83 protein-coding genes and 3 pseudogenes are annotated in these 98,162 nt (G+C 58.4%); 51 read left to right on the top strand and 35 right to left on the bottom strand.

Going from position 1 to position 98,162, the window contains the following annotated elements; all coding sequences use genetic code 11:
• From ABX75_RS29230 to ABX75_RS23650, 7 genes are all read left to right on the top strand, one after another.
• Positions 1 to 109: IS3 family transposase (locus ABX75_RS29230; protein WP_138762977.1), on the top strand; the 109-nt coding region annotated here is incomplete at its 5' end.
• A gap of 509 nt (positions 110 to 618) precedes the next feature.
• Complete coding sequence (gene fadB, locus ABX75_RS23675) at positions 619 to 2,766, top strand: fatty acid oxidation complex subunit alpha FadB (RefSeq protein WP_034096473.1); 2,148 nt, start codon at positions 619 to 621, stop codon at positions 2,764 to 2,766.
• Positions 2,767 to 2,795: 29 nt separating this feature from the next.
• Complete coding sequence (fadA, locus tag ABX75_RS23670; protein ID WP_034096474.1) at positions 2,796 to 3,971, top strand: acetyl-CoA C-acyltransferase FadA; 1,176 nt, start codon at positions 2,796 to 2,798, stop codon at positions 3,969 to 3,971.
• 96 nt (positions 3,972 to 4,067) lie between these two features.
• Entirely contained in the window at positions 4,068 to 4,304 is a 237-nt protein-coding gene (locus tag ABX75_RS23665) for a DUF1653 domain-containing protein (RefSeq protein WP_034096475.1), read from the top strand.
• Between the two features lie 114 nt (positions 4,305 to 4,418).
• Positions 4,419 to 7,040, top strand: coding sequence for a type I DNA topoisomerase (topA, locus tag ABX75_RS23660; protein WP_034096476.1), 2,622 nt, complete (start codon positions 4,419 to 4,421; stop codon positions 7,038 to 7,040).
• Positions 7,041 to 7,225: 185 nt separating this feature from the next.
• Positions 7,226 to 7,747 (top strand): DUF6586 family protein, encoded by a 522-nt coding sequence (locus ABX75_RS23655; protein ID WP_034096477.1) that lies wholly within the window; start codon positions 7,226 to 7,228, stop codon positions 7,745 to 7,747.
• Positions 7,748 to 7,873: 126 nt separating this feature from the next.
• Positions 7,874 to 8,107: a hypothetical protein gene (locus ABX75_RS23650; RefSeq protein ID WP_017254451.1), complete on the top strand. Its 234-nt coding sequence runs from the start codon at positions 7,874 to 7,876 to the stop codon at positions 8,105 to 8,107.
• A 147-nt stretch (positions 8,108 to 8,254) separates the two neighbouring features.
• Here the strand turns inward: ABX75_RS23650 and sulA are convergent, their stop codons facing one another.
• The gene (sulA, locus tag ABX75_RS23645) at positions 8,255 to 8,728 is read right to left on the bottom strand and encodes an SOS-induced cell division inhibitor SulA (protein WP_034096478.1); all 474 of its coding nucleotides are present in this window, start codon (positions 8,726 to 8,728) and stop codon (positions 8,255 to 8,257) included.
• 10 nt (positions 8,729 to 8,738) lie between these two features.
• Positions 8,739 to 9,347, bottom strand: coding sequence for a transcriptional repressor LexA (lexA, locus tag ABX75_RS23640; RefSeq protein WP_003172575.1), 609 nt, complete (start codon positions 9,345 to 9,347; stop codon positions 8,739 to 8,741).
• A 263-nt stretch (positions 9,348 to 9,610) separates the two neighbouring features.
• On the opposite strand from lexA, the gene psrA reads away from it, so the two are divergent.
• Positions 9,611 to 10,318, top strand: coding sequence for a transcriptional regulator PsrA (gene psrA, locus ABX75_RS23635; protein WP_034096479.1), 708 nt, complete (start codon positions 9,611 to 9,613; stop codon positions 10,316 to 10,318).
• Between the two features lie 144 nt (positions 10,319 to 10,462).
• Positions 10,463 to 11,473: a beta-N-acetylhexosaminidase gene (gene nagZ / locus ABX75_RS23630; protein WP_034096480.1), complete on the top strand. Its 1,011-nt coding sequence runs from the start codon at positions 10,463 to 10,465 to the stop codon at positions 11,471 to 11,473.
• Between the two features lie 12 nt (positions 11,474 to 11,485).
• On the opposite strand, the gene ABX75_RS23625 is transcribed toward nagZ, so the two are convergent.
• The 3 genes from ABX75_RS23625 to mfd are packed head-to-tail and all read right to left on the bottom strand — an operon-like array spanning position 11,486 to position 18,216.
• Positions 11,486 to 14,179 carry a DEAD/DEAH box helicase gene (locus ABX75_RS23625; RefSeq protein WP_047882764.1) on the bottom strand — a complete coding sequence of 898 codons (2,694 nt, stop codon included), beginning with the start codon at positions 14,177 to 14,179 and terminating at the stop codon, positions 11,486 to 11,488.
• A gap of 9 nt (positions 14,180 to 14,188) precedes the next feature.
• A complete protein-coding gene (locus ABX75_RS23620) occupies positions 14,189 to 14,755 on the bottom strand; it encodes a CsiV family protein (protein ID WP_034096482.1) in 567 nt (188 codons plus the stop codon).
• 11 nt (positions 14,756 to 14,766) lie between these two features.
• The gene (mfd, locus tag ABX75_RS23615) at positions 14,767 to 18,216 is read right to left on the bottom strand and encodes a transcription-repair coupling factor (RefSeq protein WP_034137408.1); all 3,450 of its coding nucleotides are present in this window, start codon (positions 18,214 to 18,216) and stop codon (positions 14,767 to 14,769) included.
• A 340-nt stretch (positions 18,217 to 18,556) separates the two neighbouring features.
• Between mfd and ABX75_RS23610 the strand changes: the two genes are divergently transcribed.
• A complete protein-coding gene (locus tag ABX75_RS23610; RefSeq protein WP_034096484.1) occupies positions 18,557 to 20,020 on the top strand; it encodes a glyceraldehyde-3-phosphate dehydrogenase in 1,464 nt (487 codons plus the stop codon).
• Between the two features lie 172 nt (positions 20,021 to 20,192).
• Here the strand turns inward: ABX75_RS23610 and ABX75_RS23605 are convergent, their stop codons facing one another.
• Positions 20,193 to 20,726, bottom strand: coding sequence for a chalcone isomerase family protein (locus ABX75_RS23605; RefSeq protein WP_040267645.1), 534 nt, complete (start codon positions 20,724 to 20,726; stop codon positions 20,193 to 20,195).
• A gap of 215 nt (positions 20,727 to 20,941) precedes the next feature.
• Between ABX75_RS23605 and sthA the strand changes: the two genes are divergently transcribed.
• Positions 20,942 to 22,336, top strand: a complete 1,395-nt coding sequence (gene sthA, locus ABX75_RS23600; protein WP_047882763.1) for a Si-specific NAD(P)(+) transhydrogenase — start codon at positions 20,942 to 20,944, stop codon at positions 22,334 to 22,336.
• A gap of 42 nt (positions 22,337 to 22,378) precedes the next feature.
• Here the strand turns inward: sthA and ABX75_RS23595 are convergent, their stop codons facing one another.
• Both ABX75_RS23595 and ABX75_RS23590 read right to left on the bottom strand, forming a co-directional pair.
• The gene (locus ABX75_RS23595) at positions 22,379 to 23,101 is read right to left on the bottom strand and encodes a glycerophosphodiester phosphodiesterase family protein (protein WP_034096487.1); all 723 of its coding nucleotides are present in this window, start codon (positions 23,099 to 23,101) and stop codon (positions 22,379 to 22,381) included.
• Between the two features lie 43 nt (positions 23,102 to 23,144).
• Positions 23,145 to 23,729, bottom strand: coding sequence for a PilZ domain-containing protein (locus ABX75_RS23590; protein WP_034112467.1), 585 nt, complete (start codon positions 23,727 to 23,729; stop codon positions 23,145 to 23,147).
• Between the two features lie 94 nt (positions 23,730 to 23,823).
• On the opposite strand from ABX75_RS23590, the gene ABX75_RS23585 reads away from it, so the two are divergent.
• Genes ABX75_RS23585 through ABX75_RS23575 form a run of 3 tightly spaced genes read left to right on the top strand, consistent with a single transcriptional unit; the run spans position 23,824 to position 27,068 of the window.
• The gene (locus tag ABX75_RS23585; protein WP_034096489.1) at positions 23,824 to 25,074 is read left to right on the top strand and encodes a lipoprotein-releasing ABC transporter permease subunit; all 1,251 of its coding nucleotides are present in this window, start codon (positions 23,824 to 23,826) and stop codon (positions 25,072 to 25,074) included.
• Between the two features lie 7 nt (positions 25,075 to 25,081).
• Positions 25,082 to 25,765 (top strand): lipoprotein-releasing ABC transporter ATP-binding protein LolD, encoded by a 684-nt coding sequence (lolD, locus tag ABX75_RS23580; protein ID WP_162830773.1) that lies wholly within the window; start codon positions 25,082 to 25,084, stop codon positions 25,763 to 25,765.
• A 58-nt stretch (positions 25,766 to 25,823) separates the two neighbouring features.
• Positions 25,824 to 27,068, top strand: coding sequence for a lipoprotein-releasing ABC transporter permease subunit (locus ABX75_RS23575; RefSeq protein WP_034096490.1), 1,245 nt, complete (start codon positions 25,824 to 25,826; stop codon positions 27,066 to 27,068).
• A 99-nt stretch (positions 27,069 to 27,167) separates the two neighbouring features.
• On the opposite strand, the gene ABX75_RS23570 is transcribed toward ABX75_RS23575, so the two are convergent.
• Entirely contained in the window at positions 27,168 to 28,523 is a 1,356-nt protein-coding gene (locus ABX75_RS23570) for a heavy metal sensor histidine kinase (RefSeq protein WP_034096491.1), read from the bottom strand.
• A complete protein-coding gene (locus ABX75_RS23565) occupies positions 28,520 to 29,200 on the bottom strand; it encodes a heavy metal response regulator transcription factor (RefSeq protein ID WP_034096492.1) in 681 nt (226 codons plus the stop codon). The genes ABX75_RS23570 and ABX75_RS23565 overlap by 4 nt, the downstream gene beginning before the upstream one ends.
• 156 nt (positions 29,201 to 29,356) lie before the next feature.
• Here ABX75_RS23565 and ABX75_RS23560 point away from each other — a divergent pair, with 156 nt between their 5' ends.
• Together ABX75_RS23560 and queF are read left to right on the top strand one after the other, a co-directional pair.
• The gene (locus ABX75_RS23560) at positions 29,357 to 29,875 is read left to right on the top strand and encodes a plastocyanin/azurin family copper-binding protein (RefSeq protein ID WP_040267649.1); all 519 of its coding nucleotides are present in this window, start codon (positions 29,357 to 29,359) and stop codon (positions 29,873 to 29,875) included.
• A 68-nt stretch (positions 29,876 to 29,943) separates the two neighbouring features.
• Entirely contained in the window at positions 29,944 to 30,774 is an 831-nt protein-coding gene (queF, locus tag ABX75_RS23555) for an NADPH-dependent 7-cyano-7-deazaguanine reductase QueF (RefSeq protein ID WP_047882762.1), read from the top strand.
• Between the two features lie 136 nt (positions 30,775 to 30,910).
• On the opposite strand, the gene ABX75_RS23550 is transcribed toward queF, so the two are convergent.
• Together ABX75_RS23550 and ABX75_RS23545 are read right to left on the bottom strand one after the other, a co-directional pair.
• Positions 30,911 to 31,177, bottom strand: coding sequence for a DUF4404 family protein (locus tag ABX75_RS23550; RefSeq protein WP_034096495.1), 267 nt, complete (start codon positions 31,175 to 31,177; stop codon positions 30,911 to 30,913).
• Positions 31,178 to 31,287: 110 nt separating this feature from the next.
• Complete coding sequence (locus ABX75_RS23545; protein WP_034096496.1) at positions 31,288 to 31,896, bottom strand: hypothetical protein; 609 nt, start codon at positions 31,894 to 31,896, stop codon at positions 31,288 to 31,290.
• A gap of 196 nt (positions 31,897 to 32,092) precedes the next feature.
• Here ABX75_RS23545 and ABX75_RS23540 point away from each other — a divergent pair, with 196 nt between their 5' ends.
• The gene (locus ABX75_RS23540) at positions 32,093 to 32,782 is read left to right on the top strand and encodes a VacJ family lipoprotein (protein ID WP_034096497.1); all 690 of its coding nucleotides are present in this window, start codon (positions 32,093 to 32,095) and stop codon (positions 32,780 to 32,782) included.
• A 62-nt stretch (positions 32,783 to 32,844) separates the two neighbouring features.
• On the opposite strand, the gene ABX75_RS23535 is transcribed toward ABX75_RS23540, so the two are convergent.
• Complete coding sequence (locus tag ABX75_RS23535) at positions 32,845 to 33,141, bottom strand: PilZ domain-containing protein (protein ID WP_047882761.1); 297 nt, start codon at positions 33,139 to 33,141, stop codon at positions 32,845 to 32,847.
• Between the two features lie 277 nt (positions 33,142 to 33,418).
• Here ABX75_RS23535 and rssB point away from each other — a divergent pair, with 277 nt between their 5' ends.
• Together rssB and rssC are read left to right on the top strand one after the other, a co-directional pair.
• A complete protein-coding gene (gene rssB, locus ABX75_RS23530; protein WP_034096499.1) occupies positions 33,419 to 34,600 on the top strand; it encodes a two-component system response regulator RssB in 1,182 nt (393 codons plus the stop codon).
• Entirely contained in the window at positions 34,600 to 35,082 is a 483-nt protein-coding gene (rssC, locus tag ABX75_RS23525) for an anti-sigma factor antagonist RssC (protein ID WP_003172602.1), read from the top strand. The genes rssB and rssC overlap by 1 nt, the downstream gene beginning before the upstream one ends.
• Before the next feature lie 161 nt (positions 35,083 to 35,243).
• On the opposite strand, the gene tal is transcribed toward rssC, so the two are convergent.
• Positions 35,244 to 36,170 (bottom strand): transaldolase, encoded by a 927-nt coding sequence (gene tal, locus ABX75_RS23520; RefSeq protein ID WP_034096500.1) that lies wholly within the window; start codon positions 36,168 to 36,170, stop codon positions 35,244 to 35,246.
• A gap of 275 nt (positions 36,171 to 36,445) precedes the next feature.
• Entirely contained in the window at positions 36,446 to 37,432 is a 987-nt protein-coding gene (gene dusA / locus ABX75_RS23515) for a tRNA dihydrouridine(20/20a) synthase DusA (protein ID WP_047882760.1), read from the bottom strand.
• 166 nt (positions 37,433 to 37,598) lie between these two features.
• Here dusA and ABX75_RS23510 point away from each other — a divergent pair.
• A pseudogene (locus ABX75_RS23510) lies at positions 37,599 to 38,466 on the top strand (phage portal protein).
• Between the two features lie 62 nt (positions 38,467 to 38,528).
• Here ABX75_RS23510 and ABX75_RS23505 read toward each other — a convergent pair.
• From ABX75_RS23505 to ABX75_RS23495, 3 genes are all read right to left on the bottom strand, one after another.
• Positions 38,529 to 40,709 carry a DUF262 domain-containing protein gene (locus tag ABX75_RS23505; protein ID WP_144419322.1) on the bottom strand — a complete coding sequence of 727 codons (2,181 nt, stop codon included), beginning with the start codon at positions 40,707 to 40,709 and terminating at the stop codon, positions 38,529 to 38,531.
• A gap of 271 nt (positions 40,710 to 40,980) precedes the next feature.
• Positions 40,981 to 41,643 (bottom strand): SOS response-associated peptidase family protein, encoded by a 663-nt coding sequence (locus tag ABX75_RS23500; RefSeq protein ID WP_047882759.1) that lies wholly within the window; start codon positions 41,641 to 41,643, stop codon positions 40,981 to 40,983.
• A gap of 24 nt (positions 41,644 to 41,667) precedes the next feature.
• Positions 41,668 to 42,006 (bottom strand): hypothetical protein, encoded by a 339-nt coding sequence (locus tag ABX75_RS23495; protein ID WP_047882758.1) that lies wholly within the window; start codon positions 42,004 to 42,006, stop codon positions 41,668 to 41,670.
• 1,099 nt (positions 42,007 to 43,105) lie between these two features.
• Between ABX75_RS23495 and ABX75_RS23490 the strand changes: the two genes are divergently transcribed.
• Entirely contained in the window at positions 43,106 to 43,627 is a 522-nt protein-coding gene (locus tag ABX75_RS23490; protein ID WP_047882757.1) for a hypothetical protein, read from the top strand.
• Positions 43,628 to 43,773: 146 nt separating this feature from the next.
• Here the strand turns inward: ABX75_RS23490 and ABX75_RS23485 are convergent, their stop codons facing one another.
• Both ABX75_RS23485 and ABX75_RS23480 read right to left on the bottom strand, forming a co-directional pair.
• Positions 43,774 to 45,141 carry an ATP-dependent endonuclease gene (locus ABX75_RS23485; RefSeq protein ID WP_047882756.1) on the bottom strand — a complete coding sequence of 456 codons (1,368 nt, stop codon included), beginning with the start codon at positions 45,139 to 45,141 and terminating at the stop codon, positions 43,774 to 43,776.
• A 165-nt stretch (positions 45,142 to 45,306) separates the two neighbouring features.
• On the bottom strand, positions 45,307 to 46,068 hold the full coding sequence (locus ABX75_RS23480) for a hypothetical protein (protein ID WP_047882755.1): 762 nt from the start codon (positions 46,066 to 46,068) through the stop codon (positions 45,307 to 45,309).
• 594 nt (positions 46,069 to 46,662) lie between these two features.
• On the opposite strand from ABX75_RS23480, the gene ABX75_RS23475 reads away from it, so the two are divergent.
• Positions 46,663 to 46,881: a hypothetical protein gene (locus ABX75_RS23475; RefSeq protein ID WP_034112476.1), complete on the top strand. Its 219-nt coding sequence runs from the start codon at positions 46,663 to 46,665 to the stop codon at positions 46,879 to 46,881.
• Between the two features lie 95 nt (positions 46,882 to 46,976).
• Here ABX75_RS23475 and ABX75_RS23470 read toward each other — a convergent pair whose 3' ends face one another.
• Positions 46,977 to 48,164 (bottom strand): MFS transporter, encoded by a 1,188-nt coding sequence (locus ABX75_RS23470; RefSeq protein WP_034096502.1) that lies wholly within the window; start codon positions 48,162 to 48,164, stop codon positions 46,977 to 46,979.
• Positions 48,165 to 48,667: 503 nt separating this feature from the next.
• Here ABX75_RS23470 and mqo point away from each other — a divergent pair.
• Complete coding sequence (gene mqo, locus ABX75_RS23465; RefSeq protein ID WP_047882754.1) at positions 48,668 to 50,314, top strand: malate dehydrogenase (quinone); 1,647 nt, start codon at positions 48,668 to 48,670, stop codon at positions 50,312 to 50,314.
• Between the two features lie 69 nt (positions 50,315 to 50,383).
• Here the strand turns inward: mqo and ABX75_RS23460 are convergent, their stop codons facing one another.
• On the bottom strand, positions 50,384 to 51,232 hold the full coding sequence (locus tag ABX75_RS23460) for a LysR family transcriptional regulator (protein WP_040266075.1): 849 nt from the start codon (positions 51,230 to 51,232) through the stop codon (positions 50,384 to 50,386).
• Positions 51,233 to 51,354: 122 nt separating this feature from the next.
• Here ABX75_RS23460 and ABX75_RS23455 point away from each other — a divergent pair, with 122 nt between their 5' ends.
• The 4 genes from ABX75_RS23455 (at position 51,355) to ABX75_RS23440 (ending at position 54,717) form a co-directional block, all read left to right on the top strand.
• Positions 51,355 to 52,347, top strand: a complete 993-nt coding sequence (locus tag ABX75_RS23455; RefSeq protein ID WP_047882753.1) for a hypothetical protein — start codon at positions 51,355 to 51,357, stop codon at positions 52,345 to 52,347.
• A gap of 13 nt (positions 52,348 to 52,360) precedes the next feature.
• Positions 52,361 to 53,338 (top strand): 2OG-Fe(II) oxygenase family protein, encoded by a 978-nt coding sequence (locus tag ABX75_RS23450; protein WP_047882752.1) that lies wholly within the window; start codon positions 52,361 to 52,363, stop codon positions 53,336 to 53,338.
• 23 nt (positions 53,339 to 53,361) lie between these two features.
• Positions 53,362 to 54,255, top strand: a complete 894-nt coding sequence (locus ABX75_RS23445) for a DMT family transporter (RefSeq protein ID WP_053060107.1) — start codon at positions 53,362 to 53,364, stop codon at positions 54,253 to 54,255.
• Between the two features lie 132 nt (positions 54,256 to 54,387).
• Positions 54,388 to 54,717 (top strand): YXWGXW repeat-containing protein, encoded by a 330-nt coding sequence (locus tag ABX75_RS23440; protein WP_034096507.1) that lies wholly within the window; start codon positions 54,388 to 54,390, stop codon positions 54,715 to 54,717.
• A gap of 7 nt (positions 54,718 to 54,724) precedes the next feature.
• Here the strand turns inward: ABX75_RS23440 and ABX75_RS23435 are convergent, their stop codons facing one another.
• From ABX75_RS23435 to ABX75_RS23420, 4 genes and pseudogenes are all read right to left on the bottom strand, one after another.
• Positions 54,725 to 55,120: a PIN domain-containing protein gene (locus ABX75_RS23435; RefSeq protein WP_047882751.1), complete on the bottom strand. Its 396-nt coding sequence runs from the start codon at positions 55,118 to 55,120 to the stop codon at positions 54,725 to 54,727.
• Positions 55,117 to 55,374, bottom strand: a complete 258-nt coding sequence (locus tag ABX75_RS23430) for an AbrB/MazE/SpoVT family DNA-binding domain-containing protein (RefSeq protein ID WP_034096509.1) — start codon at positions 55,372 to 55,374, stop codon at positions 55,117 to 55,119. The genes ABX75_RS23435 and ABX75_RS23430 overlap by 4 nt, the downstream gene beginning before the upstream one ends.
• Before the next feature lie 163 nt (positions 55,375 to 55,537).
• Positions 55,538 to 56,911 carry a nucleotide 5'-monophosphate nucleosidase PpnN gene (ppnN, locus tag ABX75_RS23425; protein WP_034096510.1) on the bottom strand — a complete coding sequence of 458 codons (1,374 nt, stop codon included), beginning with the start codon at positions 56,909 to 56,911 and terminating at the stop codon, positions 55,538 to 55,540.
• Positions 56,912 to 57,058: 147 nt separating this feature from the next.
• A pseudogene (locus tag ABX75_RS23420) lies at positions 57,059 to 57,882 on the bottom strand (aspartyl/asparaginyl beta-hydroxylase domain-containing protein).
• 307 nt (positions 57,883 to 58,189) lie between these two features.
• Here ABX75_RS23420 and fabV point away from each other — a divergent pair.
• Entirely contained in the window at positions 58,190 to 59,386 is a 1,197-nt protein-coding gene (gene fabV, locus ABX75_RS23415; protein ID WP_034096512.1) for an enoyl-ACP reductase FabV, read from the top strand.
• Between the two features lie 208 nt (positions 59,387 to 59,594).
• Complete coding sequence (locus ABX75_RS23410) at positions 59,595 to 60,218, top strand: HAD family phosphatase (protein WP_034137426.1); 624 nt, start codon at positions 59,595 to 59,597, stop codon at positions 60,216 to 60,218.
• Here the strand turns inward: ABX75_RS23410 and ABX75_RS23405 are convergent.
• Entirely contained in the window at positions 60,215 to 61,120 is a 906-nt protein-coding gene (locus tag ABX75_RS23405; protein WP_034112485.1) for a LysR family transcriptional regulator, read from the bottom strand. The genes ABX75_RS23410 and ABX75_RS23405 overlap by 4 nt on opposite strands.
• A gap of 102 nt (positions 61,121 to 61,222) precedes the next feature.
• Here ABX75_RS23405 and ABX75_RS23400 point away from each other — a divergent pair, with 102 nt between their 5' ends.
• Positions 61,223 to 62,401: an aspartate aminotransferase family protein gene (locus tag ABX75_RS23400; protein WP_047882750.1), complete on the top strand. Its 1,179-nt coding sequence runs from the start codon at positions 61,223 to 61,225 to the stop codon at positions 62,399 to 62,401.
• Here ABX75_RS23400 and punR read toward each other — a convergent pair.
• Positions 62,373 to 63,296, bottom strand: coding sequence for a DNA-binding transcriptional activator PunR (punR, locus tag ABX75_RS23395; RefSeq protein WP_034096516.1), 924 nt, complete (start codon positions 63,294 to 63,296; stop codon positions 62,373 to 62,375). The genes ABX75_RS23400 and punR overlap by 29 nt on opposite strands.
• Positions 63,297 to 63,418: 122 nt before the next feature.
• On the opposite strand from punR, the gene punC reads away from it, so the two are divergent.
• Positions 63,419 to 64,603, top strand: a complete 1,185-nt coding sequence (punC, locus tag ABX75_RS23390; RefSeq protein WP_034096517.1) for a purine nucleoside transporter PunC — start codon at positions 63,419 to 63,421, stop codon at positions 64,601 to 64,603.
• A gap of 228 nt (positions 64,604 to 64,831) precedes the next feature.
• Here the strand turns inward: punC and ABX75_RS23385 are convergent, their stop codons facing one another.
• The gene (locus ABX75_RS23385) at positions 64,832 to 65,665 is read right to left on the bottom strand and encodes a nucleoside-binding outer membrane protein (protein WP_034137430.1); all 834 of its coding nucleotides are present in this window, start codon (positions 65,663 to 65,665) and stop codon (positions 64,832 to 64,834) included.
• Positions 65,666 to 65,824: 159 nt separating this feature from the next.
• Between ABX75_RS23385 and ABX75_RS23380 the strand changes: the two genes are divergently transcribed.
• A complete protein-coding gene (locus ABX75_RS23380; RefSeq protein WP_034096519.1) occupies positions 65,825 to 67,327 on the top strand; it encodes a nucleobase:cation symporter-2 family protein in 1,503 nt (500 codons plus the stop codon).
• 36 nt (positions 67,328 to 67,363) lie between these two features.
• On the opposite strand, the gene ABX75_RS23375 is transcribed toward ABX75_RS23380, so the two are convergent.
• Positions 67,364 to 68,296 (bottom strand): proline iminopeptidase-family hydrolase, encoded by a 933-nt coding sequence (locus ABX75_RS23375; protein WP_034096520.1) that lies wholly within the window; start codon positions 68,294 to 68,296, stop codon positions 67,364 to 67,366.
• 95 nt (positions 68,297 to 68,391) lie between these two features.
• Positions 68,392 to 69,156, bottom strand: a complete 765-nt coding sequence (locus ABX75_RS23370) for a LuxR family transcriptional regulator (RefSeq protein ID WP_034112490.1) — start codon at positions 69,154 to 69,156, stop codon at positions 68,392 to 68,394.
• A 183-nt stretch (positions 69,157 to 69,339) separates the two neighbouring features.
• On the opposite strand from ABX75_RS23370, the gene ABX75_RS23365 reads away from it, so the two are divergent.
• Genes ABX75_RS23365 through ABX75_RS23340 form a run of 6 tightly spaced genes read left to right on the top strand, consistent with a single transcriptional unit; the run spans position 69,340 to position 75,500 of the window.
• Positions 69,340 to 70,227 carry a proline iminopeptidase-family hydrolase gene (locus ABX75_RS23365; protein WP_034096522.1) on the top strand — a complete coding sequence of 296 codons (888 nt, stop codon included), beginning with the start codon at positions 69,340 to 69,342 and terminating at the stop codon, positions 70,225 to 70,227.
• A 3-nt stretch (positions 70,228 to 70,230) separates the two neighbouring features.
• The gene (locus tag ABX75_RS23360) at positions 70,231 to 71,178 is read left to right on the top strand and encodes an ABC transporter permease (protein WP_034096523.1); all 948 of its coding nucleotides are present in this window, start codon (positions 70,231 to 70,233) and stop codon (positions 71,176 to 71,178) included.
• Complete coding sequence (locus ABX75_RS23355; protein ID WP_047882749.1) at positions 71,175 to 72,032, top strand: ABC transporter permease; 858 nt, start codon at positions 71,175 to 71,177, stop codon at positions 72,030 to 72,032. Before ABX75_RS23360 ends, ABX75_RS23355 begins: the two co-directional genes overlap by 4 nt.
• A complete protein-coding gene (locus tag ABX75_RS23350) occupies positions 72,029 to 72,985 on the top strand; it encodes an ABC transporter ATP-binding protein (protein ID WP_040266097.1) in 957 nt (318 codons plus the stop codon). Before ABX75_RS23355 ends, ABX75_RS23350 begins: the two co-directional genes overlap by 4 nt.
• Complete coding sequence (locus ABX75_RS23345; protein ID WP_047882748.1) at positions 72,982 to 73,953, top strand: ABC transporter ATP-binding protein; 972 nt, start codon at positions 72,982 to 72,984, stop codon at positions 73,951 to 73,953. Before ABX75_RS23350 ends, ABX75_RS23345 begins: the two co-directional genes overlap by 4 nt.
• A gap of 32 nt (positions 73,954 to 73,985) precedes the next feature.
• Positions 73,986 to 75,500 carry an ABC transporter substrate-binding protein gene (locus tag ABX75_RS23340; protein WP_034137437.1) on the top strand — a complete coding sequence of 505 codons (1,515 nt, stop codon included), beginning with the start codon at positions 73,986 to 73,988 and terminating at the stop codon, positions 75,498 to 75,500.
• A 76-nt stretch (positions 75,501 to 75,576) separates the two neighbouring features.
• Here ABX75_RS23340 and ABX75_RS23335 read toward each other — a convergent pair whose 3' ends face one another.
• The 4 genes from ABX75_RS23335 to ABX75_RS23320 form a co-directional block, all read right to left on the bottom strand.
• Positions 75,577 to 76,317: a YciK family oxidoreductase gene (locus tag ABX75_RS23335; RefSeq protein WP_034096528.1), complete on the bottom strand. Its 741-nt coding sequence runs from the start codon at positions 76,315 to 76,317 to the stop codon at positions 75,577 to 75,579.
• 186 nt (positions 76,318 to 76,503) lie between these two features.
• Positions 76,504 to 77,175: an N-acetylmuramic acid 6-phosphate phosphatase MupP gene (mupP, locus tag ABX75_RS23330; RefSeq protein ID WP_034137439.1), complete on the bottom strand. Its 672-nt coding sequence runs from the start codon at positions 77,173 to 77,175 to the stop codon at positions 76,504 to 76,506.
• A 4-nt stretch (positions 77,176 to 77,179) separates the two neighbouring features.
• Positions 77,180 to 77,878: a bifunctional 2-polyprenyl-6-hydroxyphenol methylase/3-demethylubiquinol 3-O-methyltransferase UbiG gene (gene ubiG, locus ABX75_RS23325; protein ID WP_010211967.1), complete on the bottom strand. Its 699-nt coding sequence runs from the start codon at positions 77,876 to 77,878 to the stop codon at positions 77,180 to 77,182.
• Positions 77,879 to 77,942: 64 nt separating this feature from the next.
• Positions 77,943 to 79,274, bottom strand: a complete 1,332-nt coding sequence (locus tag ABX75_RS23320) for a TRZ/ATZ family hydrolase (protein ID WP_047882747.1) — start codon at positions 79,272 to 79,274, stop codon at positions 77,943 to 77,945.
• A 109-nt stretch (positions 79,275 to 79,383) separates the two neighbouring features.
• Here ABX75_RS23320 and mtnA point away from each other — a divergent pair, with 109 nt between their 5' ends.
• From mtnA to wbpA, 13 genes and pseudogenes are all read left to right on the top strand, one after another.
• Positions 79,384 to 80,454 (top strand): S-methyl-5-thioribose-1-phosphate isomerase, encoded by a 1,071-nt coding sequence (mtnA, locus tag ABX75_RS23315; RefSeq protein ID WP_040266111.1) that lies wholly within the window; start codon positions 79,384 to 79,386, stop codon positions 80,452 to 80,454.
• Between the two features lie 423 nt (positions 80,455 to 80,877).
• Positions 80,878 to 83,532, top strand: coding sequence for a DNA gyrase subunit A (gyrA, locus tag ABX75_RS23310; RefSeq protein WP_040266113.1), 2,655 nt, complete (start codon positions 80,878 to 80,880; stop codon positions 83,530 to 83,532).
• 243 nt (positions 83,533 to 83,775) lie between these two features.
• A complete protein-coding gene (gene serC / locus ABX75_RS23305) occupies positions 83,776 to 84,861 on the top strand; it encodes a 3-phosphoserine/phosphohydroxythreonine transaminase (RefSeq protein WP_034096533.1) in 1,086 nt (361 codons plus the stop codon).
• Complete coding sequence (pheA, locus tag ABX75_RS23300; RefSeq protein ID WP_034096534.1) at positions 84,861 to 85,955, top strand: prephenate dehydratase; 1,095 nt, start codon at positions 84,861 to 84,863, stop codon at positions 85,953 to 85,955. The genes serC and pheA overlap by 1 nt, the downstream gene beginning before the upstream one ends.
• Before the next feature lie 9 nt (positions 85,956 to 85,964).
• Positions 85,965 to 87,077 (top strand): histidinol-phosphate transaminase, encoded by a 1,113-nt coding sequence (gene hisC / locus ABX75_RS23295; RefSeq protein WP_034096535.1) that lies wholly within the window; start codon positions 85,965 to 85,967, stop codon positions 87,075 to 87,077.
• Positions 87,078 to 87,105: 28 nt separating this feature from the next.
• The gene (locus ABX75_RS23290; RefSeq protein ID WP_047882746.1) at positions 87,106 to 89,316 is read left to right on the top strand and encodes a bifunctional prephenate dehydrogenase/3-phosphoshikimate 1-carboxyvinyltransferase; all 2,211 of its coding nucleotides are present in this window, start codon (positions 87,106 to 87,108) and stop codon (positions 89,314 to 89,316) included.
• Positions 89,313 to 90,002: a (d)CMP kinase gene (cmk, locus tag ABX75_RS23285; RefSeq protein WP_034096537.1), complete on the top strand. Its 690-nt coding sequence runs from the start codon at positions 89,313 to 89,315 to the stop codon at positions 90,000 to 90,002. The genes ABX75_RS23290 and cmk overlap by 4 nt, the downstream gene beginning before the upstream one ends.
• A 119-nt stretch (positions 90,003 to 90,121) precedes the next feature.
• Positions 90,122 to 91,807, top strand: coding sequence for a 30S ribosomal protein S1 (gene rpsA, locus ABX75_RS23280; RefSeq protein ID WP_034096538.1), 1,686 nt, complete (start codon positions 90,122 to 90,124; stop codon positions 91,805 to 91,807).
• Positions 91,808 to 93,614: 1,807 nt separating this feature from the next.
• Positions 93,615 to 94,277, top strand: coding sequence for an acetyltransferase (locus ABX75_RS28760; protein ID WP_080761407.1), 663 nt, complete (start codon positions 93,615 to 93,617; stop codon positions 94,275 to 94,277).
• A 203-nt stretch (positions 94,278 to 94,480) separates the two neighbouring features.
• Positions 94,481 to 94,777 carry an integration host factor subunit beta gene (ihfB, locus tag ABX75_RS23265; protein ID WP_008437689.1) on the top strand — a complete coding sequence of 99 codons (297 nt, stop codon included), beginning with the start codon at positions 94,481 to 94,483 and terminating at the stop codon, positions 94,775 to 94,777.
• Between the two features lie 24 nt (positions 94,778 to 94,801).
• On the top strand, positions 94,802 to 95,032 hold the full coding sequence (locus ABX75_RS23260) for a lipopolysaccharide assembly protein LapA domain-containing protein (RefSeq protein ID WP_034137446.1): 231 nt from the start codon (positions 94,802 to 94,804) through the stop codon (positions 95,030 to 95,032).
• Positions 95,033 to 95,443: 411 nt separating this feature from the next.
• On the top strand, positions 95,444 to 96,793 hold the full coding sequence (locus tag ABX75_RS23255; protein WP_173668943.1) for a Wzz/FepE/Etk N-terminal domain-containing protein: 1,350 nt from the start codon (positions 95,444 to 95,446) through the stop codon (positions 96,791 to 96,793).
• A gap of 321 nt (positions 96,794 to 97,114) precedes the next feature.
• A pseudogene (gene wbpA / locus ABX75_RS23245) lies at positions 97,115 to 98,035 on the top strand (UDP-N-acetyl-D-glucosamine 6-dehydrogenase); the annotation flags it as partial.
• Positions 98,036 to 98,162 lie beyond the last annotated feature (127 nt).

The following is a 98,162-nucleotide window of genomic DNA, read 5'->3' as shown; positions in this document are numbered from 1 at the left end:
CGATTACATCGAGATGTTTTACAACCCAAAACGACGCCACAGTTTCAACAATCAGCTGTCACCGGTAGAGTTTGAAAAGCGTTACGCAGCGAGCCTGGAGAGTGTCTAGGAAACCCGGGGCGATTCACCCAGGTGGCCCAGACTCAAACAGGCATTAAAAAGCCCGACACTCTCATCGGGCTGGAGTTGGCCAGGCAGGCCGGTGAATCTTGCGCCGGGTGTTGTCTTCTGGCGCTGTACGGTTGGCGCTAGCGTAGCCGTATCTCTCAATCTGTACAGCCCTTTCCCAAATAACTGAAATTATTGATTTCGTGAATAGTTGAATATTGACGAAGCGCGGGCCTATGGTTGTGGTTCTGAAATGACTGGAAAGTCGCGTTTTTCCTAGCCTTTGGAGCGATTGACAATTGCTCGGAATTGGATGAAGGTGGCGTACCCAAATCAAACGGGCGTATGAATTGAGCGTTTGTCTGTCAGACCGTTCATACATAATCCCGACTATCGCATTGGCGGGTGTGCCTGGCGGATTGGCATGAGCATTGACCTAACCATCAGTGTCCAACCATAGGCCAGCGTCCGATGTGTACTGTTCAGCTTCCATATCGTGGAGATCAGTTGATGATTTACGAAGGTAAAGCCATCACGGTTAAGGCTCTTGAAAGTGGCATCGTCGAATTGAAATTCGACCTCAAGGGTGAGTCCGTCAACAAGTTCAACCGTCTAACCCTGAACGAACTGCGTCAGGCCGTAGACACCATCAAAGCAGATGCTTCGGTCAAGGGCGTGATCGTCTCCAGCGGCAAGGACGTGTTCATCGTCGGCGCTGACATCACCGAATTCGTCGACAACTTCAAGCTGCCCGATGCCGAGCTGGTGGCTGGCAACCTCGAAGCCAACAAGATTTTCAGCGATTTCGAAGACCTCAACGTCCCGACCGTTGCCGCGATCAATGGCATCGCCCTCGGCGGTGGTCTGGAAATGTGCCTGGCCGCTGACTTCCGCGTGATGTCGGCCACCGCAAAAATCGGCCTGCCGGAAGTGAAACTGGGCATCTACCCAGGCTTCGGCGGCACCGTGCGTTTGCCGCGCCTGATCGGTGCGGACAACGCCATCGAGTGGATCGCCGCCGGTAAGGAAAACAAAGCCGAAGACGCCCTGAAAGTCGGCGCTGTCGACGCAGTGGTTGCCCCGGAAAAACTGGCCGAGGCCGCGCTGAACCTGATTAAAGGTGCCATCAGCGGCGAGTTCGACTACAAGGCCAAGCGCCAGCCCAAGCTGGAAAAGCTCAAGCTCAACGCCATCGAACAAATGATGTCGTTCGAAACCGCCAAAGGTTTCGTGGCTGGCCAGGCCGGCCCGAACTACCCGGCGCCGGTTGAAGCAATCAAGACCATCCAGAAAGCCGCGAACTTCGGTCGCGACAAAGCCCTGGAAGTGGAAGCGGCTGGTTTCGTCAAACTGGCGAAAACCTCGGCGGCCCAGAGCCTGATCGGCCTGTTCCTGAACGATCAGGAACTGAAGAAAAAGGCCAAGGCCTACGATGAAATCGCCAGCGACGTGAAACAGGCTGCCGTACTCGGCGCCGGTATCATGGGCGGCGGCATCGCCTATCAGTCGGCGTCCAAAGGCACGCCGATCTTGATGAAAGACATCAACGAACACGGTATCGAGCAGGGTCTGGCGGAAGCCGCCAAACTGCTGGTGGGGCGTGTGGATAAAGGTCGCATGACCGCAGCGAAAATGGCTGAAGTGCTTAACGGCATTCGTCCTACGCTGTCCTACGGCGATTTCGGTCACGTCGACCTGGTGGTCGAAGCGGTTGTCGAGAACCCGAAGGTCAAGCAGGCCGTGTTGGCTGAAGTGGAAGCACAGGTCAAGGAAGGCACCATTCTGGCGTCTAACACCTCGACCATTTCCATCTCGCTGCTGGCCAAGGCCCTCAAGCGTCCGGAAAATTTCGTCGGCATGCACTTCTTCAACCCGGTACATATGATGCCGCTGGTGGAAGTGATCCGTGGCGAGAAGTCCAGCGAACATGCGGTGGCAACCACCGTTGCCTACGCCAAGAAAATGGGCAAGAACCCGATCGTGGTCAACGACTGCCCGGGCTTCCTGGTCAACCGCGTGCTGTTCCCTTACTTCGGTGGTTTCGCCAAGTTGGTCAGTGCCGGCGTGGACTTCGTGCGCATCGACAAAGTCATGGAAAAATTCGGCTGGCCAATGGGCCCGGCGTACCTGATGGACGTGGTCGGCATCGACACCGGCCACCACGGCCGCGATGTGATGGCTGAAGGCTTCCCGGACCGCATGAAAGACGACCGCCGTTCGGCTGTCGACGCCCTGTACGACGCTAAGCGCCTGGGCCAGAAAAACGGTAAGGGCTTCTACGCCTACGAGGCGGACAAGAAAGGCAAGCAGAAGAAAGTGGCCGATCCGTCGGTGCACGAAGTGCTGGCACCGATTGTGTACGAGCAGCGTGAAGTGTCCGACGAGGACATCATCAACTGGATGATGATCGCCCTGTGCCTGGAAACCGTACGTTGCCTGGAAGATGGCATCGTCGAGACCGCCGCCGAAGCCGATATGGGCTTGGTGTACGGTATTGGTTTTCCTCCATTCCGTGGTGGTGCACTGCGTTACATCGACTCGATCGGTGTGGCCGAGTTCGTTGCCCTGGCTGATCAATACGCTGAGCTGGGCCCGCTGTACCACCCGACCGCGAAGCTGCGTGAAATGGCCAAGAACGGCCAGAGCTTCTTCGGTTAAGCGCCCAGACGACTAGAGCGAGAATATTTATGAGCTTGAATCCAAGAGACGTCGTGATTGTCGACTTCGGTCGCACGCCGATGGGCCGCTCCAAGGGCGGCATGCACCGCAACACCCGCGCCGAAGACATGTCGGCGCACCTGATCAGCAAAGTGCTGGAACGTAACACCAAGGTCGATCCGAACGAAGTCGAGGACGTGATCTGGGGCTGCGTCAACCAGACCCTGGAGCAGGGCTGGAACATCGCGCGTATGGCGTCGCTGATGACTCAGATCCCCCACACTGCGGCCGGCCAGACCGTCAGCCGCCTGTGCGGTTCGTCCATGAGCGCGTTGCACACCGCCGCCCAGGCGATCATGACCGGTAACGGTGATGTGTTCGTGGTCGGTGGCGTGGAGCACATGGGTCACGTCAGCATGATGCACGGCGTCGATCCAAACCCGCACATGTCGCTGTACGCGGCCAAAGCCTCGGGCATGATGGGCCTGACGGCGGAAATGCTCGGCAAGATGCACGGCATTACCCGTGAAGCTCAGGACGCATTCGGCCTGCGCTCCCACCAGCTCGCCCATAAGGCGACGGTGGAAGGCAAGTTCAAGGATGAAATCATCCCGATGAACGGCTATGACGAGAACGGTTTCCTGAAACTGTTCGACTACGACGAAACCATTCGTCCGGATACCACCCTGGAAAGCCTGGCGGCCTTGAAGCCGGCCTTCAATCCCAAGGGCGGCACAGTGACGGCGGGTACTTCGTCGCAAATCACCGACGGCGCATCGTGCATGATCGTGATGTCGGCGCAACGCGCCCAAGACCTCGGGATCCAGCCTTTGGCGGTGATCCGTTCGATGGCTGTGGCCGGCGTGGACCCGGCTATCATGGGCTACGGTCCGGTACCGGCCACGCAAAAAGCCTTGAAGCGCGCGGGCCTTTCCATCACCGATATCGACTTCTTCGAACTCAACGAAGCTTTCGCTGCACAGGCCCTGCCGGTGTTGAAAGATTTGAAAGTGCTCGACAAGATGAACGAGAAGGTTAACCTGCACGGCGGCGCGATTGCCCTGGGCCACCCATTCGGTTGCTCCGGTGCGCGGATCTCTGGCACGCTGCTTAACGTGATGAAGCAAAATGGCGGCAACCTCGGGGTAGCCACCATGTGCATTGGTCTCGGCCAAGGCATTTCCACCGTCTTCGAACGCGTCTAAGCGTTGGGTTGACGGAAGCCGGGGCCCAGTGCCCCGGTTTTTGTTTTTTGGATTTTTTAATATTTTTTTTAATAAATTTTGTAAGGGGGCCAGAGCATGAATGTCACACCAGGGCTCTATCAGCATTACAAGGGTCCGCAGTACCGGGTTTTCAGCGTGGCGCGCCATTCCGAGACCGAAGAACAAGTCGTGTTTTACCAAGCACTGTATGGAGATTACGGCTTTTGGGTGCGCCCCTTGAGCATGTTCCTTGAGAGCGTCGAGGTTGACGGCGAGCAGGTCCCACGCTTTGCTTTGGTCCAGGCCGAACCCAGTCTTTTTAAAGGGCAATAACCGCAGGCCGCGCAGAATGCTGCGCTTGACCTCACCCGGTTGCCACTATATATAGCGTTGCCGCGTCAGGCGCCAACTGCCTTTCACTTCTCGAATTCAGGAATTTTCCGATCCATGGGCAAATCGCTGGTCATTGTGGAATCCCCGGCTAAGGCCAAGACCATCAACAAGTACTTGGGCAACGAGTACGTGGTGAAGTCGAGTATCGGCCATATCCGAGACCTGCCCACCAGCGGTTCGGCTAGCGCCAGCAAGGAGCCAGCCGCCAAGCGCGGCAAGGCCGCTGCGGGCGAAGGTCCGGTGCTCACACCCAAGGAGAAAGCGCGCAAGCAGCTGGTCTCGCGCATGGGTGTGGACCCGGACCATGGCTGGAAGGCCAAGTACGAGATCCTTCCTGGCAAGGAAAAGGTCATCGAAGAGCTGCGCCGGCTCGCCAAGGATGCTGACACCATCTATCTCGCGACGGACTTGGACCGCGAAGGGGAGGCCATTGCCTGGCACCTGCGGGAAGCCATCGGCGGTGACGACAGCCGCTACAAGCGCGTCGTGTTCAACGAAATTACCAAGAAAGCCATCCAGGAAGCCTTCTCCAAGCCGGGCGAGTTGGATATCGACCGCGTCAATGCCCAGCAGGCGCGGCGTTTCCTCGATCGCGTGGTGGGTTATATGGTCTCGCCGCTGCTGTGGGCCAAGATCGCCCGTGGCCTGTCCGCCGGCCGTGTGCAGTCGGTTGCCGTGAAGCTGGTGGTGGAGCGTGAGCGTGAGATTCGTGCGTTCATCCCTGAAGAGTACTGGGAAGTCCACGCCGACCTGGGCACCGCCAAGGGCGCCAATGTGCGCTTTGAAGTGGCCCGCGAGAAAGGCGAAGCCTTCAAGCCGCTGAACGAAGCCCAGGCCATGGCTGCGCTGGAGAAGCTCAAGGCGTCCAGCTACAGCATCGTCAAGCGTGAAGACAAACCGACCAGCAGCAAGCCGTCGGCACCTTTCATCACCTCCACCCTGCAACAGGCCGCGAGCAACCGCCTGGGCTTCGGTGTGAAAAAAACCATGATGATGGCCCAGCGTCTGTATGAAGCCGGCTACATCACTTATATGCGTACCGACTCCACCAACCTGTCGGTGGACGCGGTCGCCATGGCGCGAACCTACATCGAAAGCGAGTTCGGCAAGAAGTACCTGCCGGAGAAGCCTAACGTCTATAGCAGCAAGGAAGGCGCACAGGAGGCTCACGAAGCGATTCGTCCTTCCGACGCCAACACCGAGCCAAGCAAGCTGAGCGGCATGGAGCGCGACGCTGAGCGCCTCTACGAGCTGATCTGGCGCCAGTTCCTGGCCTGCCAGATGCTGCCGGCGCAGTACCTGTCCACCACGGTTACCGTGGCGGCCTCCGACTTCGAGCTGCGTGCCAAGGGCCGCATTCTCAAATTCGACGGTTATACCCGCGTGATGCCGCAGATCGCCAAGCCTGGTGACGACGATGTGCTGCCGGACATGGCTCAGGGCGATACGTTGAAGCTGATCAAGCTCGATCCGTCGCAGCACTTCACCAAGCCGCCGGCGCGTTATTCGGAAGCCAGCCTGGTCAAGGAGATGGAAAAGCGCGGTATCGGTCGCCCTTCGACCTACGCGGCGATCATTTCCACCATCCAGGACCGTGGCTATGTAGCGCTGCATAACCGTCGTTTCTATTCGGAAAAGATGGGTGACATCGTTACCGAGCGTCTCTCCGAGAGCTTCTCCAACCTGATGGATTACGGCTTCACTGCCGGCATGGAAGAGAATCTCGACGACGTGGCCCAGGGCGAGCGCGACTGGAAAAACGTGCTGGACGAGTTCTACGGCGACTTCAAGAAGAAGCTTGAGGTGGCCGAGAGCCCCGAGAACGGCATGCGCGCCAACCAGCCGGTGATGACGGATATCCCGTGCCAGACCTGCGGTCGGCCGATGCAGATTCGCACGGCGTCCACCGGTGTGTTCCTTGGTTGCTCGGGCTACAGCCTGCCGCCGAAAGAGCGCTGCAAGGCCACGGTCAACCTGGTGCCGGGCGATGAAATCGCGGCTGACGACGAGGGTGAATCCGAGTCGTTGGTGCTGCGTGGCAAGCACCGCTGCCCGATCTGCAGCACGGCGATGGATGCCTACCTGTTGGATGAGAAGCACAAGCTGCATATCTGCGGTAACAACCCGGATTGCAACGGCTACGAGATCGAAGAAGGCACCTACCGCATCAAGGGCTACGAAGGTCCGAGCCTGGAATGCGACAAGTGCGGCAGCGAGATGCAGCTCAAGACTGGCCGCTTCGGTAAGTTCTTTGGCTGCACCAACCCGACGTGCAAGAACACCCGCAAACTGCTCAAGAGCGGCGATGCGGCGCCGCCGAAGATGGACCCGGTGAAGATGCCGGAGCTCAAGTGCGAAAAGGTCAACGACACCTACATCCTGCGTGACGGTGCCTCTGGCTTGTTCCTGGCAGCCAGCCAGTTCCCGAAAAACCGCGAGACTCGTGCGCCGTTAGTGATGGAAATCGTGCCGCACAAGGACGAGATCGATCCTAAGTACCACTTCCTGTGTGAAGCGCCGAAGAAGGATCCGGATGGTCGCCCAGCCGTGATTCGCTACAGCCGCAAGACCAAGGAGCAGTACGTGCAGTCCGAGGTCGACGGTAAGCCGACCGGCTGGAAAGCCTTCTATGAAGGTGGCAAATGGAAGGTCGAGGACAAGCGTCAGGGCGCCTGATCTGTCGGATGCGCTGAAGATCCAAATAGCGGAGGGGTAAGCCCCTCCCATATTTGGATCTTTTAGATCCTGAAGTAGCGTTTTGATCTGCATAAGCAGCGCTTGATTGCGCTTGCAGTCGATTCGGCTGATCCGTGACACTATTCAGCCAGCATCACGCCTAATTCGTTGTGGAGACTGCCGTTATGGCCCACGAACTCTATACCCGTACCAATCAGAAAATTTACTTCGCGGGTTTATCCCTGGAAGCCCTTGGCCGCGCCGAGGAAGGTAAGGAGATGAACGCGATCGCGCTGGTGCAGGCCGGGCGTGAAGCGGCGTTATTCCACCTGTACGGCGCTTTGCTGGGCCTGTGCCATGAAATAGCAGGGTTCTATCGCCTGCCGCAGGCGGGTTCTCCTCGGGCAGAGATGATCATGAGCCGCGAAGTATTGGACGCCATGGCCATTCCCGAGTTGGCCGAGCTGGTGGAAATGGCCCAAAGCCCTGAAAGCTGGTTGGCGCGCTTGCTCAAGGCCCATGCCGATATGTTCCAGCCGCCGCGCATTCCTCATGTGCCCAAGGGCGATGTGACCCAGCCGCTGATCGTTGCGGTTGCAGTGGAAGACGAGGAGCCTGAACCTTTGAGCCGGAAAGAGCTGGAGAGCTGGCGCCAGGAACTGAAAAAACTGGCACTGCGTTTTCGGGAAGGGTTGAGCGAGTGCTAGAACGCAGGGCAATGGCGTGGCGCTAACCACGCCGTTCATCAAGACGTAAAGAAACCTGTTGAGATCCGCACCGAGGCTTGGCGGATGACTGATATAATCCTGCCCTTTCGTGGAGAACAGACTTTTATGCCGACGTCCTTTCTGGAAATTGTTGAACTGCCTGACGGCCGAATTGAGCTGCGCCGGGCGGAGGACGAAGGTTCTCTGGTTATCTTGGATTTTTCCGAGGACGCCAAAGCATTTCTGCAAGGTCAGCATGTGGAAGTGGCGAAAGCCATGTTGAGCGTTGGCGTGCAGATGGCTGGTCGCCTGGCCGAGGGCGAGCCGGAGAAAGAAGACGGGCCGCGGGTCCTTCACTGATTTCAGGCTGTTCGGTATTGTTGTGGTCGGCGGGCTTATCCCACGTCCGGCTGCGAAGCAGCGCTCCAATATGGGACACGCCCGCTGACCACAAAGAGCATCTTCACCCCAGCGAGCCCTGCTGAGGCCCTCCGCGTAGCGAAACCTTCATCCCAATCGAATATTCAAGCTCTGTGCATCCCCAACACGCGCAGCGCTCACCAGTTGTTGCTTAGCGGCCGCGTTCAATGGGTTGAGCCAGCTGACCACGGTGTGGCTTCGGCCCAAGCGTAAGGCCTCGCAAGTCAGCTGTTGCGCGCTTTGCGTGCCGCGCGGTTGCAGCAACAGGATACGTTCGCGGTTAAGGCCGGCGTCCCGCAGCCAAGCCTGGGTAAGACTGGCAGGCGGAGCGATCAGCGTTAGCCAGCGGGCGTCCTGTTCCTCGCTCAATTCGCGAAGAATTGGCGCCAGCAGGCTCAGGCAGCTCCCGGCAGCACCGCGCAACGACAGCTCACTGAACACCTCGGGTTCGGCGCTCCAGGGCGCTTCGACCGTTTCCTTGAGGATAGGCGCGAGAGGATGGGCCATAAAGGCCTCGAACAGCGACAGTTGGGTGTGTTGTGGGGTGTGTACGAGCTGCATGGTGCCTCCTCTAGCGGCGAATGACGCCGACGCTCAAGCCTTCGATCACCAGATCCTGATCTTTCAGGTTCACTTCAATCGGGGCGAACTCAGGGTTCTCGGCCAGTAGCCAGACCTTGCTGCCTTCACGCTTGAAGCGTTTGACGGTGACTTCATCGCCGATACGGGCCACGACGATCTGACCATTACGGGCTTCGCGGGTGGTATGGACGGCCAGCAGATCACCGTCGAAGATACCGACGTCCTTCATACTCATGCCGTGTACCCGCAAGAGGTAATCAGCGCGAGGGTGGAAGAAGGTCGGATTAATGTTGCAGGATTCCTCGACGTGCTGCTGCGCCAGGATCGGCGCACCGGCGGCGACACGGCCGATGATGGGCAGCGTCGACTCGTCGGCCTTGGCCTCGAAGCCAGGGATGCGAATGCCCCGCGAAGCACCGGGGGTCATCTCGATAGCGCCTTTGCGTGCGAGGGCCTTGAGGTGTTCTTCGGCGGCGTTAGGGGACTTGAACCCCAGTTCCAGCGCAATTTCGGCTCGTGTCGGCGGGTAGCCGTTGTCGTCAAGGCAGCGCTTGATAAAAGCCAGAATCTCAGCTTGGCGTGGCGTCAGTTTTAGCATGTTGATCGCTCTGTCTTTTTATACAGTGACTGGGATTATATACAGTGAACTGCGCTTGGCAATCATCCTTTTTCGGCACTCCGCTGGACGGTCATTCGATATCCGTCCTACAAGTCACGGATAGCGCTACCTACAGACGGATACGGATGTGATTAAATAGCACGCACATGCATGACTGCCCGGCCGGAAAACGGCTCCTCAGGCTTGACAAGACACACCCTGAAACGTATGTTTCAAACAAGTGTTTGTCAGGCGGAGTAGCCATGGCCCAGTCGGAAACCGTTGAGCGCATTCTCGATGCTGCTGAGCAATTGTTCGCGGAAAAAGGATTTGCTGAAACTTCATTGCGGCTGATTACCAGCAAAGCCGGGGTCAACCTCGCGGCGGTGAATTACCATTTCGGCTCGAAGAAAGCCCTTATCCAGGCCGTTTTTTCACGCTTTCTGGGGCCTTTCTGCGCCAGCCTCGACCGCGAGCTTGAACGTCGCCAGGCCAAGGCCGACAACAAGCCCAGCCTTGAAGAATTGCTGGAAATTCTCGTTGAGCAGGCGCTGGTAGTGCAACCGCGTAGCGGTAACGACCTGTCGATCTTTATGCGTTTGCTCGGCCTGGCGTTCAGTCAGAGTCAAGGCCACCTGCGGCGTTACCTGGAAGACATGTACGGCAAGGTATTTCGTCGCTATATGTTGCTGGTCAACGAAGCTGCCCCACGTATTCCACCGATCGAACTGTTCTGGCGCGTCCACTTTATGCTCGGCGCGGCGGCGTTCAGTATGTCCGGGATCAAGGCATTGCGCGCGATTGCCGAGACCGACTTCGGCGTTAACACTTCCATTGAGCAAGTGATGCGTTTGATGGTGCCGTTCCTGGCCGCCGGTATGCGTGCCGAGACCGGCGTGACCGACCCAGCCATGGCCGCTGCGCAACTGCGCCCACGCAGCAAAACAGTGCCCATTCCCGCCAAGGTTTGATTGCCCTGGGTGTGCGCGGCCATTGGCATCCGCTAAGCTAGCCGCCATGCCGATTTCAGCTATTTATTCGCAACCCGTTGTGCTCGCCGCGCCCTTCGTGCGCCGTGAGCGCAACGGGTTGTGTGCGTTATATAAGGAAGGTTTATGACTGCTGCCCTGCAAGGTTCTTTGATGGTCGACGTGGCCGGTACCTGGCTCACGGCTGAGGATCGCCACTTGTTGCGCCAGCCTGAAGTGGGTGGGCTGATTATTTTCGCGCGCAATATCGAACATCCGCGCCAGGTGCGTGAACTGAGCGCGGCCATTCGCGCGGTGCGCCCCGACCTGTTGCTGGCCGTCGACCAAGAGGGCGGCCGCGTGCAGCGCCTGCGCCAGGGCTTTGTGCGTCTGCCGGCCATGCGAGCGCTCGCGGACAACCCCAACGCTGAATACCTGGCCGAGCAATGCGGCTGGATCATGGCTACGGAAGTGCTGGCGGTTGGCCTTGACCTGAGTTTTGCCCCGGTACTGGACCTTGATTACCAACGCAGCGCTGTGGTCGGCACCCGATCCTTCGAGGGCGACCCGGAGCGTGCCGCCTTACTCGCCGGTGCCTTTATCCGTGGCATGAACAGCGCCGGTATGGCTGCCACCGGTAAACATTTCCCAGGCCACGGCTGGGCTGAGGCCGATTCCCACGTCGCAATTCCTAATGACGAGCGCAGCCTGGAGCAGATTCGCGCCAATGATCTGGTGCCTTTCGCACGTCTGAGCCAGCAATTGGCGGCGGTGATGCCGGCCCACGTGATCTACCCGCAGGTGGACGCCCAGCCTGCCGGTTTTTCGCGTCGCTGGTTGCAAGACATTCTGCGCGGCGAGTTGCAATTCGATGGGGTGATTTTCAGTGACGACTTGTCCATGGCCGGTGCCCATGTGGTCGGTGACGCGGCCAGCCGTATCAAGGCCGCGTTGACCGCCGGTTGCGACATGGGCTTGGTGTGCAATGATCGCGCGGCGGCGGAGTTGGCGTTGAGTGCTGCGCAGCGTATGAAGGTCACGCCGTCGCCTCGCATCGCGCGCATGCGCGGTCAGGCAATGGCTTCAACGGAGTACAAGCAAGACCCGCGCTGGTTGGCGGCGCTTACGGCGTTACGCGAAGCCCAGTTGATCGACTGATACCTCGCTCCGTCACCGCTTCTCCTGCTTATTGGGCAACGGCGCGAACAACGCCTCGATATCCTCATTGCCCAACTGCCAATCACCCGTGGTTCGTCCATCCAGCACCCCCGCCGCCAGATCGGATTTCTCCTTTTGCAGGTGCTGGATTTTCTCTTCCACCGTGCCGCGCGCAATCATCTTGTAGACGAATACCGGTTTCTCCTGGCCGATGCGATAGGCACGGTCAGTGGCCTGGTTTTCCGTGGCCGGGTTCCACCAGGGATCGTAGTGGATCACGGTGTCGGCTTCTGTCAGGTTCAGGCCCACACCGCCGGCCTTCAAGCTGATCAGAAATATCTGCAGCTTGCCGCTCTGGAAGTCCTTGACCGGCGTGCGCCGATCACGGGTCTGCCCGGTCAGTAGTGCGTAGGCAATGCCGCGTTTTTTCAGCTCGGCTTCGATCAGGCTCAGCATCGAGGTGAATTGGGAAAACAACAGGATCCGCCGACCTTCGGCAAACAGCTCGTCGAGCATGTCCATCAAACTGTCGAGCTTGCCCGAGCTGCTGCCGCGAGCGGGCAGGGTGGCATCGTTGATCAGGCGCAGGTCGCAGCACACTTGGCGCAGCTTAAGCAGCGCCTCAAGGATGATGATCTGGCTGCGTGCCACGCCTTTGCGGGTGATCTCGTCGCGGACCTTCTTGTCCATGGCCAGGCGCATGGTCTCGTACACGTCGCGCTGGGCTTCGTTGAGGTCGACCCAGTGGATGATCTCGGTCTTCGGCGGCAGTTCGGTAGCCACCTGTTCCTTGGTGCGACGCAGTAGAAACGGCTTGATCCGACCGTTCAGGTGCTGCAATCGCACATCGCTGGCGCGCTTTTCGATGGGCACGCGGTAGTCGCGATTAAAGCTCTTCACATCGCCCAGCCAGCCCGGCAGCAGAAAGTGAAACAGCGACCACAGCTCGCCCAAGTGGTTTTCCAGCGGCGTGCCGCTCAGGCACAGGCGCTGCCGTGCGTTCAGCTCGCGTGCCGCCTGGGCGGCCTTGCTGGTCGGGTTCTTGATGTACTGCGCTTCGTCGAGGATCAGCACATGCAAGGGCAGGGTGGCCAGATGCTCGATGTCCTTGGGCAGCAGTGCATAGGTGGTGAGCAGCAGGTCATAGTCCTGCAAATTTGGGAGATGTTTCTTACGTCCGGCACCGTACAGTGCCAGTACTTTCAGTTGCGGGGTGAAGTGCGCTGCTTCATCAAGCCAGTTAGGGATCAGACTGGTGGGCATCACCACCATGCAGGGCCGGTCCAAGCGCCCGGCGTTTTTTTCGCTGAGAATATGCGCCAGGGTTTGTAGGGTTTTGCCCAGGCCCATGTCATCCGCCAGAATGCCGCCCACCTCTAATTGCCGCAGCGATTGCATCCAGCTCAAGCCTTCCAACTGGTAAGGGCGCAACGTCGCGTTCAAGCCTTCGGGGGCCGCGCAGGTGAAGTCCTTGATGTCCCGCAGGCGTTGGGCGAAGTTGCGGATTTTGTCACCGCCCTCCCATTGCAGAGGCAGGCCTTCCAGCGGGTTGAGTCGGACCGCATCGGCCTTGGCCAAGCGCAGCGCAGTACTGCCCGGTTCCTGCAGGTAGAACTCACCAAGGGTGGCCAGCACCGGTTTCAAGCGACCGTAGGGCAGCGCCACCTGCACGGGGCCATGGTCGCCGTTGGGCGCGGCGGGGATGTTCACCAGGATCAGTTCATCGTCGCGGCGCCGTGCGAGCTTCTCCGGGTTGAGGATTTCGGTGTGAGAGCGCATCAGGTTCAGCAGGATCGGCAACAGGCTCAGTCGCTGGCCATTGACGATAATCCCCAACTCAAGGTCGAACCAATCACGTTCCGGGCCTTCATCGACGGTGGCGTACCAGTCGTCCACCGCGCTGAGGTCGAAGCCGAAATCGTCGTCGAGCAGCAATTCCCAGCCCTCGGCGCGTAGGGTCGGCGAGTCGTTGAGGGTGAAATTCAGCCAGGCGCTGTCGTTGCTCATCTCGAACAGCTCGCCGGCGCTTTCCGGCAAGGCTTTGCTCTGACGCGTGGCGATCTTGAAACCCAGCAGGCGCAGCTGTTCGCGGTAGGCCTGTTCCACCTCCGGGTGTCGCTTGATCCGCAGGCTTTGGGTTTCTTGACGCACGATGATGTCAGCGTGTTTTTGCCCGCTGACGTAGTTACCCAGGTAGTTGAACGCCAGTGCCGCGCGGTGCTGGATATAGCGTTGCATCTTGCCGTTGCGCGGTTCGAATGCGCTGAACTCGGCGCTGGCCAGCCACAGGCGCGGCACCGGTTGCACGTCCTCCATCAGCACTTGCGGCAGGACCACGCGGTTATCCAGCACGGCCTGGAGTTTTTCCAGCAACTCGGCATCTTGAGCCGCCGCCGGGTAGGCCAGGGTTTCCTGAACCTTGAGTAGCACAGCCGCGATATGTTTGCAGTTGCTGTGTACGGGGCAGGTGCAGCGGCTGTCCACCAGGAGCAGCGCGCCTTTGGCCGACTCGCGCAGCGAAATGGTCTGCCGGTACACATTGCCGCCCGAGCCTTCGCAACTGGCGATAATGGTGCTGTCGCCGGACTCGACAATCCGCACGCGGTTTTCCAACGCATAACGCCGCCCACGCTCCAGGCTTTGTTCTTTGAAGCGATTGGCCCATGAAGGGGCAAGGGGCTTGGTCAACGGCGGGGTGAGGGGCATGGCGCTGGATCAGTCCTGCAGGTCGGGCGGTGGTGCGCTGGGCGGTTTGGCGGTCAGTGAGGTGATTTTGATCAGCAGCGCCAAATGGCCGCCATCCAGGTAATTGAGCTGGTTGTTCTTGGTGCGCACGTCTTTCTGCGCCAGGTGTTCGCTGGCGACCACGCTGCCGTTGCTGTCGAATTGGTTGATCCAGAAATCCGCATCGATATCGGTGAAACGGCCCAGTTGCAGGTTCAGCACGCCCTCGATGGGGAATTGGCCGAACTGCTCCTTACCCTCGGCGATGGCGATTTTCACCGGTTGTTCGCCGAGGTTCTGCTCCCAGGCCTTATGGGCCAACACCGTGTAGTTGGCGTCGCCACGCAGTTTGTCGACGATAGCGCTCAGGCGCGGTGGGCTCATTTTGTCGCCCAGGCGCTCAGCGCCGTCATCCCAGGTTTCCGGCGCGGCGCGACTGTAGATCACCGGTTCGGCGTTCTGACGCACCAGGATCATTTCCACCTGGTACGGGCTGTCGGCAAACGCCGGGGGCGCAAGTATCACTAACAACAGGCTCAGAATGCGGGACAGGCGCATTGGGGCGTCCTTCAAACAGATTTCGGGATAAGGCGCTCGAACAGCGCCTCCAGGGTATTGAAGCGTTCGTCGGCGCGTTCCATCGGCACCATGAATTTGAACAGCGTAGCCCCTTCGAACTTGTAGCGGTTGGGCTGGCCCTGGATCAGTTTGATCAGTACCAGCGGGTCGACCGGCGTCTGCGCTTCGAATTCGATACGCCCGCCCTGGGGCCCGGCGTCGACCTTCTTGATCCCCAGTTGCTCGGCCTGCAATTTGAGTAGGGTCAGGCGTACCAGGTTCTTGGTCGGCTCCGGCAGCAAGCCGAAGCGGTCGATCATCTCCACTTGCAGGTCCTTGAGCCCCTCTTCATCGGTGGCCGAGGCGATGCGTTTGTACAGGATGAGTCGCGCGTGCACATCCGGCAGGTAGTCCTCGGGAATCAACGCCGGCAGGCGCAGGTTGATTTCCGGACCGCCGCCCAAAGGCTGATCGAGGTTCGGCTGTTCGCCCTTGCGGATGGCTTTGACTGCCCGTTCGAGCATTTCCATATATAAGGTGAAACCCACGGCCTGGATCTGCCCGCTCTGGCCGTCACCCAGCAGTTCGCCGGCGCCACGGATTTCCAGGTCGTTGGTGGCCAGCACAAAGCCGGCGCCGAGGTCTTGGGTGTTGGCGATGGCTTCCAGGCGTTTCTCCGCGTCGCCAGTGATCTGCTGGCGTGGCGGGGTGAGCAAGTACGCGTAGGCCTGGTGATGGCTGCGTCCGACCCGGCCGCGCAACTGGTGCAGTTGCGCCAGGCCGAACTTGTCGGCGCGCTCGATGATGATGGTGTTGGCGCTCGGCACGTCGATGCCGGTCTCGATGATGGTCGAGGCGATCAGCACGTTGAAGCGCTTGTGGTAGAAGTCGCTCATTACCTGTTCGAGTTCGCGCTCGCGCATCTGGCCGTGGCCGATGGCGATCCGCGCTTCGGGCACCAGTTCGGCGAGGTCGGCAGCGCATTTCTCGATAGTCTTGACGTCGTTGTGCAGGTAATACACCTGGCCGCCGCGCAGCAACTCCCGCAGCAGCGCTTCCTTGACCGTGCTTTTGTTCTGCTCCATCACGAACGTGCGCACTGACAGGCGCCGCGCCGGTGGCGTGGCGATGATGGACAGATCACGCATGCCCGACACCGCCATGTTCAGCGTGCGCGGAATCGGCGTGGCGGTCAGGGTGAGGATATCGACTTCGCTGCGCAGGGCCTTGAGCTGTTCTTTCTGGCGCACGCCGAAACGGTGTTCTTCGTCGATGATCACCAGGCCCAGGTTTTTGATCTTCACATCGTCCGACAGCAGCTTGTGAGTGCCGATCACGATATCGATCTTGCCTTCGGCCAGGTCGGCGACGGCGGCGTTCACTTCTTTGGCGGACTTGAAGCGGCTCATCACTTCCACGGTCACCGGCCAATCGGCAAAGCGATCGCGAAAGCTGTTGTAGTGCTGCTGGGCGAGCAGGGTGGTGGGCACCAGAATTGCCACTTGCTTGCCGCCGTGCACCGCGATGAAGGCGGCGCGCATGGCCACTTCGGTCTTGCCGAAGCCCACGTCGCCACACACCAGGCGGTCCATTGGCTTGGGCGCGAGCATGTCGGCGCGCACGGCTTCGATGGTGGTCTGCTGATCTGGGGTTTCTTCAAAGGCGAAACCGGCGCTGAAGGTGGCGTAGTCGGCTTTCGGGTCGGCGAATGCATAACCTTCGCGCGCCGCGCGCCGGGCGTAGATGTCCAGCAGCTCGGCGGCCACATCGCGCACCTGCTCGGCGGCCTTGCGCTTGGCTTTTTGCCAGGTCTCGGAACCCAGGCGATGCAGCGGCGCCAGGGCGTCGTCGCTGCCGGTGTAACGCGCAATCAGGTGCAGGTTGGCCACCGGCACATAGAGCTTGGCGCCCTCGGCGTATTCCATGGTGAGGAATTCGGCGGCCTGGTTGTCGATCTCCAGGGTCTGCAGGCCCAGGTAGCGGCCGACACCGTGATCGATATGCACCACCGGCGCGCCTTCGCGCAGTTCGGTGAGGTTTTTGATCACCGCGTCATTGTTGGCGTCCGCGCGTTTTTCCCGGCGCCGACGCTGCATCACGCGTTGACCGAACAATGGGCTCTCGGCAATCAACGCCAGGGCTGGGTCATTCAGCAGCAAACCTTCGTCCAGGGGGGCGATGGTGATCGCCAGGCGATCCTTGCTCGCGACGAAGTCCGGCCAACTGTCGACGTTCTTCGGGCGCAGTTTGAGGCGTTCGAGCAACTCCAGCAGCACTTCGCGGCGCCCGGCGGATTCGGCGGTAAACAACACGCGGCCTGGGAAGTCGCCAAGGAAGGTGGACAGCGCTTCCAGCGGCTGGTTGGCCTTGGCTTCAATCGCCAAATCAGGCAGCGCTTGCGCGGGGAAGCGCTCGCGGCCACTGCCGGCGTCCACGTCCTGCTGGCTGGCGACGACCCGCGGCCAGTTTTTCAGGCGCGCGAAACAATCTTCCACCGGCAGGAACAGCTCGGCGGGCGGCAATAAAGGACGGGAAGGGTCGACGCGGCGCTCTTCGTAGCGGTTGCGCACGTCGTTCCAGAAGTTTTCCGCGGCCTGCTCGATGCCCGGCAGCGAGAACACTTGGGTGTCCTGGGGCAGGTAGTCGAACAGGGTGGAGGTTTCGTCGAAAAACAGCGGCAGGTAGTACTCAATACCGGCGGGCGTAATCCCGCTGCTCAGGTCTTGGAAGATCGGGCAGCGGCGGAAGTCGACGTCGAAGCGTTCACGGAAACGCGCTTTGAAGCGGGTCACCGCATCTTTTTGCAACGGAAATTCCCGCGCCGGCAGCAGTTTGATCGATTCGACCTTGTCGATGGAGCGCTGGTTTTCCGGATCAAAGGTGCGCAGGGTTTCTATTTCGTCGTCGAACAGATCGATGCGATAAGGCAGCTTGCTGCCCATCGGGAACAGGTCGATCAGCGCGCCGCGCACCGCGAACTCGCCGTGCTCGTACACGGTGTCCACACAGCGGTAGCCACTGGCTTCCAGGCGCGTGCGCATCTGTTCGACATCGAGCTTCTGGCCGACATCCAGCACCAGACTGCTGCCCAGCAGGAACTTGGTCGGCGCCAGGCGGTGCAGCGCCGTGGTGATCGGCACCACGAGCACGCCGTGGGCCAGTTCCGGCAGACGGTACAGGCTGGCGATGCGCTGGGAAATGATGTCCTGATGCGGTGAGAACAGGTCGTAAGGCAGGGTTTCCCAATCGGGAAAATGCAGCACCGGCAAATCGGGGGCGAAGAAGCTCAGCTCCTGCTCCAACCGTTCGGCGCTTTGGCTATCGGCGGTAAGCAGCAGGGTAAAGCGCTTGGCTGCGCTGGCAGCCTCGGCGATGGCCAGGCTCAGGGCGGCACCGGGCAGGTTGCCCCAGTGCTGTTTACCTGCCGCGGCAGGGAGTTGCGGTAGACGCAGAACGGGCACGGAAGGTTGAGCTCCAAGCGTTGCGACAAAGTCGGTAATTGTAACGGCCCCAGGTGCCGCCTGTCAGTTGCTGACTGAGCCTATTACGGTTTGTAGGAAATGTAGTGGCTAAGACAAACAAAGCGGTGTTTTGACTCAATATGTAGTGCCAAAACGCGTGGGGTTTTCGGAGGGTTACGGACAAGTCGCCCAAGGCGTTCCAATGGTGGCCTTCTGGAAGCCGCGTATTTACTGGGCTGCAGCGGGGTCGCTTTTTTTCGCAAGGCCTTTTTGTTGTGGTCGGCGCATTGCTCCGAGGGCGGTCGGGCGTCATAATGTAGCCCCTTTTTTCAGCCCCTACATGTGGAAGGTTCCCGTGACTCAGAAGCCCGACCAGTGTCTTGGTGAATGGATCGATCGTGAAGCACTCGCAGAAGCGATGATCCCGCTCATCGGTCAGCTCTACCGCAATAACAATGTGGTGAGTTCGATCTATGGCCGCAGCCTGATCAACCAGTCAGTCATCGCGATTCTCAAGGCGCATCGCTTTGCTCGCCATCGTTCTGCCGACGACAGCGAACTCTCCGTCCACGAAACATTCCCCCTGCTCAAGGCCATGAGCGAGCTCAAGCTCGGCGCGGCTTCGGTAGACCTGGGCAAATTGGCCTACAAATTCCGTACCGAAGCCAACGGCCGTAGCGCCGAGCAGTTCGTGCGTGAGGAAATGGCCGATGTGGTTGGCCAGCAAAACGCCGCCGCTCGCAAGGGCACCGACGTCGTGCTGTATGGCTTTGGCCGTATCGGCCGCCTGCTGGCGCGCATCCTGATCGAAAAAACCGGTGGCGGCGACGGCCTGCGTCTGCGTGCCATCGTGGTGCGCAAAGGCGCCGAGAACGACCTGACCAAGCGCGCCAGCCTGCTGCGTCGCGATTCGGTCCACGGCCCGTTCAACGGCACCATCGTCATCGACGAAGAAAACAACACCATTACCGCCAACGGTAACCTGATCCAGGTGATCTACGCGAAGAACCCGACTGAGGTGGACTACACCCAGTACGGCATCAAGGACGCCCTGCTGGTGGATAACACCGGTGTATGGCGTGATGCCGAAGGCCTGGGCCAGCACTTGCAGTGCCCAGGTATCGCTCGCGTTGTTCTGACCGCGCCTGGCAAGGGCAAGCTCAAGAACATCGTGCATGGCATCAACCACGCTGAAATTACCGCTGACGATAAGATCGTGTCTGCCGCGTCCTGCACCACCAACGCCATCGTGCCGGTGCTCAAGGCCGTCAACGACAAGTTCGGCATCGTGAACGGTCACGTTGAAACCGTGCACTCGTACACCAACGACCAGAACCTGATCGACAACTTCCACAAAGGCGATCGCCGTGGTCGTAGCGCCGCGTTGAACATGGTGATCACCGAGACCGGTGCCGCCACCGCCGCTGCCAAGGCCCTGCCTGAATTGGCCGGCAAGCTGACCGGCAACGCGATCCGTGTTCCTACGCCTAACGTGTCGATGGCTATTCTCAACCTGAACCTTGAGAAAGCCGCTACCCGCGAAGAGATGAACGAGTACCTGCGCTACATGGCGCTGCACTCCGATCTGCACAAGCAAATCGACTTCGTCAATTCTCAGGAAGTGGTGTCCACCGACTTCGTCGGCTCGCGCCACGCCGGTGTGGTGGACGCAGAAGCGACCATCACCCAGGACAACCGCGTTGTGCTGTACGTGTGGTACGACAACGAGTTCGGTTACAGCTGCCAGGTGGTGCGTGTGATGGAAGACATGGCCGGGGTCAACCCGCCTGCGTTTCCGCGCTAAGCCTCTGCGCTGAATGAAAAAGCCCCGACTGGTTCGGGGCTTTTTTGTGGCCAGGTTTTTGTGTGGCCTGGGGTGCCTGATCGGGGGCAAGCCCCCTCCCACAGTTTGATTTGTGAATATATTCAAAGGTGGGAGGGAGCTTGCCCCCGATAGTGGTGGTGCAGCCGACACATCAATTCAGCAATCGATCCCGCAAACTGTCCGACAACCCCCCAGGCGCGAGCCAGATGCCTAGGTAGGCCCTCGCCAGTTCATCATCAACACTGCTGAACACCACCTGCCCATTGATCTCCAGCTTCAAACCGCGACCGGGATGAAAATCCAGGGCATAACGATCACCGTTGCGGATGTCGCGAAAACTGGCGTGCAATTTATCCAGTTCCGGCTTTAATCGAGCGTTGGCGTGTTGGCGCGCCAGGGTGGTCGTGGCGGCCTTGATCACGTCACTGCGGTCGATGTCGCGAAAGTAATACAGCGTCAGGCGCAGGGCTTTCTGCTGGTCCCAGGCGTGCCTTGCGCTGAGCCCTGCCGGGGCATACAGCGCTGCGGCATACACGTCTGCCCACAGATAGTTGAGCACCGCCTGGTTTTTTCGCGTCAGTCCTTCGACCTGTGCCGGGAAGCCAGCTTGCTTAAGGCGCTGCGCATCGCTGGCGTGCGCCGTGATCGACACCATCAGCATTAAACAAAACAATAGTTGTCGCATAATGGGCTCATCCTGAAATCGGCGCTGATTTGCGTCCTGTAGTATGGCAAGACTGGCCTATGACGCGACCAAGGGTTAATGTGCGCGGCGTTGAGCCTTATATAGACTGTGCCCCGGTTCACACACTTGAGCCAAATTGTCCTTCATGACCGCTGGCCGCGGCATGATTTAGCCCGGCGTCCTACCGTACGCCTGGCCTGTTCTGAGGAGTACGCATGGCTGTCTACAACTACGACGTGGTGGTACTGGGTTCCGGCCCAGCTGGAGAAGGTGCGGCGATGAACGCCGCGAAGGCAGGGCGCAAGGTGGCGATGGTCGATAGCCGTCGCCAAGTCGGCGGTAACTGCACCCACCTGGGTACCATCCCGTCCAAGGCCTTGCGTCACTCGGTGCGCCAGATCATGCAGTTCAACACCAACCCGATGTTCCGGGCTATTGGTGAGCCGCGTTGGTTTTCGTTCCCGGATGTGTTGAAAAGCGCCGAGAAAGTCATCTCCAAGCAGGTGGCCTCGCGCACCGGTTACTACGCCCGTAACCGTGTCGACCTGTTCTTCGGCACCGGCAGCTTCGCCGACGAGCAGACCATTGAAGTGGTGTGTTCCAACGGCGTGGTCGAGAAACTGGTGGCCAAGCACATCATCATCGCCACCGGCTCGCGCCCGTATCGCCCGGCGGATATCGATTTCCATCACCCGCGTATCTACGATAGCGACACCATCCTGAGCCTGGGCCACACCCCGCGCAAACTGATCATCTACGGTGCCGGCGTGATCGGCTGTGAATACGCGTCGATCTTCAGTGGCCTGGGTGTACTGGTGGAGCTGGTGGACAACCGCGATCAGTTGCTGAGTTTCCTCGACTCGGAAATTTCCCAGGCGTTGAGTTACCACTTCAGCAACAACAACATCACCGTGCGCCATAACGAAGAGTACGAGCGGGTCGAAGGCCTGGACAACGGGGTGATCCTGCACCTCAAGTCCGGCAAGAAGATCAAGGCCGACGCCTTGCTGTGGTGCAACGGGCGTACCGGCAACACCGATAGGCTGGGCATGGAAAACATCGGGGTCAAGGTCAACAACCGTGGCCAGATCGAAGTGGACGAGAATTACCGTACCTGCGTGGCCAACATCTATGGCGCCGGTGACGTGATCGGCTGGCCGAGCCTGGCCAGTGCCGCCCATGACCAGGGCCGTTCGGCCGCCGGCAGCATCGTCGATAACGGCAGCTGGCGCTACGTGAACGACGTGCCCACCGGCATCTACACGATTCCGGAAATCAGCTCCATTGGTAAGAATGAGCACGAGCTGACCAAGGCCAAGGTGCCCTACGAAGTGGGCAAGGCGTTCTTCAAGAGCATGGCGCGTGCGCAGATCGCCGGTGAGCCGCAAGGCATGCTGAAGATTCTGTTCCACCGTGAAACCCTGGAGGTCCTCGGCGTGCATTGCTTCGGCTATCAGGCGTCGGAGATCGTGCACATCGGTCAGGCCATCATGAACCAGCCGGGAGAGCAAAATACCCTCAAGTATTTTGTGAACACCACCTTCAACTACCCGACCATGGCCGAAGCCTATCGGGTAGCGGCCTACGACGGCCTCAACCGGCTTTTTTGAGCGGCTCCGGCCGGTGGCCTGAGCCGGCCGGGGAGACCGATTTCAGTAATTCCCGAGGGTGGCAGTGGCCAAACCGGGAAAGTCTGTAATCAGGCTATCTACGCCGAAGTCGGCGAGCCTGCGCATCAGCGCGGGTTCGTTGACCGTCCACACGGATACGTGCAAACCCTGGCGCTGGGCTTTGGCCAGGCGCTCGGGTGTGCACAACGTCCAATTCAATGCCAAGTACTCACAACCATAGTTCTGCGCGACCTTCAGCGGGTCGAGCCAGGCGTATTCTGCCACCAGCCCGCGTGACAGGTCCGGGGTGAGTTCCACCGCCGCCTTGAGCACTTCCCTTGAGCTGGACGTAACGGTGACCTTGTCCATCAGGCCGAAGCGCACCGCCATCTCGCGGATCGCCAACACAGTGGTCGCGGCGCGGGTGCGCGAAGCGCTTTTGACTTCCAGTTGCCAGTGATCGAAATCGCATTGTTCGAACAGTTCTTCCAGGCGCGGGATAGGGCAGGGCGAGACCCAGCCCGGGCCGCCCTTGCGCGCGTCCATTTTCACCAGGTCGGCCGCCGAATACTCGACCACCTTGCCGCGCCGGTCGGCGGTGCGCTTGAGGGTCGGGTCGTGGATGACCATCAGCTCGCCATCCATGGACAGGTGCAGGTCCAGTTCGCAGCGGCGTACGCCGTGCTTGAGGCATTGCTGAAAGCTGGTCAGGGTGTTTTCCGGTGCTTCGCCTTTGGCGCCGCGATGGCCGTAAATCAGGGTCACAGTTGCTCCTTTTCGCCAGGTCGTCCGGCGGGTGTATACGAATTCAGGTGGCCTGGGCGTCGCTTTTTTCCCGCGCCAGGCGCCGCTCCTGGGCTTGTTTTTGCAGGATGTAGCGCGCCAGCAACTGGCGTTGGGCATCGGTCATGGATTCGAATTCCGTGCCGACGTCGAAGCCGTCGCCCTTGGCTTCGCAATGGGTGACCTTGGCGCGCAGCAACAGGCCCAGCGCCTGGGGCATCAGCACCAGCTTGACCGCCAGGTGGGCACCCACAGTCAAGGATGAGGGGTATTGGAAGTCGATGCCGCCTTCGGAGATGATCACGGGCTGCGGCGCGCCCACTTCGTCCAGCAGGCCGAGCGCCATGACTTGGCTGAGCAGGTCCAGGCGTTTGTTCTGGACTTTGAGGAACGCCGCCAGGCTTCGATCTTTCTCGCTGATCTGGCGCAACAGGTGCTGAGCTTCGAATTCGCTCAAGTGCAATTCACTGAGCAGGTTGAACAGCGGTGAATCATCCAGCAATACTTCCTTGCCCGCTGCTTCAGGGGCAGACAGGCTTTTGATTTGAAGTGCGATCATGTCGTCGATACGGTAGTATTCGCGGCGCTCTTCTTCATCTAATGTCGTCATGGCGAACCCCTGCTGGCGGTAATGGTCTGAGTGTAAAGCTGCTTACCAGACCCCGCCACCGGGACGTCTTCTTTTCCTCCGAACAAGCCCCGACATGTTCAGACCTCTCTTCGTATTTATCGGCACGCGTTATACCCGTGCAAAGCGTCGCAATCATTTTGTGTCGTTCATTTCCTTGACCTCGATGATCGGGCTCGCCTTGGGCGTGGTCGTGATGATTGTGGTGCTGTCGGTGATGAACGGTTTCGATCATGAGATGCGCACCCGCGTGCTGGGCATGGTGCCCCACGCGACCATCGAAGCCAGCGAGCCCATCAGCGACTGGCAAAGCCTGGCCGATAAGGTCAAGCAGAACCCCAAGGTCGTGGCCGTTGCGCCGTTCACCCAGATGCAGGGGTTGCTGACCAACGACGGCAAGGTGCAGAAGATCCTGCTTAACGCCATCGACCCGGCCCAGGAACGCAAGGTCTCGATCATCGACCAGTTTATGCTGCAGGGCCGGCTCGACGACCTGGCCCCGGGCAGTTTTGGCATCGTTATCGGTGACAAGGCCGCGGCCAAGCTCGGCGTGGGTATCGGTGACAAGCTCACCTTCGTCGCCCCGGAAGTCACCGTGACCCCGGCCGGCATGTTTCCGCGCATGAAGCGTTTTACCGTGGTCGGCACCTTCCACGTCGGCGCTGGCGAGATCGACGGCTACCTCGGTCTGACCAACCTCACCGATCTGGCGCGCCTGCATCGCTGGCAGCCGGACCAGGTGCAGGGCCTGCGCCTGAAATTCAGTGACTTGTTCGACGCCCCGCGCGGCGCCTGGGAAATTGCCCAGCACCTGGGCGAGTCCGAGTATTACGCCCGCGACTGGACCCGCACCCACGGCAACCTGTACCAGGCCATCCGCATGGAAAAAGCCATGATCGGTCTGCTGTTGCTGCTGATCGTTGCCGTGGCGGCGTTCAACATCATCTCCACCCTGGTGATGGTGGTGAACGATAAAAAAGGCGACATCGCCATCCTGCGCACCCTCGGCGCCACGCCGGGTCAGATCATGGCGATCTTTATGGTGCAGGGCACCGTGATCGGCGTGGTCGGTACCTTGATCGGCACTGCCGTCGGGATTCTCGCCGCGTTGAACGTCAGCGCGGCCATCGCCGCACTGGAAACCCTGATCGGCCACAAGTTTCTCAACGCCGACGTCTACTTCATCGACTATCTGCCGTCCCAGGTCCAGACCCAGGACGTGTTGATGGTAGGCGGCGCGGCGTTGGTCTTGAGTTTCCTTGCCACCCTGTATCCAGCCTGGCGCGCGGCACGTACCCAGCCAGCACAGGCCTTACGTTATGAGTGAATCGGGCATGAGTGAAAAAGCAATCCTGAGCTGCCGCAACCTGGGCAAATCCTACGAGGAAGGCCCGGAGTCCGTGGTGGTGCTGTCCAACCTGCAGCTTGAACTGCATCCGGGCGAGCGCGTGGCGATCGTCGGCAGTTCCGGTTCCGGCAAAAGTACCTTGCTCAACCTGTTGGGCGGCCTCGATACGCCGTCCCAGGGCAGCGTCTGGTTGGCCGGTGAAGAGTTGTCGGCCCTGGGTGAGAAAGCCCGTGGCCAGTTGCGCAACCGCTCGCTGGGCTTTGTGTATCAGTTTCACCACCTGTTGCCGGAGTTCACCGCTCTGGAAAACGTGTGCATGCCATTGCTGATCGGCAAAACCGCGATCCCCGAGGCCCGTCAACGTGCGACGGCGCTGCTGGAGCGTGTCGGCCTCGGCCATCGCCTGGAGCACAAACCCGCGGAGTTGTCCGGCGGCGAGCGTCAGCGTGTGGCCATTGCCCGTGCCCTGGTGAACAACCCGGGCCTGGTGATGCTCGACGAGCCCACCGGCAACCTTGATTCGCACACTGCCCAGGGCATCAAGGACCTGATGCTGGAACTGAGCACCCAGATGCGCACCGCGTTCCTGGTGGTGACCCATGACATGAGCATGGCCCGGCAGATGGACCGCGTGTTGCACTTGCAGGAAGGTCATCTGGTCGCCATCTGACCTGTTTCAAGCCCGGCGCATGATGCCGGGTTTTCTATTTTTCCAACGGTGCCCGCGAATGTTCAGACCGTTATCGATTTTTATCGGCACGCGCTATACCCGCGCCAAGCGCCGCAACCGTTTTGTCTCGTTTATCTCGATGACCTCGATGATCGGCCTCGCCCTCGGCGTACTGGCGATGATCGTGGTGCTGTCGGTGATGAACGGCTTTCAGCGCGAAATGAGTTCGCGCATTCTCGGCATGGTGCCCCATGCGACCATTGTCGGCGTCAAGCCCATTGACGATTGGCAGCCAGTGGCCGCCGCGGCGATGAAGAACCCGCAGGTCACCGCCGCAGTGCCTTTCACGCAAATGGACGGCATGTTTTCCTATAAGGGTGCCATGCAGCCGATTGAAATCAGCGGCGTCGACCCGGCCCAGGAAGGCAAGGTGTCGATCGTGGCCCAGCATATCGTGCGCGGCAAACTGGAAGACTTGAGGCCCGGCGAGTTCGGCGTGGTGGTCGGTGAGATCACCGCGCGGCGTTTCCGCCTCAATGTGGGCGACAAGCTGACCCTGATCGTGCCGGAACTCAGTAGCGCGCCGGGCGGCATCACCCCGCGCATGCAGCGGTTGAATGTGGTGGGGATCTTCAAGGTAGGCGCCGAGCTGGATGGTTCCATGGCGCTGATCAACATGGCCGACGCTGCCGAGATACAGCATTGGCAGCCGAACCAGGTGCAAAGCGTGCGTCTGGCGGTGAAAGACTTGTACGCGGCACCCAAGGTTTCGGCGGATATCGCCGCCGGGCTGGGCGCGGCCTACAAGGCCGATGATTGGACCCACACCCAGGGCAGCCTGTTCAGCGCCATGAAAATGGAAAAAACCATGATCGGCCTGTTGCTGCTGATGATTGTCGCCGTGGCCGCGTTCAACATCATCGCCACGTTGATCATGGTGGTGAACGACAAGGGCGCGGACATCGCGATCCTGCGCACTATCGGCGCCACGCCGCGGCAGATCATGGCGATTTTCATGGTGCAGGGCACCGTGATCGGCATCGTCGGCACCTTGATCGGCGGCGTACTCGGCGTGATCGCGGCACTGAACGTGAGCGAACTGGTGGGCTGGCTGGAGCGCGTGACCGGACAGCATATCTTCAGTTCGGATGTGTATTTTGTCAGTAACCTGCCCTCCGAGCTGCAGGGCGGCGACGTGCTGCTGATCTGCTCGGCCGGTTTTGTGCTGAGCTTTCTGGCGACGATCTACCCGGCGTATCGCGCGGCGAAGATCGAGCCGGCACATGCGCTGAGATATTCGTAATTATTTGGACCGCTATCGGGGGCAAGCCCCCTCCCACATAAGAACGGCGTTCAAGGTGTGGGAGGGGGCTTGCCCCCGATAGAGCCGGCCCGTCTTGCATCAATTTACCCTGGGCAACTCAATCACAAACCTTGTCACTCCAGCCGCGGATTCACAAAAAATCCGCCCCCCATGGGCTCGCACGATCGACTGGGTAATCGCCAAGCCCAAGCCGGCATGCTCGCTGCTGCCTTCGCGCCGCGCTGGATCTGCCCGGTAGAAGCGGTCGAACAACCTCGGCAGCAACGGCGCCGGGATGCCATCGCCAGTGTTTTCCACCGCCAACCTCACCCCGTGCGCATCCTCAAGCATCGTCACCCGCACTTCGCCCCCGGCCGGGGTGAAGCGCAGCGCGTTGTCCAGCAGGTTCGACAACGCCCGGCGCAACATGCCGCGATCGCCGCGCGTTTGGGCAGCGCCCTCACGCACCAGGCGCACATTGGCGTCTTCGGCCAGCAGCGCAAAAAACTCCAGCAGCGCCTCCACTTCATCCGCCAGCGCCAGGGGCTCGCGCTTGGGCGTGAGCAACCCATGGTCGGCCTTGGCCAGGTACAACATGTCGTTGACCAACTGCGCCATCCATTGCAGTTCTTCCAGGTTGCTGTGCAGCGCCTCGCGATAATCTTCCAGCGGGCGCGGCTGGGTGAGGATGACCTGGGTGTGGGTCAGCAGGTTCGACAGCGGCGTGCGCAGTTCATGGGCGATGTCGGCGGAGAACGCCGAGAGGCGCTGGAATGCGTCATCCAGGCGACCGAGCATGGCATTGAAGGCCTGGGCCAGTTCCGCCAGTTCGGCGGGCATATGTTGCTGGGGCAGGCGTTGGGTAAGGGAGTTGGCCGACACACTGGCCGCGACTTCGCCCATGCGCCGCAGAGGCCGCAACCCGCTGCGCGCAGCCCAGGCGCCGAGCAGGGCGGTGGCCAGTGCCGAGAGGCCGACGGTAAGCCAGATCAACTGTTGCATGCGTTGCAGGAAATGCTGATGGTGGGTGATATCCAGCAGCAGGCTCAGTTGCGGCGAATCGGCCTGGCCCACAATCAGCGGTGTGTTGAGCACCCGATAGTCCGTGCCGGCCAGTCGCAGGCTATGCAGGCCGGGCGATTCCGGCAGGGTCAGGTTCGCTGTGCTGTCAAACCAGCGCTGGCCGGCGGCCGTGATGCGCAGCGCCAGGTCCGGTTGGCGGCTGAGTTCGGCCTGTAAAGGGGCTTGGTGTTGGGCGAACGCCTGCGGGGAATCGACGCCTTGCAGGGTGCCGCGTAGCGCAATCAGTTTGCTGTCTAGCAGTTGCTGGTCCAACTCCAGGAAATGCGCCTCGCTGGCTCGATTGAACAGCACGCCGGCCAACAACGAGACCACCGCAGTACAGGCGGCAAACAACAGCGCCAGGCGACTGGCCAGGGACAGGCGTCGGATCAATTGCTTCGCTCCTCCAGCACATAGCCCATGCCGCGCACGGTGTGGATCAGTTTATTGGGGAAGTTGTCATCGACTTTCAGGCGCAGACGGCGGATCGCCACTTCGATGATGTTGGTATCGCTGTCGAAATTCATGTCCCACACCTGGGAGGCAATCAGCGACTTGGGCAGCACTTCGCCCTGGCGCCGCAGCAGCAATTCGAGCAGGGAGAATTCCTTGGCCGTGAGGTCGATACGTTGGCCGTCGCGTTCGACGCGGCGGCGGATCAGGTCCAGGCGCAGGTCGGCCAACTGCAGCGCAGTCTCCTGGGGCGTGCTGCTACCGCGTCGTAACAGGCTGCGCACGCGGGCCAGCAGTTCGGAAAAGGCGAACGGTTTGACCAGATAATCATCGGCGCCCAGTTCCAGGCCATGCACGCGGTCTTCCACGGCGTCACGCGCGGTGAGGAACAGTACCGGCACTTCCAGGCCGGCGGCACGCACCGCTTGCAGGATTTGCCAGCCGTCGCGGTCCGGCAGCATGACGTCGAGGATCAACAGGTCGTAGTCACCGGACAATGCCAGGTGCTGCCCGGTAGTACCATCGATCGCCAATTCGGTGGTGAAACCTGCCTCGGCCAGGCCCTGGCGCAGGTAGTGGCCGGTTTTCGGTTGGTCTTCGACGATCAGCAGTTTCATGGGCGGCTCTAGGCAACGAGTAACGAAGGGCTTTATACCGTGGGCGCCAGGGCAAAGGCGCAACCTGACAAAGTTGTAATCTAGCAGTCAGCTGGCTGGCAGCGGCGCCATCTTAGAGTGTGTCTCAAGCGGATTACATTTTTTTGGAGAATAGCGATGGCATTGCGTACACCCCTGCTATTGGCGGGCTGCCTGTTGGCGTTGAGCTTCAATGCGCTGGCCGATGGTGCTTCCACCTATGCGTTCGGCCAGCCGGCGCCGGCCGACAAAGCCACGCGTACCGTGGAAGTGACGATGCAGGACATTGCCTACTCGCCAGCATCAATCGATGTAAAGGCCGGTGAGACGGTGCGTTTCGTACTGGTCAACAAAGGCAACCTGCTGCACGAATTCAACCTGGGCGACGCGGCGATGCATGCACAGCACCAGAAGGAAATGTTGCAGATGCAGGCCAGCGGCATGCTCACCGCCACCGGCATGGGAAAAATGGACCACAGCGCCATGGGGCACGATGGGATGATGAAACATGACGATCCCAACAGCGTGCTGGTGGAGCCGGGCAAGACGGCTGAACTGACGTGGACCTTCAAGCAAGCCACTGGCCTGGAGTTCGCGTGTAACCTACCGGGCCACTATCAGGCCGGCATGGTGGGTAAGGTCAACGTCAGCCAGTGAGCGGCTGAGGCGCAAAGGCGGGGGCAAGGCTGTTAGACTGGCGCGGTTTATTTAGCCAGGTTTCCGCCATGCATCCCGCAGCCGAACATTCGCCGCTGGGCAAGTCCAGTGAATACATCTCCACTTACACTCCGTCGTTGCTGTTCCCGATTCCCCGCGCCGCCAAGTGGGCCGAGCTGGGCCTGAGCGCCGAAACCCTGCCGTACCAAGGCGTGGATTTCTGGAACTGCTTCGAGCTGTCGTGGCTGTTGCCATCGGGCAAACCGGTGGTGGCCATCGGTGAATTCAGCATCCCCGCCGATTCGCCGAACATCATCGAATCCAAGTCTTTCAAGCTGTACCTCAACTCGTTGAACCAGAGTGCTTTTGCCGATAGCCAGAGCCTGGAAGCGACCCTGCGCGCCGACCTCAGCGCGGCCGCCGGCAAACCGGTGGGCGTGCGCATCCGCAGCCTGGCCGATGTTGAAGCCGAAGGCGTACAGGCGCTGCCGGGTGTATGTATCGACGATTTGGATATCAAGGTCAGCAGTTACGAACATCCGCGCCCAGAGCTGCTGCGCTGCGATGCATCGCGCACCGTCGAGGAGAGCGTGCATAGCCATTTGCTCAAGTCCAATTGCCCGGTCACCAGTCAGCCGGACTGGGGCAGCGTGGTGGTGGAGTACCGGGGGGCGGCGCTAGATCACGCCAGTTTGCTGGAATACCTGGTGAGCTTCCGCCAGCACTCTGACTTCCATGAGCAGTGCGTGGAGCGGATTTTCCTGGATGTGCAGCGTTTGCTGAAGCCGGAGAAGCTAACGGTGTATGCACGGTATGTGCGGCGGGGTGGGTTGGACATCAACCCATGTCGAAGCACCGAGAATACTCAGTTCTTGAACATGAGGCTCGCGCGTCAGTAAGCTTTTATCCAAAAATACTGTGGGAGCTGGCTTGCCTGCGATTGCGATCTTTCAGTCATTTATCCAGTGACTGATACGCCGGTATCGCAGGCAAGCCAGCTCCCACATTTGGTCTTGGGTTCGGCTTGGGCTCGGGTTAGATGCCCATACTGCCCAGGGTAGTGACTATATTGCGAAACGCTCCAGCCAGCCCGGGATGACTGGATTCAAACTCGATCGCCGCTTTGTTGAAATCGTCGGCAATGCTGGGTGACTGGGCGCCCGGTTCCATTTGAAGTTGAAAATTCAAATCGGCAACCAGTTTTTCCAGTGCTTGGCGCTTTTCGAGGGGCAAATCTGGATGCTCTTCCAGTTGTTTGCTCACAATATCGGCCTGCTGTTTTAACTTCTCGCGATCAGGCATCACATTCTTCCTTTTATCGATAGGCACTGGCATAGACCGCGGCACGCCGGGAAAGGTCTACGGACTTACTCGTAGATTAATTCACTGGCGGCGACTGTGCATGATCTCGATCAGGGCTTCTCGCCTTTGAGTTGGCGCAGGCTGATGTCCGCCAGGCAGGTGCCGAGTTCGCCGAGGTGATCGATCACCGAGTGCACGCCCAGCCCATACAACGCCACGGTGGCTTTACCGCGCTTGTACTCGCGTTCCTGTTCGCTGAGCGCTTGCCATTGCTCGGGCGCCAGGCCGCACAGCGAGCCGCAGGAGGCCAGGCCGATGGTCCACAGTCCGGCATTCAAGCCTGACTGCAACAGGCGCGGCTCGCCGCTGACCAGTACGCAGCCTTCCAAGCGCTCGATATTCAACTCCATCAAGGCTTGCCAGCAGGCATGGGGCGCCGGCCAGCGGATCGGGGAGGGCGTCGCGGCCTTGAGCCAGCGCGGCAGTACGGCTGCCAATGGCGTGGTCACGGTAGGAGGCAGCTCATCCAACCAGGCGCACGGCACGCCTTGTTCCTTCAGGCTGCGTAGGACGTTCAGAGCGCCTGGGGTGGCTTGGGAGTGTGGCGACGATGAATCGGTGCGCGCCTGGGAACCAAAGTCCACCAGGCAGCCACTCAGGCCGAACAACACGGCAGTCAGGGTAGGAGCGCTGGCGTTGGCAATTTCGGCGTGTGGCATGTCGACGTCCCTGAAATAGCTCAAACGCTATCGAGACGGGATGACAAGGCGATGACAGCTTTATTTAATTGTAGGAATTTTGTCCATTTTGCGTATGTCGTTTCCTAGCGGCTGCCTAATTGGATACTTCCGTCATATACTAACGGCCTTATTCAGGGCATAGCGCCCATGACAGACCATTCAAGGAGCTAAAGCTATGCGCTGGAGCCATTATTTCGCTCAGCTGTCGGTGTGTGCCACTGTGATGCTGGCGCCGTTCGCCGTACAGGCTGCATCGGAAGACGATCCATGGGAAAGCATCAACCGCCCGATCTTCACATTCAACGACACGGTTGATACCTACGCCCTCAAGCCTTTGGCTCAAGGCTATCAGTGGATCACCCCGCAATTTGTCGAAGACGGCATCCATAACTTCTTCCGCAACATCGGCGATGTCGGCAACCTGGCCAACAACGTGCTGCAACTCAAGCCCCATAACGCAGGTGTGGATACGGCCCGTTTGCTGGTCAACACCACATTTGGCGTGCTGGGCTTTATTGATGTCGGCACCAAAATGGGGCTGCAACGCAGTGACGAAGACTTCGGCCAAACCTTGGGTTACTGGGGCGTGGGCAGCGGTCCGTACGTGATGCTGCCGCTGTTGGGGCCTAGTACGCTGCGTGATGCACCGTCCAAGTATGTCGATAGCTACACCCAGCCGTATCGCTATATGAACGATATCGACTGGCGCAACAGCACCATGGGCCTGAACATCATCGACACCCGTGCCAGCTTGCTCGACAGCGAGAAGCTGATCACCGGTGACAAGTACACCTTCATCCGCAATGCTTACCTGCAGAACCGCGAGTTCAAGGTTCGAGATGGCAAGGTGGTTGACGACTTTTAAGCTGTGACATATTGAAATGAAAAAGGCGACCTCTGTAGGGTCGCCTTTTTTGTGCGCGCTTTTCAGCTCATTTTCAAGATTTTGAGCCCCAGCTTCTGTTGCTCGTCTTGCGCGTTGATCCAAACCACCTCGGTATCGGCTTCAAGACCCTTGAGTGCTGCGTGCTCGGAGTCAATGCGCACGCTCAGCAGGTCACCGACGCTGAATTGACGAGGCGCCTGCACCTGCATACCGGAGCTGGAAAGGTCCAGGCAAACACCTTCAATTTCCTGGCCTGCGTGGATCAAAGACACATTGGTATCCACCCGCATGCGGATGAAATCGCGTTTTTCGGCGTAGTCGCGCTCTCGGTCGCTCATCGGTTTCATCCTTACTTTGTGTTGTGGTCTTGGTTGTTCTTATAACTCCCGGTGATTTGCGGTGTAAAGACGCCCGGCGACCATCGGCATGAGCTTGAAACACCTGGCGGATGGGAGTACCGTCTGCGCCTTAGAAGGGCACCTCTGCTTTACAGTTGTGCGTGGGCCAAAGGCCTATGCTTTGTAGGACAGAGAGGCTAGAAAGCGAATCCAGTAGTATGAGCCCGGCCATTGCCGCGCCGCCTACGCCAACCTAATTCTGGCGCCGTTTGCCCACATGCAAAAAACCAGTGCCACGCTGCTGATAATCGATGACGACGAAGTAGTGCGCGCGAGCCTCGCGGCCTATTTGGAAGACAGTGGCTTCAGCGTCCTGCAGGCCAGTAATGGCCAACAGGGTCTCCAGGTGTTCGAGCGCGATAAGCCCGACCTCGTGATCTGCGACCTGCGCATGCCCCAGATGGGTGGCCTTGAGCTGATTCGCCAAGTCACCGAGCTGGCGCCGCAGACGCCGGTGATTGTGGTGTCCGGCGCTGGCGTGATGAATGATGCCGTCGAAGCCTTGCGCTTGGGCGCCGCCGATTACCTGATCAAACCCCTGGAAGACCTGGCGGTGCTGGAGCACTCGGTACGCCGTGCCTTGGACCGTGCGCGTCTGCTGCTGGAAAACCAGCGCTACCGTGAAAAGCTCGAAACCGCCAACCGCGAGCTGGAAGCCAGCCTGAATCTGCTGCAGGAAGACCAGAACGCCGGTCGTCAGGTACAGATGAACATGCTGCCGGTAAGCCCGTGGACGATCGATGAGTTCCGGTTTGCCCACCAGATCATCCCGTCGCTGTACCTGTCGGGAGATTTTGTCGACTATTTCCGCGTCGATGAGCGCCGCGTTGCGTTCTACCTGGCGGACGTGTCCGGCCACGGTGCTTCATCCGCCTTTGTGACCGTGCTGTTGAAGTTCATGACCACACGACTGTTGTTTGAATCCAAACGCAATGGCACCTTGCCGGAGTTCACTCCGTCACAGGTACTGGGCCACATCAATCGAGGCCTGATCAGCTGCAAGCTGGGCAAGCATGTGACGATGGTCGGCGGCGTAATTGACGAAGAAACTGGTCTTTTGACCTACAGTATCGGCGGTCACCTGCCGATGCCTGTTTTATACACTCCCGACAGTGTGCGTTACCTGGAAGGCCGTGGCCTGCCCGTAGGCTTGTTCAATGAAGCCACCTACGAAGACCATATTCTGGAACTGCCGCCGACGTTCAGTCTTACGCTGATGTCCGACGGCATTTTGGATCTTCTTCCAGAGCCTACACTCAAAGAGAAAGAAGCTGCCTTGCCCCAACGGGTCAAGTCGGCGGGCGGCAGCCTGGATGGCTTGCGGCAGGTTTTTGGATTGGCCACGCTGGGGGAGATGCCGGATGATATCGCCCTACTGGTGTTGAGCAGGAATCTTTGATGAGTACCGGAAGAATCCAATTCGCCGAGCAAGACGGGACGTTTGTCCTGAAGTTTGTCGGTGAAGTGCGCCTGACCTTGTGTTCGGCGCTGGATGCGACGATTGAGCGGATCTTCACTGCGCTGAATTTCTCGGCGATCGTGATCGATCTGACCGAAACCCGCAGTATCGATAGCACCACGCTGGGGCTGCTGGCCAAGCTGTCCATTCTGTCGCGCCAGAAGGTCGGCCTGTTGCCGACGGTGGTGACGACCCACGAGGACATCACCCGTCTATTGCAATCCATGGGATTCGATCAGGTGTTCAACATCGTCGATCGCCCGATACCTTGCCCGGAATGCCTGACTGACCTGCCCTCTCAGGACCAGTCCGAGGAAGTGGTGCGGGTTAAGGTGCTGGAGGCGCACAAGATCCTGATGGGTCTCAACGAATCCAATCGCGAAGCCTTCCACGATCTGGTCAACGCCCTAGAGCGCCACTGAGCCTCTGCCTAACATTCGCCCCATTGTGGGAGGGGGCTTGCCCCCGCTAACGCAGTGTCAGTCAATGTATTTTCCACTGTTGAAATGACATCGGCCTGAGACATCGACACAAAAAAGGGCGGTACCCTCACAGGTACCGCCCTTTTTGTCTCCTCCGCCGTTTACAGCTTAGCGGACAGTAGTGCCTCCAGCTTCTCCTGGTCCCGCGCAAACTGGCGAATACCCTCGGCCAGTTTCTCGGTTGCCATCGCATCCTCGTTGGACTCCCAACGGAACTGCGCTTCAGTCATATGCACGCGCGCCTCGCCCGCATGGCCTGGCGACAACTTACGCTCCAACTTGCCTTCATCCGCCGCCAACTTTTCCAACAAGTCCGGGCTGATGGTCAGGCGATCACAGCCGGCCAGTTCTTCGATCTGGCTCAGATTGCGGAAGCTCGCGCCCATGACCACGGTTTTGTAGCCATTGGCCTTGTAGTAGTTGTAGATGCGCGTCACCGACTGCACACCTGGATCGTCGGCGCCGGTGTAATCGTTGCCATTAGCTTTCTTGTACCAGTCGTAGATGCGGCCCACGAACGGCGAAATCAGGAACACACCGGCTTCGGCACAGGCCACAGCCTGAGCGAAGGAGAACAGCAGCGTCAGGTTGGTCTGGATGCCTTCTTTTTCCAGCTTTTCCGCAGCGCGAATGCCTTCCCAGGTGGAGGCGATTTTGATCAGCACACGGTCACGGCCAACGCCGGCTTTTTCGTACAGGTCGATCAGACGGTGCGCACGCTTGAGTATCGCGCCTTCGTCGAACGACAAACGGGCGTCCACCTCGGTGGAAATACGGCCCGGTACCACTTTGAGAATCTCTTGACCCACCGCCACCGCAAACCGGTCGCTGGCCAGGCCTACGTCGCCGTTGCAGTCCTGCACGCATTCATCCAACAGCTTGGCATAGCCTGGAATCGATGCGGCCTTGAGCAGCAGGGAAGGGTTGGTGGTGGCATCCTGCGGCTTGAGCTTGGCGAGCGTGGAAAAATCGCCGGTATCGGCTACGACGGTGGTGAACTGCTTGAGTTGTTCCAGCTTGGAAGTCATGGGCGTGCTCTGTCCTATGGGTCTGATGACATTACCCGAGCGCCAACAAGCGCTCAAGGGCGCAAATGCGTTCGATCGTTTGCGAGGGCAACAACCTGAAAACAGCCGTTTGAATTACCGGCCGTGGTGATCAATAGGAGGACAAAAGCGCTCGCAGGTTCAACCCAACTGCCCGAATACCTGCTGACGAAACCAGGTCAAAATGTGGGAGGGGGCTTGCCCCCTATAGCAGCGCCAGCCAATCCACGCTTGGCTGCCCCCTGCAAGCAATCCCATCAACGCCCTTCCAGCAGAGCCCCAGCCTGATCCAGCAACGCCAGCGGATCCGCCGCCTTATGAATATCCACCGACAACAACTGCCTGAACTTGCGTGCCCCAGGGAAACCGGTGCCCAAGCCCAGCACATGCCGAGTAATGTGATGCATCGTCCCACCACTCGCCAGATGCTCAGCAATATAGGGGCGCAACTGCGCTAGCGCCTGGGCACGACTAATCACCGGCACCTCGCTGCCAAACAACTGCTGATCCACCTCCGCGAGCAGATAGGGATTGTGATATGCCTCACGTCCGAGCATCACCCCATCAAACGTCTGCAAATGCTCCTGGCACTGCTCAAGCGTCTTGATCCCACCATTGAGCACGATCTCCAACGCCGGAAAATCCTGCTTCAACTGCGCCGCCACGTCATAGCGTAACGGTGGAATGTCGCGGTTTTCCTTCGGCGACAAGCCTTCAAGAATCGCAATCCGCGCATGCACCGTAAAACTGGTGCAGCCTGCCTCGTTGACTGTCTCAACGAAATCACACAACTGGGCATAGCTGTCGCGGCCGTTGATACCGATGCGATGCTTGACCGTCACTGGAATCGACACCGCATCACGCATCGCCTTCACACAATCGGCTACCAGCGCCGGATGCGCCATCAGGATCGCTCCGATCATATTGTTCTGCACACGGTCGCTGGGGCAGCCGACGTTCAGATTCACCTCATCGTAACCAGCCGCCTCGGCCATGCGCGCACAGGCCGCCAAATCGGCGGGAACACTGCCGCCCAGTTGAAGCGCCAGCGGGTGCTCGGCTTCGTTGTGGCGCAGGAAGCGCTCGTGATCGCCATGCAGGATCGCACCGGTGGTGACCATCTCGGTGTAGAGCAGGGCGTGCTTGGAGAGCAGGCGTAGGAAGAACCGGCAGTGGCGGTCGGTCCAATCCATCATCGGGGCGACGGAGAAGCGGCGGGAGAGTGGAGCGGGTTGTAAGAACATGGGGGGGATCTGAGTCAGCGAGGCGAATGGGGCGCAGTTTATCAGGGATGCATCCAGGGTGTGGGATCGGGCGAACCGCAAGGGCGCCACTCAGTGCTATTGGTGAGACGTACCTAGACGAGCTGACCGAGGACTACAAACCGTTATTCCGCGCAGTGATAGCAAGATGGAGGCGTTTAACTTCGGCGATCCGTCACCAGTGTTGAGTGGCCGGGAGGTGTTAGATTATCTGGAGTGCTGGTTTAACGGGCGGTGGTATGAGCCGCCGCTGTCGCTGGACGGCCTGGCACGGTCTGTGGGTTCCAGCGTGCACCTTCACTCGTATGTATGGGTAACGGCTATCTGGAAGGGCGGCGCTCGATGCTCGGCCCGGTGCGCGAGTTGGTACCGCCGCTGGCGAAGTACATGCGCTCGGGCAAGGACGGCCGGCAGTTCATGGTACAGGGCTGGAAGGAGGAGCATGAATTTGAACCGGGCACCGTTTTTCACCTGCGGGAAGCGGATCTACACCAGGAGGTGTACGGCCTGCCCGAGTGGATCAGCGCCTTGCAGTCGGCGTTGTTGAATGAATCGGCCACGCTGTTTCGCCGCAAGTATTACGAGAACGGCAGTCACGCCGGGTTCATCCTCTACATGACCGACGCGCGCAGAACGAAGCGGATGTCGATTCACTGCGCAAGGCGCTCAAGGATTCCAAGGGGCCGGGTAATTTCCGCAACCTGTTCGTGTACTCGCCGAACGGCAAAGAGGACGGATTGCAGATCATCCCGGTCAGCGAGGTGACGGCCAAGGATGAATTCAATTCGATCAAAAATCAGACCCGTGACGACGTGCTGGTCAGCTTGCGCATTCCGCCGCAGTTGATGGGCATCGTGCCGCAGAACGCGGGTGGGTTTGGGTCGATCAGGGAGGCGGCGCAGATTTATGCAGCCAACGAACTGGAGCCGATTCGGGCGCGTATGGCGCAGGTGAATGATTGGCTTGGTGAAGAGGTTGTTAAATTTAAGCCCTACGAAATCGCAGTATCTAGTTGAATGTAACTGTACAAGGTTGATTAGGTGGAAGAGTCAACCTTGTACACTGATATTGTAGTCGGTCAAAATTCTATTTGATCGTCTCTCTCTTCGACGCGTTCATCGGGAGCAGATGGGACAGGAAGCTTATGATCTACAACTGAAGCAATATCAGTTTTTTCATAAGCTAAAACAAATCTGAGACCAAGCACATCCATTTTTTTGGACGCATCCCCAATTTTTAACGCCCACCTACGCTCCATAAATGATAGTAGATAAACGCCCCTTCTCAATATTTCTACTGCGGTCCAATTTTCGCAAGAAGAGACTTGGATTTCAGAAAGGCAGCCATAGCGGAATCCGACTTGGTTGCTTTCGGACCCTTTTTTCTCTTCAAATGACTTGTTGCTTAGTGATGCGTTTTTTGCATGCGAAACAGGTAGCAAGTTTCCAAGAGAGTTTTTAAGCATGTTTCTCTCTTTGACAGTATAACCCTTGTCATTTATTGCGGTTCTCCAACTTGAGGATGCCGGTTTCTGAGGGTATATATGCTCCACGGTTTTGTGGTCTTTGTTAAAGTGCTCTCTGCTTGTGTCTTCTGACCATTTCAGTAACTGTCTTGTTGTCTTTGATGCTTGGCGTAAATCTTGCTCGTACTCAAACATGAAGTAACGTAATTGCTTCCAGCTGTAGTAGCCGCTATTTAAGTTTTTTCCAATATTTTTTATTGCGTCAGGAAAGTCTTTGGATTTTATGAACTTGTCTGAAGGCTCGCTAAGCGTTTTTGTTAATTCACCAACAGAAATTTTCCCTGAAAATACTTTGCCTGCCAGATCAATGATATTGACGTCAAAATAGTAAGAGCGGAGTTTTAATAAAAAGCCAAATCGTTCGATCGCAGTTAATAGCTCTTCACGCTCTGTACCTTTGTCATAGGTATGAAGCGAAGCGGTGCAGAGCATGAATAAGTCACCATTGCCAAGCCTGTTAATTTGACTTAGTCTCACCTTCTCAAAATCACTCCATTGTCCATCCTCAGGATGAGCGGTCTGATAGTAGGTTTTAACAAGTGATTTTATACTTTGAGAATAGTCGAAAACAGTTTCGATATTAAGCGGCTTCATTTCAGACTCTTGAACGCCCTCCTCAGCTTCGAGCTCTTCAGCACCATACTCTGCTATTTGTTTGGCGGCATTTAGCCTTTTTGGGGTAAAAAATTCATCGAGTAAATAGTCTTTGTACTCGTCGCCGTAGGCTATGTATCTGCGATATTGGTAAGGTGAATTAAAGTTGTCTTCTAGTTTGTCACCAAAATAGCTTATGAAATGAGTTCTCAGGAACTCATCATCTAGCGTGGATTTATTTATTTTTCCCAAATAATGATAAATGGATTTCCAACTTTCGTTGATTGCCTTTCGCAGATGTACGCTTTCCGATTTTTCTACTTCAAATTTTGTAGAAAGGTAAATCAATCTATTTTTTAATAGTTCTAAATGCGAAAGCGGTTTGCCTCTGTTGTTCATTGTTTCAAAGGTAACAAAAACATCTAAGTCTTTTTCAATGTAAAATATATTGAATTGAAGGTGCTGAGTTAATGTTGTGAATATGTATTCGAGGTCGTCTTTTGTAATATTTTTTATTTTCTCTGCGAAAAATTCTTTGGCAGCTTTCAGGTTTTTTGTATAGATGGTTTCTTCTATGGTCGAGTGGTTTACAGACGTATCACCAAAAACGACCTGTTTCAAAAATTCGTGGCTTGGGTTGTCTTTTTCATAGCCGAATATGTATGAGCGAGATATTCCTTTGCCCTTGGGCTCGCAAATATATTTTTTTCGTATATCGTTTTTTTCAGTATAGTTTAGTAGTTCGCTGTCATCGATTGAATTGAGTATGCATTGTAAAAGTATTATTGCGGTGGTTAATCGCTGTTGTCCGTCAACTACATACATAGGGCTGTAGTGTTTGGATTCTATAATCCATATGTCATCTTCCCAAGTGGCATAGTTCTCAGGGTTGACGGGTTCTAGTGTTAGCACACCAGTGTAATGGCTTTTTCCGTCTGGAAGCTGCTCTATGTCATTCCAGAAATCTTTAAGATGTTTGGCTTCCCATGAGTATCCGCGTTGATAGTCTGGGATTCTGAAAATTATTTCTGAGAAAATTTTAGACAGCGATTTCAACTCCGATTGCATATTATTATCCCTTGATTTTTCTAAGAGCTTCTCGCCATCTGAATAAATAACGTTGCCATTGCGATGACGCAACTACGCTGACTCTATCAAACTTAGCCTTTGATCGCCGCAAAAATCTAGCAGTGAGTGAACACTGCACTGATCGGCCTAGCTGCCGGAATTTTTGCCTGTGTACCAAATTATACTTTGGGTGCTTTGAAAGCGTATACCTGTACGCGCGCAGGGTTTCATTTTGGAACGGTGGGGCTGCGGTAAGGAGCGGCGAATCAACACTCGGGCAAAGCGGAGGTATGCAGAGCGTTGGTGATCCTAAATTAGGAGCCGGTAGCACTGTCTTGCGGTTCTAAAGCACTGGCTCGATCAAACTGGCGTCCTTACTTCTCACGTTGCCTACGGCGGCGCTAATCCTGAACCATTCAAAGGTCTCGGCCGGCTCGCCCTGGTGCAATACCATCTGCTCGGCGCGCTCTTTTGGCGTTGCTGGCTCCAGCCATTCGCGGGCGAGGTCCGGTGCAAGTACCACAGGCCTTCTGTCGTGGATGTCCACCATGCCACCAGCACTATCGGCGGTGATGATCACAAAGCCGTCATGCTCGCCTGGTCCTTCATCGATGCCTGGTAGTTGGCCGATAGCTGCACATAGGATCGGCGCGCCATCCCGCTTGCGGATCAGATAAGGCTGTTTCTTCGGACCACCTTCATTCACCCATTCAAACCAGTTGTCTACGGGCGTTATTGCCCGGAAGAAGGGGCCGTGGGCTACCTTCTCGACGCGCGCATTGATGGGTGCGGCTCGGTCTTTTGCCCAATGCGGACGCCACCCCCACCGCACCAGATCGGCGTGTAGCAGGTCGCCCTGGAGGTGCAGTAACGCCACTTGGGTTGTTGGGGCGAAGTTGTATCGCTTGATCGGCTGATCACCCACCGAGTTTGGCAGGGCGTTTGGCATGCTCAGTGCCGCAACAAAGTCGTGGATACCCCGGTACTGCGACAGTCTTCCGCACATGGCAAACCCTCTTTCCGATTGACCTTAGACAATCGTGGTCGGTCGAGGTCTCATTTCATTGACGATCCGTCGCAACTCGTCGGCTTCTCGCCTGCTCACATTTGCCGAGGTACTGAGGTCCGCGATTTGCTTACGCATTACTGCGGCTTCGGCACCGCGCTCTCGGAGATAACCAGCGAACTCGCTGTTCTTGGCCTGGGTTTCCAGCAGCATCTGGCTGATCCCGAAAACATCTGCCCGCGCTTTGCGTAATTGCAGGTTCAGTTCCTGGATCTCGTTCTCCAGTAAACGGCAATGCTGTCGGTACATCTGCAGTGGGGTGGGGAGGCCAAGCCATCCGAGGGTGTCTTCATCATCGTTCATGGGTACGAATCCAATACTGTATGTGCATACAGTAAGTGACGTTTGGTCATGACGCGATTTGAGGCGACGAGCTGTAATGGGGAGACGGAGATTGGGCCGGAAAAGTCAGCTGGGATAGATGAAAGTTTGCCCTTCAGCAGCATGAAAAAACCCATTTCAACATAGCATTTGCTGGCTGTCACGGTAAGCGTAGGGGGCTATGTGGACCAATAAACACGGGGCTTTTAGCATGTTTCGGCCTACCTAGCGGTCGCAGCCAGGACAGGCCCAGGCTCGCCGCTGCCAGGCAGGGGAGTAGGTGTGCCAAATGTGGGCCAATGACGTGCCACAATAGGGGCAGTGGCGTGCTTCAGCACTCGGCGCGCGCCGTCGTCCCCCCACCTCGCCTGCGGGCTAAATGGGTCCTTTTTTCTGCACACCTGCGGACCACTCCCGGTGGCTCGGGCTGGGCGCTTACTTGACGTTTTGGGGTGGCTGAAAGCCTGCGGAACCCTGCACCGAGGGGGTATTTCTTCGAAAGATCTGGAGGCGTTGCTGTGCAGGTATAGAGGGGGATTTCAAAAAGAGTAATTTCAGTAACCACGTCTGGGAAATCGGCCGGAGGCCGCGTATTCCGTGGGGTTCTGTATTACAAAAAGGAGTAACAAAAAAGTAATTGAAAAGGTAATTAATTGGCAACCTGTTGTTTTTTAAGGGTTTTTAAAAATGGAGGAATTACATTTATAAAGAGTAATCAGGTTACTTCAATATTACTTAAAGATTACCTTTTGCTTGTTTTGATAAAACCTTTTAATTCAATAGGTTGAGCGCATAATTTGGCAAATATTACTTATGTTACTCTTTTTTTTGCTCAAAAAATTCTGAGCCTTGGACGCCTTACGTGCAGGTGCACACGCGTGAATGCTTATGTCGACCGATGATCGTTAGGGATGCATTTGCTGGGAGGGTGTGTGGATCATGTCGTGGCGGGAGCTAAGTGCAATGGCTACCTGAACCCCCGATAGTGCAATGCTGGCCTGGGACAAATGCGTTTCACAGAATATTGCTTTGTCTTCTTTTTGGTGACAATATGTCACCTACCTGATGACTGGGAATCGCCATGAACGACGAAAACGAAGAAATAGTTAGCGGCCTCGAACGCTCGGCAGAAGAGCTATCTAAGGATTTGCACCTGGCCCTGGTTGAGTTGGACTGGTCGCCTGCGGCATTGATGGATCGGATGCGCTCGCTAGGCGACTACCGCACCCCGGCGACGATCCTAAGAGGGATTAACCGCGCTCTAGAGGGACAGATCAAACCATCTGGTGAACTGCTTGCCCTGGTGCAGCAATCCGTGCGCTTTAAGCGGCGTCTGCTGCGTACCTATCGTGATGTGGTTTGGACAAAACTCGGTGACGGTTCGCACACCACTCAGATCGAAGATTTCACCATCACCTTGTCGCCGCAAGCGCGGGGCCGGTGGCGGGTGAATCTCGTGCACAAAGACGGTTTCAGTCCCTCTTGGCCACGCTTTCAGGACACATTGGAGGCCGCAAAACACATGGCCTTTATCACTTTGGATAACGGTCAAAACTGGCTGCAGGAGTACGCGGACGAGCAAGCCCGCGAAGCAGCAGAATAGCTGTAAGTGTGTGCCGATCGGCGGGCAAGACCGCTAAGGGGAAAGGAAACTCTATTCTGATGACCTGGAGGTAGTTACTGCACAGTCAATACCGGACAGAATGTCACGAACTTTCCTACTCCCCACACACCTCCATCGTATTAAGATTAGCGACTCATATGTTGATTCAATGCATCAAAAAGATTTGAGGTAGACGCAACATGCTCTTTTTTGATTATTTTTTTTGTATCTAGTAGTCCTTCTACCTCTTCGGTTGCTTCTCGTGCAGGTTTTGTACGGATGTCTTTTGCATTTATGCATGCAAATAGATAGCTAGGGAACTCTTTTTCTAGTTCGATCCGATCCTGTTGCTTGTCAGCGTCCAGGATTGCTGCAACTTTTTTGTAACCTAAGTCTTCCAAGATACGGCAGATATATTTTATGTTTCCTGCGCCGCCTGCTCCCCAGCCAAAGAAATTTCCGGTAATTTTCTTCTCTAGCTGGTCAGCTATTTTTGGAAATAAAATTACGTCTTCTTGGCCCTCGGTAAGAATGATTTGGTCCTCTTGGAAGAATAATTCTTTCGCATCGAGACCAAAAACATGTGGGTTGAATATATTGTCGCCTGACAGTTTGGAAAGGGCTAGTCTTGATTCTGGTGTTGTTTGATTGATTGTTGTACCGTTTGTGCCGGTAGTGACTCTCGCCAAATAGCCATGATCGGACAAAGCTTTAAGATCTATAAAATATGGAGAGTGTGTTGCTATGATTATTTGTCTGTCTCTTGAGTATTTGTAAAGTAGAGAAGCGAGTCTTTTTTGAAGACTTGGATGTAACGATAGTTCTGGCTCGTCGATTATAATTATGTCTTCGGGCTTGGAGTCGTGCAGTGCATCGGCGATAGCAAATATACTAACGATTCCTTCTCCCATTCCGTCGCTGGAGTGGGAGTTTTCCTCATTATAGAATTTTAAAAAAAATGCGCCTTGGTCTGTTTGATCGATTGACCAGGTTGGAATGAATGTAAGAACTTCGCTAAGGATTTTGTTGAATTCAGCAGGGTCTTTAAGAATGTTGAAAAGCCTATTGGAGAAACCGTTTAAGGTCGACTGACGTTGATAGCCGAGTGAGGTGTAAGTAGATTGCTCCTTTCGTGTCCATTGTCCTTTATTGAAATAAGGTTCAAATGCACGGCGTGATGGCAGGATAAAAAAATTAGTATCTGGATCTACGTTTTCTCTAACAGTCTCGCTAGTGCCCTTGGCTACAGATCTAATGGTTTCTATTTTTTTGTTGATCGTGAATTTAATTTCAACTAAATCTGTCGCTGAGTTTCTAGTTCCTGAGGTGAAGCTTGGCGACTCATGTCCGCTTCGCGCTTTGAGACATTCTAAGATTGAAGACTTACCAGAATTATTTGGTCCAGTGATTATTGTAAATCCACTTCCTAGCTTTCCATTAGGAACTGCAAACTCAAGATGAGCTTTGTGTTTGAATCCTCTATAGCCATGAATTTCAACCCTTTCTAATGTCATTTAGAATAATCCTTGTTTTTTGTGTTGGTCATACCTTTTTGGACCCCAAGCATAGCAGTGTGTCTTTTATGTCGACTGTTCTGCGTCTCACTGTGCCATAACAGTATTTACCGTTTTGGGTATAATACGCAGCCATACGCTAGCTCGGGTAACGCCGCCTGGCTTCTACTGTGGAATAAATGTCCACTCAATTCCTTCGCGTTTACCCTTCGGGGGCAGATAGTTTGGGAAGCCGACAATGTAGGCAACGCTATGAGTTCCTCTCCATTTGATCTGAACGTTCGGAGAGCGGCAGAGGACGATGTCCCGAGCGAAGCCAGGTTTTATATCTGAAGCCTTAGGCGCCCGTGAGGAAAGACTGATCCATTTATTATCTTTTCTTTTTAGATTTAGACCGTTTAAAAACAACTTGATACCCAATACCGCGAAGCAGATAAGCGCGGCGGGAAAGAAATACGCAATATAAGCGGTTTTGTTCGCTATTAACCCGTCAGATGTCAGACCGGTGTTACTGAGGTACATGGCTGCAATCATGCCTGCGGCCATTAAGAAGATTCCGAGGCATAAAGTTTGCATGTCCGAGTTTTTTGTGATTTTGGCTTGGAGTATCCGCATTCGCAAAACTGGATCAGTTACCGAATCCCAAGGTTTCTCATTGAATCGAGGAAACGATTTATAACCATCCTCGGTCATTAACTTTCTAACTTGATAAGAGCGCCATGCCCATAGGGCAAAGGCCAAGGTAACACATGCTAAGAGTGAGTAGAGCGCGTAATCAGCTAACTTATCAATCGGGAAAAAGACTTTTTGCAGCTCACCTGTAGAGCTATCAAGAGCGATCACTGCAGCGGCGCATGCCGTAAAGGCGTTGCTCGCTAGCAAGGATGTCAAATCAAACAAGCGTGTCAGTAGGGTTTTGGGTTCCATTAATGCGACAGCTCCATCGGAAAGTAATTCTCATGTTCCATCGATGCATCACGGAGGAAACGAGGGGGAGGAAGGTTTCTCCGTCAAGAACGACCTGTAGGCGCCAGGATGCTTGAGTGTGAGATTCTCTCATGTGAGGTGGCACATTGCCCACTTATTATGTCGCAACTGTTTTACGAATATGCGTATGGCGGTTTCAGCTTGCTGAAAACGCCGTAATCGATAGCGAGGCTTCGCCAAAGATAGGTATTGGTGGTACTAAAGTGGTACGGGCGAAATTGGCTGATGCTGTAAGGCTTAGTTTTAAAGGGCCTTGCTCTTAATCGTTCCAATCCCTCATCGGGGCGACGGAGAAGCGGCGGGAGAGTGGAGCGGGTTGTAAGAACATGGGGGGATCTGAGTCAGCGAGGCGAATGGGGCGCAGTTTATCAGGGATGCATCCGAAACGTTGCGCGTTCAAGAGCCTCGTCTCCGTCCGGCAGGAGCCTGAACCCATCCTGTCGCGCATTAAAGTTTCATCATCGTTTCTGCCCGGTAGGTCTACGATCTGCTCAAGCGAGGACCGCCGAGCCTCCAGCCCCTAGGGAACCGAAAATGACTTCAAACCTTGTCAAAGTCGTGTTGATCGCCGGTGCGTTGCTGTTGAGCGCGTGTTCATCGTCTTCTGCTGTCAACAGCGACCCGTGTTTTTCAGGTGGGTGCCAAGCCTTTGGCGACCACAGCCCCAACAAAGCCGCCAAGATGAATTTTGGCGGCAGTGGGTTGGGGAGCAGTTATGGGGAGTATGGGGCGGGGTTGTTGCATGACGATTGATGGGGTGGTGGGTCAGTCAGTGGTGTATTGACTGGCCCATCGCTATCGGGGGCAAGCCCCCTCCCACAGTTTGATCTCCAGTGGAGCGGGTGGCGTTAGTGGCCGCCTTGCATGCGGCGGGCGATCAAATAGATGCCCAGGCCGACCAGTGCGGTGGCGGCGCCGATGTAGCCGGTGCTGGTCCAGCCGTACCCGGCGGTGATCGCCATGCCGCCGAACCACGGCCCCAGGGCGTTCGCGAGGTTGAATGCCGCATGATTGGAGGCCGCTGCCAGGCTGGGGGCTTCGTGGGCGATGTCCATCAGGCGGATTTGCAGCGGTGCGGCCAGTGACACCATGGTGCCGACCAGGCCCATGCTTAGCAGCACGCCCCATAACGAGGATGCGGCGACGGGGAAGAACAGCAGCACCGCCATCGACCACACCAATATCAGACCCACCGCGCGAAATTGCAGGCGGTCGAAAAGCTTACCGCCGGCGATATTGCCGATGATCCCGCCCACACCGAAGGCCGCCAGGCCGAAGGGGATCCACTGGGGCGACACCTTGGTCACTTCCAGCATGGTCGGCGCCAGGTAGCTGAATACGCAGAACATCCCGGCAAAGCCGATGGCGCCGATAGCCAGGGCCATCCAGACCTGGGGTTTGGTGAAGGCGCGCAGTTCTTTGCGCGGGTCGCTGCGTTGTTCGTCATGGCGGTGGGGCACGAACTGCCAGACCAGAGCGATGGTGCACAGAGCAATCGCACTCACCAGTGCAAACGCCGAGCGCCAACCCAGGTACTGGCCGAGGAAGGTGGCGATGGGGTTGCCCAATAGCATGGCCAGGGTCAGGCCCATCATGACGCGGGCCACGGCGCCGGCGCGTTTGTCGGTGGGCACCATGCTGGAGGCCACCACGGCGGCAATACCGAAGTAGGCGCCATGGGGCAGGCCACTGATAAAGCGAAACGCTACCAGCGAACCGAAGGTCGGGGTAAACGCCGTGGCCAGATTGCCCAACGCATACAGCCCCATCAGCAACAGCAACATGTGTTTGCGCAGCAATTTGGCGCCGAGGATCGCCAGCAGCGGCGCGCCGACCATTACGCCCAACGCATAAGCGCTGATGGCGTGGCCGACCTGGGGTTCACTCAAGTTCAGGTTATGGGCGATGTCGGGCATCAGGCCCATGATGGCGAATTCGCCGGTGCCGATTGCAAAAGCGCCCACGGCCATGGCCGCTTCCATTTTGGCGGCACTGCGCGCGGGCAGCACATGCCCGGGTGTTTGCTGGATAGACATGAATCGCTCTGTTTTGATGAAGGGCACGAAAGACAGCCGCCGATGCTACGCAAGCAACGACGAAGGTGTCTAGAACAGCCATTTGCACCAGAGTTCCCGCGCGATTGCCAGGCTGTGACCCCACGTCGCGCCCGCCAGGCTTGACACTGTGGCCGATCCAGCGCGCTAAAGCGGTTGTTTTGGCGTTGTCAATTAGCCAAACAGCGCATAACGGCCTTTTGCCGTGATATTCTGCGCGCCGTCCTGGTTTGGTCTGTTCCCGCAACGTACTCCTGTATACGTCGCGTGGGGCGGCTGTCGCCGGGTAGCTGAAGCCAATAATGATAAGAAGTCAGCGCAGAAGGGACATAAAAGTGAAGTCGATACGTCGGCTTTGTGTGCCCACCCTGCGACCCTGAATTGACTGTGCACACCTCGCGGTGCGTTGCCTGGCGCAGCGCGATAGCGGCGTGCCCAGGCGCAGGGGCTGCGGGGCGGATGGCGTTTTATCATAGGTGCTACTGATGTTTAAGAAAGTTAACACTGCCCTGCTGGGGCTGGCGTTGTCGATGGGGATCACGACCGCGCAAGCGCAAGAGCCTAAGAAAGTCGATGTGCTGCTGATCGGCGGCGGCATCATGAGCGCGACCCTCGGCGTATGGCTCAACGAGCTGGAGCCGGATTGGTCGATGGAGATGGTCGAGCGTCTCGACGGCGTAGCCGAGGAAAGCTCCAACGGCTGGAACAACGCCGGTACTGGTCACTCGGCTCTGGCTGAGCTGAACTACACCCCAGAAGACAAGAACGGCAACGTTGAGATCCCGAAAGCGGTCGAGATCAACGAAGCGTTCCAGATCTCCCGTCAGTTCTGGTCCTGGCAGGTCCAGCAGGGCGTGCTGAAGAACCCACGTTCGTTCATCAACTCCACACCGCACATGAGCTTCGTGTGGGGCGATGACAACATCAAATTCCTGAAAAAACGCTACGAAGCCCTGCAGGCCAGCCCGCTGTTCGCCGGTATGCAGTACTCCGAAGACCCGGCGCAGATCGCCAAATGGGTGCCGCTGATGATGGAAGGGCGTGACCCGAACCAGAAAATCGCGGCCACTTGGACCCCGATTGGCACCGACGTGAACTTCGGCGAAATCACCCGCCAGTTCGTCGCGCACCTGCAAACCACTCCGAAGTTCGATCTGAAGCTGTCCAGCGAAGTGCAGGACATCACCAAGAACGATGACGGTTCGTGGCGCGTCAGCTACAAAAACCTGAAAGACGGCACCAAGACTGAAACCGACGCCAAGTTCGTGTTCATTGGCGCTGGCGGCGGTGCACTGCACCTGCTGCAAAAGTCCGGCATTCCTGAAGCCAAGGAATACGCAGGTTTCCCGGTGGGTGGCTCGTTCCTGGTGACCGAGAACCCGACCATCGCCGAGCAGCACCTGGCTAAAGCCTACGGTAAAGCTTCGGTCGGCGCGCCGCCGATGTCGGTGCCGCACCTGGACACCCGTGTGCTGGATGGCAAACGCGTGATCCTGTTTGGCCCATTTGCGACCTTCTCCACCAAGTTCCTGAAGGAAGGTTCGTACCTGGACCTGCTGACCAGCACCACCACCCACAACATCTGGCCAATGACCAAAGTCGGTATTCGTGAATACCCACTGGTCGAGTACCTCGCCGGCCAACTGATGCTGTCCGATGACGACCGTTTCAAGGCGCTGCAAGAGTACTTCCCGAACGCCAAGCAATCCGACTGGCGTCTGTGGCAGGCCGGTCAGCGCGTGCAGATCATCAAGCGTGACGAAGAGCAGGGCGGCGTCCTGAAACTCGGCACCGAAGTGGTCAGCTCCGCCGACAACACCATCGCTGGCCTGTTGGGTGCATCGCCAGGCGCGTCCACCGCGGCTCCGATCATGCTGACCGTGCTGCAGAAAATGTTCAAGGACAAGGTCGCCACCCCGGCCTGGCAGGAAAAACTGCACCAGATCGTGCCGAGCTATGGCACCAAGCTGAACGACAGCCCGGAAGCGGTTGCCAAGGAATGGGCCTACACCGCCGGTGTCCTGCAACTGACACCACCGCCTGCAATCCCACAGCGGTCGGCACCAACGGCTACCGAGGCTGCCAAGCCTGCGGCCCAGCCAAGCAAGCCGGCGTCTGACCTGGCTCTGTAAAAAATGCTGTAAGACACAACAAAGCCCGCTGAACCGGTAACGGTCAGCGGGCTTTTTTGTGGGCATCTGTCAGAGGGTGAAGCCCTGCTTCAACTGCTCATGCAGATCGAGCGCCAAGTAGTTCGCGCTATCGGACAGCAAGTAGAGATGGTGGCGTGGCAGTTCGGGCAGTTGCACCCCTGGAATGTTTTTAGTCAGCCCGGCGGTGATGCGACTTTCTTCGATCATGCCCACGGCCAGGCCACAACTGATGGCCGCCTCCACTGCCGTGGAGCTGGCGCTTTCCAGTAGCACCCGGTAGTAGGTGCCGTTGTCCTTGAGCACCCGCATGGCCGAGGCGCGGTAGGGGCAACCGTTCAATTGCACGGCGATCGGCAGCGGCGCCTGTTCGGGTGTTCTGAAATCTTCGGAAACCACCCACACCGGTTGTATCGACCCCAACAGCTCTCCTTGTTCCAATGGCTGGGCGCTGACAATCAACGCCAGATCGATCTGCTCACGGCTGAACATGGTGAACAATTCACCACTGGATCGGGCTTCGACTTCCAGTTCGAGCAGCGGATTGTCGGCGATCAGTTGCGGCAGGAAGTCCCGCATAAAGGCCGGTGCGTAGGAGTCCGGCAAGCCCAGGCGGATTTTCCCCTGCATGCGTTGTGGGGTCAGGGAAGCGAGGAGTCGGTCATGGCTCTTTAGAAAGTCAGTGGTTTCGCTGAGCAGCTTCTTGCCATACATCGTCAGCTCCACGCCCTGATTGCTGCGAATGAACAAACGCTGACCGATCAACGCTTCGAGCTTCTGGATCTGCGTGGTGACCGTCGAGGCGCTGCGGTGCACATGTTGGGCGGCTTCATTGAAGCGCCGAAAGCGGGCCACCGCATGAAAGGTACGCAGCAGGTCGACATTCAATTGTTTGCTCATGATTCTTCTTTTAAGGATCAGTTGTGCAGATTATTCAAATATACAAAATCATGCTCGCTCCCTAGGCTTTGGGTCAAGCAGGTACGCCGGCGTGCCTGAGAACAATAAGAAAGGGAGCGCTTATGGATATCAATGAGCTGGTGGTGTCGTCGTTGAAGAACAACCACGGCTTTGAAAGCCCGATATGGACGGTTGAAAATGCCGCTAAATACGCGGCCACAGGCGCTGATTTATCGGAATGGGACCGGTTGGTCAGCGAAGAAATCCTGCACCTGATGACCTCGCTGAATCAGGAGGGCGTCGACCGCGTGGATCTGTGCGCCGCACCCTGTGGCCAAGGCGCATTGGGTCAACTGTTGCGCGCGGTGGCGGATGACCTTGTGGAGCTGGTCGGTCAAGACCGCTTGCACTATGTGGAGTTGGGCCCTGAGCCGATCAAAACCTGCGCGCTGATGCGACACCTGCTGGAGAACGGCGCTGAGCCGTTGCATTACACCGCCGTTGATATCAACCAGGCATCACACGGGGTCATGCGCCGATCGGTCGAGCCATTGCTCGCAGCGCCGCAAGGGTTTCGCTACTTGTCGACGGATTTTCGCTCGCTGTACAGGCGTCACATCGACTGCGGGCAGGATGTGACGCTGATCACCATGCTGGGGTTTCAGGAAGGCAATGAACTGCCCGACACCATCGGACAGATCCTACGGCGTATTGGTGGCGCGCGAACCTACGTGCTTTCGGAGATGCAACTGTTCACTGCCCAGGGCGACGAACACATCCAGCGCTTTTACCGGCACGACTGTATGTATCGATTCTCCGACCTGATCGGCATGAAGCTCGGCTTCCAGAAAACCGGCGAGCACGAAGTGGTTGTTTTAGAAATCGAGCACGGGGTGGATCGCTACCGCGTTGCCGCCACCTTGTTGCCCGTCAGCAAAGGCTCGGCACAGGGCTACCTGTTGACCAATGTCTGTTTGAAGTACACCCGCGAACAATTTACCCGCGTACGCCAGGACTACGGCGGTTGCCGCGTCATCGGCGAGTACTGCAGCGGTGACGGCAGCGTGCTGTTTCAGCTGTCGGAATATTGCGCGGATCACGCGGCCGTCAATTGAGTGAGGCATCACCATGAAAAGACAAAGTGAGCTACCGGTATTCGCCCAAGGCTTCGCGCGCGTCAGATCAGCCTTGCAGGCGTCATTGGCCCCCACATCCCGTTGCAAACATCCGGGCGCATTGCTCGATACGTTGCAACCTTGGCGTGACAGCTATTTGCGAACGGATGGGCCCAATCTCATGGGGAGCCGCACCCTTGCGGACTTGGGTTATGTGGCCTCGCCCTTGGCGGTTTCCACGTCTCAACAGTTGACGGCCTTGGCCCAGGTATCCGGGCTGTTCAGCGAGCAGGGCATCCTCCAACTGCGGCGTGCCTGTTATCAGTTGGAGGCGGGTTCCAGCACCAGTGACTGGATCATTTCGAACCGCACCCGCGGCGTCACCGAGTCGTCCACACTGATACGCGAGATGATGAACAGTCGGGCCTTTCTGCTGGCGGTATCGCGCATTGCCGGGGTTCCGTTGGTGCCCCATCCGTTCCCGCGGGCGCGTTCCCAGGTCAACTATTTCTATCCGCCTCAGGCACACCACGACAAGGCACAGATCGGCATGTGGCACACCGACGGCACCAGTTTCGTGTTGAATATTCTGCTGTCTGAGTCCGACGAGTATGACGGCGGCGAGTTCGTCTACTTCGATGGCACCGCTGAACAGTTCGATGTCGAGGAGCTGGATCAGCGTGTGCGCAGTTGCTCGGTCAAATCCAGTGGTGATGCGGTGTATATCTACGGCAGCCGTGTGTTCCATGGAGTGCGTCCGCTTACGCGCGGTCGTCGTATGTCGTTGGTGCTTTCGTTTCATTGCCCTTATAGCCAGGAGGATGTGAACAAGTTCTGGCACCTGGCTTCGGACGACGGGGTCTTGCGGACGATCCGGCCGTGGTTCCGTTTACAACACGATCTGGTGCGGCCGCCCCACGAGCAGTACCAGCGGCTGGGCATCGAGCCGATCACCTTCGCCGATCTCGATCCGTTGAGCGTGGCGCCGTGAGCGCCACTCACGGCACGCCTGGCATGGGTTATGTGAAGCTGCTGCTCCTGCAGGCGGTGTTTGTCCTGTCCTGGAGTTCGGGCTTTATCGGCGCCAAATTAGGCGCGCAGAGTGCCGGTGCATTCAACCTGCTGTTCTGGCGATTTCTGTTGGTCTCGCTGTGCCTGGGCGTGTTCTTAAATGTGCATTTGCTCAAGGTTTCCTGGGCGCAGATACGCCATCACGCGGTGATCGGGTTTCTCTCGCAGTTTCTCTACTTGAGTTGCGTTTACGTGGCGATCCAGAACGGGTTGCCGCCGGGGATCGCGGCCATTATCGCGGCCTTGCAGCCGTTGATGACGGCGGCGCTGTCAACGGGCAACGCTGGGGAGCGCAGTGGTGGATGGCAGTGGCTGGGGTTGCTGATCGGGTTTGTCGGCGTGTCGATCGTCATCTCGGGGCAATACGGCAGCAGCGGGCAAAGTGTCGGCCTGGTCATGTATCTGTTACCGCTGGTGTCGGCGTTGGGGCTGACCCTGGCAACCCTGTATGAGCGCCGTTCGGCGCAACAACACAGCACGGGCCTGGTCTTGCCGCTGTTTATCCAATCGCTGCTGACGCTGATCGGGTTTACCGCTGCGGTGTTGTATACCGACACCCTGAGCATTCCCCGTGAGCCTGAGGTACTGATCTCGATTGTCTGGCTGACGGTGTTCTCGACCTTCATTGCCTACTTGAGTCTTTGGATGCTGCTGCGGTTCATGACCGCGACCCATGTGGCAGTGCTGGTTTACCTTGAGCCGCCAGTGACCTTGGTGTGGGCGGCGTTGATGTTTGGCGATGCGATTCTCGCCTCCACCTATGCCGGCATTGCGGTGGTTGTCGCCGGTCTGATTCTGGTTCGACTCAAGCGACCGACCGTCGCCTGCACATCGTGATGCCCTCAGCTTCAGCAAGCCGACAGATATCGCCTGTTACAAATTGTCCATGGCCACGCAGGAGCATGGCTGCGGCAACGGGGGGATTTTTGACAGTGGCAGGTGTTGGGCGCTTACGCCCGAGGGGTTTGTATGTTGCTACGTTATGCGGCATTGGCGGCGGTGGTCGTGGCTGCGTCCGGGTGTGTGCAAGAGCGTGTGGTGCATGAGCGCCGACCGGTGCAACGGGAATATGTCGAGGTGGTGGCGCCGCAGCCGCCGCCGGTGCAAGTGGTCGAAGTCGAACCGCCAGCACGTTATGGCTATATCTGGTCTCGCGGTTATTGGCGTTGGGAGGGCGGTCGCTACGTGGCGGTCCATGGCCACTGGGAGCCAGTGCGCGAAGGCTATCGCTATGTGCATCCGCATTGGGTGCAGCGCAGTGATGGCTTTCACTGGCAGATTGGTGGCTGGGTGCGTTGAGCCCGGCTCAGCCCAGGCGCTTCATGCCGGCTGCCTTGGCGGCATTAGCGTCAAAGGTCGCGGTGTATTCACAGCCGGCCCCATGGGCGCACCGCTCGATCAGGCAGTCGGCGAAATCGGCCTTGCCGGCGCTGAACTTGCGTAGCGCCTGCCAGATGACTTCGGCATGTTCCAGGGTTAACTCGCGGGTGCGCAGCAGGGTTTCCAGCACGCTGACCACGTCACGCTTGGCGCAGGCGTAGCAGCTCTGCAGGACCCACACCAGTTCCACTACCGACACCAGGCTGACAAACCCTGGAGACACTGTAGTGAGGGATTCGATCAATTCGGACGCCTGAGCGGACTGAACCGGGTCGTCCTGGGTGATGTAGCGCACTAAGACATTGGTATCCAGCCCGATCATCGAGCTTTAGCTCCCTGCGCAGCGATAGCCTGGTTCATGTCATCGAGCGAGACCGCTTTGGCTGGCATTGGGATCAGTCCCTTCAGATCGCGAACGGTTTTACTCGCTGCAACGATTGAAAACCGGCCGTCTTCCATCTCGACGAATTCCACGCGGTCGCCGGTTTCCAGGCCAAGGGCGGTACGGACTTGTACGGGGATCGTGATTTGTCCTTTAGAGGTGAGGGTGGCGGTGGCCATAGCAAAGAGCTCCATCGGGGTATTCCTTACCCTAAGGTAAGGAATGATGGAGGACAAGGTCCGTTGGTCCATAGCGTGTTCGGCTCAAGTTAAAAGTGGGGTAGGTCAAAACCTAGTCCGAACTTTTAACGCTCGCACGCCCGATCCGGCGCCAAAGCAATACAAACTATGAACGCGCTTACTGCACCACGCGATAACACGGCACATACGCCGCGCCGCCGGGCAGTTTCATGCGGTGCTGGGCCACGAATGCCTTCAACAGTTCATCCAGCGGTTTCATGATCGCCGGATCGCCATGGATCTCGTACGGCCCATTTTCTTCGATCAGGCGGATGCCCTTGTCCTTCACGTTGCCCGCCACGATCCCGGAGAACGCGCGACGCAGGTTCGCCGCCAGTTCGTGAGGCGGCAGGGCGTGACTCAGTTGCAGGCTGGCCATGTTCTCGTGGGTCGGATCGAACGGGCGCTGGAAGCCTTCGTCAATCTTCAGCAGCCAGTTGAAGTGGAAGGCGTCGTTGCGCTCGCGGCGGAACTGCTTCACCTCCTTGAGGCCGGCGTTCATCTGGCGGGCCACTTCGGCCGGGTCGTCGATGATGATTTGGTAGTGCGCCTGCGCCGCTTCGCCAAGGGTGGCGCCGACGAACGCGTGCAGTTGTTGCAGATACGGCGCGGCCTGTTGTGGCCCGGTGAGGATCACCGGGAACGGCACATCGCGGTTATCCGGGTGCATCAGGATGCCCAGCAGGTACAGAAATTCTTCAGCGGTGCCGGCGCCGCCTGGGAAGATGATGATGCCGTGGCCCACGCGCACGAAGGCTTCCAGGCGTTTTTCGATGTCCGGCAGGATCACCAGTTCATTGACGATCGGGTTCGGCGCTTCGGCGGCGATGATGCCCGGCTCGGTCAGGCCCAGGTAACGCCCGCCGGTGATGCGCTGCTTGGCGTGGGAAATGGTCGCGCCCTTCATCGGGCCTTTCATCACGCCTGGGCCACAACCGGTGCACACGTCCAGGCTGCGCAGGCCGAGTTCGTGCCCGACTTTCTTGGTGTATTTGTATTCTTCGGTATTGATCGAGTGACCGCCCCAGCACACCACGATCTTCGGTTCCACGCCCGGACGCAGCGTGCGTGCGTTGCGCAGCAGATGGAACACATAGTCGGTGATGCCCTGGGAGTTGCTCAGGTCGATGCGCTGGCTGTCCAGCTCGTTCTCGGTGTAGACGATGTCGCGCAGGGCGCTGAACAGCATCTCGCGGGTGCTGGCGATCATTTCGCCATCGACGAAGGCGTCGGCCGGGGCATTGAGCAATTCCAAGCGCACGCCACGGTCCTGCTGGTGGATGCGCACTTCAAAGTCTTTGTAGGCGTCGAGGATGGTCTTGGCGTTATCGATATGCGCGCCGGTATTGAGGATCGCCAGGGCGCATTGGCGGAACAGGGTGTAGATGCTGCCGGTACCGGCTTCGCTCAGTTGCTGGACTTCGCGTTGGGAGAGGGTTTCGAGGCTGCCCTTGGGGCTGACGGAGGCATTGATGACTTGACGTTGGGGCATTCTGATTCCTTGAAAGCGCAGCCACCGCATCCCCTTGGGGGCGATGGCTTGAGAAAGGTGGGCGCCGATCACGGTCGCACGAGACGGTTTTTACCTCAGCCACACGGCCGAGCGCAAACACCGTCCAGCACCATCATGCCGCAGAACTTACTCGATCAGCTTCCAGTTTTTGTAGAAAACCCGACGCAGGGTAAAGACCATGGCGGCAAACCCGGCGATCACGGCGTTAAGCACCGCCGGCAGCGGGGTCGGCCGCACAATGTCGATAACAGGCAGTAGCGCTTGGCGTCGTTTTTGTTGAAGGACGCGTGCATCAGGGTGTCATCGAAGATAAACAGCGGATCGTCATGCCAGTAGTGCTTGTGCTCGCCCACCTGGATATACACGCCATCGTGATGGGGCGCCGGTGCCATGTTGTAGAGCACGCGGAACATCATGCGCAGCGGGCCAAAGTGAAAAGACGTGGAGCGGTTCTCGTTGAATACCGACACGCCGATGGTTTTTACGAACGGCAGCTTTTGCCGCAGTGTTGGAATATTCAGCGTGGTTTCGATCGGCCGACCGTACCATTGGAAAAACAACATGCCGCGTTTCTTCTCGGCCATGCGCTCATCCAGATAGCCGATGATTTCATCCTTGTGGGCCATGGCATCGTCGATCACCTGTTGCAGCTCCTCGCGCCAGGCAGGCGGCAAGTCACGCATCGTATACACATGGCGATTGCGCGAACTCAACAGGTCGAACAGGGTGTTGAACGGCGCCAGCAACCAAGTGTTGCGGCCGCTGCCGATAAAATACTTTTTGATGGTGGGCGCATCGTACAAGCCGTTGCGCAGGAAATCGTAGATCCCGCAGACCAGCACCAGGCTTAGAAAGACCACGGTGGTCATGGGAAACACTCCCATAAACAGCAATACGCCGATGACCCAGGCAACAGACACCGCTTTTTTACGCAACGCAGCCTTATTCATCACACTCAAGCTCCAGCAGGACGCCATTCGACAGGTCCGTATCCGTGGCCGCGAGTGGTGGTTTTGAAACATGTTGAAACATTTGCGTCATCATAAGGCGTTTGCCGCCCCGTCGGCATTTTAAATAGTGCGAAATTGTGAAGGCTTTACACAGTTTTTAACCCCGCAGGGTCCCGTGCATTGGATTTTGTAAACGCAAGATTTGCGACTATCGTGACGCTTCGGTTTTTTGGACGTCATAGACCGGTACGATTGAAGTTGAATGGCTACCACTGGCCTTCGGCACCTTGGAAGAGGCAGAAATTTTATGATCATCAAACCGCGGGTTCGTGGCTTCATCTGTGTGACCGCCCACCCTGTTGGCTGTGAGGCGAACGTCAAAGAGCAGATCGACTACGTGACTCAACACGGAACCATCGAAGGCGGCCCGAAGAAGGTGCTGGTTCTCGGTGCCTCCACCGGCTACGGCCTGGCCGCGCGCATCAGTGCCGCGTTTGGCTGCGGCGCCGATACCCTGGGCGTGTTTTTTGAGAAAGAAGGCGAAGAAGGCAAGCTGAGTTCCGCCGGCTGGTACAACAGCGCCGCGTTCGAGAAGTTTGCCGTCGAAAAAGGCCTGTACGCCAAGAGCATCAACGGCGACGCGTTCTCCGACGAGATCAAGCGCCTGACCATCGACACCATCAAGAAAGACCTGGGCAAGATCGACCTGGTGGTCTACAGCCTGGCCGCGCCACGCCGTACCGACCCGAAGACCGGTGAAGTCTACAACTCCACGCTCAAGCCGATCGGCAAGGCCGTGACCCTGCGTGGTATCAACACCGACAAGGGCGTAGTGGTCGACACCACCCTGGAGCCGGCGACCCAGGAAGAAATCGACGGCACCGTGAAGGTCATGGGTGGCGAAGACTGGCAACTGTGGATCGACGCCCTGCGTGACGCAGATGTACTGGCCGAAGGCGCCAAGACCACCGCGTTCACCTACCTCGGCGAAAAGCTGACCCAGGACATCTACTGGAACGGCTCCATCGGCGAAGCCAAGAAAGACCTGGACAAGAAAGTCCTGACCCTGCGTGAAAACCTCGCGGCATTGAAAGGCGACGCCCGCGTGTCGGTACTCAAGGCGGTGGTCACCCAGGCCAGCTCTGCGATTCCGATCATGCCGCTGTACCTGTCGTTGCTGTTTAAAGTGATGAAAGAGCAGGGCACCCACGAAGGTTGCATCGAGCAGGTCTACGGCCTGTTCAAGGACAGCCTGTACGGCAAGGCACCGAAGCTCGACACCGACGGCCGCCTGCGTGCCGACCTGGCTGAGCTGGAGCCGAAAGTCCAGGACGCCGTGGCGGCGCTGTGGAACCAGGTGACCGATGAAAACGTCGACGAGATCAGCGATTTTGCCGGCTACAAGGCGGAATTCCTGCGCTTGTTCGGCTTTGAAGTCGAGGGTGTGGACTACGAGGCTGACGTGAACCCGACGGTGAAGATCAACGGTCTGATTCAAGCCTAAAGCGCGGTTAAAAATGTTGGAGGGGGCTTGCCCCGATGGCGTCGCGTCAGACAGCTCAGCTGTAGCTGAGCTACCGCCGTCGGGGGCAAGCCCCCTCCCACTTTGATTTGTGTGCGTTTCAGAGGTTTCTTACGCTTCAGCGCGCCGTTCCCTCCCTTCAAATCTGCCAGACTCCTCCCGCTATCAAGCCAAGCCAACGGAGGATCTGATGACGATTCGTGCAGTAGTTTTTGATTTCGGCGGTGTTCTCTTCGATTGGAGCCCGCATCACCTCTACCGCAAACTGATTGCCGACGATCACGAACGGCAGTGGTTCCTGGATAACATCTGCACCCAGGCCTGGAATACCGAACAGGATGCGGGGCGGCCGCTGGCCGAAGCCACGCAAATCCTGATCGATCAACACCCCCAGCATAGATACCTGATCACGGCCTATTACGACCGCTGGCACGAAATGCTGCGCGGCCCTTTGCCTGAAGGCGTGGCGATTCTCCAGGCCTTGCACACCGCAAACATGCCGTTGTTCGGGCTCACCAACTGGTCTGCCGAAACCTTCCCCTATGCTCGTAAACACTACCCGTTCCTGCAGTGCTTGCGTGACATCGTCGTGTCTGGCGAAGTGAAACTGATCAAGCCCGACCCGGCGATCTACCACGCCAGCCTCGCGCAGGTGCGTGCCCATCTGGCCGATATCCAGCCGAGCGAAGTGGTGTTCATCGATGACGTGGCCGACAACGCCGAAGCCGCCAGCGCTTTGGGTTGGCAGGGCATTCATCATGTATCGGCCGAGCAGACATCGGCACGGTTGCGTGAATTGGGCGTGGGCTTCTAGCGCGCCCATTTCTCCATCACAAAATCGACAAACGCTCGCAATTTGGGCAGGCGATAACGATCCTGGCCATACAGCACATGCATGGGGCGGCTGGGCAATTGATAGTCGGTCAGCAACGCCACAAGGTTGCCGCTGTGCAGATCGGGTTGGACCAGCGCATCGGGCAGCATCACGATGCCCATGCCCTGTACCGCCGCTTGGCGCAGGGCTTGTGAGCTATTGATGGTCAACGATCCGGACACCGGGATTTCCACTTCGCCGTCCGCTCCCGTCATACGCCAGAGCTTGTCGGCGTTGCGCCAGTCGTCGGTGGACGGATAGGCGAATGCCAGGCAGTCGTGGAGTTGCAGGTCTTCGGGCTTGGTCGGCGTGCCGCGTCGCGCCAGGTAGCTCGGCGAAGCGCAGAGGGTGATGGTGTAGTCCTGCATGGGCCGGGCGATCAGGCTCGACGGTTCCAACTCGCCCAAGCGGATCGCCACGTCGAAGCCACTGTCGACCAGGTCCATGCGCTGGTTGCTGAGCACCACATAGAGCTTGATCTGCGGATAACGTTGGGAGAATTCGCTCAACGCCGGCGCCAGGCGCTCGGTGCCGAAGGCGGGTGGGGCGGTGATGCGCAAGGTGCCTCTAGGCACGTCGCTGTGGGCCTGTTCGGCCAATTGTTCGGAGTCGGCCACCAGCCCCAGCACCTCCAGACAGCGTTGGTAATACTGGCCGCCGAACTCCGTAAGGCTCTGCTTGCGCGTGGTGCGCTTGAGCAGGCTGACTCCCAGGCGCTGTTCCAGGGCTCGCAGGTGGTTGCCGACCATCGTGGTCGACATGCCGCAGGCGTGGGCCGCCGCTGTCATGCTGCCGGTCTCCACCACTTTTACGTACACCGACATTGCTTGGAACAGATCCATTATCAAGTCCTGATTTAAAGTCATTGCACAAATGCGCAGTTTATCCAGCTCAGGTGGCTAACGATACTGAGACCATCAACCTGATGACTTGGAGCCCGCACCATGACCGCCGCCTGCCTGATGACCACCTACCAACCCTTGGCCCTGAGCTTCGCCCGTGGCCTGGGCACGCGTCTGTGGGACCAGCAGGGTCGCGAGTACCTCGATGCGGTGGCGGGTGTGGCGGTGACCAATATCGGGCATTCCCACCCGCGTCTGGTGGCGGCCATCAGCGAGCAGGCCGGTCTGTTGTTGCACACCTCCAACCTCTACAGCATCGACTGGCAAAAACGCCTGGCCCAGCGTCTTGCGCAGCTGTCCGGCCTGGATTGCGCGTTCTTCAACAATTCCGGTGCCGAAGCCAACGAAACCGCGCTCAAACTGGCGCGCTTGCACGGCTGGAAAAAGGATATCGAAGAGCCGTTGATCGTGGTGATGGAGAACGCTTTCCACGGGCGCACCCTGGGCACCATGGCGGCCAGTGACGGGCCGTCGGTACGCCTTGGGTTTCAGCGCTTGCCGGGGAATTTTCTCAAGGTCCGGTTCGGTGACTTGGCCGCCATTGAGGCGATCACCCGGACCCACGGCGCACGTATCGCGGCTGTGTTGCTGGAGCCGATCCAGGGCGAAAGTGGCGTACTGCCCGCGCCGCCCGGCTATTTGCGTGGCCTGCGCGATCATTGCACCGCCCACGGTTGGCTGATGATGCTCGATGAGATCCAGACCGGCATCGGTCGCACCGGTGCGTGGTTCGCGTTCCAGCATGAAGGCATCGTGCCGGACGTGATGACCTTGGCCAAGGGCCTTGGCAATGGCGTGCCGATCGGAGCTTGCCTGGCGCGGGCCGGTGTGGCGCGCTTGTTCACGCCGGGCAGTCATGGCAGCACTTTTGGCGGTAACCCGCTGGCTTGCCGGGTGGGCTGCACGGTGCTGGACATCATCGAAGAGCAGGGCTTGCTGCACAACGCCGCGCAACAGGGCGAACGCTTGCTGGCGCGGCTGCGCGTGGAGCTGGCGGAACACCCCCAGGTGCTGGCGATTCGCGGGCAGGGCTTGATGATCGGCATCGAACTGGCCAACCCGTATCGCGACCTGGCCCATCGCGCCGCCCAGGAACATGGGCTGCTGATCAATGTGACGCGGGGCAAGATCATCCGCCTGCTGCCGCCGCTGACCCTGGACGGCAAGGAAGTCGAGATGATCGTGCGGGCCATTAGCCGGTTATTGGATCAGGGCCATTGAGCCATTCTTGGTTGAGGGTTTCGGTGTCGCCCAGGTATTCCAGTAACCACGCCATGGCCGGGGACAGCTTGTTCTGCGCCCAGGCCACGCAGGACGGGCTGGCGGGGAAGGGGCGGGTGAGTCGCAGCGCTACCAGCTCGCCGCGTTCGATCCACGGCGTCACTTGATGTGCCGGCGCCATGCCGACACACAGGCCGTCGCGCAGGCAATCGATGGCGGACGCCCAGTTGGGCACGACCAGGCGTCGTTGATTGTCCAGGGTCCAGGTATCGCGCTTGGGCAGGTTGCGCGAGGTATCGGTCATGCACAGCGAAGCGAAGGGGCGCAGCTGGTCGTCGTTGAGCAAGCCTTCGGCCCTTGCCAGCGGGTGTTCTGCGCTGACCACGCACAGCCAGTTCAACAGGCCCATGTCGCGGAAGGTAAAGTGGCTGGCCACCGGCACCGCGCTGGTGGCGCCGATCACAATGTCGGTGCGCTCGTCGGCCAGGGCATCCCATACGCCGTTGTACACCTCGTATTCCAACAGCAATTCCACCTCAGGGAACTGTCGATAGAAATCCAGCACCAGTTGCCGGCAGCGTTGGGGCTTGACGATGGAGTCCACTGCCACCTTCAACTGGCCGCTCCAGCCATTGGCCACCTGCTGGCACAAGCGCCGCGTGCCGAGCATTTTCTTCATCACCCCCCGGGCTTCGTCGATAAACAGGCGGCCGGCGGGGGTCAGTTCCACGTCACGGTGACGTCGCACGAACAACGGCACCGCCAGCCATTCTTCCAACTGACGCACCGTATAGCTGATGGCTGACGGTACCCGGTGCAATTCCTGAGCGGCGGCGCTGAAACTGCCATGGCGAGCCACTGCGTCTACTACGTCCAGAGAATATTCGGACCACATGGCTATTGCCTTCAAAAATATTGATAAGAGTGCCCAATTATTATCGCTTCACACAGAATTTATCAGCTTCATAATGGGCGCTAGTCAGCAAATAGTTTGATGGCAATGTCAGCAAGGCTTCAATGAAAAATTCGTTTGGTTTCACCGGGTATCTAGCGGGCCTGAGCATGCTCGGTTATCTCGCCATGGACATGTACTTGCCGGCGTTCGGCGCCATGGGCGAGCACTTGCAGATCAGCGCGAGCGCGGTTGGCGCGAGCTTGAGCGTATTCCTCGCAGGTTTTGCGCTGGGGCAGTTGATTTGGGGGCCGCTGTCCGACCGGCTAGGACGCAAGCCAATCCTGCTCGCGGGCCTGAGCCTGTTTGTGCTGGGCTGCGTCGGGATGTTCTGGGTCGACAGCGCTGCGCAACTGCTGGCCCTGCGCTTTATCCAAGCGGTTGGGGTGTGTTCCGCCGCCGTGAGTTGGCAGGCACTGGTGATCGATCGCTACCCCGCCGATAAGGCCCACCGGGTATTTGCCAGCATCATGCCGTTGATGTCGCTGTCGCCGGCTTTGGCGCCGTTGTTGGGAGCGGTGGTGTTGAATCATCTGGGCTGGCAGGCAATCTTCGGCGTGCTGTTGGGTGTGTCGCTGGTGCTGCTGGTGCCCACCTTGTTCCTGCGCAGCGTGCCGAAACGGCTGACACAGGCGTCGGCACGTATGGGTTATGGGCAGTTGCTTAAATCGCGGGTGTTCAGCGGCAATGTGATGATCTTTGCCGCGTGCTCGGCCAGTTTCTTCGCCTGGCTGACGGCCTCTCCCTTTATCCTCGGCGGCATGGGCTACAGCCCTAACGATATCGGTTTGAGTTATGTACTGCCGACCTTGGCGTTCCTGATCGGCGGCTACAGCTGTCGCAGCGCCTTGCAGCATCTGCCGGGCAAAACGTTGCTGCCGTGGTTGTTGCTGGCCTACTGCGTGAGCATGGGCGCGCTGTACCTGGTTGCCACGTTGACCGTGCCGACCCTGACCACCTTGCTAATTCCGTTCTGCCTGATGGCGTTGTGCAACGGTGCCAGTTACCCCATCGTGGTGGCGAATGCGCTGATGCCCTTTGCGGAAAATTCCGGCAAGGCCGCAGCGCTGCAAAACACCCTGCAACTGGGCTTGTGCTTTGTGAGCAGCCTGCTGGTGTCATCGATGCTCGAACATCCGCTATTGATCACCGTGATCGTGATGCTGGCGACCGCGCCGTTGGCAGTGTTGGGATATTGGCTGGCCCGGCCGAAGGCCAATCGCGCCGAGCTGATGACAGAGCTGAACTGAAAGAGGATCCTGCGCAGCGGCTGCCCCAAAGCCTGCAAACTGTTTATGCCTGGCACACCGCAGTGTCTGGAGACAGGGCCGCTTCGCGCCCCAGCGCGGGGCAAGCCCGCTCACCACAATTTGCGGGGGGCTGCTTCCCAGTGGTGAGCAGGCTTGCCCTGCGCTGGGCTGCGCAGCGGCCCTAATGGCTGCGAATGCGGTGTGTCCGACTCACAGCAGCACCCGTGATTAAAAGGTGATTTCCATATTCACGGTCGGCGTGGAGGTGCGGCTGCCGCGGCCGCCGTCCACGCCGAATTTGTTATGCCAGTACTCGTAACCCACGCCCAGGTACAGGTTCGGTTTGACGCTCTTGCCCGGTCGCACGGCCACCATCAACGCGGTGCGCATCAGCGCTTCGGCGGCGGTGTCGCGGCCGTGGTAGTCCTCGCCTTTAGCCCCGACGTAATTGATGAACCCTTGGAATTTCGCCCCATGGTTGGCGATCTCGAACGGGCGCATCCACGTCAGGTTAAGCATGTAGGTGTCGTCGAAGGTGTGGTCGGATTCCTGGGCGCCGGGAATGCCAGTGTGGTTGCGCTCCTTGTAATACAGCAGGCTCAAGTCCAATACGCCGACAGTATTGAATTTCACGGTCGGGCCGATCACCAGCGCGCGTTTCTTCGCGGAGGCGAAGTTGTTATTTCGGTTAGCGTCGAAGCCCAGGGTCAGGGCGTAATCCTTGATCGCACCCGTGCCCAGCGGCCTGTCGAATACCCGCGACGCATAGAGCTGGTGCCGGTACACCGCGTACACCTCGCTGCCGCCGTGATCGGTGCCCTTGCGCGGGTCGCGGCTGTCGGACAGAAACACATCCAGGTTGAGGAAGTTGCTGCCGTACCGGTAGCCGCTGGCGTGGGTGAAGCTGTAGATACGCTTGCTGAATTCATCGGGGTTGTTCGGGTTGGTGAACTGCTGGCCGTAGCGAAACCCTACGCTGTTGTTCATCCACTCCACCGCGACAGCCTCCCCGCCGCCCAGCAGAGTGAGTGCGACGGTAGCGCCCTGTAATGCCTTTTTCATTGTTTTTGTGTCCTTTGGCGTTGCGGCTCATCACGGCCGAATGGTTTTTGTAACGCCGGCGGAGGGTATCTTGTCTGAGTGATTGTATACAACTCTATGGACATCCAGTCTTATGATTGCATACAGTGGCCCCACAACAAAAACAGAGAACCCCTCACCATGACTACCCCGAAGGCGTCACCGCAGCGGCCAGAAGATGAAAATCTAGGCGTCGCAGCCAATATGGCTTACGGCCTGCAGCACGTACTCACCATGTACGGCGGCATCGTTGCCGTCCCGTTGATCGTCGGCCAGGCGGCCGGCTTATCGCCGGCGGATATCGGCCTGCTGATCGCTGCGTCGTTGTTTGCCGGTGGCTTGGCGACTCTGCTGCAAACCCTTGGCCTGCCATTTTTCGGTTGTCAGTTGCCACTGGTGCAAGGCGTGTCGTTCGCCGGTGTGGCCACCATGGTGGCGATCGTTGGCAGTGACGGAGCGGGCGGTATACCGGCGATCCTGGGGGCGGTGATGGCCGCGTCCTTGATCGGGCTGCTGATCACGCCGGTGTTCTCGCGGATTACCAAGTTCTTTCCGCCATTGGTCACCGGTATTGTCATCACCACCATCGGCCTGACCCTGATGCCCGTCGCGGCGCGCTGGGCCATGGGTGGCAACAGCCGCGCGGCGGATTTCGGCAGCATGTCCAATATCGGTCTGGCGGCGTTGACCCTGGTGCTGGTATTGCTTCTGAGCAAAATCGGCAGCGCCACTATTTCGCGTTTATCGATCCTGCTGGCGATGGTGATCGGCACGCTGATCGCGGTGCTGCTGGGCATGGCCGACTTCTCGGGCGTCGCCCAAGGGCCGATGTTCGGCTTCCCCACGCCGTTCCATTTCGGCATGCCGACCTTTCACATCGCCGCGATTATTTCGATGTGCATCGTGGTGATGGTGACCCTGGTGGAAACCTCGGCGGACATCCTGGCCGTGGGTGAAATCATCGACACCAAGGTCGATTCCAAACGCCTGGGCAACGGCCTGCGCGCCGATATGCTGTCGAGCATGTTCGCGCCGATTTTCGGTTCGTTTACCCAAAGCGCTTTTGCCCAGAACGTCGGCCTGGTGGCGGTCACCGGGGTGAAAAGCCGCTTCGTAGTGGCCACCGGCGGGCTATTCCTGGTGATTCTCGGATTGCTGCCGTTTATGGGGCGGGTGATTGCTGCGGTGCCGACGTCGGTGCTGGGTGGAGCCGGGATCGTGCTGTTTGGCACGGTGGCAGCCAGTGGGATTCGCACCTTGTCCAAGGTGGATTACCGCAACAACATGAACCTGATCATCGTCGCCACTTCCATTGGCTTCGGCATGATCCCCATCGCCGCACCGAGCTTCTACGATCACTTCCCCAGCTGGTTCGCGACCATTTTCCATTCCGGCATCAGTTCGTCGGCGATCATGGCGATCCTGCTGAACCTGGCGTTCAACCATTTCACCGCCGGCAACTCGGACCAGCAGTCGGTGTTTGTCGCGGGGACAGAACGCAGCCTGTGCTTCCACGATGTGGCGGCGCTGCGGGATGGGGATTACTTCAGGGGCGGCAAGCTGTTTGATGCCGAGGGCAAAGAGATTCCGCTGATGGCTGAACCGGCAAGGCAGCCATCAAAGCCTGAGACTTCCGAGGTGTGAAGGGGGGGAGCAAGCCCGCTTGCTCCCACACTCAACTCAACCTGCCTTGAGTGTTGCGTGCGGTACTGCGCACGCCTCATCCAAAAACTTCACCACAGTCCCCATGCACGCTTGGCGTTCTTCCACATGGGGCATGTGGCTGGAGTCCTCAAACAGCGCCCAGCGCACATCGGCGATCTCATCCAGGAACGGCTTGACCACCAGCGGTGTGGCCTCGTCGTGGCGGCCGGAGATCACCAGGGTTGGTACGTTGATCTTCGACAAACGGCCAATCGATTTCCAATCCTTCAGGCTGCCGATGACGTGGAACTCGGTGGGGCCGCTCATGGCGTGGTACACCGTAGGGTCCGAATCGACCTGGGCAAAGGTGCGGGCCACTTCTTCCGGCCATGGGTTGACCCGGCACACATGCTGGTCATAGAAGATCCGCGACGCGGCGAGGTATTCCGGGTCTTGGTAGGTGCCTGCGGCTTCGTGTTTAAGCAGGGTTTCGTGCACGCCTTCAGGCAGCAGTTTGCGCAGGCGATTGGCTTCGCTGACCCAGGTACGCATGCAGGTCGGCGAGTTGGCCGGGATAAACGCGCGCAAGCCCTTCGGCTGCAGGATCGCGTGTTCGCTGCCAAGCATGCCGCCCCAGGACTGACCCAGGATCGCGTAGTTATCGCTGATCTGCAGGTGGTCCAGCAGGTTGTTCAGCTCGGCGAGGAACAGTTCGACCGTCCAGAAGGACGGATCTTTATCGGGCAAATGGGTGGAGCGGCCGTTGCCGAGTTGATCGTAATGGATCACGGCATGCCCACTGGCCGCGACGTCCTTGAAGGCGTCGACGTAGTCATGGGTGCAGCCGGGGCCACCGTGGATGATCACCAGCGGCGTGCGGCCGCTGTTCAGGTCGCCGGTGACGCGGTACCAGGTCTGGTAGGCGCCGAACGCCGCATACCCTTCGCGGATTTTTTCGATGAATTCCATTTCGTACCCTGCTCTTTGAAAAAAAGGATCAGGGTCACGATAAGCCGCCGCGCACATTTAGGTAACTAGCAAAACAGCTAGGTTTTATCGGTGGATCAGTCTTCCAGCAGGCGGTAATGGGTAGCGCGCACCACGGCCTGTACGCGATTCTTGGCCCCCAGTTTGTGCATCGCCGAGGCCAGGTGCAGGGTCACCACGGCCAGTGAACGGCTCAACTGGGTGGCGATTTCCGCCGCGGTCAGGCCTTCGGCGGCCCATTTGAGGCACTCGCGTTCGCGTTTGGTCAGGCGGATATGCGGGTAGCTGCGCAGTTCTTTGCCGAACAGCGGGTAGGCCGCTTCCTGCAAGGCATGGGTGATCAAGCTGAAATCCGCCAGGGTGTGTTGCGCATCCTGCAGCACCGTGCGGGTCTTGCCGACGCGCAGGCCGGTCAGTGAGGCAAAACCGCCTCGGGGCAAATGGATCGGCACACTGACCCCGCAGGTCAGTTGCTGGTCGTGCAGGTAGGAAGACACTGGCGCATGGCAGGGGTCCATGACCTTTTTAAGCGGGGTATCGGCTTTGACGTCGTAGGACCACACAAACGGCGACACTGTGCTCAGCGCCAGGTGCTGCACTGGATCGATCTGATAGAAGCCTTCGCTGCACCATAAGGCGTGCCAGTCCTGCGGGGTGTTGCGCAGTTCCAGCACCGAAGGGGTGATCAACGCGCCGTTTTGGTCCATCGGCACCGGTGTGTAGTCATACACCAAGGCGTCGAAGCCCAGTTGCCGGGCGAGGATGAAAGTGTTGTCCATCTGTTCATCCAGGCTCCTGCCCGGCATCAGACGGTCGTTGAATGCAGTTAGCTTGGTCAGCATCCGTTCTGCTCCCGTTTTCATTTGAATCTCGACTTGCGCCAAGTAGAATGCCACGCCCCGGCGAAGGACTGCCAGGCCAAACCTATAAGAAATACTAGGTTATGGACGCACGGCATCCTCGGTAGTGTTGGCCTGATAAACGGCCGCTACCTGCCAGGCCGATACAACACAAGGAATGTATGCATGTGGCGTGAAATTGCCCCCGACCAGCGGTACAACGTGCAAGTCGATGGCCATAACCTCGTGGTCTACAGCTTTGGCCAGGGCGATGAGGTGCTGTTGTGCCTCAATGGCGGCCCCGGCCTGCCGTGTGACTACTTGCGCGACGCCCATGGCTGGCTCAAGGAGCATAACCTGCGAGTGGTCGCATTCGACCAGCTCGGCACGGGGGCATCAGCCAGACCGACCGATGTTTCCCTGTGGGAAATCCGCCGTTATGTCGAAGAAGTCGAAACCGTGCGCCAGGCCCTGGGCCTGGGCCGCGTGCATCTGCTTGGCCATTCCTGGGGCGGCTGGCTGGGCATCGAATACGCCATTCATTATCCCGACGCGCTCAAAAGCCTGATCCTGGAAAACACCGTCGGCGATATCCCGCACCTGTCCCAGGAACTGGAGCGCCTGCGCGGTGCCCTGGGCAGCGAAACCGTGGCCATGATGCAACGCCACGAAGCCATGGGCACCCTCGACCACCCGCAGTATCAGGCCGCGATCACCTTGCTCAACTATCGCCATGTGTGCCGTCTGGACGAATGGCCCGAGCCGGTCAAGCGCTCCCTCGGCGACTGGAATATGGGGCCTTATGAAACCATGCAGGGCCCCAACGAGTTTCTCTACGTCGGCAACCTCAAGGATTGGAACCGCATCCCTGAAATGGCCGACTTCACGATGCCCATGCTGATCACCACCGGGCAGCACGACGAACTCACGCCGGCCTGCGCCATGCGCATGAAAATGGCGGCCCGGCACGCCGAATTGCATGTCTTCCCCAACAGTAGCCATATGCCGTTTTACGAAGAACCCCAGGCATACTTCCCGGTGCTGTTGGACTTTCTCGCTCGCCATCGAGGCTGACGGATGAACCTGGCGCGTTACCGTTTCGTGCTGTACCGGCCGCTGCAACTGCTGCCGGTGCTGTTTGGCATCAGCGTGATCACGTTCGTGCTGGTGCGCTCGATTCCCGGCGATCCGGCGCGGGCGCTGCTGGGTTCGCGCAGCACACCCGATGCGCTGTTGAAAATCCGCGCCCAGTACGGCCTCGACCAGCCGCTGTGGCTGCAATATTTCTACTTCCTGAAGAACCTGCTCAAGGGCGATCTCGGCCAGTCGCTGTTATACAAGGTCGATGCGCTGAAACTGATCGTGACCCGGATCGAACCGACCCTGATGCTGGTGCTCGGCAGCGTATTGCTGGCGCTGCTGATCGCGCTGCCGCTGGCCAGCGTGGCCGCGCGGCATAAGGGCGGCTGGGCGGATAATCTGATTCGTGTCTTCACCACAGTCGGCCTGGGCATGCCGGCGTTCTGGCTGGGCTTGATGCTGATCCTACTGCTCAGCGTGCAATGGGGGCTGTTCCCGGTCTCCGGCTACGGCCGTACCTGGCTGGACAAGGCGCACCACATGGTGTTGCCGTGCTTGACCATCGCCCTGGCGTTGTCGGCAGTGCTGGTGCGCAACCTGCGTGCGAGCATGTTGATGGAGCTGCAGGCCGACCACGTCACCGCCGCCCGGGCGCGTGGGCTGTCGGAGGCGGCGGTGTTTCGTCGGCATGTGTTGCCCAACTCCCTAGTACCTGCGGTCAACTTGCTGGCGGTCAACATTGGCTGGCTGATCAGCGGCACGGTGGTCATCGAAAGCCTGTTCGCCATTCCCGGCATCGGCCAGTTGCTGGTGCGCGGCATCTTTACCCGCGATTACATGGTAGTGCAGGGCGTGGCAATGGTGCTGGCGTGCGCTACCGTGCTGGTCAATTTCGTCGCCGACCTGGTAACCGTCGCCCTCGACCCACGGGTAAAAATGCAATGAGTAGCCGCCCCCTGATTGCCCCGTGGCGCCTGCGGCTACGATTCGGTTTGCGCAATGGCCGGTTGACGGCCGCGTGGGGCCTGCTGGTTTTAGGCGTGTGGCTTGGCTTGGCGCTGTTTGCGCCGTGGATCGCGCCGTACGATCCGATTGCGCAGAATACCGATCTGAGCCTGTTGGCGCCCAGTCTGGCCCATCCATTTGGCACGGATAACTACGGTCGAGACATTCTTTCGCGTGTGGTCTGGGGCGCGCGTATTGATCTGCAATTGGCGGTGGTCGGAGTGATCTTCCCGTTTCTCATCGGTACGTTTATCGGTGCGGTCTCGGGCTATATCGGCGGTCGTTTCGACAGCGTGTGCATGCGCGTGATCGATGTGATTCTGGCGTTCCCGTTCCTGGTGTTGATGCTGGCGATCATGGCGATCCTCGGTCCGGGCCTGAAGAGCTTCTATATCGCCATGGCGCTGGTGGGTTGGGTGTCTTACGCGCGGTTGATCCGCTCGCAGATCCTGGTGCTCAAGGAAAGCGACTTCGCCTTGGCCGCCAAGAGCCTGGGCTTTGGCCACGGGCGCATCCTGTTTCGGCACCTGCTGCCCAATGCGATGTTCGGCTCGATTGTGTTTTCCATGTCCGACGCGGTGCTGGTGCTGCTCAATGGCGCAGCCGTGAGCTACCTGGGCCTGGGGGTGCAACCGCCGACAGCCGAGTGGGGCACTATGGTTGCCGAAGGCCAGGCGTTTATCACCACGGCGTGGTGGATCTGCACTTTTCCCGGCCTGGCCATCGTGACCCTTGCCATGGGCTTCAGCCTGCTGGCCGACGGTGTGGCGCAGATCCTGGGGGACCGCTCATGAGCCTGTTGCAGGTACGCGACCTGAGCGTGATCGCCAACAACGCCGGGCATGACGTGACCCTGGTGGACCGTGTCTCGTTCGACCTGGCCGAAGGCGAGATTCTCGGCCTGGTGGGCGAAAGCGGTTCGGGCAAGACCATGGCCTGTCGCGGCCTGATCCGCCTGTTGCCATCGCCCAACCTGCGCGTGCAGGGCGGCGCGGTGCGCCTGGCCGGTCAGGACCTGCTGGCCATGGGCGAGGCCGACATGCGCGCGGTGCGCGGCGGGCAGTTGGGCATGATTTTCCAGAACCCCAGCAGCCACCTGGACCCATTGATGCGCATCGGTGAGCAGATCGCCGAGGGCATTCGGTTGCATCAGGGCGCGTCGAAAAAGGACGCGCGTCGTCAGGCCGTCGAGGTGCTGCGGCAGGTCGGCATTCCCGATCCGCAGGCCCGCGTCGACAATTACCCCCACGAATTCTCCGGCGGCATGCGCCAGCGCGCGATGATCGCCGTGGCACTGGGCTGCAACCCCAAGGTGCTGATCGCCGACGAACCGACCACCGCCCTGGACGTGACCGTGCAGGCGCAGATTCTGCGTCTGCTGCTGGACCTGCGCGACCGGCGCGGCCTGTCGATCATCATGATCACCCACGACCTCGGCGTGGTGGCGCAAACCTGCGACTCCATCGCAGTGATGTATGCCGGGCGTTTGTGCGAGCACGCCAGCAAGTACGAGGTGCTGGCGCATCCACAGCATCCGTACACCGCCGGCCTGATCGACTGCCAGCCGGCCCACAGCAGTGGCCACGCCTTGCTGCGTACCATCCCCGGCCAGCCGCCGTTGCTCGACGCATTGCCCGCCGGCTGCCGCTTCAGCCCGCGGTGCCCGCAAGTGGGCGCGTTATGCACCGAACAGTTGCCCCATGGCGCGCGGGTGGCGTGCCACTACCCCTTGGGAGACCGCCCATGAGCCTGTTGCAGATCAAGGACCTGGAAGTCCGCTTCGCGGCGTCCGGCAGCGGCGTGTTCGGGCTGAACAAGCAGTGGGTGAGGGCGGTGAACGGTGTGTCGCTGAACCTGGCGGCCGGCGAAACCCTGGGCCTGGTGGGCGAGTCGGGCAGCGGCAAGAGCACCCTGGGCCGGGCGATTCTGCACCTCAACCCCATCAGCGCCGGGCAGGTGGTGTTCGATGGTGTCGACATGGCCCACGCCAGCGCCGTCGACATCACGCGCCTGCGCCATGAAACCGCAATGATCTTCCAAGACCCGTACGCCGCGCTCAATCCACGGCACAGCATTGGCGAGACCCTGGCCGAAGTGTTGCGGGTGCAGCGCAAGGTCGCCGCGTCGCAGATTCCGGCGCGGGTCAATGAACTGCTCGACCTGGTGGGTCTGCGACCTGAACTGGCTACGCGCAAACCCGGTGCTCTCAGCGGCGGTCAATGCCAACGGGTCGGCATCGCCCGCGCGCTAGCGGTGGAGCCGCGTTTGATCGTCGCCGATGAATGCGTGGCGGCGCTGGATGTGTCGATCCAAGGCCAGATCATCAACCTGCTGCTGGAACTGCAACAGCGTATGAACCTGGCGATCCTGTTTATCGCCCATGACCTAGCCATCGTGCGGCGCCTGTGCGACCGCGTGGCGGTGATGTATCTGGGCAAGATCGTCGAAGAAGGGCCGGTGGAAGCGGTGTTCAGTGCGCCGCGTCATCCGTATACGGCGGCGTTGATCCAGGCGATTCCCGAGATCGACCCGCAGCGGCCATTGCCGGCCGAACCCCTGCCGGGCGAGCCGCCAAGCCCACTGAATTTGCCGACCGGCTGCGCCTTCCACCCCCGTTGCCGGCATGCGCGGGCAATGTGTTCCGTGGCGTTGCCGCCTACCCATCACCTGCACGAGCATCGGTACAGTTGCGTGCTTGAAACGCCTTTGCTTTAACCCTCTGCCATTCATGAACAAGGAGTTATGACATGCAATCCCGCCACTTGAAGTTACTCGCCGCCGCCACGCTGACCGCCTGGTCGCTGACCGCCGGTTTCGCCCAGGCCGCCGGTGTGCTCACCATTGGTTGCCGTGAAGACAGCACCACCTTTGACCCGATCAAAAGTGCGCAGAACCGCGATACCTGGGTGTTCGCCAATGTCTACGACACCCTGGTGCGCGTGGATAACCTGGGCACCAAGATGGAACCGGGCCTGGCTGAACGCTGGGACATTTCCAAGGACGGCCTGACTTACACCTTCACCCTGCGCGACGCGAAATTCTCCGATGGTTCGCCGATCACCGCCGCCGACGCCGCCTTCAGCCTGTTGCGCATCCGCGACAACAAAGCCTCGTTGTGGAGTGACCCGTTCAGCCTGATCGACACTGCGAAAGCCGCCGACCCGAAAACCCTGGTCGTCACCCTCAAGACCCCGGCGGTGGCCTTCCTGTCCCAGCTCGCTTCGCCGACGGTGTCGATCCTGTCGGAAAAAGCCATGACCTCCATGGGCGAAGACGCCTACTCAGAAAATCCGGTGACGTCGGGTGCGTTCACTGTGGAAGAGTGGCGCAAGGGCGATCGGGTGATCCTCAAGAAGAACCCGAACTTCTGGCAAGCTAAAAACGTCAGCCTGGACGGCGTGGAGTGGGTCTCGGTGACCGACGACAACACCCGTATGCGCATGGTGCAGAACAACGAACTCGATACCGCGATCTTCGTGCCATTCTCCCGGGTTGAAGAACTGAAGAAAGACAAAAACGTGGTGGTTCACGCCGACCCATCCACCCGCGAAGATCACCTGCTGATCAACCATGCCCACGGCCTGCTGGCCAAGCCGGAAGTGCGCCAGGCGCTGGACATGGCCATCGATAAGCAATCGCTGGTCAAAACCGTCACGTACGGACAAGGCACCGTGGCCTATTCCTACATCCCAAAAGGCTCGCTGTACCACTACGCCAACAACCTGCAACGCCCCTACGACCCTACCGCCGCCAAAAAGCTGCTGGAGCAGGCCGGCGCCAAAGACTTGAAGCTTAACTATGTGGTCAATGCCGGCAACGAAGCCGACGAGCAGATCGCGGTGATCATCAAGGACCAGTTGGCCAAGGTCGGCGTGACCGCCAACCTGCAGAAGGTCGACCCCACCCAGAGCTGGCAGATGCTGGTGGACGGTGAGTACGATATTTCTGTGATGTACTGGACCAACGACATCCTCGACCCGGACCAGAAAACCACCTTCGTGCTGGGGCACGACACCAACCAGAACTACATGACCCGTTACAAGAACGATAAGGTCAAGGACCTGGTAGCCGCAGCCCGCATCGAAGCCGACCCGGCCAAGCGCGAGCAGATGTATGTGGAACTGCAGAAACTGGCGAAACAGGATGTGAACTGGATCGACTTGTACTACAGCCCTTACATCAACATCTCACGTAAGAACATAAGCAACTTCCTGCAGAACCCGCTGGGTCGCTTCACACTTGAGGAAGTGGTGAAAAACTAATAATCAGGGAACCGCGCAATGCAAATGTGGGAGGGGGCAAGCCCCCTCCCACATTTTGTTCCAGTTGTGTCAGTGGTTACTGGGCATCGAATGCCTGCCCATTCACGCCCGCGCTATCCGGACCCATCAAGTACAGGTACACCGGCATAATCTCTTCCGGCGCGGGCCTTTCCATCGGGTTTTCCCCCGGATAAGCCTGGGCACGCATGCTGGTGCGGGTGCCGCCTGGGTTGATGCTGTTGGCCCGCACCGCCGCCACATCCTCCAGTTCGTCGGCCAGGGTCTGCATCAAGCCTTCGGTGGCGAACTTCGATACGCCATACGCGCCCCAGTACGCCCGGCCTTTGCGCCCGACGCTGCTGGACGTAAACACCACCGATGCATCCTGGGACAGCTTGAGCAGCGGCAGCAAAGTGCTGGTCAGCATAAACATCGCATTGACGTTCACATGCATCACCCGCATGAAGTTCTCGCCGGACAACTGTTCGATCGGCGTGCGTGGGCCGATGATCGAGGCGTTGTGCAGCAGGCCGTCGAGGTGGCCGAATTCCTTCTCGATCATCGCCGCCAATTCATCGTATTGATGGGGCAGGGCGGTCTCCAGGTTAAACGGAATCACCACCGGTTGCGGGTGGCCAGCGGCTTCGATTTCGTCATACACCTGGGCCAGGTTGGCTTCGGTCTTGCCCAGCAAGAGCACGGTGGCGCCATGGGCGGCATAGGTTTTCGCCGCTGCCGCGCCAATCCCGCGACCGGCACCGGTCACCAGGATGACGCGGCCTTTGAGCAGTTCTGGACGTGCGGAGTAATCAAACATAAATAGCCTCGACAGAATTCAACATGTTTCAGCACAAAACTTGAGACCGGTGGAGATCCCTTGTGGGAGGGGGCTTGCCCCCGATAACGGTGGATCAGTCAACAAATGCAGTGACTGACACACTGCAATCGGGGGCAAGCCCCCTCCCACAGGGGATCTTCATCGGTCAGCTGGATCGATGAGCCATCAGCAACTGCATAGCGCGTTATCCAGCACCTTGCGCAGTTCCAGCGGGTGATCCACCACCACATCCGCGCCCCAGTGGCGCGGGTTGTCGTCCGGGTGGATATAGCCATAGGTGACCGCGGCTGTGCGCGTGCCGGCGTCGCGGCCGGACTCGATGTCACGCAGGTCGTCACCCACGAACAGCACGCTGGCCGGGTCGAGGTCGAGCATCTTGCACGCCAGAATCAGCGGCTCGGGGTCCGGTTTGCTGTTCTTCACATGGTCCGGGCAGATCAGCAATGCCGAACGCTCGGCCAAGCCCAGCTGCTGCATGATCGGCTCGGCAAAGCGCACCGGCTTGTTGGTGACCACGCCCCAGATCAGGTTGGCCTTTTCGATGTCCGCCAGCAGCTCGCCCATGCCGTCGAACAGCTTGCTATGGATCGCGCAGCCCTTGAGGTAGCGTTCGAGAAACTCTTGGCGCAGTTCCTCGAAGCCTGGGGACTCGGGGTCCATTGAGAACGTCACCGCGACCATCGCCCGCGCGCCGCCAGAGATCTCATCGCGGATGTGTTGGTCGTTGATCGGCGCCAGGCCTCGGTCGGCGCGCATGGCCTGGCAGATGGCGATAAAGTCCGGCGCCGTGTCCAGCAGGGTGCCGTCCATATCGAAGAGAACCGCTCGCAACTTCACAGGCTTACTCCTCGCGCAGGGTCTGGATCATGTAGTTGACGTCGACGTCGTTGGCCAACTTGTAGTGCTTGGTCAGCGGGTTGTAGGTCAGGCCGATAATGTCCTTGACGGTCAAACCGGCCTGGCGGCTCCAGGCCCCCAGCTCGGAGGGGCGGATGAATTTCTTGAAATCATGGGTGCCGCGCGGCAGCAGCTTCATGATGTATTCGGCGCCGATGATCGCGAACAGGTACGCCTTGGGGTTGCGGTTGATGGTGGAGAAAAATACCTGGCCGCCCGGCTTGACCATGCGGAAGCACGCGCGGATCACCGATGACGGGTCCGGCACGTGTTCGAGCATTTCCAGGCAGGTGACCACGTCGAACTGCTCGGGCATCTCTTCGGCCAGGGCTTCGGCGGTGATCTGGCGGTACTCCACGTTTACGCCGGACTCCAACTGGTGCAACTGGGCCACGGCCAGTGGCGCTTCGCCCATGTCGATGCCCATCACCGTGGCACCGCGCTGGGCCATGGCTTCGCTGAGGATGCCGCCGCCGCAGCCAACGTCCAGCACCTTCTTGCCGGCCAGATTGACGCGTTCGTCAATCCAGTTGACTCGCAGCGGGTTGATGTCGTGCAGCGGTTTGAACTCGCTTTCGCGGTCCCACCAGCGGTGGGCCAGGGCTTCGAATTTGGCGATTTCGGCGTGGTCGACGTTGCTCATGGTGCATCCTCTGAATCTGATAAATCGGTGGGCCGGTGTTGAACGCGCAGGTTCACCACCGTCGTTATTCGTGCTGCCCGCTGATGCGCCTGCCCCAGGCGACGGCCGTGGCGGTCAACTGTTGCTCATCCATGCGGGTCAATCGCCGGTCGTCGAGCAACTGCTTGCCGGCGACCCAAAGGTGTTTCACGCAATCGCGTCCGGTGGCATATATAAGCTGTGAGACCGGATCGTAGATCGGTTGTTGCGCCAGCCCCGACAGATCGAAGGCGACGATATCCGCCGCCTTACCCAGCTCCAGCGAGCCGATCTCAGTGTCCAGCCCCATGGCGCGCGCTCCGTTGAGCGTAGCCATGCGCAGTGCGCGGTGCGCGTCCAGGGCGGTGGCCGAACCGGCGACGGCCTTGGCCAACATCGCAGCGGTGCGGGTTTCGCCGAGTAATTCCAAGTCGTTGTTGCTGGCGGCGCCGTCGGTGCCGAGGGCCACATTGACGCCAGCCTGCCACAGACGTTCCACCGGGCAGAAGCCACTGGCCAGTTTCAGGTTCGACTCAGGGCAATGGATCACGCTGGTATTGCTTTCTACCAGCAAAACCAGGTCGTCCTCGCTGATTTGAGTCATGTGAACGGCCTGGAAGCGCGGCCCCAACAGCCCGAGGCGGCTCAGGCGCGCCAACGGCCGCTCGCCGGTCTGCTCCACGGCTTGCTGCACCTCGCCGGCGGTTTCGTGTACATGCATATGGATGGCGGCGTCGAGTTCTTCGGCGATTACTCGGATTTTCTCCAGGTTGGCGTCGCATACAGTGTAGGGCGCGTGGGGGCCGAAGGTGATATTGACGCGCGGGTGGTGCTTGAGGTCGCCGAACAGCTCGATGCCCTGGCGAATCGCTTCATCGGCGGTGCTGGCGCCAGGGATCGGGAAATCGAGGATCGGAATCGCGATCTGCGCGCGCATGCCGCTGTTGTGTACGCAGTCGCTGGCGACCTTGGGGTAGAAGTACATGTCGGAGAAACAGGTGATGCCCCCTTTGAGCTGTTCGGCGATAGCCAGGTCGGTGCCGTCGCGTACAAAGGCTTCATCGACCCACTTGGCCTCGGCGGGCCAGATATGCTTCTCCAGCCAGGTCATCAGCGGCAGATCATCGGCCAGGCCGCGAAACAGGCTCATGGCCGCGTGCCCGTGGGCGTTGATCAAGCCGGGGCTGAGCAGCATGCCCGGCAGCTCGCGCACCTCGGCGGCCTGCAGTTTCAACGCTGCCGCCCGAGGCCCGATAAAGGCGATGCGCCCGTCGCGGATGCCCAGGCCGTGCTCCCTGAGCACCACGCTGGCGGGCTCCACAGGTACCAGCCAGGTCGGCAACAGCAAGATGTCGAGCGGGGCGGCGGTGGGGGTCATCGCGGGCTTCTTCCTGGGCAGCTATAAAAGAAGCGCGAAGTATACCCGAGCGTCCTGGCTGGCGGATCGCTATAATCGGCGGCTTTTGTTCATGAGTGCGGAGTAAGGGATGCGCGATCGACTGTTGGCTGCGGAGAAAGTGAAGGCCATCGATTGGCGCGACGGCACGCTGCACCTGCTCGACCAACGCGCCTTGCCGTCCCACGAGCGTTGGGTCGCCTGCGCCACGGTGGATGAAGTGGCCGCGGCCATCCGTGGGATGGTGGTGCGCGGCGCGGCAGCCATCGGTATCAGCGCGGCCTATGGCCTGGTACTGGCCGCTCGGGCGCGCATCGCCGAGGGCGGTGACTGGCAGGCCGGGTGGGAAGAAGACTACGCACTGCTCGCCGAGAGCCGTCCGACCGCGTCGAACCTGTTCTGGGCCCTCAAATGCATGCGAGACCGCCTCGACCGTCTCAAGAAACACGCCGATCCGCTGGCTGCGCTGGAAGCCGAAGCCATTGCGATTCATGAAAGCGACCGCGAAGCCAACCTGACCATGGCGCAATTGGGCGTCGACCTGATCCGCAAGCATCAGGGCAATGCCCAGGCCATTTTGACCCACGGCAACGCGGGCGCGCTGGCCACCGGCGGGGTCGGCACGGCGCTGGGGGTGATCCGTGGCGCATTCCTTGAGGGCATGGTCGAGCAGGTCTACGTCAATGAAACCCGTCCGTGGCTGCAAGGTTCACGGCTGACCGCCTGGGAACTGGCGGGCGAGGGCATCCCGGTCACGGTGAATGCCGACTCGGCCGGTGCCCATATCCTCAAGACCAAAGGTGTGACCTGGGTGGTCGTCGGTGCCGATTGCATCGCCGCCAACGGTGATGTGGTCGGCAAAATCGGCACCTACCAACTGGCGGTCTGCGCCATGCACCACGGCGTGCGTTTTATGGTTGTGGCGCCGAGTTCTACCCTGGACCTGATGATGGCCACCGGTGAAGACGTCGCCCTTGAGGAGCGCAATGCGGGCGAGTTGCTGGAGGTGGTGGGGCAACGTCTGGACGTTGGCGCTTACAACCCCGTGTTCGATGTGACGCCAGCCGATCTGATCGATGTGATCGTGACCGAAAAAGGCATCGTCGAACGGCCGGATACCGCGAAATTGGCCAAGTTGATGTGCCGTAAGCGGCTGCACTGAAGTTTGTGTGAAGGCTGAAATGGTCATCGGCGGCAAGCCCCCTTCCACATTTGACTGTGTTCACATTTTCAGTATGCGAGAGGGCTTGCCCCCGATTGGCCCTAAAAGTCAACAAAACCCTCGGATTCTCCCTCGAAAAATACCACCACCCCACCTCTGAGCCCCTCTCGTCGCCCTCAAGCCTGTCATCCGTCAACTTACTATGCTCCATGCCCATCAAGGGGATAGGTGCGTGGCGGCGATTGTGATAAAATCCGGCGGTTTCCAAGGTCACCCCGAGGGGCGGCCTATAACGTGCAGATCCGTGTCATAACTCGTTGATTTGTCGTAAGTCGTTGTCAGGCACTCTGCCGGCAGCGGCGAGCTTCGTTCGTCCCATATGGATGTGACGAAGTTTCACCCGAAAAAGGAATCAGGCTTCTCATGGGCGAACTGGCCAAAGAAATCCTCCCGGTCAATATCGAAGACGAGCTGAAACAGTCCTACCTCGACTACGCGATGAGCGTGATTGTCGGTCGAGCACTGCCTGATGCGCGCGATGGCTTGAAGCCCGTGCACCGGCGTGTGCTGTTCGCGATGAGCGAGCTGGGTAACGACTGGAACAAGCCGTACAAGAAATCTGCCCGTGTTGTCGGTGACGTGATCGGTAAGTATCACCCTCACGGCGACACTGCGGTGTACGACACCATCGTACGTATGGCCCAGCCGTTTTCCCTGCGCTACCTGCTGGTAGACGGCCAGGGCAACTTCGGTTCGGTCGACGGCGACAACGCCGCGGCCATGCGATACACCGAAGTGCGCATGACCAAGCTGGCGCACGAGCTGCTGGCCGACCTGCATAAAGAAACCGTGGACTGGGTGCCGAACTACGACGGCACCGAAATGATCCCGGCCGTCATGCCGACCAAGATCCCCAACCTGCTGGTCAACGGTTCCAGCGGTATCGCCGTGGGCATGGCCACCAACATCCCGCCGCACAACCTCGGTGAAGTCATCGACGGTTGCCTGGCCCTCATCGACAATCCTGAGCTGACCGTCGATGAGCTGATGCAATACATCCCTGGTCCGGACTTCCCGACCGCCGCGATCATCAATGGTCGCGCCGGTATCATCGAAGCCTACCGCACCGGTCGCGGGCGCATTTACATGCGTGCCCGCTCGATCATCGAAGACATCGACAAGGTCGGTGGCCGCCAGCAGATCGTGATCACCGAACTCCCGTACCAGCTGAACAAGGCGCGTCTGATCGAGAAGATCGCCGAGCTGGTCAAGGAGAAGAAGCTCGAAGGTATTACCGAGCTGCGCGACGAGTCCGACAAGGACGGTATGCGCGTTGTGATCGAGCTGCGTCGTGGCGAAGTGCCGGAGGTGATCCTCAACAACCTCTACGCCCAGACTCAGCTGCAAAGCGTGTTTGGTATCAACGTCGTAGCCCTCATCGACGGTCGCCCGCGCATCCTGAACCTCAAGGATCTGCTGGAAGCCTTCGTCCGTCACCGTCGCGAAGTCGTCACCCGCCGTACCGTGTTCGAACTGCGCAAGGCCCGCGAACGTGGTCACATCCTGGAAGGCCAGGCGGTTGCGTTGTCGAACATCGATCCGGTGATCGCGCTGATCAAAGCCTCGCCAACCCCGTCGGAAGCCAAGGAAGCGCTGATCAGCACGCCTTGGGAATCCAGCGCCGTGGTAGCCATGGTCGAGCGCGCTGGCGCCGACTCCTGCCGTCCGGAGAACCTGGACCCGCAATACGGTCTGCGCGAAGGCAAGTACTTCCTGTCCCCGGAACAGGCCCAGGCCATCCTGGAACTGCGCCTGCACCGCCTTACCGGTCTGGAGCACGAGAAGCTGCTGGCCGAGTACCAGGAGATCCTCAACCAGATCGGCGAGTTGATCCGCATCCTCAGCAGCGCCGTGCGCCTGATGGAAGTGATCCGCGAAGAACTGGAGGTGATCCGCGCCGAGTACGGCGATGTGCGCCGCACCGAGATCCTCGATGCGCGCCTCGACCTGACCCTGGGCGACATGATCCCGGAAGAAGAGCGCGTGGTGACCATCTCCCACGGCGGCTACGCCAAGACCCAACCGTTGGCGGCCTACCAGGCCCAGCGTCGTGGCGGTAAAGGTAAATCGGCTACCGGCGTGAAGGATGAGGACTACATCGCTCACCTGCTGGTCGCCAACAGCCACACCACGCTGCTGCTGTTCTCCAGCAAGGGCAAGGTGTACTGGCTCAAGACCTACGAGATCCCGGAAGCCTCCCGTGCCGCTCGTGGTCGTCCGTTGGTCAACCTGCTGCCGCTGGACAGTGACGAGTACATCACCACCATGCTGCCGGTCGAGGAATACACCGAAGGTCACTTCATCTTCATGGCCACCGCCAAAGGCACCGTGAAGAAGACCCCACTGGAATCCTTCAGCCGTCAGCGCAGCGTGGGCCTGATCGCCCTGGAGCTGGACGAAGGCGACGTGTTGATCTCGGCCGCCATCACCGACGGCGAACGTGAAGTCATGCTGTTCTCCGACGGTGGCAAGGTTACGCGCTTCAAGGAGTCCGACGTACGCGCCATGGGTCGTACCGCCCGCGGTGTGCGCGGCATGCGTCTGCCGGAAGGGCAGAAGCTGATCTCGATGCTGATCCCGGAAGAAGGCAGCCAGATCCTCACCGCTTCCGAGCGTGGTTACGGCAAGCGCACCGCCATCAGCGAGTTCCCGGAGTACAAGCGTGGCGGCCAGGGCGTGATCGCCATGGTCAGCAACGAGCGCAACGGCCGTCTGGTCGGCGCGGTGCAAGTGCTCGACGGCGAGGAAATCATGCTGATTTCCGACCAGGGTACCTTGGTACGTACTCGCGTGGCCGAAGTGTCGAGCCTGGGTCGTAACACTCAGGGCGTCACCTTGATCAAGCTGGCCAAGGACGAAAAACTGGTGGGCCTGGAACGCGTCCAGGAACCCTCGGAAGTCGAAGGCGAAGAGCTGGAAGGTGAGGAGTTTGAAGGCGAGGTGATCCCGACAGGCGATGACACCGTCGACGAGCCAACCCTCGACGCTGCCGCAGACGAAGAAGAACCGCAGGAATAAGCGGACACACAGGGGGCGGATGAAGATTCGCCCCCTTGTTGTTTGTCCCTTATGAAATAACACGTCCTTTGGCTGGACGCGGTCAATGTGGGAGCTGGCTTGCCTGCGATGGCAGCGCCGCGGTATCACTGCGCTACCGAGGTGCCCTTATCGCCGGCAAGCCAGCTCCCACAAGGGGGCGCTCCAGATAAAGGTTGTTACCGAACATGATTGCAGCCCCACCAGATCAGAGTGAGATTGGATGTGAGCAAGAGAGCCTATAACTTCTGTGCCGGTCCCGCGGCGCTTCCTGAAGCAGTCCTGCAGCGCGCGCAGGGTGAACTCCTCGACTGGCATGGAAAAGGCCTCTCCGTGATGGAAATGAGCCATCGCAGCGATGAGTTCGTGTCCATTGCCACCAAGGCCGAGCAGGACCTGCGCGACTTGCTGGACATCCCATCCAATTACAAAGTGTTGTTCCTGCAAGGCGGCGCCAGTCAGCAATTCGCCCAGATCCCGCTGAATCTGCTGCCGGAAGACGGCACTGCGGATTACATCGACACCGGTATCTGGGGGCAGAAAGCCATTGAGGAGGCCTCGCGCTACGGCCACGTCAATGTGGCGGGCACCGCCAAGCCTTACGACTATTTCGCGATTCCCGGTCAGAACGAGTGGAAGCTGTCGAAGGACGCGGCCTACGTGCACTACGTACAGAACGAAACCATCGGTGGCCTGGAGTTCGACTGGGTGCCGGAAGTCGGTGACGTCCCGTTGGTGTGCGACATGTCCTCGGACATCCTCTCGCGCCCGATCGATGTGTCCAAATACGGCATGATCTACGCCGGCGCACAGAAGAACATCGGCCCGAGCGGCATCCTGGTCAACATCATCCGCGAAGACCTGCTGGGCCGCGCCCGTTCGCTGTGCCCGACCATGCTCAACTACAAGGTCGCGGCCGATAACGGCTCGATGTACAACACGCCGCCGGCGTTCGCCTGGTACCTGTCGGGCCTGGTGTTTGAGTGGCTCAAGGAGCAGGGCGGTGTGGCTGCCATGGGCAAGCTTAACGAAGTGAAGAAGCGCACCCTGTACGACTTCATCGACGCCAGCGGCCTCTACAGCAACCCGATCAACAAAACGGATCGCTCGTGGATGAACGTACCGTTCCGCCTGGCCGATGATCGTCTGGACAAGCCGTTCCTGGCCGGTGCCGACGAACGCGGTCTGCTCAACCTCAAAGGCCACCGTTCGGTAGGTGGCATGCGCGCCTCCATCTACAACGCTGTCGACATCAACGCGATCAACGCGCTGGTGGCCTACATGGCAGAGTTCGAAAAGGAACACGGCTAATGTCTGAACAAGAACTCAAGGCCCTGCGCGTTCGCATTGACAGCCTGGACGAGAAAGTCCTGGAGCTGATCAGCGAGCGCGCGCGATGCGCCCAGGAAGTGGCGCGAGTGAAGATGGCGTCCCTGGCCGAAGGCGAAGTGCCGGTGTTCTACCGCCCTGAGCGCGAAGCCCAAGTGCTCAAGCGTGTAATGGAGCGCAACAAGGGCCCGTTGGGTAACGAAGAGATGGCGCGGTTGTTCCGTGAAATCATGTCGTCGTGCCTGGCCCTGGAGCAGCCGCTGAAAGTGGCGTACCTCGGTCCTGAGGGCACTTTCACCCAAGCGGCGGCCATGAAGCACTTCGGCCACGCGGTGATCAGCAAACCAATGGCGGCGATCGACGAAGTGTTCCGCGAAGTGGCGGCCGGTGCGGTGAATTTTGGCGTGGTGCCGGTGGAAAACTCCACCGAAGGCGCGGTCAACCACACCCTCGACAGCTTCCTTGAACACGACATGGTGATCTGTGGCGAAGTGGAGCTGCGTATCCACCACCACTTGTTGGTGGGCGAGAACACCAAGACCGACAGTATTAGCCGCATTTATTCCCACGCTCAGTCTCTGGCTCAATGCCGCAAATGGCTGGACGCTCACTACCCGAATGTCGAGCGCGTGGCGGTGTCCAGCAACGCCGAAGCGGCCAAGCGGGTCAAGGGCGAATGGAATTCGGCGGCGATCGCCGGGGATATGGCCGCGGGCCTGTATGGCCTGACGCGCCTGGCGGAAAAAATCGAAGACCGCCCGGACAACTCCACGCGCTTTTTGATGATCGGCAATCAGGAAGTGCCGCCGACCGGCGACGACAAGACTTCGATCATCGTTTCCATGAGCAACAAGCCCGGCGCCCTGCATGAGCTGCTGGTGCCGTTCCATGACAATGGGATCGATCTGACGCGCATCGAGACTCGGCCTTCGCGCAGCGGTAAATGGACCTACGTGTTCTTTATCGATTTCGTCGGCCATCACCGCGACCCGCTGGTCAAAGGCGTGCTCGAGAAGATCAGTCAGGAGGCCGTGGCACTCAAGGTGCTGGGCTCCTACCCGAAAGCGGTTTTGTGAGGCGTTAACATGAGTGGCAACTTCCTCGCCCTGGCTCAGCCGGGCGTGCAACAACTGTCGCCTTACGTTCCGGGCAAGCCGGTGGACGAGCTGGCGCGCGAGTTGAACCTGGATCCGGCCAACATCGTCAAGCTGGCCAGTAACGAGAACCCGTTGGGCCCAAGCCCCAAGGTGTTGGCGGCGATTCGTGAAGAGCTGGTGGAGCTGACCCGTTATCCGGATGGCAATGGCTTCGCACTCAAGTCCTTGTTGGCGGAGCAATGTCGTGTGGAACTGAACCAGGTGACCCTGGGCAACGGCTCCAACGACATTCTTGAGCTGGTAGGTCGTGCTTATCTCGCCCCGGGCCTGAATGCGGTGTTCAGCGAGCACGCGTTCGCGGTCTACCCGATCGTGACTCAGGCCGTCGGTGCCGAAGCGCGGGTGATTCCAGCCAAGGAGTGGGGGCATGACCTGCCAGCCATGCTGGCGGCCATCGACGCGCAGACCCGCGTGGTGTTCATCGCCAACCCGAACAACCCCACCGGCACCTGGTTCGGTGCCGAAGCCTTGAACGACTTCCTGCAGGACGTGCCGGAGCATGTGCTGGTGGTGCTGGACGAAGCCTATATCGAGTACGCCGAAGGCAGCGACCTGCCGGACGGCCTGGATTTCCTCGCGGCGTATCCGAACCTGCTGGTGTCGCGCACGTTTTCCAAGGCCTATGGCCTGGCATCGCTGCGGGTGGGCTATGGCCTGTCGAGCGCGGTGGTCGCCGATGTGCTGAACCGCGTGCGCCAGCCGTTCAACGTCAACAGCCTCGCCCTGGCGGCGGCCTGTGCGGCGGTGAAGGATGTCGACTACCTGGAAGAAAGTCGTCGCCTCAATGAAAGCGGTATGCAGCAGTTGCAGGATGGCTTCCGCGCATTGGGCCTGGGCTGGATTCCGTCCAAGGGCAACTTTATCTGTGTCGATCTGGGCCAAGTGGCTGCGCCGATATTTCAAGGGTTGCTGCGCGAAGGTGTGATCGTGCGCCCGGTGGCCAACTACGGCATGCCGAACCACCTGCGTATCACCATCGGCTTGCCGGCTGAAAACAGTCGCTTCCTGGAGGCGTTGGCCAAGGTTCTGGCCCGTGGTTGATGTCACTGCATTGCAACCTGCTGTGCCTATGATCGGTCGCCTGGTGGTAGTGGGTCTGGGCTTGATCGGCGGTTCCTTCGCCAAGGGCCTGCGTGAAAGCGGGCTGTGCGGTGAAGTAGTGGGCGTCGACCTGGACCCGCAATCGCGCCAACTGGCCGTTGAGTTGGGCGTGGTGGATCGCTGTGAAGCCGACCTGGCGCTCGCGTGTAAAGGTGCTGACGTGATCCAGCTCGCCGTGCCCATCCTGGCCATGGAAAAGCTGCTAGCCGTGCTGGCCCAGATGGACCTGGGGCAAGCGATTCTGACCGATGTCGGCAGTGCCAAGGGCAATGTGGTGCGTGCAGCGCAACAGGCTTTCAGCGGCATGCCCGCGCGCTTCGTGCCTGGGCATCCGATTGCCGGCTCCGAGCAGAGCGGGGTGGAGGCGTCGAATGCGCAGTTGTTCCGCCGGCATAAGGTCATCCTGACGCCGCTTGAGCAAACGGATCCAGCGGCCTTGGCGGTGGTGGATCGTCTGTGGCGCGAGCTAGGGGCGGATGTGGAGCATATGCAGGTCGAGCGGCACGATGAAGTGCTGGCGGCGACCAGTCATTTGCCGCATTTACTTGCCTTTGGCCTGGTGGATTCGTTGGCCAAGCGCAACGAGAACCTTGAAATTTTCCGTTACGCCGCCGGAGGTTTCCGCGATTTCACGCGGATTGCCGGCAGCGACCCGGTGATGTGGCACGACATCTTCCTGGCCAATCGCGAGGCGGTGTTGCGCACCCTGGACACCTTCCGCAGCGATCTCGACGCTTTGCGCGATGCGGTCGACGCCGGGGATGGCCATCAATTATTGGGCGTGTTCACCCGTGCGCGGGTGGCGCGTGAACATTTCAGCAAGATCCTGGCTCGCCGGGCCTATATGGAAACCGCTGTGAACGCCGATGCGTTGACCTTTCTCGCCAATCCAGGTGGCCGCCTCAGTGGGCGTATCCGGGTGCCCGGGGATAAGTCGATCTCCCATCGCTCCATCATGCTGGGCTCATTGGCCGACGGCGTGACCGAAATCGAAGGCTTTCTTGAAGGCGAAGATGCCCTGGCGACCTTGCAGGCGTTTCGCGACATGGGTGTGGTGATCGAAGGTCCGCACCATGGTCGCGTGATCATCCACGGGGTGGGGCTGCATGGTCTGAAACCTGCGCCGGGTCCGATTTATCTGGGTAATTCCGGCACATCCATGCGCTTGCTCTGTGGGTTGCTGGCTGCGCAAAGCTTCGACAGCGTATTGACTGGCGACGCGTCGCTGTCCAATCGCCCGATGAACCGCGTGGCCGAGCCGCTGCGTGAAATGGGCGCGCAGATCGAAACCGGCCCGCAAGGGCGACCACCGTTGACTATTCGCGGTGGCCAGTCCCTGAAGGGTTTGACCTACACGCTGCCGATGGCCAGCGCCCAGGTTAAATCCTGCCTGCTGCTGGCCGGTCTGTATGCCGATGGAAAGACCGCGGTGACTGAACCGGCGCCAACCCGTGATCATACCGAGCGTATGTTGCGCGGCTTTGGTTATCCCGTGGCGGTGGACGGGGCGACGGCATCGGTTGAATCCGGCCATGCGCTCAAGGCGACCCATATTGAAGTGCCGGGGGATATCTCGTCGGCGGCGTTCTTTATGGTGGCTGCCTCGATTGCCGAGGGTTCCGAACTGGTGCTGGAGCATGTTGGCATCAACCCGACACGCACCGGCGTGATCGATATACTGCGGCTGATGGGCGCGGATATCACGCTGGAAAATCCCCGTGAAGTGGGTGGCGAGCCGGTGGCCGACCTGCGGGTGCGTGCGGCTGCGCTGACGGGTATTGAAATCCCCGAGGCCCTGGTGCCGTTGGCGATCGATGAGTTTCCAGTATTGTTTATCGCGGCGGCGTGCGCTGAAGGGCGAACCGTTTTACGCGGCGCGCAAGAGTTGCGGGTCAAGGAGTCCGATCGTATCCAGGTCATGGCCGACGGTCTGTTGGCGCTGGGCGTGAAGTGTGAAGCCACCCCTGATGGGCTTATCATTGACGGCGGCCCGATGGCGGGGGGTGAGGTTCATGCCCATGGGGACCATCGTATTGCCATGGCCTTTAGTGTGGCTGGGTTGCGGGCGGCTGCGCCGATTCATATCCATGACTGCGCCAATGTTGCTACGTCTTTTCCGAATTTTCTTACACTGTGTGCCCAAGTCGGCATCCGTGTTGCCCAAGAGGCTCAATTGTGAATATCAAAGCACCGGTGATAACCATCGATGGGCCAAGCGGTTCGGGTAAAGGCACGATCGCCGGCATCCTGGCAAAGCGCCTTGGCTGGGGCCTGCTGGATTCCGGCGCGCTGTATCGCTTGCTGGCGTTCGCCGCGCGTAACCACGGGGTCGACCTGACCAATGAAGCGTTGCTGACCCAGCTTGCAGCTCATCTGGATGTGCAATTCATTGCCGCGACAGACGGTCAACTGCAGCGCATCATTCTGGAGGGCGACGAAGTCAGTGATGCCATTCGCACTGAAGATGTCGGCTCCGGAGCGTCCCAAGTGGCGGCGTTGCCGGCCGTACGGGATGCACTGCTGCAGCGCCAGCGGGCGTTTCAGGAGCCCCCGGGCCTGGTCGCCGATGGGCGCGATATGGGCACTGTGGTATTTCCCGAGGCGCCGCTGAAGATTTTTCTGACGGCCAGCGCCGAAGAGCGGGCGCGCCGCCGCTACTTGCAGTTGAAGGGCAAAGTCGATGGTGTTAGTCTGTCGAGTCTGCTAGATGAGATCCGTGCACGCGATGAGCGTGATACCCAGCGCGCAGTAGCCCCGCTCAAACCGGCGGCCGATGCCATACAGCTGGATTCCACGGAGTTGTCCATCGAGCAGGTGCTGGAACGCATCATGAGCGAGATCGCCATTCGCGATATCGCCGGGTGACCAAGAAGGCTGCAGGGGACCAGTCATAGTCCTGCGGTGCTTCTTTTAATTGAAACTGACCCACACCGTCTGGGGTGTGGAGATGGGCGTATTCTTCGCCCTTATCAACAGGAATTAAAATGAGCGAAAGCTTTGCGGAACTCTTTGAAGAAAGCCTAAAAACCCTGAACCTTCAGGCAGGCTCCATCATCACCGGTGTTATCGTTGATATCGATTACCAAGCTCGCTGGGTAACCGTTCACGCTGGTCTGAAGTCTGAAGCTCTGATCCCGCTGGAACAGTTCTACAACGATGCTGGTGATCTGACAATCAATGTCGGTGACGAAGTTCACGTTGCTCTGGACTCGGTTGAAGACGGTTTCGGTGAAACCAAGCTGTCCCGTGAAAAAGCCAAGCGCGCTGAATGCTGGATTGTTCTCGAAGCAGCCTTCGCAGCTGAAGAAGTGGTCAAGGGCGTTATCAACGGTAAGGTTAAAGGCGGCTTCACTGTCGACGTTAACGGCATCCGTGCGTTCCTGCCAGGTTCTTTGGTCGACGTTCGTCCAGTGCGCGACACCACGCACCTGGAAGGCAAAGAACTCGAATTCAAGGTCATCAAGCTCGACCAGAAGCGCAACAACGTTGTCGTTTCCCGTCGCAGCGTCCTGGAAGCAGAGAACTCCGCCGAGCGTGAAGCTCTGCTGGAATCCCTGCAGGAAGGCCAACAAGTCAAAGGTATCGTCAAAAACCTCACCGATTACGGCGCATTCGTCGATCTGGGTGGCGTCGATGGCCTGCTGCACATTACCGACATGGCTTGGAAGCGTATCAAGCATCCTTCCGAAATCGTCAATGTTGGCGACGAGATCGATGTCAAGGTTCTGAAGTACGATCGTGAGCGCAACCGCGTTTCCCTGGGCTTGAAGCAGCTGGGCGAAGATCCATGGGTTGCTATCAAAGCACGTTACCCAGAAGGCACTCGCGTGACCGCGCGTGTTACCAACCTGACCGACTACGGCTGCTTCGCTGAGCTGGAAGAAGGCGTGGAAGGCCTGGTGCACGTTTCCGAAATGGACTGGACCAACAAAAACATCCACCCTTCGAAAGTCGTACAAGTCGGCGACGAAGTGGAAGTTATGGTTCTGGACATCGACGAAGAGCGTCGTCGTATCTCCCTGGGTATCAAGCAGTGCAAATCTAACCCATGGGAAGATTTCTCTGGCCAGTTCAACAAGGGCGATAAAATCTCCGGCACCATCAAGTCGATCACCGATTTCGGTATCTTCATTGGTCTGGACGGCGGCATCGACGGCCTGGTTCACCTGTCCGACATCTCCTGGAACGAAGTGGGCGAAGAAGCTGTTCGTCGTTTCAAGAAGGGCGACGAGCTGGACACCGTTATCCTGTCGGTTGACCCAGAGCGCGAGCGCATCTCCCTGGGTATCAAGCAACTGGAAAGCGATCCGTTCTCCGAGTACGTTCAAGAGAACGACAAAGGCGCAATCGTTAAGGGCACTGTGAAAGAAGTTGACGCTAAAGGCGCCATCATCACTCTGGCCGACGATATCGAAGCGACTCTGAAAGCCTCCGAAATCAGCCGTGACCGCGTTGAAGACGCGCGCAACGTTCTGAAAGAAGGCCAGGAAGTAGAAGCCAAGATCATCAGCGTTGACCGCAAGAGCCGCGTAATCCAACTCTCCATCAAGTCGAAAGACGAAGTGGAAGAGAAAGAAGCTATCCAGAGCCTGAAATCGGCTCCAGAAGCTGCACAAGGCGAGACCACCATGGCCTCCCTGCTGCGCGAAGCAATGGCTAAGCAGAACTAAGTTCTGTAAAAGCTGTAGGAAAAGGGCGACTTCGGTCGCCCTTTTTTGTGCGCGAAGAGTAACCAGCTTGGCTGTGCTGGCTTTGTTGGTGAGTGGAGGTAAAGCCCTCCTACACGCGCGGCAAGGGTAAATCTTAGGCAGAGACAATGGGGGGGCGTGGATGACTGCGAATCTAAAGGAGGTCTGAGACAAAATGCTTGTCTAACGAATAGGAAGCATACAGAAATTGCATAGTGAGGTAAGGCGGTGAAAATTGTTAAGCACGGTACCTGCACGGAATGCTACGGCTTATATCCGACGGCATAAGAAGGAAGGGTGCGCGAATTGCCCCTGGGGGATCTACTGTTTTTCCTGGCGTCGAGAGGCGACGGGATGGTCAGCAGAAATCAGCCGAAGCTGTGGTAAATAGCAAAAAGCCTGCCACGAAGAGCTGAACTGGTTATGCCGCCGATGGGCGTTAGCGTTTCATCGAATGCCAATAAAGTAGAAATCTCTCGATAAGAGGGCTTTCATCCTAAGTATCAGTCGGAATCCGAGGGTTTCGTCTAAGTCGGAGTGCCATCAAGCCATTAAAACGGCTCACGCCCATATGGCAGCAAGCCATCGTTGATGCATGGAGCTCGATCTGGGGAAGTTCTTTGATTAAGTGAATCACGAAGTTCTTATGGACAAGATAGAGCGTCACACTGAGGACAGGTACATGCTCAGGTTGATCCGCCGTTATCTTGAAGTAGGATATATGTCGGGTTGGATCGCCAGCTGACTGCAGGAAGGAATGCCACAAGGCGACCTCCTCTCGCTGTTACTGTCGAATATCCTTTTTGATGAGCTGGGCCGTGAATTGGAGCGGAGGAGAGCACTGCTTAGATCGCTATATCGACGATGCCAACATCTATGCGTGCAGTTGTCGCGCTGGTGAGCGGGTGTTGAGAGCTTTCTCAACCGGCACCTGAAACTGGCAGTGAATTGGGAAACGAGCCACGCGGCACCGCCTTAGGTTTGCGACTGACTGGTTTATGGGGTGAGCTGGCATTAGCAGACGAGGCTAAGAGTGATGATGAGCCTGAACCGCTTGCGTGATCGGCTCAGAATCCTCTGCGGGGAGCACGGGGTTGCAAGATGGTTATGGCTATTGATCGAATAAACCCACTATGGGCAGTTGGGCGAGCAACCTCAAGCTGAATCAGGGTAAAAGGGTGAGCGGAACGTTGGGCGGTTGGGAGTCATACAAACTTTGATGGTGCTATGGCGGCAACGGAAGGCGTTCTCTATAAAAATGCACATTATGGTATGTCTGGACCTTATGGAAGCTCGTGTCTGCCAATCTGGCGTTGAAGGCAAAAGTCCAAGTGGCGTTGGGGGGGGGATGAATCAGACGTTGCCGAAGAAACTGTGGGGCCACCTCGAATTGGTTTCAATACTGGATATGAAAACGGTCTAGGCGCCTAACCTGACCCCCCTCCGGTATGGAGTCGTATGTGCGGTGGGGTAAAAGGATAGTGGATGTGAGTCCGTGTCGTACTCGATGTCTGACGTTGTTGTGATAATAGCCGGGAGTCAACGCAGTTGATTTTTCGACTGAAATTATAGCAGTGCATGTCACATATGAGATATTGGGGGACTCCAATTAAGTTTTACGTGGATGAGTAGGCAAGTTTGGCAGGCGTGTATAAGTTTATAGAGTGATGGACAAGGTGTTAAATAGTCGATATGCGTTGTGCTGATCTTAGTGTATGAACAACAACTATGCATCCGACCGGCTGTCGACTAGGAATGACAATGGGAGCTGTATCTCTAGGAGTTTAGTGTGGAAAAAATCGTACTGATCGGTTCTTCCGGTCACGCCAAAGTAGTTGTTGATATCGTCGAAAAACAGGCGCGCTATAAAATCGTTGGCTTCGTAGATAGTTTGAGGCCGCTGGGGGCACAAACGCTCGGCTATGAAATCATTGGCAATGAGGCAGATCTCCCTAGCCTTATCAGTGAGCATCGCATCGACGGGGCGATTGTTGCCATAGGAGATAACGCGGTTAGGGAGAGTGTGGTGACTCGAATCGCAATGCTCTGCCCTAGTCTACGTTTTGTCAGCGCAATACACCCTGCAGCGGTTATCGGAATCGATGTTTCAATTGGGGCTGGAACGGTAATTATGGCTGGGGCGGTTGTAAATCCAAGTTGCCAGATAGGTGATTTCTGTATCGTTAATACGAAGGCGTCTCTTGATCACGACTCTGCAATGCAGGATTTTTCCAGTTTGGCGCCTGGTGTTACCACTGGCGGGAGCTGTCAGGTGGGGAGGTCTTCGGCTGTGGGGATTGGCGCTAGCTTGCGCCATGGCGTGCACATAGGTGAGCATGCAGTGATTGGAGGGCAATCGATGGTTTTGGATGATGTACAGTCCTATACCGTCGCTTACGGTTCTCCGGCAAAAGCTGTTAGGTCTAGGAGGCGGGGAGATAAGTATTTATGAGGTCGCCGAAAGCTCTTCGTATTTTCGTACCGCTTGTTTGAAGTTCGCTTTGAGTAGGGATGAGAATATACATCATAGAGGGGTCGTACAGGTTTTTTACGGTTCTTACCATGTGAAGTCTTCCGACGGGCTTTTCAAAAGCTTGAAGTCGTGCTAAAACCTTTGAAGCGCTGATCTAGCTGCTTGAAAAAGAAGGGAAAAATATGACGAAGTCGGAGTTGATCGAACGAATTGTCACCCATCAAGGGCTGCTTTCATCCAAGGATGTTGAGCTGGCTATCAAGACAATGCTTGAACAGATGTCTCAATGCCTTGCGACCGGGGATCGGATTGAAATTCGCGGTTTTGGCAGCTTTTCGCTGCACTATCGTGCTCCGCGCGTCGGCCGCAATCCAAAGACGGGCCAGTCCGTCAGTCTCGATGGAAAATTTGTACCTCACTTCAAGCCTGGAAAAGAGCTGCGTGACCGAGTGAACGAAGATGAAGAAGAAAGCGTCTGAGTCTTTTCAGAGTGGGAGAAGGTTATGCGTGGGGTTAAGCGAGTCGCAGTTGTATTGGCGACGCTGATAATTGTTCTGGTAGTGTTAGTGTTCATTTTGGAAAATAAGCAGGGTGTTTCCCTTGTGTTCTTTGGTCTGGCTACGGCGCAGATGCCGGTATCAGTATTCGTGGTGGTGTCCTTGATTATTGGTATGTTGGTAGGCCCTTTTTTGGGCGTATTGTTCCGCAATCGAGGTTCCAGGCTCATCCAATAGCTCGCACATTGCCCGTGCTCAAAATCGGTAAGTGGGGTGCGTGACCTGGTGTTGGCCGTTAGAAAGCATTCTTGGTCTGGCCGTTCCAGCTGCTGTATAGATGGGTAAGGGCTTTTGGCATCGTAAACACCGAAGGTGCCGCTTGCGGGCGGCTCGTTCAGTCTTCACTTCAGAGGAGAGTTATTTGAGGACTTCCCGCTAGTCATGCATTGAGGCGCTCTGCGGATATGTCAAGGCTTGTAATATGTCTGAGAGATGGCAGAATGCAATCTGTTCTCGATAACGTGCATTTTGTGCGCTGAAAATCTGGCAGAGACGCTGGGTTTTCACGGTCATCAAAATAAAATAAAAAATACACAATTTGCTCCGCATAACGAGCCCGCAGTTTCTCTTTGAAGGCAGGTTTTTGTTGTGAGTAGTAGCTTCCAAATTCCCCGCGTTTCCTCATCTGATGAAATGGATCTCTACATTTTTTGCCGTATGGTATTGCAGCAAAAGGCTCTGATATTGTTGGTCACGGTTGTCGTCGCAGCGTTAGCAAGTGCCTATGCTTTCCTCGTGCGTCCGGAATATCAAGTTAGTAGCGTTTTGCGCCCAGCGGCGATCAATGAGCTAGATGCGTTGAATCGCTCTGAAATTTACCAGTTGCCATCTGGTGATGCTTTAATAAAGGTGGGTGCTTCTCTTGAGTCCTATGAGACTCGCCTTGGTTTTTTCAGGGCGAACCAAAAGTTGTTCAAAAATTTTGAACGCCCCGGCAGAACTTTGGAGCAAAGTTTTGAAGAGTTTAATTATAACTCAATTAAATTAGTGGTTCCTGATGCCAAGAACGCGGGTTCCTTGAATGCTTATATTAAACTGGTAATGAACTACCCCGAGGGTGTTGCTGGCGTCGCTATTCTAAACGGCTTTGTTCAGTACGCGATTGAAAGTCAGCGTCAGCAAATCGCTGCTGATATGGAAGTGATTGTCAGGAACCGTTTGAGTGAACTTGCTGGCAGGCTCGATTCAGCGCGCTCCAGTTATGTTACTGACAAGGCGGCTAAAATCGCTAAGTTGACCGAGGAGGATAATCTCAAGCGGGCTCAGCTGCAGGATGAATTGAAAGCTCTGCGTGCCCAGCTGAAAAATCAGCGTGCTGACCAAATTGCGCAGTTGAACGAAGCGATTGGGATCGCGAAATCTCTAGGTATCCAGAAGCCGAGCACTCCTTCTTCTCTGGGGGGGGCGGGTGTCCAGGGAAGCCAGCCTGTAATGCGGACAGAGGTAAACAATCAGCAAATCCCCCTGTATTTCATGGGCGTAGATGCCCTGTTGGCTGAGCGGGCTGCGCTGTTGCAACGCAAGTCAGATGACTTCACCGAGGCGCGGATCGCCCAGATAGCCAAGGAGCTTCAGCTTCTTCAGGCTAATCGTGAGGTCGAAGTGCTCAATCAGCGGAAAAACGAAGATCTGTTCCTCAGTGGTGTACAGCCTCTGCGCGCTGAAGAAGTGCGACTGCGCAACCTAAATGTCGATATGAGCGGCTTGAAGCTTGTTACAATTGACAAAAAGGCCATTGATCCGTTGGGACCCGTGAAACCTAAGAAAATGTTGCTTATCATTATCGGAATTGTGTTTGGTTTGATGTTGGGCCTGGTTGCTGCATTTGTGCGAGGCACCGACCAAAGTCGCCGTGAAAACAGTTCGGATACGACGTTGCTGCCACATTCATCAATCCCTGCAAAAAAAGCGCTGCTGTCGAATGTTGAAGCGCTCTGAGATGGGTACTGTCAAAAGGGGTATTGCCGCGGTCAGGGATGATGGCTTTATGATGTCTATCATGACCGGGTACCCCTGTCACGCTATCTTTATGCGGATTTCGGAGCGAAGCTATGATTTAATTCGTTTCATGTCTGATGCGAAGCGATTCGCCTTGGGAGAGCTAGCCCGCACACCCGTCATCTGATGCTACCAGCCTTTGAGTAACGATAGAACCGCGCAAGGTTGGAGCCATTGTGTGAGACTTGATAACAAGAGATCACCATATGACGGGCCATGCACTGACTTTAAAATTTTTTTAGTTTAATTGGAGCGTTACGAATGCACCTGCAGAAGCTGGCCAGTGTTACCAAGTTCAAAAGTAAGGAGGCGTTGATCGGGATTGTTGGTCTTGGTTATGTCGGGCTGCCTTTAATGCTTCGTTACAATGCGATTGGCTTTCGCGTACTCGGCATCGATATTGACCTAGAGAAGGTCGACGAGCTTAACGCTGGCAAAAGCTACATCGAGCATATCCCCTCCGCGAAAATTGCTGCCGCACGCAACTCGGGCTTTGAAGCTACTGTCGATTTCAAGCGTGTTGCTGAATGTGATGCGTTGATCTTGTGCGTGCCCACACCGCTCAACAAGTACCGCGAGCCGGACATGAGCTTCGTCATCAACACCACCGACGCGATCAAGCCTTACTTACGTGCAGGTCAAATCGTATCGCTGGAAAGTACTACCTATCCTGGTACTACCGTTGAGGAGCTGCTCCCTCGCGTACAGGAAGGTGGTCTTGTAGTGGGTGAGAACATCTTTTTGGTCTACTCTCCTGAGCGTGAAGATCCAGGCAATCCAAACTTTGAAACCCGCACTATCCCGAAAATAATCGGTGGTGACACGGCGGCGTGCCTGGAAGTCGGTACTGCGCTCTATGAACAAGCTATCGATCAGGTTGTTCCGGTCAGCTCTACTAAAGCGGCAGAGATGACCAAGTTGCTGGAAAATATCCATCGCGCCGTCAATATCGGTCTAGTCAACGAGATGAAAGTCGTTGCTGACCGTATGGGTATTGATATTTTTGAAGTGGTGGATGCCGCAGCCACTAAACCTTTTGGCTTTACCGCTTATTACCCGGGTCCGGGTCTTGGCGGCCACTGCATTCCAATCGACCCGTTCTACTTGACGTGGAAGGCTCGCGAATACGGCTTGCACACTCGCTTCATCGAACTCTCTGGTGAGGTTAACCAGGCAATGCCCCCTGAATTCATAGAATAAGCGCAACGCTTGAAACGAGAGGCAGAGAGCCAGCCACCGGTAGAATCCAGGCTCTCACACCGAAGGATTCAAGCGCAGATGACTACGCATTACCGGCAGCTGACTCAGG

It is taken from the genome of Pseudomonas sp. ARP3 (assembly GCF_001029595.1).
Classification (GTDB): domain Bacteria; phylum Pseudomonadota; class Gammaproteobacteria; order Pseudomonadales; family Pseudomonadaceae; genus Aquipseudomonas; species Aquipseudomonas rhodesiae.
This window is presented reverse-complemented; position numbering and strand designations above follow the sequence as displayed.

Excerpts from the sequence above, each read along its gene's own strand:
- fadB (WP_034096473.1), top strand. The coding sequence starts at position 619 with ATGATTTACGAAGGTAAAGCCATCACGGTTAAGGCTCTTGAAAGTGGC.
- fadA (WP_034096474.1), top strand. The coding sequence starts at position 2,796 with ATGAGCTTGAATCCAAGAGACGTCGTGATTGTCGACTTCGGTCGCACG.
- ABX75_RS23665 (WP_034096475.1), top strand. The coding sequence starts at position 4,068 with ATGAATGTCACACCAGGGCTCTATCAGCATTACAAGGGTCCGCAGTAC.
- topA (WP_034096476.1), top strand. The coding sequence starts at position 4,419 with ATGGGCAAATCGCTGGTCATTGTGGAATCCCCGGCTAAGGCCAAGACC.
- ABX75_RS23655 (WP_034096477.1), top strand. The coding sequence starts at position 7,226 with ATGGCCCACGAACTCTATACCCGTACCAATCAGAAAATTTACTTCGCG.
- ABX75_RS23650 (WP_017254451.1), top strand. The coding sequence starts at position 7,874 with ATGCCGACGTCCTTTCTGGAAATTGTTGAACTGCCTGACGGCCGAATT.
- sulA (WP_034096478.1), bottom strand. The coding sequence starts at position 8,728 with ATGCAGCTCGTACACACCCCACAACACACCCAACTGTCGCTGTTCGAG.
- lexA (WP_003172575.1), bottom strand. The coding sequence starts at position 9,347 with ATGCTAAAACTGACGCCACGCCAAGCTGAGATTCTGGCTTTTATCAAG.
- psrA (WP_034096479.1), top strand. The coding sequence starts at position 9,611 with ATGGCCCAGTCGGAAACCGTTGAGCGCATTCTCGATGCTGCTGAGCAA.
- nagZ (WP_034096480.1), top strand. The coding sequence starts at position 10,463 with ATGACTGCTGCCCTGCAAGGTTCTTTGATGGTCGACGTGGCCGGTACC.
- ABX75_RS23625 (WP_047882764.1), bottom strand. The coding sequence starts at position 14,179 with ATGCCCCTCACCCCGCCGTTGACCAAGCCCCTTGCCCCTTCATGGGCC.
- ABX75_RS23620 (WP_034096482.1), bottom strand. The coding sequence starts at position 14,755 with ATGCGCCTGTCCCGCATTCTGAGCCTGTTGTTAGTGATACTTGCGCCC.
- ABX75_RS23610 (WP_034096484.1), top strand. The coding sequence starts at position 18,557 with ATGTGGAAGGTTCCCGTGACTCAGAAGCCCGACCAGTGTCTTGGTGAA.
- ABX75_RS23605 (WP_040267645.1), bottom strand. The coding sequence starts at position 20,726 with ATGCGACAACTATTGTTTTGTTTAATGCTGATGGTGTCGATCACGGCG.
- sthA (WP_047882763.1), top strand. The coding sequence starts at position 20,942 with ATGGCTGTCTACAACTACGACGTGGTGGTACTGGGTTCCGGCCCAGCT.
- ABX75_RS23590 (WP_034112467.1), bottom strand. The coding sequence starts at position 23,729 with ATGACGACATTAGATGAAGAAGAGCGCCGCGAATACTACCGTATCGAC.
- ABX75_RS23585 (WP_034096489.1), top strand. The coding sequence starts at position 23,824 with ATGTTCAGACCTCTCTTCGTATTTATCGGCACGCGTTATACCCGTGCA.
- lolD (WP_162830773.1), top strand. The coding sequence starts at position 25,082 with ATGAGTGAAAAAGCAATCCTGAGCTGCCGCAACCTGGGCAAATCCTAC.
- ABX75_RS23575 (WP_034096490.1), top strand. The coding sequence starts at position 25,824 with ATGTTCAGACCGTTATCGATTTTTATCGGCACGCGCTATACCCGCGCC.
- ABX75_RS23565 (WP_034096492.1), bottom strand. The coding sequence starts at position 29,200 with ATGAAACTGCTGATCGTCGAAGACCAACCGAAAACCGGCCACTACCTG.
- ABX75_RS23560 (WP_040267649.1), top strand. The coding sequence starts at position 29,357 with ATGGCATTGCGTACACCCCTGCTATTGGCGGGCTGCCTGTTGGCGTTG.
- queF (WP_047882762.1), top strand. The coding sequence starts at position 29,944 with ATGCATCCCGCAGCCGAACATTCGCCGCTGGGCAAGTCCAGTGAATAC.
- ABX75_RS23550 (WP_034096495.1), bottom strand. The coding sequence starts at position 31,177 with ATGCCTGATCGCGAGAAGTTAAAACAGCAGGCCGATATTGTGAGCAAA.
- ABX75_RS23545 (WP_034096496.1), bottom strand. The coding sequence starts at position 31,896 with ATGCCACACGCCGAAATTGCCAACGCCAGCGCTCCTACCCTGACTGCC.
- ABX75_RS23540 (WP_034096497.1), top strand. The coding sequence starts at position 32,093 with ATGCGCTGGAGCCATTATTTCGCTCAGCTGTCGGTGTGTGCCACTGTG.
- ABX75_RS23535 (WP_047882761.1), bottom strand. The coding sequence starts at position 33,141 with ATGAGCGACCGAGAGCGCGACTACGCCGAAAAACGCGATTTCATCCGC.
- rssB (WP_034096499.1), top strand. The coding sequence starts at position 33,419 with ATGCAAAAAACCAGTGCCACGCTGCTGATAATCGATGACGACGAAGTA.
- rssC (WP_003172602.1), top strand. The coding sequence starts at position 34,600 with ATGAGTACCGGAAGAATCCAATTCGCCGAGCAAGACGGGACGTTTGTC.
- tal (WP_034096500.1), bottom strand. The coding sequence starts at position 36,170 with ATGACTTCCAAGCTGGAACAACTCAAGCAGTTCACCACCGTCGTAGCC.
- dusA (WP_047882760.1), bottom strand. The coding sequence starts at position 37,432 with ATGTTCTTACAACCCGCTCCACTCTCCCGCCGCTTCTCCGTCGCCCCG.
- ABX75_RS23500 (WP_047882759.1), bottom strand. The coding sequence starts at position 41,643 with ATGTGCGGAAGACTGTCGCAGTACCGGGGTATCCACGACTTTGTTGCG.
- ABX75_RS23495 (WP_047882758.1), bottom strand. The coding sequence starts at position 42,006 with ATGAACGATGATGAAGACACCCTCGGATGGCTTGGCCTCCCCACCCCA.
- ABX75_RS23490 (WP_047882757.1), top strand. The coding sequence starts at position 43,106 with ATGAACGACGAAAACGAAGAAATAGTTAGCGGCCTCGAACGCTCGGCA.
- ABX75_RS23485 (WP_047882756.1), bottom strand. The coding sequence starts at position 45,141 with ATGACATTAGAAAGGGTTGAAATTCATGGCTATAGAGGATTCAAACAC.
- ABX75_RS23480 (WP_047882755.1), bottom strand. The coding sequence starts at position 46,068 with ATGGAACCCAAAACCCTACTGACACGCTTGTTTGATTTGACATCCTTG.
- ABX75_RS23475 (WP_034112476.1), top strand. The coding sequence starts at position 46,663 with ATGACTTCAAACCTTGTCAAAGTCGTGTTGATCGCCGGTGCGTTGCTG.
- ABX75_RS23470 (WP_034096502.1), bottom strand. The coding sequence starts at position 48,164 with ATGTCTATCCAGCAAACACCCGGGCATGTGCTGCCCGCGCGCAGTGCC.
- mqo (WP_047882754.1), top strand. The coding sequence starts at position 48,668 with ATGTTTAAGAAAGTTAACACTGCCCTGCTGGGGCTGGCGTTGTCGATG.
- ABX75_RS23460 (WP_040266075.1), bottom strand. The coding sequence starts at position 51,232 with ATGAGCAAACAATTGAATGTCGACCTGCTGCGTACCTTTCATGCGGTG.
- ABX75_RS23455 (WP_047882753.1), top strand. The coding sequence starts at position 51,355 with ATGGATATCAATGAGCTGGTGGTGTCGTCGTTGAAGAACAACCACGGC.
- ABX75_RS23450 (WP_047882752.1), top strand. The coding sequence starts at position 52,361 with ATGAAAAGACAAAGTGAGCTACCGGTATTCGCCCAAGGCTTCGCGCGC.
- ABX75_RS23445 (WP_053060107.1), top strand. The coding sequence starts at position 53,362 with ATGGGTTATGTGAAGCTGCTGCTCCTGCAGGCGGTGTTTGTCCTGTCC.
- ABX75_RS23440 (WP_034096507.1), top strand. The coding sequence starts at position 54,388 with ATGTTGCTACGTTATGCGGCATTGGCGGCGGTGGTCGTGGCTGCGTCC.
- ABX75_RS23435 (WP_047882751.1), bottom strand. The coding sequence starts at position 55,120 with ATGATCGGGCTGGATACCAATGTCTTAGTGCGCTACATCACCCAGGAC.
- ABX75_RS23430 (WP_034096509.1), bottom strand. The coding sequence starts at position 55,374 with ATGGAGCTCTTTGCTATGGCCACCGCCACCCTCACCTCTAAAGGACAA.
- ppnN (WP_034096510.1), bottom strand. The coding sequence starts at position 56,911 with ATGCCCCAACGTCAAGTCATCAATGCCTCCGTCAGCCCCAAGGGCAGC.
- fabV (WP_034096512.1), top strand. The coding sequence starts at position 58,190 with ATGATCATCAAACCGCGGGTTCGTGGCTTCATCTGTGTGACCGCCCAC.
- ABX75_RS23410 (WP_034137426.1), top strand. The coding sequence starts at position 59,595 with ATGACGATTCGTGCAGTAGTTTTTGATTTCGGCGGTGTTCTCTTCGAT.
- ABX75_RS23405 (WP_034112485.1), bottom strand. The coding sequence starts at position 61,120 with ATGGATCTGTTCCAAGCAATGTCGGTGTACGTAAAAGTGGTGGAGACC.
- ABX75_RS23400 (WP_047882750.1), top strand. The coding sequence starts at position 61,223 with ATGACCGCCGCCTGCCTGATGACCACCTACCAACCCTTGGCCCTGAGC.
- punR (WP_034096516.1), bottom strand. The coding sequence starts at position 63,296 with ATGTGGTCCGAATATTCTCTGGACGTAGTAGACGCAGTGGCTCGCCAT.
- punC (WP_034096517.1), top strand. The coding sequence starts at position 63,419 with ATGAAAAATTCGTTTGGTTTCACCGGGTATCTAGCGGGCCTGAGCATG.
- ABX75_RS23385 (WP_034137430.1), bottom strand. The coding sequence starts at position 65,665 with ATGAAAAAGGCATTACAGGGCGCTACCGTCGCACTCACTCTGCTGGGC.
- ABX75_RS23380 (WP_034096519.1), top strand. The coding sequence starts at position 65,825 with ATGACTACCCCGAAGGCGTCACCGCAGCGGCCAGAAGATGAAAATCTA.
- ABX75_RS23375 (WP_034096520.1), bottom strand. The coding sequence starts at position 68,296 with ATGGAATTCATCGAAAAAATCCGCGAAGGGTATGCGGCGTTCGGCGCC.
- ABX75_RS23370 (WP_034112490.1), bottom strand. The coding sequence starts at position 69,156 with ATGCTGACCAAGCTAACTGCATTCAACGACCGTCTGATGCCGGGCAGG.
- ABX75_RS23365 (WP_034096522.1), top strand. The coding sequence starts at position 69,340 with ATGTGGCGTGAAATTGCCCCCGACCAGCGGTACAACGTGCAAGTCGAT.
- ABX75_RS23360 (WP_034096523.1), top strand. The coding sequence starts at position 70,231 with ATGAACCTGGCGCGTTACCGTTTCGTGCTGTACCGGCCGCTGCAACTG.
- ABX75_RS23355 (WP_047882749.1), top strand. The coding sequence starts at position 71,175 with ATGAGTAGCCGCCCCCTGATTGCCCCGTGGCGCCTGCGGCTACGATTC.
- ABX75_RS23350 (WP_040266097.1), top strand. The coding sequence starts at position 72,029 with ATGAGCCTGTTGCAGGTACGCGACCTGAGCGTGATCGCCAACAACGCC.
- ABX75_RS23345 (WP_047882748.1), top strand. The coding sequence starts at position 72,982 with ATGAGCCTGTTGCAGATCAAGGACCTGGAAGTCCGCTTCGCGGCGTCC.
- ABX75_RS23340 (WP_034137437.1), top strand. The coding sequence starts at position 73,986 with ATGCAATCCCGCCACTTGAAGTTACTCGCCGCCGCCACGCTGACCGCC.
- ABX75_RS23335 (WP_034096528.1), bottom strand. The coding sequence starts at position 76,317 with ATGTTTGATTACTCCGCACGTCCAGAACTGCTCAAAGGCCGCGTCATC.
- ubiG (WP_010211967.1), bottom strand. The coding sequence starts at position 77,878 with ATGAGCAACGTCGACCACGCCGAAATCGCCAAATTCGAAGCCCTGGCC.
- ABX75_RS23320 (WP_047882747.1), bottom strand. The coding sequence starts at position 79,274 with ATGACCCCCACCGCCGCCCCGCTCGACATCTTGCTGTTGCCGACCTGG.
- mtnA (WP_040266111.1), top strand. The coding sequence starts at position 79,384 with ATGCGCGATCGACTGTTGGCTGCGGAGAAAGTGAAGGCCATCGATTGG.
- gyrA (WP_040266113.1), top strand. The coding sequence starts at position 80,878 with ATGGGCGAACTGGCCAAAGAAATCCTCCCGGTCAATATCGAAGACGAG.
- pheA (WP_034096534.1), top strand. The coding sequence starts at position 84,861 with ATGTCTGAACAAGAACTCAAGGCCCTGCGCGTTCGCATTGACAGCCTG.
- hisC (WP_034096535.1), top strand. The coding sequence starts at position 85,965 with ATGAGTGGCAACTTCCTCGCCCTGGCTCAGCCGGGCGTGCAACAACTG.
- ABX75_RS23290 (WP_047882746.1), top strand. The coding sequence starts at position 87,106 with ATGATCGGTCGCCTGGTGGTAGTGGGTCTGGGCTTGATCGGCGGTTCC.
- rpsA (WP_034096538.1), top strand. The coding sequence starts at position 90,122 with ATGAGCGAAAGCTTTGCGGAACTCTTTGAAGAAAGCCTAAAAACCCTG.
- ihfB (WP_008437689.1), top strand. The coding sequence starts at position 94,481 with ATGACGAAGTCGGAGTTGATCGAACGAATTGTCACCCATCAAGGGCTG.
- ABX75_RS23260 (WP_034137446.1), top strand. The coding sequence starts at position 94,802 with ATGCGTGGGGTTAAGCGAGTCGCAGTTGTATTGGCGACGCTGATAATT.